Here is a 112,646-nt window from a genome sequence, read left to right on the forward strand (position 1 = left end):
AGACAGTATTCGTAAGTACAAAGACTCTTATCGCGCTAACGCTAAATTGGCATGGTTTGGCACAGAGCTTAAAAAACGTAATCCCTTTATCAATCTTGATAACGCAGAAGTAACGCTATTGCCTTGCTACACAGGCGATGTAGTTGCCTGCTTGGGCTAAGCCAACTTCTCAGCATTCATCATAGGAGTTAGTTTCGAATAATGACGCTCAATCATGCCAACACTAGTGCCCATTTGCCTAGCGAGAGTATGGATATCAACCCCTCTTGCTAAGGCGAATGTGGCATAGGTATGACGCAGGCTATACAAGGTTCTATTCTGACCAGAGCCATCCACACGCATATTGCTACGAACCATCAAGTTACGAAAGATATTTTCCATATTGCTAATTTGTTCCCCTGTTGGCAATCGAAATATCACCGCATCAACCTTAGCCTCAATCACAGCATTCAATCCTGAGTAAGGCAACTTCTGCCACTTCATTACTCGTTCCAATACCTTCACCACAGCCGTTCTTGCTATCAAATATCTAGGGCCCGTCTTGCCTGACACCCAAATCCTCAAGTATTTCTTCCCCCCAATCCAATGCCATTGCAAATGTTTCCACCTAAGCGGCAGGGCTTCTGTTCCATGACGAACACCAGTATTGACTAAAAACTCTATGTAATAAGCACACAGCGTTCTCATTAACGCCGTTCTATCTGTATAAGAGCTCTTTTGCCAAGTCTCTGTATAACTTAGTAAGTCCTTAATTTCTTCTGCTGTAAAAGCAGGGCGGGGCTGGCTCTTTTTGCCTTTGCTATCTAATAACGGCACGGCTTGATTTAATCCAATATAACCACGATCACGGGCTAGATTAATTACTCTTATATAAGCACTGGCATGATTACGCTTAGTGCTTGCCATAGGGGTCTTACCCATCTCACTAATACGCCAAGATTCAAAGTCGCCCAATAGTTCATTGGTAATTTGACTAATCTCATATTGCCCAAAGAAGGGAATAAGGTATTTGTTAATGGCAAAGGCGTAGTCACGATAAATGCGCTTTCCTAGTTTGTTATGCAGAGCTTGCGCCATATTTGCCAGCTCATCTAAAGCGATTTGCTTAAAGGTCTTAGTGACAACAGCTAAGCCAGCACCAACTTTGACTTTGACGGTTTCGTAAATGGCTATCGCTTGGGTTTGAGCTAAGTCAGAGTCTTCTGTATTTGTAGAGGCCGCATGCCATTGCCCATTGGGTAGCTTAAAACGGCATTGCCACTTGTTACTTTTGGCGCGCCGAAACAGAGTTAATTCACCACGCAACAAGGAGATTGTTTTGGGTGATACTTGGTTTGTATTGGCAGGAAAGAGGTATTGAAAGTTTTGCAAGTTCGGCGTCTAGTTACTGGACGCTTGCTAGCTTAAATTCAGATTAGGATTTGGGCGACCTGAAGATGCCCGTCAAACCCCACAATAATTTGAATGAATCGTGTAAATTAGTCATAAATGCTTAATCTCACCACCTATTTAGTTATTCGCGTAAGCCTAATGGATAAGTTAAATCCAATTGAAGAGATTAATAAGGTATTAAATAAAAATCCTTACTGTTGGTTCGGCAAATACGGAGAACCACTAAAGTCAATTTTGCATACCGATCTTAGTGAAAAAAATTATGTGCTATGTCTCGTTTACAGGAATGGCGCCAAATATGAAATGAATTCATATAAAGTCCTCGAAATTTCTGGTGCCCCCAAGCTTACCAAGAGCAATCATCCACTTTATTACAAATCTTTTATTGGTCGCATCAAATCCTTTGTAAAAATAACCTCCCTTATAGGTCCGCAGCCCGCCCTCGAAGATCTTTACTTAAAGAAGAGTCTCAATAGCATCCTGAAAGCACTTCAGAAATCCGTTAGGGGCCATTTCATTTGCGCATCTAAAAAATAGTAAGGGCCCTGCTATGATCTTCACTTAAACAAGTGAGGAAACATGTCCTTTGATCAAATCCATCAGGCATTTAATAACGGCAATAATGTCGTTAAATTTCAATCTAGCTTTCCTAAGGCAATTGAATATCTACTTATAAGATCAATAGATAAGCCTCAACTGATCGAAATGCTAGAGGCAAATGGGCAGGATGTGAGCTTTGAAAAGACCCCAAAAATCGAGGAATTGTACAGAAGGGTATTTCTGCTTAACCTTTCAAAAGATACGCTCTCCAAGTTCATTTTGTCGAAATATCCAGAAATTAAAGCCTCTCGACTGGCCAATGAATCCGGACTAGAAGCATTGCTGGAAAATTTTGGGAATGTTAGGTGTGGACTTAGAAATGATAGGCTGGATACAGAAGTTCAAAAAGTAGTTAGAAACAAACGCCTTAGAACATGGGAAGAGCTCTCTTCTGCGTTTGACACATTAGCCATTAAGGCAAGGCAATATGCAGAGTGGTCTTACGTGAACCAGGCATCCACAGATTTAATTGAGCATTTTGTTAATAATCATAAAAATGTAATTCCTACATTGAGAAAAATTCCCCACATTGATTTTTTTTATGACTTTAAGGAACATGGCTTGATTCCCTTTGATTTAAAAATTACAAATATTTCAGAGGAATTTTTTGATCAAGAAGAGAAACTAGCAGTTAAGAGTTCATGCCAAGAAACTCTAAAGGCTTGCTATAAAGAGATTAAGAAAACTGAAAAAAATTTACCGAACCTATCCACCTTTGACACAACCGAAGATCTTTTTGATTTTTTGAATACTTTAAAGGTTCAATTCCCAATAATTGAAAAAGTATTTGCACAGGTTTTACATACTCGCCAAACCACCATTCAAAATTTACACGCGGATAGAAAAAGGCTTGAAATGTGGAATTACACCAACCAAGGGCCAAGGCTTTTCTGTAATAACAATAGATTTTTCGTATTTCTAGCCCATGAAGGTAGCTTCGGTGATGCAAGGGGGCTCAAGAAAAAAGTTAAGACAATCGGATCTTTAATTGATACTCACTTAAATAATCTTAAATTTGAATCTTTGAATCAATTTACATATTCTTATGATTTAGAGGCTCAGTTGAAGGGGGATTATTCAACGATATCAACTTCGGTATTGTTATCAGAGTAGTGACTTGGCCACTCTGATTCGAATTCTTGAAAACTCTTTATATTTTTTCTTTGTTTTGCTCCAAAACCTTTTTTAGAAAACATAAGAATCAAATCGCTTTTTAAACTTCCCTTTCTATTGTCCTGAACTACCGATCCAGCCGAATAATAGGCGGGCAAAACCCCAAGGTAATCAAAATAATTTTGGGCAGCCTCGATTGCTTTCCACTCATCTTTTTTTGTAGAGTTAAATATCAATACAAAATAGCCATCATCAGCCAACTTATTCTTAGCTGCCTCATAAAAACGCAGCATCCGAGATTCATATTCTCTCGAAATCTGTTCCCTGCCCTTAGCATTCGTTTTAATAATCTCTTTCTCATAATCTACTGAGACATGCAAAATTGAATTCCATAAATCGCTTAATTCAAGATAAGGTATTCGATCCCCATGTGGCGGGTCAGTAAGAATAAGTTTTATTGACCCTGGCGGAAGCCCATTCATTTGGGTAATTGCATCGTTCAATTCAACAGAGCATTTTGACTTCTGATTGAGAACGGATTGCACATCTCCGATTCCTATATTGCTGATATCTTTGATCTCGTGAAGTGACTTAATGAGCTTATTAGCCTTATTTTCAAAACAATTCCAGACATTAATCTCAAAATGAAGTTTAGGTTTCCAGAACCCGATTACCCAGCTTCCAACTTGATAGCTTTTGCCAGGTCCGCCATTGATTGTAAAAACCATTTTAGACATTTGGCCAATAGAGCTGGTCAATAAGAGATATAGCGCTCTTTTTATATGATCGTCATATTTGGCAAATGATGAAAGTAAAAGATCTATATTTTTAAGCGCCCTACCTGTAAAGATGTCATTTAAATTCATCCCCTTCTTTACATTAATTCTGGAATTTTCCTGAAGATTTAGAGGTCTTAATTGTTTCGAGCAATATGTCGAATGATTTTCAAAAACTTTTCGGTCAAAGTCAGTCGGAGCCCTCTTAATGTTTTTATTGGGGCCTTTGTGGCGCTCCCTAACCTCAATTAAATTATCTTGATCCCAGATGTAGTGAGTTGCAACGCCACCTGACTCGGTTTGATAAGTTTCGCAAATCTGAGGATATACGTTTTGTTTTATTTCTTCGATGGCCGTAGTCAATTTATTTGCACTCGGCGTCATTACCATTAGCCTTGTCAATTCGATTGCAGCGGGATTCAGATCTGAAGCTATTACCCTTCTTCCCAACAACAAAGCTTCTCTTACTAGAACACCAGACCCCACAAATGGGTCAACAACTATGTCATCCTCATTAGTTAATTTTTCAATAAGAGTTGAATAAAGTTCAGCTGGTTTTTTTCCCCAATACTTATGAAATCCATAGAGGCCATCATAGCTTTTGGGATTATTAATACCTTTTTTATCTTCTAAATCAAACAGTTCTTTTTGCATTGTTTCATTGTAGTGTTCTAAGAAATTTTCTACGACCTTTCAATGGGCCAGCATTTCACATAAACCTTGCCACTCAAAATTTAGCCGGGTAATTATTAACTTATCTTATAGCTCATTCTATGAGCCTATGAGCCTCTAAACTCGATTTATACATTCAAACCAAGAGATTAGCCATGAAATATCTACTTACCCTCTTTTTGCTTGCTCAAGCTGCCCTATATGCACAAAAGAGCTTTGCTCAGGTCACCAATTTAGACAATTCGCCCTACAACATGCAAAACAGCCAATACAACATGGAAAACTCTCCTTACAACATGCGCAATAGTCCATACAACATGGACAACAGCGCATATAACGCCAGTGCCAAGAATGGGGTTTATGACAATACGGGCAACAGGATTGGCTATGAAGTTAAAGCCCCAAGTGGCGTCACTAACTACTTTGACAATTCAGGCAATCGAATTGGCTACACGCCTGCAAAGAAGTAGTCTCATGCTTTCAAGTGCAATCATTATTAGCCTCATCCTCCCTTTGCAAATCTCTTATAAAAATCCAAGATTTGAGCTTTTCATTGTTCAGGCAACGATTGATGCTGCCGTAATTGCAGGCATTCCTTCTTCTAGGTCGGCAAAGAAATATGCCTTAGAAGCCCAAAAACCTGATTACCTAATGACAGAGGCTCATCTTGCTTCTGAACCTGTTAGCTGGCGAAGGTTGTACTTTAGAAAGTTCTTTTCTTAATAGGCTCATTTTTTGAGCTAGTACAGTAACATTCAAGCATCAAAGCCAATAGAAAGCCATCATGGGTGACGTAGAGCGACTACACAAAATTAAGTACATGATTCAAGCACGTCAATGTGTCCCACTTAATGACTTTCTAGATGAATTAGAAATCTCCAAAGCGACCTTTAAAAGAGATCTTGAATATCTAAGAAGCAGAATGAATGCCTCGATTGTTTACGACAGATTTAAAGGGGGCTACTGTTTTGACGGGCAAAGTATTGGTGAAAAGATTGAACTCCCTGGCTTATGGTTTTCCGAAAAAGAGGCAACTGCTCTTGTTCTTATGCAGCATCTTCTTTCAGGCTTAGATAAGGGCGGATTGATTGAGCCTCACATTGCGCCGCTAACCTCCATCATTGACGGCATTTTGGGTCAGAGCAATACCCCAGCTAAAGAGCTACGCAAGCGATTAAAGGTATTTGGAATGTCTGCCCGCAAGGGTTCTATTGAGAACTTCGAAGAGATTGGTAGCGCCCTACTAAAGCGCAACCGATTGCAAATCAGCTACTATGCCCGCGGCACTGATAAAACTACTGAGCGAGAAATATCACCACAACGCCTGATCTTTTATAGGGATAACTGGTATCTAGATGCTTACTGTCACCTGCGCAAAGATCTAAGAAGTTTTGCTCTTGACGGAATTAAAAAGGCAATCATCACCAACACAAAGACAGAAGAGATTTCTGAAAAACAATTGCATGAGCACTTTGCAGAAAGCTATGGAATCTTCTCAGGCAAAGCCAGTCAAAGAGCTAAGTTAAAGTTCTCACCTGAAAAGGCAAGATGGGTGAGCAGCGAAACGTGGCATGGACAGCAAGTGGGCGCTTTTGATAAAGACGGTAATTACATCTTGGAATTTGATTACAACCAAGATCCTGAGCTTGTCATGGATATATTGAAATATGGCTCAGGTGTTGAAGTTTTGGCACCAGCTGGCTTACGTAAGCGTGTTAAGGATGAGCTAACTAAGGCTTTAGATAATTACTAAATGCCCTGTGACTAAGTACTGATGTTTTCTTCGATAGTCTTATCTACCACCATCAGCACTTCCGCCTTGAATGGCACCCGTCATTACATCTATACTTTTCAAAGGAACTATTTTGGTTTTACATTGCTCACACAATGTCACTAATCCCAAATTTAATGTTTTGTATTCCCATCCATTAATAAATATCGTATTGCATCTATAGCAAACAAATCTGATGTTTCTAATTCGCACACCTTTTGTTGGTGTAAATTTAGGCACATTCGGATTTTTGGGATCTTTTGAATCTGTGAACTTCCTAGCTCTGTGCATATTTAAAAGCTCTGAATCGGTGGGAGTTTTGGCGGTCCGCCTACTGGTTGATTGACTCATTAAATTAGCCTCAAACAAGTTTCTAAGATTAAAGTTGTTGTTTTACATAATAGGGCGCTGAATATGTCATGCTAATAGTATGCAATTTATCAAGCAAAGGGCGCTAAGTGAGCAAAAAACAACCATTAAATGAAGAGATTTTTCCCTTATCAGTTAAATTTAGCGCTCGTAGGGCGCTATTAAATGCTGAAGTACAAGCAAAAATTACTGATGGTACCTACAAATCAAAAATTATTATTTGTCGCTTTCCAAAAGATTACTTGGAGAGAATAAGCCACTTATTTTCTGAGATAGAAAATAAAAAATGAATTCACACAAGCGTCCCATAACTAGACGCCCCTGAAAATTGTTCCATTTAGAACAGACAATAGCTAATCCTCTATCTATCAAGGTTTGATGGGATGAGGGTGGAGAAGATTGCCTGGAACGATTTGCCCGGCCTGTGGAGGAGCTAATGACTGCCAAATGGCTCGGGACAAGAAATGTTGGTGTTTTGATGTTCAAGTGGATAAGAAAAAACTTGAACAAGCACTTAAGGGCAAATCAAAAGATCAATGCTTGTGTAGGGATTGCTTGAAGCAGTTAAGCGTCTAGTTATGGGACGCTTATTCTTCTTGGGTAGTAGATGATTTCCTGCTGGCAAGGTATTTAACACCCTTAGCGCCGTAATTTTCTGTATGAATTTGATTGGGTAGCAAATGAAAGGCATCCCCAGCCAAATAGGCAGTCTTAATTCCATCAATAGTGATATCAATCTGCCCCTCAATAACCAAAGCATGAACTTCGCAAGCATGAGAATGCAAGTCCAGGAAACCGCCAACTTCCCGCTCAACTAAAACGGGAGCTGGAAATTCTTCCTTTGCTAACTTCTCTAAAAATGCTTCTGGCTTCATTGACTGGCTAACTATTATTTGGAAAGGGCTTATTTTAGCCAATTTGCTGCAATGCAAAAATCTTTATTTCAACTTAAACCAAATTCGAGCGGCTTCGTAAGGATCGTCTAAATGCTCGTCGCGAATTTCATATTCTTGGGTGATGCTGCGAATCATTTGCACAGCTAAATTATGGCGATTGTTATTAAAGTAACGATCTGCATCGTTACCCAATAACCAGTCAATTGCTTGCTCAAGACCGCCTTCTTCATTGGCTTTTTGTAACCAGTCGCCAAGAAGAATTTTGCCCTGCTTTAGTATTTGCGCTTGAGCTTGTAATACTTGCTCATCTAAGTCACCTAGTAATACTTTCATATTAATAGGGACTTTAGACATGAGTGAATACTTACTTAATATGCTTAATTACTTGGCACGAGTCTTCTTTGGAGCAGCTTTAACAGTCTCACCAAATTGACCTTGAGCTTGGCTTAATACTGACTCAAGGCTCTTTTCAAAGTTAGCAAACGTATCTGCTGCAGAGGCACGAGCTTGATCAAACTGTTGGAGTGAAGTCTCAAAGGCGGTTTTAAATGCAGATACAAAAGCTTCAGATCCAGCGGGAGCAGCCTTAGTAGCTTCTTTAACAAACTTGACTAAATCTTCACGAGCATCATCAAACGAAGCATCAATTACATTAGCAACTTCTTGATTGCCATTGCGAATCACTTTGCTTACTTTGGCCTGATAGGCAGCTGCATACTTAGCAATTTCTTGGGCAGCTTCTGGCTGAGCCAACTTAGCAAAATCTTGTGGATCTTTAATAGCTGACAATGTGGCGCCAGCTTCTTGCGCTACTGCCAAAGCATCTTTTGCGGCAGCTTGATTAATTTCCGCTAACTGTTGTGCGCTTTTGGCGGCAACTTCAGCTAAGTGTTTTGCATTCTCTACTGCCTTGGCTTGGGCATGAGCAATTTGCTCATTCAATTGATTCTGAAACATGGCATTTCCTTTATTAGTAAGATAGCTGCATTTTGCTGCGATGCACCATTTTAGGAAGGCTTTATCAACAATACAAGGATTATTTGCTGCAAAGCAACATTATTAGGGTTAAATCCCAATATCTTGGGCATATAGATTCCATATTATGGAATAACTGATTAATCCATAGATAGGTAATATGCTCAGAAATACCAATCAATCACCCGTTAAATCTGGCGTGGTTTATATCGTAGATGATGATGCGGCTGTACGAGATTCATTGAGTTGGTTGCTTGAAAACAATGGTTTTAAAACTAGCTGCCATGAAAGTGCCGAACGCTTTTTAATGGCGCTTACAAACTCAGACACCTCAGTTACAGCATGCGCTTTACTGGATGTCCGACTACCAGGGATGTCAGGAATTGAGCTTCAAGAAAAGCTCATTGAACAAGGACATCTTTTACCTGTTGCTTTTGTTTCTGGACACGGGGAGGTCAAGTTAGCCGTTCAAGCTCTCAAACAAGGCGCACATGATTTCATTCAAAAGCCATTTAAAGAAGAGGCAATTTGTGGCCTGATAAGCCAGATGCTAAACAAGGCTTATTTAAATCAACAACAAAACTCAGAAGTAAAAAAAGCGCAATCTAAGTTACAAGGATTAACTAAGCGTGAAAAAGAAGTTTTAGAGTGCGTCGTTGCGGGATGCACCAATAAGCAAGTGGCGGAGAATTTAAATATCTCACTTAAAACTGTAGAGGCGCATCGAGCCAATGTGATGAATAAGCTGGGAGTAAATAGAGCGACAAATTTATTAAAGCTTGCCCTTACTCATGGGCAATTGAATTAATTTAAATTCACGCATTTTCCCTTGGGGTCCAGTAACTAGACGCTGAATAAATTTGTTCTAAATAGAACAGACAATAATCGATCCTCTATCTATCCAACCCCGTAGAATCAGGGCATGAGAACGGAAGATATTGGAATGATTTGCCCAGCCTGTGGAAGTGCGAACAACTGCCAAATAAGTGCTGACAAGATGTGCTGGTGCTTTGATGTTCCCGTAGACAAGGCAAAGCTTGAACAGGTGATCAAAGACAAATCAAAAGATCAATGCTTGTGTAGGGCTTGTTTGAGCAAGCTAAGCGTCCAATTACAGGACGCTTAAGCCCACCTTTCTCATCACCCCCAAGGTTTAACAGCACTTGTTGCTAGATTGAATAATCCCCTATACAATACTATTAATCGTGTTATTTAGGGGGTGATTATGGGTGCTGTTGTAGCCAATGATTTAAAGACCAAAGGCATCAAAGCCATTGAAGACGCATTACTAGGTCAACTAGAGGCGCCTGTAACTGTGCGCGGACAAGTCAAATATGTCGTGATGGATCAGCAGCAATATCAATATCTGCGCGAATGCGAACTTGAAGCTGCTCTAGCCGAATCCAAAGCCGATTTAGCGGGTGGTCGCTTTGTTAAAGAAACCGTTGCCCAGCACATCAAGCGTCTAAAGCAAATTAATAAATCTGCCCAATGACCTGGCAGTTAATCTTTACTGAGCAATACAACAGGCGTGCCGCCAAGTTTTTAAAGCGTCATCCTGATGCTGAGGCTCAATACACCAAAGCTCTTGAACTACTTGAGCTTAATCCACACCATCCCTCGCTTCGTCTTCATGGCTTATCAGGAAAACTGGATGGATTGCAAAGTATTTCCATCAACTTGAAATATCGCATCGTCATTGAAATGATCATTACTGAAACTGAAATTGTTTTGATCAATGTTGGTGACCATGATGCAGTTTATTAATCCGAGCGTCCCGTAACTAGACGCTTCTGAAAATTGTCCATTTAGAGCAGACAATAACTAATCCTCTATCTAACGAGGCTTGATGAAATGGGGCTTGCAAGGCGCCCATTTCGCTAATCACTGGTGATATCTATATTCCTGTGTCTTACCGCCATAGCCATATGAAGCTGCTCTTACATCTTGAACATAGATATAGCTTTCCTCATGCAGGTTTCCCAAGATTCGCTCAAATCCAGCAAATGCTTCCTTGATGTATTTAGCCTTCTCATCCTTTGTGTTTGTTTCATCAGTAATTTTGATGTCGAAGAAGAAGCTGTTTTTTCCTTGCTCACTCAACAAATGACCGCCAACAAACCATTGATCAAGCTCTACATAGTCAATAGCTATTGCTGTGACTTCCTTTTTCTTCCCCAAGATTCTGTGAGTCAGATCTAAAAGTAGCTCATTAATCCTCTTGGTTGTTTCAATAGATTTTTTACCGCTGACTTTTACATTCAAAATTGGCATCTCATTCTCCTAATTAGTTAGCTATACAACTATTAATACAAAAAATAGAGGGGCTATAAAACTTCACTAATTCCCCTCAACTTACCAACAACATCTAAAAACTCATTGGCGCCCAATAACTTCTTGAACTTCTTGGTTACTTCACCACTTGCGGCATTGAGGCCGTCTTTGATTGCTTTGGCTTTCTTAGTGGGATGAACTTCAATCTCACGAGCATCATCGGCCGATGGCAATCTCTCGATTAATCCCAGCCTCTCCAATCCATCCAAACCTCTAGACGCAGTAGGCTTAGTGATATTCATTTCTTTAGCTAAGGCATTTTGATAAGAGCCAGGTTTGTCCAATATGACTCTCAACATAAATGCTTGTGATGGGGTCAATCCAAACGGCTTAAACGCCAATGTCCACTCCCGCTCTAATTTACGAGCCAGTGAGGTGGTATTGAAATAGAGGCATTGTTCAAACATGTAAGCACTCTAGCACGTTTTAGTTAGCTATGCAACTATAAATTAGATTTTATTCATAAACCCCGAAGAATCAAGGCATGAGAATGGAAGATATTGGAACGATCTGCCCAGCCTGTGGAACGGCAAATGACTGTCAAATGGGCGACGATAAAAAATGCTGGTGTTTTGATGTGCAGGTTGATAAGGCAAAACTCGAGCAAGCACTCAAAGACAAATCAAAAGATCAATGCTTGTGTAGGGATTGCTTGAAGAGATTAAGTATCCAATTATGAAATGCTTAAAGCAAAATTTTGATTAATCATTTTTATAGCAATACAAAATCATGTTGTAATCAAAATCCCATTTTTGCTGGCATCTTTGATATTTTGATTTATTAAAATTTGGCTGACTAGATTGGTACTTTAACTCCTCCCACCCATCAATCATCTGATTCAGATTAAAGTAAACCATGTTGTCTTGCCTGCTGCCTTTTTTTGTCCAGTTTTTCACGGAAGAATCAATTGCCTTTTGAATCCAAGGCAAGTTGCCATATTTCTGAACCAAAAATGTTAAGTTTTGATAGCCTTCCGTCTCAATCTTCATACAATAGTTAAACATGTTTTGATCGAGAACTCCTCTCTTTGTCCACTCTTCCCTGCAATATGCGGAGTAATTTCCGCTTGCTTGCGAAGGAATTGTTGCTGCACTCGCAATCGAGACAAAAAAGCAAAGGGAAAGAAGTGCGCCTTTAATCATTCTCACTTAATTAGCTCCTCATAGCTATCAGTAGCTTTCCAATCCAAATCATTAGAAACAAAATGGCAGTCATCCAACCCAATGTTGCCTGCCTCTTGAACAAAAGTGCCTACGACTACAATCACTCCTCTTTTATTATGCTGCCCATACTCACTGCCAGGCATCCTGCAAAAAAATCCAGTATTTGCATCAATCATTTTTGCAGTGGTGCCTTCATCAATAAATTTCTCAACAAACATTTGGGTTTCAATTTTCTTTCCAACAACCTTTTCTCTAATTTCAAAAGGGTTGGAAGAATTTTTAAACATCAAAATCATATTGTCAGCCCTATAAACCTTAGCAGGAATTGCTGGGGGTGGGGGCTGAACGTTAGCGGCACCCGGGGTGTTATCGCCAGATTTTCCGCAACCGCCAATCGAAACTAGCAATGCTATAACCCCAACAGAGATGAGTTTGGTTAAATTTTTCATAAACTCCTTGTTTTAATTTGCTGCAACCCTAAGGGGCTAAAGAGCCTCTGGATCGTTTTTAAGAAAAGTTGTGCATCTTATTCATACTTTCTTTGACGCCACATTTGGAAACCTTCGAGACTCTTGTGCTAACTTTTTCTAAAGATTGTGCGTACAAATTGACGAACATGAATAAAGTCGCAACGAAAAATACAAACTTCAAATATTTAATCATCTAAACATTCTTTGCATTTGATTAAGCATCTGCAAATTTCTATAGTCGTCTGGCAAAATCTTTGAAGCAAGCTCACCGCCACACGCAAGCTCAAGACTTAACATCAAAGAAAATCTAGTTAACTTCTTTTCGCCAGCTATCGAAGCGCCAACTAGGCTAGCTTGATTAATTTTTCCATCTACAGCAAATTGCATTTCTATATTTTTATTATTCTTTAAGAGCTTTACATCCACCCCTTTTTGCTGATTATCAAAGGTCATATTTTGTATGTCGAGCGAACCCCCTCCAGCAACACAAGCCATTAAAGCTCTTCCCGAGTCAGTTTTTGCAAACTCATCTTTTGCACCACCGCAAGCGGAGAGCAAGAGAGATGTCAGAGCAATAGCAAAGATTTTTTTCATAATTTGAATATAAGCTTATTTTTTAGAATATTAATATCTTTATAAAAACTATACTTAAGTGATTACCCCTACGTTCGGCGTCCAATAACTAGACGCTTGTCAAAATTGTTCCATTTGGAACAGACAATAAACAGCCCCCTATCTATCGAGGCTTGATGGAATAGTGCTGGGGAGGCGCTTAATTTACTAACTTAATAGTCTCAACGCCAAACCTGTGACCATACTCTGCACATTCGTTATTAATTACATTTCGCATGTTTTGGACCAAGTAAACATTGGCCATATTTCCATTTTGAGCCGTTGCAAAATAAGTCTGCCCTAAGCCATTACCTATATTCATTGCCTTAACTGCGATTGGCGACCTATCTTTAATATCTTCAAACAAATTCAAGAAATCGTTTGCTTCCTGTATTAGCCTCTTGTTTGTTTCTGAAAGAGGGTTATTAATTTTTGTATAACCATATAAATACCCCGCACATTTTGCTATTTGATTAATGTCAGGCTTTGGAAGGCTTGCCTTTCTTTTGGCCTCTGCATCTTTGGCAGCCTGCATTTGGGCCCGCTGCTTGCGCTCATCCTCTGCTATTGCAGCCGCTCTTTTTTTCAAATCAGCGTCAAGAGCAGCTTTATCCGAAGCTAATTTTGCCTGGTAGTTCGGGTGACCTTGTTGTTGGGCAAATTTATCAAGCTTTGTATAGATATCTGCAGGAAAACTAAACCCATCACAGCCCGATGACTTTGTTCCGCAACCGGATTTTCCTGAGTTTCTTAAGGCTGCCTCATAGTACTTTTGGGACATTTCTTTAAAGTTTAAATTTTCTGCCGCAAGTCCCATGTAATAAAAGCCCAAATCATCATAGGAGCCCGTTGTGTATTCTGCGTAGGCTAAGCCATACCAATTTTTTGCATCATATAAAGATTTAAAGTTGCCGCCGCTACATTGCCTTACGCAAGTAGATATAAAAGTATTTCCAAAGTTTTTTTGGAACTCTTCCTGCGACATGTAGATGGGCTTATACGATGGGGCGCATCCGCTCAATATAAAGAGTGAAAGATGGACAATACCAAGCATTATATTTTTCATAACTAAAATAGTAACAAAAGATAAGGCCGATGCATTGCCTAATTTAAGATTGCTGTCGATGCCATTCGGGAAATATTCGAAACCGCTCGGAGCCAGGAAATTCGGTGCTTGTAGGGCGGTTGGTCACAACCAGCTTAGACCCAATGTGCAGAACTGTTTTAGTCCTCTATCCTAGCTTTTCAATCCTCTGCTCTACCGACTGAGCTACCAGGCCAAGAATGGGAATTATAAATGAAACCTTGTTATGCCTGAGAAAATCCTATAAAGCCCATATAGCTGGGGCTTTATTTATGTCTAGCAGATTGACTAAGGGAGGCTATCTAAAGGGCTATGGTCGCTATTTTGCCCGAGCAGCATGTAATTTTCTGTAACTATCGATCAGACGGTGATGCCTATCAAGGCCTTCTAATTTTGTACTGGTGGGAGTCAGTCCATAGAAGCGCACGCTGCCATCTATTGATCCTATTGCCGCATCCATCTTCTCGCCCCCAAACATTCGCCGCAAATTAAGCACATAGTCGTCAAGCTCTAGATCATCGTTAAGGACAATCTCCAGCACTGCATTTAAGGCCTGATAAAACAATTTTCTCTCGACTGTGTTGTCGTTATATTGCAGAAAGGCGCCCACTAATTCTTGAGCCTCATCAAACTGCCGTAACGCAAGATGAATCAATAGCTTCAACTCAAGAACCGTGAGTTGACCCCATACAGTATTTTCATCAAACTCAATACCAATTAATGTGGCGATGTCTCCATACTCGTCGAGCTCGTTATTCTCTAGACGCTCAAGTAGCTGGCTGAGAGTAGCATTATCTAATCGATGAAGATTCAAAATGTCGGCACGGAACAATAAGGCTTTATTGGTGTTATCCCAAACCAAATCTTCTATGGGATATATCTCGGAATAGCCAGGCACCAATATGCGACATGCAATAGCACCTAGTTGGTCATACACCGCAACATATGACTCTTTATCAATAGACTTGAGGATGTTGAATAAAGTTTCTGCTTCTTGGGCATTGGAGTTTTCGCCATGACCAGAGAAGTCCCACTCAACAAAATCGTAATCTGATTTAGCACTGAAAAACCGCCACGACACAATGCCGCTAGAATCAATGAAGTGTTCGACAAAGTTATTGGGCTCAGTCACAGCTTCGCTCGCAAAGGTTGGTGGAGGCAAATCATTCAGGCCTTCCAAGCTACGTCCTTGAAGTAACTCTGTCAAACTCCGCTCCAGCGCCACCTCTAAACTGGGGTGTGCACCAAAAGAAGCAAATACACCACCCGTTCTGGGGTTCATCAAGGTAACACACATCACTGGATAGATGCCGCCCAGCGACGCATCTTTTACCAATACTGGGAAGCCTTGCTCCTCCAGCCCTCGAATACCTTCCAAAATGCTAGGGTACTTGGAGAGCACTTCCTGCGGCACATCTGGTAAAGCGATTTCACGCTCCAAGATTTCACGCTTTACTGCGCGCTCGAAAATCTCTGATAAACATTGCACCTGCGCTTCGGCCAAGGTATTGCCTGCACTCATGCCGTTGCTAACATAAAGGTTTTCTATCAAGTTGGAGGGAAAGTAGACGGTCTTGCCATCGGACTGACGCACATAAGGCAAAGAACAAATGCCGCGCTGCGCATTACCCGAATTGGTATCAATCAAATGCGAGCCACGTAATTCACCATCAGGATTGAAAATACTCAAGCAGTACTCGTCTAGAATTTCTGTTGGTAATGCATCTTTAGGGCCCGGTTTAAACCAACGCTCATTCGGATAATGAACAAACGCTCCATCCGCAACATCCTCACCCCAAAATGCGCCTGCATAAAAATGGTTATTGCTCAGCCTCTCGATGTACTCACCCAAGGCAGATGCTAGGGCACTTTCTTTTGTCGAGCCCTTCCCGTTGGTAAAGCACATCGGGGAATGTGCGTCACGGATGTGCAACGACCACACATTAGGAATGAGGTTGCGCCAAGAAGCAATTTCAATCTTAATTCCGAGGTTTGCCAATACACCCGACATATTGGCAATGGTTTGCTCAAGCGGCAGATCCTTACCTACAATATAAGTACTGGCATTGGGATCAGCTTTTAAGGACAACAAAGTCTGCGCATCTGCATCGAGATTGGCCACCACTTCAATGACAAACTCTGGCCCCGCTTGCACAACCTTCTTAACAGTACAGCGCTCAATAGAGCGCAAAATGCCCTGGCGATCATTTGCAGAAATATCTTCTGGCAGCTCAACCTGAATTTTGAAAATCTGCTGATAACGATTATCTGGATCGACAATATTGTTCTGTGAAAGACGGATATTTTCTGTGGAAATATTACGGGTGTCGCAATACAACTTTACAAAATATGCAGCGCACAAAGCTGATGAAGCCAGAAAATAATCGAAGGGGCCAGGAGCAGAGCCATCACCCTTATATCGAATGGGTTGATCAGCAATTACCGTGAAATCATCGAACTTGGCCTCAAGGCGGAGTTTGTCGAGAAAGTTGACCTTAATTTCCATGGGAATAGTTCCGAAAATGCTGCACAAATGTTAAGGGCGCTATTATCCCCTCCAATATTGACTATCCGTAATGGCCAATCCTTTTGCCCAAGCGCAGCAAAGACTTGCCCGGGACTTTATTGTTCGCCCTTATTTCGCGACGTATCGATACCCAAAGCCTTCAGCTTGCGGTACAGGTGAGTTCTCTCAAGCCCCGTGTACTCGGAAATCTTCGTCATGCTGCCACCCATAATGATCATTTGATGCTCAAAATACGCTTTTTCAAAAAGATCGCGAGCCTCTCTGAGCGGCAAATCAAAATAGGTTTTTGCAATACCACTAATGTACTCACCCTCGGGGGCGGGTAAGACTTGTTCGCTTGAATTAGTCTTGGGGCTTGGATTGGATGTGGGCGCAGGCTGAGCAACTTTTTCTTCAACGGGCTCCACAAACTTAGGGGAGCTCTCTAAGGCCTTATTTACTGTCTTTAACAGCTTTTGCAGGGCAATCGGCTTTTCTAAAAAGTTTAATGCGCCAATTCGGGTTGCCTCTACTGCAGTATCAATGGTTGCGTGCCCAGACATCATCACCACCGGCATCGTCAACTGCCCTGTTTTGGACCACTCCTTCAACAAGGTTATGCCATCAACGTCAGGCATCCAAATATCGAGCAAAACTAAATCTGGCCGCATTTGCTCACGAATTGTGCGCGCCTGAATAGCACTCTCCGCGGCATACACGGTATGGCCCTCATCCGTCAAAATCTCATTGAGAAGTTCTCGGATTCCCATCTCATCATCGACCACCAAAATACTTGCCATACCTATGCTGCCTCGTTTGCCAGATTCATAAACAAAATTGATACTTGCGCACCTACCACTTGATCTTCCTGCATCCGGTTGCGGATTTCAATTTTGGCACCATGATCATCAACTATCTTCTTAACCACCGCCAACCCCAAACCCGTACCCTTACTCTTAGTTGTAACATAAGGTTCAAACGCTCTTGCCAATATCTTAGCTGGAAACCCAGATCCAGAATCACTTATTGTTAGCCGTACTGCATTCTGCTTCACGCCACTTAACTCACCATAAGCTAGTAACTCTGTTTTGACTTCCACTGGAGCACTTTGATGATCCCCCTCAAGAGTGGCATCTTGTGCATTTTGTAACAAGTTATGAATGACCTGCCTTAACTGCGTTGAATCGCCCAGAATGTTTGGGCAGCGTGGATCTAGCTGGGTTTTTATTGGGCTACCTTCATAAAGACCAAGAATTTCTTGAATCAAAGTATTAATAGATACCGACTTTAGCTGAGGGCTTGGAGTTTTAGCAAAGTCTCTAAAGTCATTGACCATCTCCTTCATTGCTTGCACCTGGCCAATGATTGTTTCAGTACTCCGATTGATCATCTCTTCTTGCTCGTGACTGAGCTTGCCTGCAAGCTTGTGTTGAAGTCGCTCCGCTGAGAGCTGTATAGGCGTTAATGGGTTCTTAATCTCATGCGCTAATCTTCTTGCGACCTCGCTCCAAGCAATAGAACGCTGAGCACTCACGACATCAGTAATGTCATCAAAGACAACCATGCGCAGGTCAGCCGTTAACTTTGTGCCGCGAACAAACAACGTGACCCCTAATTCGTTTTCAAACTCATTGGTACTATGAAGCTGAACCTGCTTTTGCCATATGGGGGCAGCTTGTTGTCCTAATTGGGCCTCAGGACTGGGCTCGCCTTCCGCAACACCAAGCTTCATGGTGGCAAAACCCTCCTTGATGGCTTCCTCAAACTCCAAAAGCGCTGGGTTGCTGCTTAAGGGCTTGCCATCTAATAAGGTGAGGTCCTGCCCAAAAATACGGTCTGCGCCAGCATTGCTAGATACGATGTTGTAGTGCTTATCAAAAATACATACGCCGGCCGTTAAACTTCCCAGCACTTTTTCCAAAAAGGCCTTAGATTCTTGTAAGGAGGTGCGTGTATCAGCCAACTGCCTTGTCATCACATTAAATTGTCGCGTGAGCATTCCTAGTTCATCGCCGGTATCTAGTTCTGGCTTAGGCGATAAATCGCCCTGAGCAACGGCTTGCGTTCCCTTGAGCAACATTAAGAGTGGCCTAGCCAACTGGCGCCCTAACAACAAAGCCAAAATCACGGCGACAAATAAAGCGAAGAAGAGCGTCAGCGTTAAAGTGCCCACAAACATTTTGCGCAATCCCGTCCGCCCCAATGACTTTTCTTGATACTCACTGTAGGCTGATTCCACGGCAAAAATATTCTTTGCTAGCGGGGCTGGGATATAGCGAACTAGCTGCAGAAAGTATCGATCTTCTGCAGTTTTGCCGGAATCTAACTTTCCTTGAGCGGGCTTTTTGCGCACGATCGGCACAATTGCCCTAACCCGGTAACCGCGCTGGCCGCCTTCCATTTCAACTTGATCTAAAGCGGTAAGACCCTTCTTTTTAAATGCCTCAGAAACCACCTCGGCACTGGGAGGCGGTAAATATTTTTTTGGCTTCAACTCGCTCGACAGAATCAAGTTCCGCTGCATATTAAAAAGGCTGACCTCTTGAATGCCGAATTGATTGCGAATCTTCATCACCATAGCGCCAACCTGCTCAGAGCTTGTTCCCGAAGGAACCTGAGTGATTTGTTCGGCAATAAAATTGCCTTCGGCCAAAATTTCTTCTTGAGCAATTTGTAAAGTAACTCGCCCCAGCTCTAAACCGGAGTTCAGCGCAGACTCGACCTTCACATCAAACCAGGTCTCAATACTACGAGAAACGAATTGCAAGGATACGCCATACAAAATTAATCCTGGTACCACCCCAACCAAAGCAAAAATCATTGCCAACTTCGCAATCAGGCGGGTACCAAAACGCCCCTTATGCCAGCGAATAGCAATTACAGACACCAACACCAGAATCACCAAGATCAGACAAACACCAATCACTACATTAGCTGCGTAGAGCCAAATAAAATATTTATCAAAAAATTCTGTATTGGAGGAGGCAATTGAAAGAAGAACCAATAAGCACAGGGCAAAGGTTCCTATAACTCCCATTGCGATCGGCAGGGCGCGCCTTTTCCAAACCTCTTTGTCAAAAGAGTGTGGCTTAGAGAAGGCGAAAGAACGCATCATCGCTTAATAACATTAGGGCCGGTCGGTGAGAATGGAAATCTCAACCAGTCACTCGAAACATTCCAGTCGCGATTATTTAGTGCATTCACCTGGAAAGGTTTAGGCAGCTTACTTAAGTCAAGCGTCATTCTAAGCGCAGCAATATAAGATTTGCTCGCATCTATTTGACTGTTATCTATTACCCGCCAGCCACCAACACTGCCAACCGTTTGCAAGGCCTCAGAAATGGTTTTTGCTGAAAAGGTAAGACCCTCTGATGCAATTCGATATTGCTGAGTAAGCGGTTGATAAGAAAGGCGGGTTTGACGTTGTGCAAGCGCCGGTTTTTCATCAAACCAATACCAACGTGAACGCGTTAAATCAAACTCAGTTTGAAAATACAAAACAATTCCTTTTTGAACTGCATCCTCAAGTCCCGGGGTAAGTTCAATCTGGAATGTAGCATTTAGAAGCCAATCATTATCTATCCGCTCTAACTCCACGGATTTAATCTTGATTCCCTCTGCGCTGACGGCCGCTGAAAATGTACACAGGGTCAACAACACGCAAAAGATAAATTGTTTAATGCATTGGCTCATGGCCCATTTTTCTTAAACAAAGCATAGTAGAAACCATCGTTAACCTCGGTCGGCAATATTTGCCCCGGGGCGCTTAATCGTAACGCATCAGGGCACTCATCAGCAAACCAAACAGCCTGCATTTCACCCTCTTCGGGAAATACCGAGCAGGTAACATACAAAAGCAAGCCGCCAGGTTTAAGCATTTTCCAAGCTTGGGTCATGATTGCTCGTTGCCGTTGCTGCAAGGCAGGAATATCAGCTTCGCGCCTTAAAAAAGGAATATCAGGATGCCTTGCGACAATGCCAGAAGCTGAACATGGCGCATCAAGCAAAATTTTGTCAAATAACTTTCCATCCCACCAAGCTGCCTTCGAAGCATCACCCCTGACTACCTTAACTTCATCACGCTGAAGGCGTAAACGATCTAAATTACCACTAATCTTTCCTAGACGCGCCCCATCAAGCTCCAAAGCAGTCATCTCACACTCTGCCAACTCCAGCAGGTGAGCAGTCTTGCCACCTGGGGCGGCGCAAGCATCCAATATGCTCTCTCCTGGCTGGGGATCAAGCAGGACAGCTGCAATTTGAGCGCCCACATCCTGAACCGAAACGGCGCCGCTATAAAATCCTGGCAAATCGGAAACCGGAACCGGTTCGCGTAGCAACAGCGCAGCATCAACAGGAATGCCAGCAATGCTCTCGATTGGCTCGGATGCAATTCCAGCCTCCCGCAACATACCCTGATATTCGTGACGAGTATGCTGGCGGATATTAACGCGCAAAATTAATGGCGCTCTCTGCGCCTGCTGAATTATTAGCTGATGCCATGACTTAGAATAATTTCGCCTTAAACTAGCGCGCCACCAAGGTGGAAAGAACATCGGAATTGGATCTGGTGGATAAGGCTTTTCCGCCTCTGCTTGCATCAATAGACCCACCTTGCGCAATACTGCATTAACCAAACCCTTTGCGTAAAGAGTTTGTTCGTACTCACCACAAGCCTTTACCGCTTGATCAACAATCGTATGCGCTGCATAGCCCTTTCCATCAGATCCATTGTGAAGGAAAAGGGCAATTGCGACACTTAATAGATGCTCAACCTCGGGCGGTGGTGGCTTGGGAATAAATTCTTTAATTAACTCGTGTGACCTCACCCATTTTCGCAAGGCATCGAACGTTAGGCTCTGTACGATGGGTCGCTCATGGGCATCTAGCAAATCAAGCACTTCCGTAAGAGACCGTCCAAGCATGACCTCACCAATTGCTTGTGCAGAAATCGTAATCGCCTCAGAAAGCGGGAGGCTGAGTGATATTTTTTTATCAGTCAATTAGCCCATCCTAGGGTTTGTTTCTTGTTTAGCCATAGCCAACAAGCGCGCCACTCTTTCAGCTGTTGGTGGATGGGTAGAAAAAAGCTGCGCAAGCCCAGATCCAGACAGAGGATTCAGAATCATCATTTGAGCAGTTTCAGGATGTCTCTCAACAGCATAGAAAGGGGTGCTGCTCGCATATGCATGAATTTTTCCTAATGCATTAGCAAGCGCTTCAGGATCGGCACTAATCTCTGCTCCACCTCGATCGGCCTCAAACTCACGCGCCCGTGAAATACTCATTTGAATCAGGCTAGCAGCAAGTGGGGCTAATAGCGCTACCAAAATACTCGCAATCGGATTGTGTGGCTTGCCATCAGCATCACGCCCACCAAAAAACATGGCGAAATTTGCCAATGCTGATATTGCACCAGCCATAGTCGCTGCGATTGTAGATATCAATATATCTCGATGTTTTATGTGCGCCAGCTCATGAGCCATGACCCCCCGAAATTCGCGGCGGGAGAGAATTTTGAGAATTCCAGTTGTTGCGGCAACCGCAGCATTATCAGGATTACGTCCAGTTGCAAATGCATTGGGCGCATCCTCATCAATTAAGTAAACTTTTGGCATTGGCAAACCAGCTTTATCGGCCAACTCCTTAACCACCGCATAAAAATCAGGGGCGCTATGCTCATCTACCTGTCTAGCATTGGTCATCTTTAACACCATTGCGTCTGAAAACCAATAGCTAAAGAAGTTCATCCCCACGGCAATCAATAAGGCCATCAGCATGCCTTCCCTGCCACCAATCATGCCTCCAACAATAATGAAAAGCGCTGTAATTACCGCCATCAAAATGGCGGTCTTTGCTAAATTAAACATGTTTCCCCCCTTTGACATTAATCATGCTTTTAAATTGAATTGGTGGGAGCTCTCTACTGCTCATAGCCAGACACTTAACCGCATCTAACCTTTTGCCTCCAGGCCTTTGCATTTCTAAAACTTCGATAACACCATCCCCACACTGAACATAAATACCCTCGTCACTCAAGCCTACAACTTCTCCAATATTCTTGCTTTGGGCAATGTTTAAGTTATCGGGCAAACATGAATTCCAAAACTTGAACTGCTCGCCATTTAAATGACTAGTTGATCCAGGAAATGGGTTAAAAGCACGTATGCGCCGATCGATTTCAGCAGCGCTTAAGCCCCAATCAATCTCGGCCTCATTCTTGAGAATTTTCTCTGCATAAGTAACGCCTTCGCTTGGCTGAGGAGCTCTTGTAAGCTTGACATCAGCATCAAGATTGTTGAGCACCTGCACCATGAGACGCGCGCCTAGCTCTGCCAAGCGATCATGTAATGAAGCACTTGTTTCTTGTGGAGAAATCATGAGATCTTCGGTCAATACAACATCGCCCGTATCCAGGCCAGCATCCATCAGCATGATGCTCACGCCCGTCCTTGTGTCGCCACTCTCAATGCTGCGCTGAATAGGAGCGGCGCCACGCCAACGAGGCAATAGTGATGCATGAATATTAAAACAGCCATGACGCCTCTGCTTAGCTGCCAAATCTAAAATCTCTTGCGGCAAAATCAAGCCATATGCAACCACCACCATCGCATCAAACTCTATCCCTGACAGAGCCTCATAAGCCTCTTTAGCTTCAGCGCTCTTTTGAGGATCCGAGTGAGATTGCTTCAGTGTTATTGGTTGCAATACGGGAATATTGCTCTCTAACGCAAATACTTTTACAGGGCTAGCCTGAAGATGCATTCCCCTACCAGCTCGACGATCGGGTTGCGTTAAAGCCAAAACAATTTCGTGGCCAGCATGCTTAATAGCGCGCATTGCGTGCGCAGCAAATTCTGGAGTACCTGCAAAAACAATTTTCATTGGGCGCTTAGCGCTGGCCGACTAGTTCTTTAGCGCGCTTTTTCATTTTTAATGAAATGCGATTACGCTTGAGCATAGAAAGATATTCTACAAATACCTTGCCTTTTAAATGATCCATCTCATGTTGCAAGCATACTGCTAGCAGGCCATCTGCTTCGATCTCAAACTCTTTGCCATTGATATCAAGCGCCTTGACTCGCACTACCGCAGGACGATCCACTTCATCGTAATACTCGGGAACGGATAGGCAACCTTCGCGCCAAGATTTTTTTTCGGGGCTGGACCAAACTAACTCTGGATTGATGAATACCATCAACTCATCCTGATTGTCAGATACATCAATCACAACAATCTGCTCGTGGATATCCACTTGGGTAGCAGCTAATCCCACTCCAGGGGCGTCGTACATTGTCTCAGCCATATCGGCCACAATTTTTTTAATGCGTGCATCTACTTTCGCTACAGGTTTAGCAACCTTATGCAAGCGTGGATCTGGATAACAAAGAACGGTTAATAAAGCCATGTAGGAATTATCCAACAGAGTAATCCGCCTGTCCTGATAGTTACAAATATTCCACGATCGAAAATCTCTAGATGCGCACGAACAACCCCTCAGGCATCCTATCGATCAGCCAAAACGACCCAGACTACCCGCCCCGACTCTGGGATTTGTTTGACCCACCTAAACTGCTCTATATATATGGCGAGAGTCGACTTTTGCGTTTACCCATGATTGCCATCGTTGGCTCACGCATCCCAAGCCAAGAGGGGATTAAAAATGCCTTCCAATTCTCTCAAGCCCTCTCTAAAGCCGGCTTTCTGGTGATTTCTGGCATGGCACGCGGTATTGATGGGGCCGCCCATTGTGGCGCCCTCAGGCTTGGCAAGGCTCACTCCACCCTAGCTGTATGCGGGACGGGATTAGACATTGTCTATCCCCCAGAACATGCTTCTTTGGCCCAAGATATAGGTCAACAGGGTCTATTGGTCTCCGAGTTGGCGCCTGGGATTGGGCCAAGAGCCCACCATTTTCCACGCCGAAACCGCTTAATTGCCGCCCTTTGCTTGGGGGTGGTGGTTATAGAAGCCGCCGAAAAGTCAGGCTCACTCATTACCGCTAGATTAGCAAACGAGTTGGGGCGAGAAATATTCGCACTTCCAGGCTCCATCAATCAGCCTCTTTCTAGGGGGTGCCATCAGCTCATTCAACAAGGGGCCAAACTAGTTCAAAATCCAAACGATGTGCTCGATGAGCTTCATTTTTAGTCAAAACCCCTCTCAAGGGCCATTAAATGCAGGTTTTAAGCATCAATCCTCCAAATAATGGCCTTAAAAATACGGGCAAAAAGGGGGCTTTTGGACTTTTAACAATTTATCGGTTAATAATAAAAAAGGGGTATCCAGAGGAACAAACTCAGATTTGGTTTAAATTGATCTTCCGTTTTCCCCATTAAAACCATCATTACAAGCTCAAATTTAGGCAAAACGCGTGGCTACTAAAGCAACTACCAAAAAAAGCGGTTCAAAGACTTCTTCTGTGGATCATCCAAAAGCTCTCATCATTGCGGAGAAGCCGTCTGTTGCCAATGACATTGCCAAAGCTTTGGGTGGTTTTACGAAATATGAGGATTATTTTGAGAGCGATGACTTCGTCATCTCTTCTGCTGTGGGCCATCTATTAGAAATTGCCGCACCCGAGGAGTTTGATGTAAAACGCGGCAAATGGTCATTTGCCAACCTGCCGGTAGTTCCCCCATATTTTGATTTGCGTCCGATAGCCAAAACCGAATCACGATTGAAGGTCTTGCAAAAACTCATTAAACGCAAAGACATCAACGAACTCATCAATGCATGTGACGCGGGACGAGAAGGTGAATTAATTTTTCGCTTAATTGCACAGCATGCAAAAGCGCCGCAGACCATTAAGCGACTTTGGCTGCAGTCAATGACACCTGCAGCGATTCGCGAAGGATTCGCCTCTTTGCGTAGCGATGGTGAAATGCAACCGCTTGCAGATGCTGCGCGCTGTCGCTCCGAAGCCGACTGGTTAGTTGGCATCAATGGCACGCGAGCCATGACCGCATTTAATAGCAAAAGTGGCGGATTCTTTTTAACAACGGTTGGTCGAGTTCAAACCCCCACACTCTCGATCGTAGTTGAGCGTGAAGAGTTGATTCGCAAATTCATCTCCAAAGATTATTGGGAGGTTAAAGCTGAATTTATTGCAGCAGCTGGCGTGTATGAAGGCCGCTGGTTTGACCCAAAATTTAAGAAAGATGCTGCGGAGCCTGATGCTCGGGAAAATCGCCTCTGGAGTGAGGCTGCCGCACAGAGCATAGTTGCAGCTTGCCGCGACAAGAAGGCAAGCGTAAAAGAAGAGGCAAAGCCTGCAACACAATTGGCGCCTCAATTATTCGATCTAACTAGTTTGCAACGTGAAGCAAATGCGCGCTTTGGGTTTTCTGCAAAAAATACTTTGGGCCTAGCTCAAGCGCTTTACGAGCGTCATAAAGTACTTACCTATCCGCGTACCGATGCAAAAGCACTCCCCGAGGATTATTTAGATACGGTTAAACAAACGATGGAAAATCTTGCGGAACATTCGCAAGAATATCGCCCGTTCGCCAAGCAGATTTTGCAAGGCGACCCCAAAGATCCAAAAGCGAAAGCAGGTTATGGTTGGATCAAACCGAATAAGCGTATTTTTGATAACCCCAAAATTTCAGATCACTTTGCGATCATTCCAACACTAGAGTCGCCAAAATCGTTAAGCGAACCAGAGCAGAAGCTGTATGACTTGGTTGTGCGTCGCTTCTTAGCTGTCTTCTATCCGGCAGCAGAGTTCCGCGTCACCACGCGTATTACTGAGGCCTCTGGTCATCACTTCAAGACCGAGGGTCGTGTGTTGGTAAACCCAGGTTGGCTAACTGTTTATGGAAGATCAAATCAAGCTGACGATGAGTTGGTTCCCGTACAAGAGGGTGAGACCGTCCAAAATGAATCAATTGTTGCAGTTCCATTAAAAACCAAACCTCCCGCTAGGTACACCGAAGCAACCTTGTTATCGGCCATGGAAAGCGCGGGCAAATGGGTTGATGATGATGATATGCGCGAAGCCATGGCAGAAAAAGGCTTGGGTACACCAGCAACTCGAGCGGCCATTATCGAGGGCTTACTTGCAGAAAAATATATTGTTCGCGAGGCCCGAGAATTAATACCTACTGCGAAAGCGTTCCAATTGATGACTCTCTTACGCGGTCTGGATGTTGAAGAATTAACACGCCCAGACCTCACTGGAAGTTGGGAAAATAAGCTGTCACTAATTGAACGTGGCGAGATGAATCGCGACACTTTTATGCAAGAAATTGCGCAAATGACTCAGCGCATTGTTAAACGCGCAAAAGAATATGACAGCGATACCATCCCCGGTGACTACGCCACAATGACAACCCCATGCCCACATTGCAAGGGCTCGGTTAAAGAAAACTATCGTCGCTTTGCTTGTGAAAAATGTGGTTTTACGATTAGCAAAACGCCTGGGGGTCGTGCGTTTGAGTATCCCGAGGTTGAAGAGCTCTTGCGTGAAAAAACAATTGGGCCATTACAAGGATTCCGCAGCAAGATGGGCAGACCATTTGCGGCCATTATCAAATTAAGCGAAATTCCAGAAGATGATGCGGACTATCCCAATGCTGGGTATAAATTAGAGTTTGATTTTGGAAACGCCCAAGAGGATGAATCCGAAGCAATCGACTTCACTGGTCGCCAGGCTTTGGGTGTATGTCCAAAATGCTCTGGCGCAGTTTATGAAGATGGTATGCGCTATGTTTGCGAACACAATACAGGGCCAAACAAAACCTGCGATTTCAAAACAGGCAAAGTTGTATTGCAGCAAGAAATTTCTGCCGAACAGGTTCAAAAACTCCTCAAAGAAGGTAAAACCGATTTACTAACCAACTTTAAATCCAATCGAACTGGGCGGGGCTTTAAGGCTTATTTAGCCTTAGGTGCTGACGGTAAAATTGGTTTTGAATTCGAGGCCAAGGCACCGAAAGCAGATGGTGCCGCCAAGGCGCCAGCAAAGAAACGCGCTGGCGCAAGCGCTGCAACCAAATCTGCGGCAAAGCCTAAGCGGGTAAGCAAAGCAAAATCATCCTCCAGCACCTGAGCGGCAATGAGCTTTGCGGCCAATGCCGACCAAAGTGCTCCTCTAGATCCCAAAGCTGTAGCCAGATAAATACCTGGGCTTTGGGTAAGCGCTCCTATGATAGGGAGTCGATCGCCGGCGACACAACGCACGCCCACAAAGCTCTCGCTCTTTTGGAGAGCGGCACTATTTCCTTCCGCATAATTTAGCAAGCCTTTTGCTTGTTCGCGATTAAAGTCATCGCTAGAAGTCCAGTCCTGAAGATCGCTTTGCCCTTCATCAAAGCTAGAGCCAACAATCCATTGATAACTACCATCAGCTAGCATTTTTGCTGGCAAGCAATAGCCATCCCCTGATATTGCAGTACGCGGTAATTTTTTTGTCCATGGGTCATTGGCATTCACAGAAAAAATGCTGAGTTGCCCACGGACTGGTCTTAAAGGTAGGCGCACCCCTATGCTTGCGGCTAGGCTTTTTGTCTCCAGCGCTGCAGCAATAATGACTTTGCTTGCGGTTATCAGACATACATCTACAGGATTAAATAATGCCCAGGTATCGCCCCGTTTTTCTAATCGAACAACACGGGAATTCCAAAGACAAGTTAACAAGGGGTGTGCTTGAAGTTGCGCAGTAGCAAGATCCGCCAGGCTGAGGGATGCACCCCCGGGAATCCAAATGCCAGCCTGCGGAATTCCACAAGCCAGTATTGCCTCATCCGCATTAAGCGCTTGAGCGATGCCTTGATCAAGCTCCAATGACTTCAAATGATTGGCAAGCACTTCTCGATCAAAAGGCCTATCTTTTTTTACCGGCTGAAAAATACCATGCTGATTCCAAACTGTGCCCCAGCGGGCTCGAGCCATCAAAAATGCAATGCGCGTTAAACGCAATAATCGTGGCGCTCCACGGCCTACGTGAGGATGCGCAATCGCATAAGCATGACTAGAGCATGCGGTGGCAGGGGAAGATGCGGCATCAATGATGCAGACAGATTGGCCCCGCTCAAGCAATTCGCTCGCAATCGTAGAGCCAGCAATGCCTGCCCCAATCACCACGATGTCATGGTGTTGGGGGGAGGTCATTTAATGAAGATTTTTGAAATAGAAACTAGAAATACTTAAGCATTTAAACGCTGCTCAATTTTGCTGCGCGCATCTAATAACTCTTTTGGCAAACGCTCGCCAAGATGCTCGAACAACTCAGAATGTAGTTTGAGCTCGTTCTTCCAGTCATCAACTGCAACTGCAATGGCTTTCTCAAATTTTTCAACCGGGAAATCGAGTCCATCCCAATGCATATCAGTATGCTCGGGGCAGATACCAAACACAGTTTCTGTGCCCTTAGCGGTGCCTTCAGCGCGACCCAGGATCCAAGAGAGAACGCGCATGTTTTCACCAAAACCAGGCCATACAAACTTACCGTTTTCATCTTTACGGAACCAGTTCACGCAATAGATTTTTGGCAATACCGCGCCTTCAGCAGCAAGTTTGTTACCGATGTTGAGCCAGTGCTGGAAGTAATCACTCATGTTGTAGCCGGCAAATGCAATCATTGCGAACGGATCGCGACGAACCACACCAACCTGACCAGTAATCGCGGCGGTAGTTTCAGAGCCCATTGTTGCGGCCATATAAACGCCCTCCACCCAGTCACGCGCCTCGCTTACCAAAGGCACAGTGTTTGAGCGACGACCACCAAACAAGAATGCATCAATCGCCACACCCTCTGGATCATCCCAGTTAGGATCAACCGCAGGATTGTTTGTAGCAGCTACAGTGAAACGTGAGTTTGGATGTGCAGCTTTGCGGCCGGCTGCGCCATCAGCAGGAGTCCAATCTTTACCCTGCCAATCAATCAAATGTGCTGGCGGTGTATCGGTCAAACCTTCCCACCAAACATCACCATCATCAGTTAAGCCAACGTTCGTAAAAATCACATCTTGATTTAATGAATCAAGGCAATTTGGATTGGTCTGACGGTTTGTGCCTGGCGCAACACCAAAGTAACCAGACTCAGGATTAATTGCAAATAAACGAGTCTTGCCTGTGACAGGGTCCTTGCGTGGCTTAATCCAGGCAATGTCATCACCAACCGTGGTGACTTTCCAGCCCTCGAATCCCTTTGGAGGAATCATCATGGAGAAATTGGTTTTTCCACAAGCGGATGGGAATGCTGCGGCAATATGGTATTTCTTACCCTCGGGTGAAGTTACGCCCAAGATCAACATGTGCTCTGCCAACCAACCTTGGTCGCGACCCATGTTGGACGCAATGCGTAAAGCAAAACACTTTTTACCAAGCAGTGCATTGCCGCCATAACCAGATCCGAAAGACCAAATCTCACGAGTTTCTGGATAGTGAACGATATATTTATCTTTATTGTTGGGCCATGCAACATCTTTTTCGCCAGCAGCTAAAGGCTTGCCAACAGTGTGAATACATGGAACAAATTCGCCATCCGCGCCAAGCTGATCAATAACCGCTTTACCCATGCGGGTCATCAAACGCATATTGATTGCAACGTAAGGGCTGTCAGACAACTCAACGCCAATGTGGGCGATTGGCGAGCCAATTGGGCCCATTGAAAAAGGAACTACATACATTGTTCTGCCGCGCATGCAGCCATCAAATAATGGCTGCAATGTTGCGCGCATCTCGCTTGGTTCAACCCAATTATTTGTTGGACCAGCATCTTCTTTTTTCGCAGAGCAAATAAAGGTACGGTCTTCAACACGAGCGACATCATCCGGATCAGATAAGGCCAAGAAAGAGTTTTTACGTTTGGCTGGGTTGAGACGCTTAAATACACCAGCCTTTACCAAAAGCTCACAAAACTCGTCATATTCTGACTGCGAGCCGTCACACCAATGAATCTTATCGGGTTTAGTTAAGGCGGCTACATCTGCAACCCATTGAATCAACTTCTGATTTTTGACGTACTCGGGGGCGTTAACGCTAGCTTGCCCGTTTTTTGTTGTGGTCATGAGAGTCCTATGAAGTAATAATTTTGATCGAACTATTTTAACATTTTGGACATATTTTTATGTTTACCCCCAACGGGAGCAAATCCCCTATTTGCCAATGCAAAATTGACTAAAAATTTTTCCTAAAAGATCATCTGGCAATAGCTTTCCGGTAATTTGACCAAGGTGATCTTGCGCCAAACGGAGCTCTTCTGCAAATAACTCCAGCGAAATGTTTCCATCTTTCGCGAACTGCTCTGATTTTTTGATATGTTCAGATGCCCTATCCAGGCAATCCAAGTGTCTCCTGCGAGCCAAAATCGCCCCCTCTTGGTTACCACCCCAGCCAGCCAACTCCAAAATCTTTTGCTTTAGCGCCACGATGCCCGCACCCGTTTTAGCTGAAATAAACAGCGCCGCGTTAGCTGGATCCTCTGTAACGCCTAAATCTAGCAAATCTGACTTATTAATTACCTCTAAAACGGGGCATTTTGCAGGAATGGCTTTTAGGATTTGTTCTTTGAGCCCAAGAGGGGCCTTCTCCGCGCTATGTGGGTCTTTTAGAAAAATCACTAAATCTGCCGAGCTAATGGAGTCCCACGATCTTTCAATCCCTTTTGCCTCAACCACATCGCTGGTCTCCCTCAGACCGGCTGTATCAATGATGTGCATTGGCACACCATCAATATTGATACTCTCCTTCACGCGATCACGCGTGGTTCCAGCAATGGGCGTCACAATCGCAACCTCTTCACCAGCCAAACGATTTAGCAAGGAGCTTTTGCCGACATTGGGGGCGCCCGCCAAAACAAGCTGTATACCATCGCGCAAAATCTTGCCTTGTTTTGCGCCCTCCCTTAGAGTGCGCAACTTTTGGGAAACCGTATTTAAGCGCTGGCGTGCTTGAGCATTTTCTAGAAACTCAATTTCCTCCTCCGGAAAATCCAAAGTCGATTCGACCAATATCCGCAGCTGGGTGATCTCTTCAATCAAGTCATTGATGTCATTTGAAAATGCACCTTGCAGAGAGCGGGCCGCACCGCGAACAGCAGCCTCACTTTGTGCATCAATGAGATCAGCAATTGCCTCTGCCTGAGCTAGATCAATTTTGTTATTTAAATAAGCGCGTAGCGTAAATTCACCAGGCTCTGCGATTACTAGCCCCGCCTCTCTGCCTAACTCGAGACAGCGCTTCATCACCAACTCGAGAAGGTGTGGCCCGCCATGACATTGCAACTCCAAGACATCCTCGCCAGTAAATGATGCGGGCGCAGTAAAGAAAATTGCAATCAGCTGATCAATAGAAGCGCCACTAGCATCTTTGAGCGTTAGTAGCTTGGCTTGACGCGGCGCAAGGGTTTTATGAAAGAGAGTATGGGTAATGGGCTCCAGATTTGGGCCGCTAATGCGAATAACTCCGACACCAGCCTTGCCGGGAGCCGTAGCGACTGCAATGATGGGTAACTTTCTAGTCATCATTGCAATCCGTCTTTATTAACATTCAAGTAGCTAGGGTTTATTTAGCTGGTTTTTTTCCAAACATTTGATTGATCTGCCATTGTTGAGCAATCGATAGTAGGTTATTTACCACCCAGTACAAAACCAAACCGGCAGGGAAGAAGAAGAACATCACCGAGAATACTAATGGCATGTACATCATCACCTTCGCCTGAATTGGATCTGGGGGTGTTGGATTCAATTTGGTTTGCACAAACATTGAGACGGCCATAACGATCGGCAAAATATAGTAAGGATCTGGAACTGATAAATCATGAATCCACAAAATCCAAGGGGCATTACGCATCTCTACAGATGACAGCAAAACCCAGTACAAAGAAATAAAGACTGGGATTTGAATCACTACTGGAAGACAGCCGCCCAAAGGATTAATTTTCTCCTTACGGTACATCTCCATCATTGCTTGGTTTAGTTTTTGTGGCTCACCCTTGTACTGCTCTTTCATTGCCAAGAGCCGAGGTTGAACCTCTTTCATGCGAGCCATAGATTTATAGCTTGCAGCGGAAAGCGGGAAGAAAACAAGCTTAATCAGGATGGTCAAAAGAATGATCGACCAACCCCAGTTACCCACATAAGCGTGGATATTTTCGAGCAACCAGAAAATAGGTTTAGCCAAGATAGTGAGGTAACCATAATCTTTCAATAGTGCAAACCCGGGAGCGATTGTTTCTAAAACACTTTCCTCTTGCGGACCAACAAATAATTTGGCTTTTTCGACAACTGTTGCGCCTTGCGCCACTACACCCAAGGGTGTTTGCATACCAATTCGATATAGATTGTTATCAATTTTTCCAGCATAGATGTCGCGGGAAAACTTATCGCCAGGAATCCAAGCACTCGCAAAATAATGTTGCACCATCGCAATCCAGGCAGGGTCGCCTGCGGGCACTTGTGTAGGTATGGTGATTTTATTTTTATCGATTGCCGTGAATTCAAGCTTGTTGAATTTTTCTTTTTCTGTATACGCAGCGGGGCCTGTGAAGGTGCTTGCAGAAAATGCACCATCAAACGGTCCGATTTTTTGCTCTTGAGTAGCATCACGAACAAGCTCTGTATAGAGCACCAATGGATTTGGATTTGTCGCCGATTGTGTTACACGATGCCCAATATCCACGACGTAACTGCCTGGATTAAGGATGAATGTTTTTTCAAGCCTTACTCCGCCACGCTCACTCACCAAAACCACAAAAGGTCTGCCAGAGCCATCCTTACCGGATTGGCTCAACTTAAATGTACTTGTATGGTTTGGAAGATCTGGGTTGCCGAGAGTAATTAAACCGGAGCGTGCAAAGTACTTATGCGTTGGGGTGTATTGAAAAAGCTCAACAGGCTTTTTCTCTGCCGTTAACTGCTTGGGCAACTTAGCATCAATGATGTTTGCGCCACTTGCGCTAATTTCTAAAATTAAAACATCATTCTGTAATACAAACTTTTCAGACGATTCGACGGCACTAGTAGCAATAATTGGAGCTTGAGAAATTGCAGGTAGATTTGCGCTCTGGGCTGGTGATGGAACATCCACCTTTGCTTGGGCTGACTTTTCTGCCGTCACAACAGCATTCGTTTGAGCGGCACCAAACATGGATGGCTTGCCCTCATGTACTTGCCAGTTGTTGTAAAGCATGAGACCCGACATCGAGAATACTGCCCAAAGAATCGTTTTTTTAAAGTCCATTTGCATTCACTTATTAATTAATGAGGTGTTTGTTTTACTGCAGGGTCGTGACCACCTTGTGACCATGGGTTGCAGCGCAAAATGCGCCAAACCGTCAGCCCAAGGCTTTTGAAAAATCCATAATGTGTAAAGCAATCACATGCGTACTGTGAACATGAGGGAACATACCTGCAGTGCATGCCAATAAATGGGCTAAGCGCTATTTGGTAAAGTCTCACAACTTTAATAGCTGCCTTATTCAAAATGTGCACTCTAGATGAGCCCTGTAATTTGGGCACGCAGCACTTCTTTTTCTGCTTTTCTGAGTCTGCCGCGAGTTTCGCGACCAATTGGTTTTTTTAGCTTGACCACCACATCGCCATTTAACTTGGTAGCTTGCGCACCTCTAACAAGCTCGCGAATCATGCGCTTTAACCGATTTCGATCTACCGCACGCTTCGCCAATTTCTTGGCTACCGCAATTCCTAAGTCAGGTTTTGCTTCTGGATTTGAAGAAGCCAAATACAAACCCCAAAACAAACTTGTCTTGGGGCGTGTTTTGAGTAACTCAGAAATCCTAGCGCTGTTCAACTTCTAAGTTAAACAGCTAGACGTTTGCGGCCTTTTGCTCGGCGTGCATTCAATACAGCGCGCCCGCTTTTGGTTTTCATGCGTACACGGAAACCGTGGGTGCGCTTACGACGTGTTACTGAGGGTTGGTATGTTCTTTTCATGATTCATCCTGCAAAACCCCGTATTTTCCTTGTTGCACGGCAAAAGGTCAACCGCTGTTAATGAATATATAGGTATTTTTCTCTATTTTTTAGTTGCTTGATACATAACCCATTAATTTTTATAGGGTTTTTTATTTTATACACAAGTTATCCACAGGTTTTCCACGGATTTCAAGCTTGTGGATAACTTTAATGGATCGCTACAATGGATCCTCCAAAAATATGAGCAATTTACAGAACCCTCCCACCTTGAATTCATCTAGCCCACTGGGGTTTTGGGATAGCACGCTCGGTAATCTCTCGCGCGAACTCTCCCCCCAACAATTTAAAACCTGGATTCAACCCCTAAGCTTGTTATCTTATGACGAGAGTGAGCAATTACTAACAATTGGTGCGCCCAACAGATTCAAGCTTGATTGGATCAAAAAGACTTTTTCAGACCGCCTTCAAGAATTGGCATCACAATATTTTAGTCATCCCATCACATTAAATTTCGTACTTAATGTTGAAGGGGGAGCCTTGGAGGTTACCAAACCAAGCGAACCCCAGGAAAGATTTGGGGGTGTAGAGCCCGCGGTTGATCAAGACGCGACCTTTACCGAAGAGCAGTCGTTTGAGATTGAAGATCACTCCAAACTCAACCCAAACCTTACTTTTGATACCTTTGTAACCGGTAAAGCAAACCAGCTAGCCAGGGCGGCGTCAATTCAAGTTGCCCATAACCCAGGCACCTCTTATAACCCCATGTTTTTATATGGTGGCGTAGGTTTGGGAAAGACCCACCTCATTCACGCCATTGGTAACCACTTATTAAAAGAAAAACCCAACGCGCGTATTCGCTACATTCATGCTGAACAGTATGTGTCTGATGTGGTGCGGGCTTACCAACAAAAAGCGTTTGACCGCTTTAAGCGTTACTACCATTCCTTGGACCTACTTTTAATCGACGATATTCAATTTTTTAGTGGGAAGTCGCGGACACAGGAAGAGTTTTTTTATGCTTTTGAAGCACTTTTAAGCAATAAAGCTCAAGTCATTATTACAAGTGACACCTACCCCAAAGAGATGGCTGGAATTGATGATCGCCTTATTTCTCGTTTTGATTCTGGCCTTACAGTGGCCATCGAACCCCCAGAACTAGAAATGCGTGTGGCAATTTTGATGAAAAAGGCCCTTAGCGAGGGGATCCCCATGAGTGAGGATGTGGCATTCTTTGTAGCAAAACATCTCCGCTCAAATGTAAGGGAGTTGGAGGGTGCGCTCAGAAAAATTTTGGCTTTTGTGCGGTTTCATGGGAAAGAGGTCACTATTGATGTGGCGCGCACCGCCCTCAAAGATCTGCTTTCAATACAAAACCGGCAAATTTCGGTAGAAAACATCCAAAAAGCCGTGGCAGATTTTTATAGCATTAAGGTTGCGGATATGTATTCCAAAAAGCGTCCCGCAAACATTGCTCGCCCAAGGCAAATTGCCATGTTTATGGCCAAAGAATTGACCCAGAAGAGCCTACCAGAGATAGGAGAGTTGTTTGGTGGGCGCGATCACACCACGGTCCTGCACGCGGTACGTAAGATTGGTGAAGAGCGCTCTCATGATGGGCAACTTAATCACGAGATCCATGTGATCGAGCAAACACTAAAGTCGTAGACCGAGCCCTGTGGATAAGGTTGTGGATAGTTCAGTGGATAACTTTGGGGATGATCGGTGGATAAATTGTGGAAAGTTTGGGCTTCATGCAAAAATAGGGTATTGATAAAAAGTTATCCAACATTTGTGCAGCGTTTATACAGAAGTTTTCCACAGTTTTTTTTGGTTCTAATGGGTTGTTTTATATACTTTTTTTGACTTATCCACTGAAATAACGAGCCTTATTACTACTACTAATAAGATATATACAAGGATTTAAAAGCAATGCAACTCGTAAATACTTCGCGCGACAGTTTGTTAAAACCACTTCAGGTTGTTAGTGGCATTGTTGAACGACGACACACTTTGCCAATTCTGGCAAACCTTCTTTTTAAGAAGCAGGGGGACAAGGTCTCTTTTGTGTCTACTGATATTGAAATCCAAATTACTACTAATGCAAGTTTTGGCGTTGGCGATGAGGACGTAACTACAACAGTAGCTGCTAGGAAGCTGTTGGATATTTTGCGCGCTTTACCTGAGGGGCCTGTAGCCTTGAATTTAAAAGATAACCGTATGGTTATTCAAAGCGGAAAAAGCCGTTTTTCTTTGCAAACTCTTTCAGCGACTGAGTTTCCGGTTATGCAAAGTGTTGGTGAAGTAACCGCTAACTGGAAAATGTCTCAAAAAAGTTTTCGGCAATTAGTGAGTCAAGTCCACTTCGCGATGGCGCAGCAAGATATTCGCTATTACCTAAACGGTATGTTGTTGGTTATTGAGGGTAAGCAGGTGATTGCTGTGGCTACCGACGGACATCGCTTAGCCTATTCTCAAATAGAGTTAGCCGAGGCCCCAACCGGATCCGGTCAAAGGCAGGAAATTATTATTCCTCGTAAAACTATTCTTGAGTGTCAACATTTGCTTGAGGATTCAGATGAATTGCTTGAAATGAGTCTTACCTCTAATCAAGTGAAATTTACTTTTGGTGATATCGAATTAATTTCAAAATTGGTTGAGGGAAAGTTTCCAGACTTTCAACGTGTTATCCCTAAGGGGCATAAAAATTCTTTAGTTGTTGGTCGTGATGTTTTGCAATCTGCGCTTCAGCGTGCTGCAATCTTAACTACAGATAAATTTAAAGGTGTCCGTTTTTCTTTATCACCAAACAGAATCACCATTCAATCTACCAATGCAGAACAAGAAGAGGCTCAAGAAGAAATAGAGACTGAATATAGTGGCGATTCAGTGGAGATTGGTTTTAATGTAAGTTATTTACTTGATGTTTTATCCAACCTAAAGAACGAGAAAATCCAAATTAGCTTAGGTGATGCTAATAGTAGTGCAGTGATTACCCTCCCAGGCTCAGAAGATTTCAAGTATGTTGTGATGCCAATGCGTATTTAATTTAGAAAAAAATGACTGAAGAAAAAAAAGTAGTAGAGCAGTACGGTGCATCATCGATCCAAATCTTAGAAGGGCTTGAAGCAGTTCGTAAGCGTCCTGGTATGTACATTGGAGACACATCCGATGGCACGGGTTTACACCATTTGGTTTTTGAGGTCCTTGATAACTCTATTGATGAAGCTCTAGCTGGTTATTGCTCAGAAATTACGGTAGTGATTCAAACCGATAACTCTATCTCTATTGTTGATAACGGACGTGGTGTTCCGACCGGTATCAAATATGATGATAAGCATGAGCCAAAGCGTAGTGCTGCAGAAATTGTTATGACTGAGTTGCATGCGGGTGGTAAGTTTGACCAAAATAGTTACAAAGTTTCTGGCGGACTACATGGTGTTGGTGTTAGTTGTGTAAATGCGCTTTCCAAATGGTTGAAGTTAACAATTCGTCGTGATGGTAAAACTCACTACATGGAGTTTGCTCGCGGGGTTATTCAAAACCGCAACATTCAAGAAGAAAATGGGGTTGCTATATCCCCAATTACAGTCACCGGGGAAACTACATTATCAGGTACTGAAGTTCACTTCTTGGCGGATGAAGAGATATTTGGAAATGTTGAGTTTCATTACGAGATTCTTGTAAAGCGTATCCGCGAACTCTCATTCCTTAATAATGGTGTTCATATTAAATTGATTGATCAACGCTCTGGTCAGGAGGAGGATTTTGCTTTCTCTGGTGGCGTTAGGGGTTTTGTTGAGTATATAAATCAAACCAAAAACGTTTTACATCCAAATATTTTTTACGCTGAGGGAGTTCGTCCTTCAGATTTGGGTGGGCAAATTACTGCCGAAGTGTCAATGCAGTGGAATGATAGCTTTAGTGAACAAGTTCTCTGTTTTACTAATAACATTCCTCAGCGTGATGGTGGTACACACTTAACTGGTCTTCGTGCTGCAATGACCCGAGTAATCAATAAATACATTGATGAAAATGAAGTTGCTAAAAAAGCAAAAGTTGAAATCTCTGGCGATGACATGCGAGAGGGTCTTGCGTGTGTGTTATCTGTTAAGGTTCCTGAACCTAAATTCTCTAGCCAAACTAAAGATAAATTGGTATCTAGTGAAGTTCGAGGTCCGGTAGAGGAAATTGTTGCCGAAGCATTAAGTGCTTATTTACAAGAGCGGCCTGCAGACGCAAAAATTCTTTGTGGAAAAATTGTTGACGCTGCTCGAGCTCGTGAGGCTGCTCGTAAGGCGCGTGATATGACGCGTCGAAAAGGGGCTCTCGATGGTCTTGGTTTGCCAGGAAAGTTGGCTGACTGCCAGGAAAAAGACCCAGCTAAATCTGAATTATTTATTGTGGAGGGAGACTCTGCGGGGGGTTCTGCTAAGCAGGGACGAGATCGACGTTTTCAAGCAATTCTCCCTTTAAAAGGAAAAATTCTGAACGTTGAGAAGGCTCGCTTTGACAAAATGTTGGCCAGTCAAGAGGTGGTTACTTTAATTACCGTGCTGGGTACTGGAATTGGTGTCGAGGAATACAAGGCTGATAAGTTGCGCTATCACCGCATCATCATCATGACCGACGCGGATGTTGATGGAAGTCACATTCGTACACTATTGTTAACCTTCTTCTATAGGCAGATGCCTGAGTTGATTGAGCGAGGACATATTTATATCGCCCAGCCACCCTTGTATAAGGTCAAGTTTGGAAAAAATGAACAGTACATTAAGGATGATGTTGAGTTAAATCAGTTATTACTCAAAATTGCTTTAGAGTCCGCATCACTTCAAACCCCATCGGGTGAGATTATTGAGGGCGCAGCGTTGAATGAGTTGGCAAAGCATTACCAAGTAATTCAGTCTGTGGTTGATCGTTTGTCTCGTACCATTGATGAGGATGCTTTACGGGCCATTGCTTCAGGAACCAAATTAAATTTAGACACCGAACAAGCTGCAAACGACTCCGCTGAGCGACTCCGTGTTGCCTTGGTTGATGCGTTAAATCCCTTGGCCTTGCCACCAGAGATTATTGTTCAAAAAGAAGAGCGCACCGAACGCTATAAACTTTTGTTATCTCGTCGTATACATGGGAACCTAAAACTTTCTTCAATTAACTCTGATTTTGTTCATGGTGACGATTATCAGAGTCTTGCCAGTGCAGCGGCTGTTTTGTCTGGCAAGGTGTTGCCAGGCTCAAAAGTGAGACGTGGTGATCCAGATAAAAATCAAAAAGAGCAAACCATTCAAGATTTTAGGGCCGCATTTGCTTGGTTACTATCAGAAGCAGAACGCGTTCTAAGTCGTCAACGCTACAAGGGTTTGGGTGAGATGAATCCTTCGCAGCTATGGGAAACCACGATGGATGCTGGCTCACGCACACTTCTTCAGGTGAAGATTGAAGATGCGATTGCTGCTGATCAAGTATTCACAACATTAATGGGTGATGAGGTTGAGCCACGACGTGCATTTATTGAAAAGAATGCTTTAATTGCTCGCAATTTGGATGTGTAATGCGCAAAAAGAAATTATCAGCACCCAAGATTGATCGCTCTCGTATTGTTGTTAAATCATCACCCATCCATGGTAAGGGTGTGTTTGTAGCAAAACCCATCAAAAAGGGCGATGCCATCATTGAGTACAAGGGTGAGCGCATTAGCTGGAAGTTGGCAGAAAAACGGCACCCCCATGATCCCAAGGACCCAAACCACACTTTTTATTTTTCACTTGAAGATGGAAGGTGTATTGATGCCAAATATGCCGGTAATGCTGCGCGCTGGATTAATCATTCCTGTAAACCTAGTTGTGAAGCTAGGGAGGATGATTTTGATGAAGAGCCTCGTGTTTTTATTTACGCCAAGCGCGACCTTAAGGTGGGCGAAGAGCTTTTCTACGACTACTCGCTTGGGGTGGAGGGCCGCATCACCAAGCAGATGAAGAAAGATTACGAGTGCCGCTGTGGTGCCAAGAAGTGTCGTGGCACCATGTTGTCTCTCGACGGCAACTAACCTTTTTTGCTTATATGATGTTTATTAGTATTCAAGAGTTAGAGTCGGCTATCAACTATTGGCGTAGCCAATCACCAGCCTCTGGTGAGGAGTTGCATTTATGTTTGGAGGCTTCGGCTCTAGCAAAACCATACGCTCTTATGATTGTGCAAGGCGCACAAAGAATCCCCATGGACGTATTGGATGAAATCGCAAAATCTGCCATCCAAAATTATCTAAAAACTTTGTAATTATTTTCTTGTGCGACCCCGTTTCTTTTAGGGTTATCGCTATATTAGTAAATACAGTCTTAATGTATTCTCAAACTCTTGCCTAAGAGTGCGTGCGAGGATTTAAGTTTGCAAGAAACAATATTAAAAACAATTGGCCTTGGGAAAACCTTCAAAGGCTTTTCTGCGGTTAGTGATGTAAACCTGGATGTAACGCGGGGGACTATACACGCCCTCATCGGACCAAATGGCGCGGGAAAAACGACCTGCTTTAATTTGCTAACCAAATTTTTAGAGCCTTCTAGTGGTCAAATTTTATTTAATGGGATTGATATCACCAAGGAGGCCCCTGCCCAGATCGCACGCCGTGGCGTAATTCGCTCCTTTCAAATTTCTGCAGTATTCCCACATTTAACCGTTTTGGAAAATGTTCGTGTTGCACTGCAGCGAGGATTGGGTACCGAATTTCACTTTTGGAAGTCTGGTGATTCGCTTAATGTTCTTAATGAGCGTGCTGAAGAGTTGCTTCACGAGGTTGGTTTAGTGGAATTTGCTCATGAGGAAACTTTAAATCTAGCCTATGGCCGTAAAAGGGCGCTGGAAATTGCCACGACCCTGGCAATGGAACCAGAGTTGATGTTGCTTGATGAGCCTACCCAGGGCATGGGACATGAGGATGTGGAGCGGGTTACAGAATTAATAGATAGGGTGGCCAAAGGGCGCACCATATTGATGGTTGAGCACAATATGAAGGTGGTGTCCTCTATTGCCGATAGGATCACCGTATTACAGCGCGGCTCCGTTTTGGCGGAGGGGTCATATCACGAGGTTTCGAGCAACCCCCTAGTTGTTGAGGCTTATATGGGTAGTCATGGCGGAGAAACCTTATGAGCTCAGTAGCTTTGGAGGTTAAAAACCTAGAGTCTTGGTACGGAGAGTCACACATTCTTCATGGTGTGAATTTTTCGGTGAATGATGGTGAGGTGGTTACTCTATTGGGTCGTAATGGCGCCGGCAGAAGCACCATCCTTAAGACCATTTTGGGCCTTACCAGCAAAAGGGCTGGCTCTGTCAAGGTTTATGGCCAAGAAACCATTGCCATGCCAACTTACAAAATTGCTCGGCTTGGCGTGGGCTATTGCCCAGAAGAGCGTGGAATTTTTGCCAGCCTAAGCGCCGAAGAGAACCTATTGCTATTGCCCGAGATTTCTTCTGGTGGAATGGGTTTGGAAGAAATCTATGAAATGTTTCCCAATCTTTATGAGCGTCGCAATAGTCCGGGCACCCGCCTGTCGGGCGGCGAGCAACAAATGTTGGCGATGGCACGCATCCTAAGGACTGGAGCAAAGCTTTTGTTATTGGATGAAATTACCGAGGGTCTTGCCCCTGTGATTGTTGAAAAATTGGGTGAGGTTGTCGGCAACCTAAGAAAAAAAGGGTTCACGATCGTTTTGGTTGAGCAGAACTTTAGATTTGCTGCTCCGCTAGCAGACCGCCATTATGTTGTTGAGCACGGCAGGGTTGTGGAGATGGTTGCCCAAAATGAATTGGCTGAAAAAGCCAATCTGTTAAATGAGTATCTTGGTGTTTAGTGGTTTTCTATAGGAGATGAAGATGAAGTTGAGACAAATTACCGCATGTATGGTTGCGGCAACCATGTTTGTAACAAACCCGGCTTTCTCACAAAGCGGGGCAAAAGTGAGTGGTGAGGTTGTAAAGATTGGCGTCTTGACTGACCTTTCTTCAACCTATTCCGATTTAGCTGGTCCTGGTGCAGTAATTGCAGCAAAGATGGCTGTGGCTGACTTCTCTAAAGATGGTACGGTTATTGGAAAAAAGATCGAGATAGTTAGTGCGGACCACCAAAATAAGGCTGATATTGCTGCAAATAAGGCTCGCGAGTGGTATGACAAAGATGGAGTGGATGTCATTGTTGAGCTGGTATCAACCAACGTAGCTTTGGCTGTAATGGAAGTGGCTGAACAGAAAAACAAAATTACATTGATTTCCGGCGCAGCTTCGTTACCAATTACCAATGAAAAATGTACGGCTAATAACGTTCATTGGACTTATGACACTTACGCGCTGTCAAATGGCACGGCAAAAGCTGTTGTTAAGCAGGGCAAAAAGAATTGGTATTTCCTTACCGCTGATTACGCATTCGGCGCGGCTTTGGAGAAAGACTCTACCAACGTAGTTAATGCTAACGGTGGCAAGGTCTTGGGAACTAGCAAGCACCCATTTCCTAATAGCGATTTCTCTTCATACCTTTTGAAGGCCCAGGCTAGCGGCGCCGATGTTGTTGCATTGGCAAACGCAGGTCAAGACACCATTAACTCTGTAAAACAAGCATCTGAGTTTGGTATTAACAAAAAGCAAACCGTTGTTCCTTTGTTGATGTTTATTTCTGATGTTCACTCTTTGGGTTTGAATGCAGCTCAGGGCATGTATCTAACAGAGGGTTTTTATTGGGACAAAGACGAGAAGACGCGCGCGTTTGCCAAACGTTTTATTTTGCAACATAAGCGCATGCCGACCAGCGTCCAGGCTGGCGTTTACTCATCCGTTCTTGCTTACTTAAATGCCGTTCAAAAAGCTGGTACAGATGATACTCAGGCGGTAATGAAAGCACTTAAGTCTACTAACATTGATGATGGTCTCTTTAAGGGCAAGATCCGCGCTGATGGTAAGTTCGAGCACGATATGTACTTGCTAGAGGTGAAGAAGCCATCTGAATCTAAGAGCCCATGGGATTACTACCATGTTCGTGCGGTAATTCCTGCCGCTGAAGCAACTCAACCACTTTCATTGTCACGATGCAAGTTGGTTACTAACAAGTAATTGAATCCCATTTAGTATGTTTGAACTTCTTGGAATTACCCCACAAGGGCTGGTTGCTCAGCTCTTGGTGGGGCTTATAAATGGATCTTTTTATGCCATTTTGAGTTTGGGTTTGGCCATTATTTTTGGCCTACTCAACATTATTAATTTCTCCCATGGTGCTCAGTACACCATGGGTGCTTTTATTGCTTGGATTGGCCTCACTCAGGTTGGCCAATGGTTTGGTTTTCCTGAGCTATCCATTAATTACTGGTTTGCATTAATTTTGGTGCCTCTAGTGATGGCGGGCTTTGGCTTGATTCTTGAGCGCACCATGTTGCGGCGTTTATACCACTTGGATCACCTGTATGGGCTGCTGCTGACGTTTGGTTTGGCGCTCATTATCGAGGGTATGTTCCGCCATTGGTATGGAATTTCTGGTGAGAGTTATTCTGCCCCTGAGTTATTACAAGGTGCTATTCCGCTTGAGTCTATCGGTATTATCTTGCCGAAATATCGTGTGTGGGTGGTGGTTATTTCTTTAGTGGTTTGTTTTTCAACTTGGTATGTTATTGAGAGAACAAAGTTGGGCGCATATCTTCGCGCTGGAACAGAAAACCCAAAACTACTACAGGCATTTGGTATCAATGTTCCTTTGATGATTTCTTTGGCCTATGCATATGGCGTTGGCCTTGCTGGTTTTGCGGGTGTGTTGGCCGCTCCGATTTTTCAAGTAAATCCATTGATGGGATCAAACCTCATCATTGTAGTTTTTGCTGTTGTTGTGATTGGTGGAATGGGCTCGATCATGGGCTCCATTTTGACGGGTCTCGCGTTGGGTTTGGTGGAGGGTCTAACTAAAGTCTTTTACCCTGAGGCATCTGGAGTTGTCATTTTTGTGATCATGGCAATCGTATTGCTTATTCGTCCTGCTGGACTTTTCGGCCGGGAGAAATAATCATGAACCCAAAAACAAAATTACTTTATGGCATCTTGGTTTTAATTGCCCTACTTCTTCCGTTTCAAGACTTTATTTATCTAGTCTTCGCAATGAAGGTGCTGTGCTTCGCACTTTTTGCGTGTGCATTTAATTTGTTGTTAGGATTTACTGGGCTGCTTTCATTTGGCCATGCTGCATTCTTTGGGACGGCCGCATACATCACCGCCTATTTTTGCAAAGAAGCTGGCCTATCCCCGGAGTTGGGAATTGCTTTGGGTGTACTGGGCTCGGGAGCTCTTGGATTCTTAATTGGGTCTTTGGCCATTCGAAGACAGGGCATTTACTTTGCTATGGTTACTTTGGCTCTATCGCAAATGGTTTACTTTTTGGCGGTACAGCTTCCGTTCACTGGTGGAGAGGATGGGATCCAAGGAGTTCCACGTGGAATGTTATTCGGTTTGATTGACTTAAAAAATGATGTGTCAATGTACTACTTCGTACTCACCATTTTCTTGTTGGGTTTTGCTCTGATTGTTCGTACAGTGCACTCCCCGTTTGGACAGGTTTTAAAGGCTATTCGGGAAAATGAGCCACGTGCAATCTCCCTTGGCTACGATGTTGATCGCTTCAAGTTAATTTCGTTTGTGATTTCTGCTGCGCTGTCTGGTTTGGCTGGATCTATGAAGTCTTTGGTGTTCCAGTTGGCAACCCTGACGGATGTTCATTGGCATATGTCTGGCGAGGTTGTATTGATGACATTGCTTGGTGGCATGGGCACCATTTTGGGTCCGGTGGTTGGTGCAGGCATCGTGGTTGGTCTGCAGAACTACTTGGCTAATATTGGATCTTGGAGCACGATTGCAACGGGCTTTATTTTCGTAATATGCGTATTGGCATTTCGTCGTGGAGTCGTTGGTGAAATTATTCACCTTTTTAAAAACAAGAATTGATCTGTTTTTTCTTTATTTGGGCTTTCTAGTACGGCGCTTAGGCGCCGTACTCATTTAAAGGCCATTCGTTTTGCCCCCTCACCTAAAAGTTGCCGCTATACCAAATTATTTAAATAGTCTTTTAAAACAATGACTTAGAATATTTTTTTAGCACTTCAATGCATGGGGGCCACCATTTGTTTCACGTGAAACAAACAAAATGCTATGATCATCGCCCTATTAGAGGCAAATCATGCGTTATTCAAAGAACTTCGATGTTATTGTGGTTGGCGGCGGTCACGCTGGAACTGAGGCTGCCCTTGCGGCTGCGCGCATGGGATGTGACACCCTATTAATTACCCATAGCATTGAAAATTTGGGCGCTATGAGTTGTAACCCCTCAATTGGTGGAATTGGTAAGGGGCATTTGGTTAAAGAAATTGATGCTATGGGTGGCGCAATGGCGGCGGCTACTGATGAGGCTGGCATCCAGTTTCGAATCCTGAATTCGAGTAAGGGGCCTGCAGTTCGCGCAACACGTGCCCAGGGCGACCGAATTTTGTATAAAGCAGCCATTAGGCGTCGCCTTGAAAATCAAAAGAACCTCACACTATTTCAGGCTGCAGTTGATGATTTGCTGGTTCAGGGCGATGAGGTTCAGGGTGTGGTCACCCAAATGGGCCTTCGGTTTATGGCTAAGAAGGTGGTATTGACGGCGGGCACCTTCTTAGATGGAAAGATTCACATTGGCCTAAATAATTACGCCGGTGGTCGCGCTGGAGATCCAGCATCGGTTTCTTTGTCTGCCAGACTGAAAGAGTTAAAGCTTCCCCAGGGAAGATTAAAGACGGGTACGCCCCCACGCATTGATGGCCGAACAATTGATTTTTCTGTCATGCTTGAGCAGCCGGGCGACCTTGATCCGGTTCCAGTATTTTCTTATTTGGGTCGTCCTGAGCAACACCCTAAGCAAGTTCCTTGCTGGATTTCTCATACGAACGAGAAAACCCATGACATCATTCGTGGCGGCTTAGACCGCTCCCCAATGTATACCGGCGTTATTGAAGGTGTGGGCCCACGATACTGCCCTTCCATTGAGGACAAAATTCACCGTTTTGCCTCTAGAAATAGCCACCAGATCTTTTTAGAGCCAGAGGGTTTAACGACTAACGAGTTCTACCCCAACGGAATTTCTACCAGCTTACCTTTTGATGTTCAGTGGGATTTGGTTCGAAGTATTCGTGGTTTAGAGTCTGCGGTGATTGTGCGCCCTGGTTATGCAATTGAATATGATTTCTTTGATCCGCGCCATTTGAGGCACAGTCTTGAGACTAGGGTCATCACAGGACTCTATTTCGCAGGTCAGATTAATGGCACAACTGGCTACGAGGAGGCGGCCGCCCAAGGCATGCTGGCAGGAATAAATGCTGGTCTTGCTGCCCAAGGCAAAGAGCCTTGGTTGCCCAAGCGTAGCGAGTCTTATATCGGCGTTTTAGTTGATGACCTTATTACATTGGGCGTTCAAGAGCCCTATCGTATGTTTACCAGCAGGGCTGAGTATCGCCTGAGTCTGCGTGAAGATAACGCAGATATGCGTTTAACCACCATAGGTCGTGAATTGGGTCTGGTTGATGATTATCGCTGGGGGGTATTTTGTAGAAAGCAAGAGGCTGTTTCACGTGAAACATCTCGCCTACAGGATATTTGGATTGGACCAAAGCACTCTTCAGCCCAATTGGTATCAGAATTATTGGGCCAAAATTTATCCCATGAGTGTAGTTTGGCCGATATTTTGAGGCGCCCTGGCATTACATATGAGGCAATTATGGCCTTGGCGGATGGTATGTGGTCTCCGGGAACTCTAGATGATGATTTGGGTCTGTCTCAACAAATTAGTGATCAGGTGGAAATTTCCATTAAATATCAAGGATATATAGAGCGACAGGCGGTGGAGATTGCTCGTCAAGGACACAATGAGTCCTACCCCCTTCCGGACTCACTTGATTACACTCAGGTTTTGGGTTTATCTAAGGAGGTTCAGCAAAAGCTTAACCTGCACAAGCCTGGGACGCTCGGTCAGGCGGGCAGAATTTCTGGTGTGACGCCAGCAGCCTTATCTTTATTGTTGGTCCACCTGAAAAAAGGTTTGGGCCGCACACAAGAAGAAGCGCATGAGTAGTGAGTTATTGGATCTTGGGATTGGAAGTTTAGGGTTAAGCCTAAAGCCCGAAAATATCGCTGATTTGGAGTTATTTTTGCAGGAAATGGGCCGCTGGAATCAGGTGCATAACTTGACTGCGATTGAGGGCGAGAAAAATTCTATTCGTCTGCATCTTATTGATTCTATTACAGTTTTACCAATAATGAGACAGTTTTTGAGTATGGCAAACCCCAGGATTGCTGACCTTGGCTCAGGCGGTGGTTTGCCAGCAATACCGATTGCTATTTTGCAACCAACTTGGCATCTGACTCTGATTGAGGCTATTCGAAAAAAGACTGCATTTTTGCAGCATGTTCGGGGAAAGCTGGGTCTAAAGAACATTGAGGTTCTTAGCGAGCGTGTTGAGGCGGTTGCAAAACTTAGGCCTGGGCAGTTTGATGCCGTTATCTCAAGGGCCTTTACGAATCTTGCCCATTTCTTAGAGTTGTCTCTCCCTTTGCTGGGGCCAGATGGCTTAGTTTTTGCAATGAAAGCAAGGCGAGCAAATGAAGAGTTACAGGGCGTATGCATGGATAGCTGGCGTCTTGTGGCAGATGAGCCTCTTCATATTCCGAATTTGATGGTTGAAAGGCGACTTTTAGTCTTGGCCCCCATGAGAAAATTACCCCTTTAAGCGCAGCATCTTTTAAGAAAAACCATGGCGAAAATATTCTGTATTGCAAATCAAAAAGGTGGCGTTGGAAAAACCACTACTGCGGTGAATTTGGCTGCTGGTTTGGCTGGGCATCAGCAGCGGGTTTTGTTGGTGGACTTAGATCCTCAAGGAAATGCCACGATGGGATCTGGAATTGAAAAAGCAGATCTGAAAACTAGTGTGTACCAAGTGTTGATCGGATTATCTTCAGTGAAGGATTGCGCCCAACCTTGTGAGAGTTCTGGTTACGATGTGTTGCCAGCAAATCGAGATTTAGCTGGTGCAGAAATCGAGTTGGTGGATTTAGATTCGCGTGAGCAACGCTTGAAGGATGCGCTTGCTGTTGTTGCAAACGACTATGATTTTATTTTGATTGACTGCCCTCCCGCGCTGTCATTATTAACACTCAATGGATTGTGTGCGGCGAATGGTGTGATCGTACCAATGCAGTGTGAGTATTTTGCTTTAGAGGGTCTATCCGATTTAGTAAACACAATCAAACAAGTGCATGCTAATTTAAATCCCGATTTAGTCATCATTGGTTTATTGCGAGTGATGTTTGATTCACGCATGACATTGCAGCAACAAGTGTCGGAGCAGTTGCTTGAGCATTTTGGCGACAAGGTTTTCAAAACCATTATTCCTCGTAATGTACGTCTGGCCGAGGCTCCTTCCTACGGGCTTCCTGGGGTCGCTTTTGATAAATCATCTCGTGGCGCTAAAGCATATTTAGAGTTTGGTGCTGAAATGATTGAGCGCATTAAAGAAATGTAAGAAGCTAGAAAGAATAAAAATACTATGGTTGTAATTAAGAAAAAAGGTTTGGGTCGTGGTCTTGAAGCCCTGCTTGGTGATAAAGCGCAAAAAGAAGCTTCAGCTGATATCAATCGTTTGCCATTGACGGCTTTGCAGGCTGGTAAATATCAGCCACGTCAAAAAATGGAAGTTGGCGCATTGCAAGAGTTGGCTGATAGCATTCGTGAGCAAGGTGTTATGCAACCATTGTTAGTGCGCTTAGTTGCTCCTGGTAAATATGAAATTATTGCTGGTGAGCGTCGCTTTCGTGCGGCAACTTTAGCGGGATTAAAAGAGGTTCCTGTGCTGGTATCCGGTGCCAATGATCAAGCTGCGGCAGCGATGGCCTTGGTTGAGAATATGCAGCGCGAAGATCTGAATCCGCTGGAAGAATCTCAAGGCTTGGTGCGTTTAATCGAAGAGTTTGGCTTTACTCACGAGCAGGCCGCAAAAGCAGTGGGTAAATCGCGTAGCGCTGTTACTAATTTGTTGCGTTTAAATCAACTGGCAAAGCCAGTGCAAGCAATGCTTTTAGCTGGAGACATTGATATGGGCCATGCCCGCGCCCTTCTCCCCTTGCCGGGCGCCAGTCAAGTAGCGCTTGCCCAAAGAATTGCCGCGCAGGGATTGTCAGTTAGAGAGGCCGAGAGAATGTCTACCGCACTGGCGCTTGCTGGTGGCCAAATTGGGGATAAAAAAGCCAAACCCAAAACAGATGGTGGGGCTCCGGGTCGCGATCCCGATATGCGTCGATTGACCCAAGAAATTGCTGATTTAATAGGCTTGAATGCCGAATTTAAGTTCAAGGGCAAGGGCGGAGAGCTCAGAATCCGTTTTAGCCAATTTGATGAGCTAGATTCCCTATTAAAAAAGTTGGGTATTGAGTCTTAAGCAGGGTCAAAAAATGTCCCCAAATACTTTGACATATTGCAGTGCACACATTAAACTTCCGTGGCTAAATTGATTCCTCAAAAAAATCGATTCTCCGAGGCAAATGAATGGGATGAACCCGAAGAAGAGGTTATTCGGGTCTATAGCAAGGAAGAAATTGTTGCTCTGCAGCAAAGCAATGCAACAAAGTATCGAGCCCTTTCGCCTTGGAAAATTATTTTGGCCCAAGTGCTGATTACAGCTATCAGCATGTTGTTTTGGTCAATTTTTGGGGAGCCGGTAGGGGTAAGCCTTTATACTCAGTCGGCCTTTTTAGGTGGTTTAATTAGCGTCTTGCCCTCAGCTTTGTTTTTAACTAGGCTGGAATTGGCAAAAAAAACGCAGATATTGAACCCAGGGAATTATTTGGCAGCATTGGTTTCTGGCGAATTTATCAAAATTGTCACGACTTTGATGCTGTTTATTGGGATAGCGTACTTAATCCCGGGCGTGCATTGGGTCCCCTTATTGGTGACTTATGTGCTTGCCTTGAAGTGTGTGTGGCTGGCGTGGTTTTGGCGCTAAGAGTGATAATGAGATTGAACCAAAGGACTAGTTAAGAGATGTCTAGCGAAGTAAACCAAGCCCACGCGGCAGCCGAGCAAATGACGCCAACAGCGTACATTTCTGAGCACCTTCAAAACCTTACAAATACTGGTGGCCCACAGTCATCCATTATTGATTTCAGCGTTATCAATTTAGACACTATTTTTTGGGCTTCCTTAATGGGCCTCATCTCTGTAATCATTTTGTTGATTGCAGCCCGTCGTGCAACACCAGGAGTTCCAGGCCGCTTCCAATGTTTCGTGGAAATGATTGTTGAGATGGTTGATACGCAGGCTAAAAGTATTGTTCACGGAAATCGTACTTTCATAGCGCCACTCGCACTCTTTGTATTCTTCTGGATCATTCTTTTAAATACTCTCGACCTCATTCCCGTAGATTGGGTTTTGGGCGTAAATCATTTCATCGAGAGTTTTGGTGTGCATGTGCCACATCACAGATTGGTACCGACAACCGATTTGAATGCCACCATGGGTATGTCCCTATCAGTTTTGGTTTTGGTCTTTTTCTACAGCTTCAAAGTAAAAGGTGTGGGCGGTTTCTTGCATGAGCTAATTTCTGCCCCATTCGGTGCTAAGTGGTACTTGGCTCCATTTAACCTTGCTTTGAACATCATCGAATATCTTGCAAAAGGCGTTTCTTTGGGAATGCGACTGTTCGGTAACATGTATGCCGGCGAGTTGGTGTTCCTGCTGATCGCATTGCTTGGTAGTGTGTGGACATTTAATTTAGATTTATCCCTGTTCGGATTGGTGGGCCATGTTATTGCTGGATCAGCTTGGGCCATCTTCCACATTTTGGTTATTTTGTTGCAGGCCTTTATTTTCATGATGTTGACTTTGGTTTACATCGGGCAAGCGCATAGCCATCACTAAGATTTTTATTTTTAACTTATCTCTTTAACTTCAGGAGTCAGCAACATGCAACAATTTCTCGCAAACATTCAAGGTTTCACAGCAATCGCTATCGGCATCATCATTGGCCTCGGTGCTATTGGTGCATGTTTGGGTATTGCATTGATGGGTGGTAAGTACATTGAAGCATGTGCACGTCAACCAGAATTGATGGAGCCACTCCAAACTAAGATGTTTCTTTTGGCTGGTTTGATTGACGCAGCGTTCTTGATCGGCGTTGGTGTGGCAATGTTGTTTGCTTTTGCAAACCCACTGCTCGCAGTTATTAAGTAATTGTTTTGGCGTGGATGACCACCAGGTCATCCAACCGTTCTCAACAATACTGAAAGGAATATCGTGAATCTGAACGCGACCCTATTCGCGCAAATGATCGTTTTCTTTGTCTTATGGTGGGTAGTTGCACGCTTTGTGTGGCCTCCACTAGTTAAGGCATTAGATGAGCGTTCATCAAAAATTGCCGATGGTTTGGCTGCCGCCGAGCGTGGCAAAGAAGCGCTTGCTTTGGCAAACAATGTGGCTGAACAAGAGTTAACAAAAGCACGCCAGGAAGGTGTGCAACGTGTTGCAGAAGCTGAAAAACGTGCGCAAATGTCCGCTGAAGAAATTCGCGCCAATGCACAGGCTGAGGCTGCTCGCATCATTTCTCAGGCTAAGCAAGATGCAGATCAACAAGTAACTCGCGCACGTGAAGTATTGCGTGCTGAAGTGGCTCTATTGGCTGTTAAAGGTGCAGAGCAAATTTTGCGTCGCGAAGTAGATGCAAAGGCTCATGGCGCATTGCTTGATCAACTAAAGGCAGAACTTTGATATGGCTGATTTAGCCACGATTGCACGCCCATATGCTGAAGCGCTTTTTCAAAGTGCAAAGCCTGCTGAGCTTGCTGGATGTTTAGAACAATTAAATGAATTGGCGCAGCTTGCTGCATTGCCAGAAGTGGCTGTGCTTTCTAACAATCCAAAAGTTTCCGCAGATGACTTGACTAAATTGCTCTCCGGCATGGTGAAGACAAAGCTGGACGGCAAGATCTCAAGTTTTTTGAGCCTTGTGAATCAAAACCACCGCTTGGCAGCTGTCCCTGAAATTGCGCGTCAATTTGAGGCGATGAAAAATAAGAGCGAAGGTGCAGCAGAGGTAATGATTACTAGCGCATTCCCATTAGAGGGCTCTGCGCTAAATGATTTGTTGTCGAGTTTGAAGAAGCGCTTTGGGGGTAAAGAATTGCGCCCAACTATTCAGGTAGATCCAGCATTGATTGGCGGAGTTCGCATTCAGGTTGGCGACGAAGTGTTGGATAGTTCAGTCAAGGCACAGTTGGCTCAAATGCAAGCAAGTCTTGGCGCATAAGTTATCCCTATTAAGAACATACGAAATAAGACCCAGGAGTAAGTAATGCAACTCAACCCTTCCGAGATCAGTGAACTGATCAAAAGCCGAATCAGCGAAATGGGTGTTGACTCCCAGCTTCGCAACGAAGGCACTGTAATTTCAGTGACCGACGGTATTTGCCGTGTACATGGCCTGTCTGGTGTTATGCAAGGCGAAATGTTGGAGTTTCCAAACAACACTATTGGCCTCGCGTTAAACCTCGAGCGCGATTCTGTTGGTGCTGTCGTGTTGGGTGAGTACACCCACATTAAAGAAGGCGACCCGGTTAAATGTACAGGCCGCATTTTGGAAGTTCCAGTTGGCCCAGAGTTGCTCGGTCGCGTTGTAAACGCGCTTGGTCAACCAATTGATGGCAAAGGCCCAATTAATACGAAGTTAACTGACTTTATCGAGAAAGTTGCTCCAGGCGTTATCGCGCGTCAATCAGTTAGCCAGCCAGTGCAAACTGGTTTGAAAGCGATTGATGCGATGGTTCCAATCGGGCGCGGTCAGCGCGAGTTGATCATTGGTGACCGTCAAACAGGTAAGACAGCGGTTGCGGTTGACGCGATTATTAACCAAAAAGGTAAAGGCGTTTATTGCGTTTACGTTGCGATTGGTCAAAAAGCTTCTACCATTGCTAACGTTGTTCGTAAGCTCACAGAGCTAGGCGCAATGGAATACACCGTTGTTGTTGCTGCAAGTGCTTCTGAGTCTGCAGCGATGCAGTACCTCTCAGCATATGCTGGTTGCACAATGGGTGAATACTTCCGTGACCGCGGCGAAGATGCATTGATCGTTTATGACGATTTAACAAAACAAGCGGTTGCATACCGTCAGATTTCTTTGCTCTTGCGTCGCCCACCAGGTCGCGAAGCATACCCTGGCGACGTGTTCTATCTCCACTCACGTTTGTTAGAGCGTGCTGCTCGTGTAAACGCTGAATACGTAGAGAAATTTACAAATGGTTCAGTAAAAGGTAAGACAGGTTCATTGACCGCATTGCCAATTATTGAAACTCAAGCTGGTGACGTTTCGGCATTCGTTCCAACTAACGTGATTTCGATTACTGACGGCCAGATCTTCTTGGAAACTGACTTGTTCAACGCTGGTATACGTCCTGCGATTAACGCCGGTATTTCAGTGTCTCGTGTTGGTGGTGCAGCACAAACTAAAGTTATTAAGAAATTGTCCGGCGGTATTCGTACTGACTTGGCGCAATATCGTGAATTGGCGGCGTTTGCTCAGTTTGCTTCCGATCTTGATGAAGCTACCCGCAAACAGTTGGAGCGCGGTCGTCGTGTTACTGAATTGTGTAAGCAAGCTCAGTACAAGCCTTTGCAAGTTTGGGAAATGGCAGCTTCATTGTTCGCTGTTAACAACGGCTACTTCGATGATCTTGAAGTGAAGAACGTGCTGGCATTTGAAAAAGGCTTGCAAGATCATTTGAAATCTAAATACGCTGACTTAGTTGCGCGTATTGAAGAGACTAAAGATTTGAGCAAAGAAGACGAAGCCGCTTTGCGTGCTGCGATTGAGGATTACAAGCGTTCAGCCTCCTTCTAAGAGGGCTCGCATAAATCATGGCAAGCACAAAAGAGATACGATCTAAGATCAAGAGCGTGCAAAACACGCGCAAGATCACGAAGGCAATGGAAATGGTCGCCGCATCCAAGATGCGTCGTGCCCAAGAGCGCATGCGTAATGCGCGTCCATATGCTGAGAAAATTCGTGAGATTGTTGCAAATCTTTCGAAAGCTAATCCTGAGTTTCGCCCTGCTTACATGGCAACTCGTGAGGTGAAGAAGATTGGCACTATCTTGGTTACAACAGACAAAGGCTTGTGCGGTGGTTTGAATACCAACGTATTGCGTCTGATTGCAAACCAGGTGCGCGATATGGAAAATTCGAATGTTGGCATTGAGTACACCGCCATCGGTTCGAAAGGTCTTCAGTTTTTAAATCGTTCAAAAGCAAAATTGATTTCTCAAACAATCCAAATCGGCGATACGCCACATATGGATGTTTTGATTGGCGCCATTACCGCCCAATTAGAAGCGTTTGAGCGCGGAGAAATTGATGCTGTTTATTTGGCATACACCCGCTTTGTTAATGCAATGAAACAAGAGCCTGTTCTAGAAAAACTCTTGCCATTGGAGCCAGCAGCCTTGACTCCGGAAGAAAAGGCAGGCAACTCTTGGGATTACATCTACGAGCCTGATGCAGAGTCCATTTTGAATGGCTTGTTAAAGCGCTATGTGGAAGCAATGATTTATCAAGCTGTTGCTGAAAATATGGCTTCAGAACAATCTGCGCGGATGGTCTCAATGAAGGCCGCTTCAGATAATGCGAAGAATGTCATCGGCGAATTGCAATTGGATTACAACAAAACACGACAGGCTGCTATTACTAAAGAGCTGTCAGAGATTGTTGGCGGAGCGGCCGCAGTTTAAGCGGTCAGCGTTTAAGAATACGAAAGAATTCAGGAATTAAAAGCGGAGAAATGCGATGAGTAACGGAAATATCGTGCAATGTATCGGTCCAGTGGTGGACATTCAGTTCCCACGCGACAAAATGCCAAACATTTATGATGCGTTGACATTAGTTGAAAGTGGCGAAAAATCATTTGCTGAAAAAGGTTTGACCTTTGAAGTTCAGCAACAGATCGGCGATGGCGTAGTTCGCGCGATTGCGATGGGTGCAAGCGATGGTTTGCGTCGCGGCATGGAAGTTGCTTCCACTGGTAAGCCAATTTCTGTTCCAGTTGGTCCAGCAACGTTGGGTCGAATCATGGACGTTTTGGGTCGCCCAATTGATGATGCGGGTCCGATTGCGACTGAAGAGCGCCGCGCTATTCACCAGCCAGCACCAAAGTTTGACGAGCTCTCACCTTCTGTTGACTTGTTAGAAACGGGTATTAAGGTTATTGACTTAGTTTGCCCGTTTGCAAAAGGCGGTAAGGTTGGCTTGTTCGGTGGTGCGGGTGTTGGAAAGACCGTGAACATGATGGAATTGATTAATAACATCGCTAAGCAACACTCCGGTTTGTCTGTGTTCGCCGGTGTTGGTGAGCGTACTCGTGAAGGTAATGACTTCTATCACGAGATGAAAGAATCTAACGTTATCGACAAAGTGGCGATGGTGTTTGGTCAGATGAACGAACCTCCTGGCAACCGTTTGCGCGTTGCGTTGACTGGTTTGACAATGGCTGAGGCATTCCGTGACGAAGGCCGTGACATTTTGTTCTTCGTTGACAATATTTATCGCTACACACTCGCCGGTACTGAGGTATCAGCGTTGTTAGGTCGTATGCCTTCTGCTGTGGGTTACCAACCTACTTTGGCTGAAGAGATGGGTAAATTGCAAGAGCGTATTACTTCTACTAAGACTGGTTCTGTTACATCTATTCAGGCTGTTTACGTTCCTGCGGATGACTTGACCGATCCATCGCCAGCGACAACCTTCTTACACTTAGACTCCACAGTTGTGTTGTCACGTGACATCGCTGCATTGGGTATTTATCCGGCGGTTGATCCATTGGATTCAACCAGCCGTCAGCTCGACCCACAAGTGGTTGGTCAAGAGCACTATGAAGTGGCTCGTGATGTGCAGATGACATTGCAACGTTACAAAGAATTGCGTGACATTATTGCAATTTTGGGTATGGACGAATTGTCACCAGAAGACAAATTGGCTGTATCACGTGCACGTAAGATTCAGCGTTTCTTGTCCCAGCCTTTCCACGTTGCTGAGGTGTTTACTGGTTCACCAGGCAAATACGTTCCATTAAAAGAAACTATCCGTGGTTTCAAAATGATTTGTAGCGGTGAATTGGATCACTTGCCTGAGCAAGCCTTCTACATGGTGGGTTCAATTGATGAAGCCATCGAGAAAGCTAAGAAGCTTTAATCGAACTCATCTAGGGAAATTATGTCAACCATACGCGTCGATGTAGTAAGTGCTGAGCAATCTATTTTCAGCGGTGAAGCCAAGTTTGTTGCGCTTCCCGGTGAAAGTGGTGAGCTCGGTATTTTGCGCGGCCACACCCCTTTGATTACACGCATTCGTCCGGGCTCAGTTCGTATTGAAAAAGCCGACGGTGACGAAGAGTTTGTATTTGTTGCGGGTGGCTATTTAGAAGTGCAGCCTGATCATGTAACCGTATTGGCAGATACTGCCATCCGTGGACATGATTTGGATGAGGCTAAGGCAAACGAAGCCAAGAAGCGCGCAGAAGAAGCAATGCAGAATCGTGGTACAGACTTTGATTTGGCTTTGGCTCAATCTGAGTTTGCGATGGCTGCTGCACAGTTGGCGGCGATTGCACGTTTCCGTCGTAAAAAGTAAAAGCCGGCCATTTCCTTGTTGTTAAATGACCGGTTTTTAAAAGCCTGCTTGGGTGAAGCGGTTGATCAAACACCACTTTGGCTCATGCGCCAAGCGGGCCGATATCTCCCAGAATACAATGCCACCCGAGCACGGGCCGGTAGTTTTTTGGGTCTTGCAAAAAATCCCGCCTATGCAACTGAAGTAACACTTCAGCCGCTAGATCGCTATCCACTGGATGCGGCAATTTTATTTTCAGATATTTTGACCATTCCCGATGCTATGGGATTGGGATTGAAATTTACTGCTGGCGAAGGCCCCAGCTTTGATCATCCATTGCGTACAGAAGATGCAGTTAAAAATCTTCGTGTAGCAGATATGGGTCAACTCAAATATGTATTTGATGCCGTCTCTGAGATTCGAAAAGCACTAATACAGGATGGTAAGCAGCGAGTGCCTTTGATTGGTTTCTCCGGAAGCCCCTGGACATTAGCTTGTTACATGATTGATGGTTCCGGTTCTGATGATTTCCGTCATGCTAAAACGATGATGTTTAGTCGCCCAGACCTGCTCGAGCATATTCTAGAGATTAATGTTCAGTCGGTAGCTGCTTATTTAATAGAGCAAGTAAAGGCTGGAGCGCAGGCGGTAATGATTTTTGATACTTGGGGCGGCCTCCTCCCCGATGGCTGGTATCAGCGAATGTCTTTATCTGCGATGCAGAAAGTGATTGCTTTACTACCAAGAGAGCATGAGGGGCGTAAGATCCCAGTGATTATGTTTACAAAAGGTGGCGGAATTTGGCTAAATGATATGGCTCAAGTCGGTGCGGATGTCATTGCAATTGATTGGACGATGCGTCTAAGCCGTGCCCGACAGCAACTTTTAGACATTAATAAGCCTTTGGTGTTACAGGGAAATCTAGACCCACTCATTTTATTTTCAGGAGCAAGGCAAGTTGCAGCTGCTGCCGAAGGTCTTTTAGAAGATTTGGCGGGTGCCCCGGCACTAAAACCCGATCTACACCCTCTTGATGGACATGTCTTCAATTTAGGTCATGGCATTAATCAGTTCACTCCACCAGAGAGTGTTAGCGCTCTATGTGAGACAGTAGTAGCCAAGTCAAAAGCCCTTAGGTCCAAGCAATAATCCCAAGTAATTGCTAACTTTATTAATAAGGTTAGCAAAAGTTATGCACAGTTATGTGCATGCGCCTAAATACAGTGAGATTCGTCACTAATATAAGCCTTCACCTTTAATAGATTGTCTAAATTACTGATATATATGGATTTTTGTAAAATTAGAGAAATTAAGTATCGATAATCCCTCCTATAAAATAACAAAAAAATTACCAGTTTTTAAATGATATCCACAGACTTATCCACAAGCAAAGCTAGAAAACTTAGGAAATGATCATTAAACCCATAGTGGTTCAAGTGGTGCTTGATAAGCCTCTAGCCCAAGGTTTTGATTATCTATGGGATGCCGAAAAATTAGGCGGATTGCCGCAGATTGGGCAGCTTGTGGAAATCCCTTTTGCAAAATCAAAGGCCGTTGGTGTCGTTATTAAAGTGAGTGATCACTCTGCTTATGAAATCGAGAAGCTGAAATCAGTAGATCGGATTGCCCCACTCCCCCCGCTTGATTCAGCGCTTTTGGGATTGATGAACTTCGCCAGCCACTATTACGTCCACTCATTAGGCGAAACAATATTGCCAGCAATTCCGCAGATGTGGAAAAAGCCAGATGATTGGGAAAAGATTCCAGAAAAATTAGCATCAGCAGATAAGAAGAGCAAAAATAAGAGTGATGTGGTGGCTGAAGGATTGATCACTTTAGATCAATTAAATCCAGATCAAAAGAATGCCCTAGAGGCGTTATTGGCGAACGGAAAAAAAGAAAATCAATTTAGGGCGATCTTATTGCAGGGTCAAACAGGCAGCGGAAAGACGGCGGTCTTTTTAAATTGGTTGGCAAGTATTTTGAGGGATGATAAGGCGCAAATACTTTTACTTGTGCCGGAAATCAATTTAACACCACAATTAGAGAGGCGCGTTCGAGCTTATTTTCCAGATAAGACAATGTCGGTATTGCACAGTGGGATAAGTGAAAAGAAACGAGGGATTGCTTGGTTAGAGGCGATGACAGGCAAGGCGCAAATCATTTTAGGCACGCGCTTGGCGGCCTTAACTCCGCTGCCAAATTTGCGCGCAATCGTTGTAGATGAGGAACATGATTCATCATATAAGCAACAAGATGGAACGAGATACTCCGCAAGAGATTTGGCAATATGGCGCGCTCACGATCAAAGAATACCAATCTTGCTGGCATCCGCTACGCCATCATTAGAAACTTGGATGGCAGCCCAGTCTGGGCGCTATGAATACATTCGCCTTGATCAAAGGGCTCGGGGCGCAAGTTTGCCCAGTGTTCATTTGATTAATACGCGAGACCCACAAAATCAATTTAGTCCAGGAGACGCGAGTGCGCCAAAGCAAAAAAGTTTGATTACGAAGACGCTGGCTAATGCAATATCAAAAACACTTGAGGCGAAAAAACAAAGTTTAATTTTGATCAATCGCCGTGGTTATGCACCAGTGCTCAGTTGTAATGCATGTAATTGGCTATCAAAGTGCTCGCAATGTTCAACATACACAGTAATGCATAAGGCTGGTGCTTTAGGAAGGCGCGCAGTGCTGAGTTGTCACCACTGTGGCTTGGCTACTTCTATTCCGGGCCACTGTCCAGATTGCGGCAATGCAGATTTGAAAACTCTGGGACATGGCACACAAAAGCTTGAAGATGCAATAGAGGAAATGTGGCCACAAGCAAGGGTCCTAAGAGTGGATACAGACTCCACTAGAAAGAGTAAAGGAGCAGAGGCGCTCTTTCAGGAAATTCATGACGGCAATGTAGATATTGTTGTGGGCACACAAATGATTGCCAAGGGTCACGATTATCAAAATATTGGACTGGTTGCGGTATTGGATGCAGATAGTCGTTTGTATTCTGCGGATTTTAGGGCTGCAGAGAGATTATTCGCGCAGTTAGTACAGGTGGCAGGCCGTGCCGGAAGATCTGGTGTAGATGGCGATGAGGGTGGCGCTATTTATATTGAAACACAGTATCCGGAGTCGCCAGTATTCCAACACTTATTACGTCATGATGTTGATGGATTTTTAACATTTACTGCCAATGAAAGGGAGGAGTCTGCTCTACCCCCGTTTTCTTATCAAGCTCTTATACATGCAGAGGCAAAGAATTTAGAAAAGGCAATTCTATTTTTAAACGAGTTAAAGAGAGGTTTAAAAACTAAGGGCCTTATTAATCCCGAATTAAAAATCTATGATCCGGTACCCAAGCCAGTGATGCGTGTGGCCGGTTCAGAACGCGCTCAGCTTGTCGTTGAATCTGCAAATCGAAAAGTGTTGCAGGAGGCGCTGGAGATGATTGATCAAGAGTTGCGCAAAGATTCTCAGGGACGCATTAGTAAATCTTCGCGCGTTCGTTGGCTAATTGAGCGAGATCCGATTGCGATTTAAGCTCCAGCAGAAGAGTTATATTCTTCGAGGCTGATAAGGGTTGCTAGCTCATTAGCTAGTGTTGTATTGTCTGAGGGCTTGATTTTAAAGAGCCAGACAGCATAAGGCTTCTCATTAATAATCTCAGGAGTTGCATCCATCTTCTCATTAAGGGCTACGACTTCTCCGCTAACGGGCGCGTGAATATCACTAGCTGCTTTCACTGATTCAATAACAGCGATCGCTTCACCCTGCTTTACTTGCTGACCAATTTTGGGCGCCTGAAAAAACATGACATCGCCTAAGGCTTCTTGGGCATGATTGCTTATACCAACCCAAATCAACCCATCATCTTCTTGGCTAGCCCACTCATGGGTTTGTGCAAATCGAAACGTATCTTGTGTCTTCATTTTCTATCCTGTGAGATATATTCTAGCTTCTTTGCCATAAACTAGTGACTTAACCATTTAAGGCTTTACATCTATGCCAATCAAATTAGGAATTGTTCCTGTTACTCCATTTGAGCAGAATTGCTCCATCTTAGTTTGCCAAGAAACTGGTGATGCCGCAGTGGTTGACCCGGGTGGAGACATTGAAAAAATTCTTGAAGGCGTGCAGCAGATGGGTGGTACCGTAAAAAAGATTTTGTTAACCCATGGCCATCTCGATCATTGTGCGGCAGCAAAAGATTTGTCTGATCAATTAGGCGTTCCCATCGAGGGACCGCAAATTGATGAACAATTTTGGTTAGATCAATTGCCTGAGCAAACGGTGCGCTTCGGTTTTGGCCACGCTAAAGCGTTTGTGCCCACGCGCTGGCTTGAGGATGGTGATCATGTGCAGATTGGTAATGTTGACTTAGAGGTATTGCATTGCCCTGGGCACACACCCGGACACGTTGTGTTTTTTGATAAAGAGGATCGCTTGGCCTTGGTAGGGGATGTGCTATTTGCGGGCTCCATTGGTAGGACAGATTTCCCGCGCGGCAATCATGCCGATCTAATTAATGCTATTAAGACAAAGCTCTGGCCACTTGGGGATGACGTACAGTTTGTTCCTGGCCATGGCCCGATGTCTACGTTTGGTAAAGAGCGCCAAACAAATCCCTATGTGGGTGATTAAGTGGGAAAAACTAATTCAATAAATTAGGTTTTTGCAGAACCAGTTCGGTGTGTGCGGTTGTATAAACAGCTTGCACAAATCCAGCGTTGCTTACGGTTGCTGGTTGGAATCCATGTGCCGCCCTCCAGGCGTTTTTCGCGACTGCAAGAAGAGCAAAATTTAAGGCTCTGAGAGGTATCTTGGGTGGCAGCTGGAGTCGAGGTAGTCATGGGCAATCCGGGTAATCCAAATCTTGTACAGAAGATCTATTTTACCCGTTTTGTCCAGCTGGGGCTGGGCTCAGGACAACTTTCACGGAATCAGCCGTCTTATTGCCATCAAAATCGAGCCAAGCCTTATTTTCAAAGTCATATAGCTTGCATTTGCGCGCAGTATCGAAATACCAGGCCCAAGAGAACTTTTGAACAAAAATACGCTCTGGAAGAATGGTTTCAAGGGTATTTTGAGCTTCCTGGAGGCGATAAAGGGGTACGCTCATGTCCACATGATGGGCTGTGTGCTCCATGATGTGATGCATCAAGGAGCCCCAAATCCAGTTAAAGGTCAAATGCACCGTAGTAGATACAAAGGGTTGGGCGCGCAACCACTCAGATTTCTTGTCATACCAAGAGACTGATGGGTGGGTATGGTGAACATAAACTACGAAGCCAATCATGCCATTCCAAAACAAGAAAGGAATGGCAAAGCCAGTAATTAAGCCAAGCCAAATGGATTGACCGGTGGCAAGAGCTCCAGCAATCAGGCAACCAATCCAAATAATGGCAAAACCAGTGACCAATAGGTTGTCTTTAAGAAAAATTGGACGATCACCGGGCTTGTTTTTCGCATTAGGGAAATACTCCCTTCTCCACCAGATTTCGATCAGGTAGTAGAAAACAGGGCCCCAGCCACTGCGGTAGAGGCGTTCTAATGTCTTGCGCCAAGCTGGTAAGGCATCAAATTCAGCTTTTGATAACGGAGCCCAAACAAAATCAAAGCCTTTGAGATTGGTTTGACCGTGGTGTACTACGTTATGGCCTACGTCCCACAAGCTATATGGCGTAAGGGATGGCAGGAATGCAATGCGGCCAAGCAACTTATTAAGTTCACGGTGTGGTGTGAAGCTTTGGTGACAGGCGTCATGACCAAGAATAAAAATACGGCCTGTAACAAAGCCGGCAACCACGCCCAAGATGATCTTGAGGAGGATGCTTTCAAAGAAAATCGTTCCAGCGATACAGCCCAACCATAAAAGTGCGTCAATTACCAATAGCATTATTGCTTTAGCAGTTTCTCCTTTAGCCATAGGAATCAACCAGCTGCGAATGATTTTACGGTGCGGCAATGGCAAATCAGGAGCCAAAGGATTGGCGATTGATGGCTCAGAGAGAGATGGATTTAGATGATTTGACATGATAAGAATCAATAAGTTAGGTGCAAATGATAGCCTTTTTCATGATTTTACGCATGATGTAGGTCAAAAAACCCCTTAGTTTGGCGCGCCCGGCAGGAATCGAACCTGCGACCCTTGGCTTCGGAGGCCAATACTCTATCCACTGAGCTACGGGCGCCAGCAGTAAAACGGTAACCTCGCTATTGTAAGTGCCTAACTCGACAAGCACTCGTTATAATCACGGCAAAGTAACCCTACAACCCGTCAAACGATAAAAGTCCTATGAGCGAAGAGCACGGAAGTTTAATTAAGAACCCTAAACAACTAATCATCATGGTGTTTGCAAGCTTCTTTGTGCCCCTGATCATTATTTTGTTGCTAATGGTATTTGTTAATAACGGCAAGCGTTCAGATACTACAGCTTCTGCTGATCAACTTATTAAGCCGGTCGCACAGCTAAACTTTAAAGATGCCAGCGCTCCACGCGAAGTCCAAACTGGAGAGCAAGTTTATAAAGCGGTCTGTTCATCATGCCACGCAAGTGGTGCGGCGGGCGCCCCGAAATTTGGCGATGCTGGTGCTTGGAGTGCACGCCTTGGCAAAGGATATGATGGCCTATTGGCTTCTGTAATCAAAGGCAAGGGCGCAATGCCTGCGCGTGGTGGAGCCAGTCCAACTGATATTAGCGACTATGAATTAGGTCGTGCCGTTGTGTATTTGGCAAACTCTGCTGGCGGTAAATTAGCAGAGCCCAAAGCGCCTGCTGAACCAGCGGCTAAATAATTTTTAGTGCATCGAGAAAGCTGGCATATAGCCAGCTTTTTTATTTCTTCTCGCTTTGTGCTTTTGCGTCTAATGCAACTTGGTAGGCCTCTTTCTTGCTAAGCCCGAGGGTCTGAGAAAGTACGGCAGCAATTTCTTTGCTTCCTAAATAAGGGCTTAATGCATTTGCCCAGACCAAGAGTGAGGAGTGCTCTAGGGTCTCATGGTTGTTGGCCTGCCGCCCGGCAACCAAAATAATAAATTCACCCTTAAGGCTTTCAGCAGTTTCCAGCCAGGCTGGGATTTCTGAAATCTGTAAAGCAACTAACTGCTCGAATTTTTTTGTAAGCTCTCTGCCAATGAGAATTTGTCGCTCGCCCTCAAGGTGTTTGCTTAAGTCCAACAACGTTTCTTTAATTTGGTGGGGCGACTCAAAAAAAATACTGGTCTTTGAGTTGATGCGGATATCTTGAATGAGCGCATCCCGCTCTTTTGTTTTGTTGGGCCAAAAACCTAGAAATTGAAAGCGGCCTTCTGATGGCAACATAACCGAGCCACTTGCAGAAATTGCCGTAGATACCGCGCTGGCACCGGGAATAGGGATAATCCGAAATCCTGCGTTCTGCACGGCATTAACTAGTCTGGCCCCGGGATCTGAAACGCCTGGAGTGCCGGCATCAGAGATGTATGCCCAGCGTTTACCCTGAGCAAGGTGTTGAATTACAGTTTGTGCGCCTTCGATTTCATTGTGCTCGTGCAAGGCAAGACATTTCTTATGAATACCAAAATTCTGTAACAAGGGTCCGCTATGTCTAGTGTCTTCACACGCTATCCCATCAACCGAGTTAAGAACATGGAGTGCTCTCAGAGTGATATCACCCAGATTTCCAATTGGCGTAGCGACCATATAGAGGGCTCCAGCTGGCATATCCTGCTGTTTTAGAAAGTCAAAGGAGCTAAGTTCCATGGAAATGTTTCGTATAAGAAGTATTAATAAGTAAGAGAATACGTCGCTTTTAGTCAAACGGGCGAGCCTACGTAATTGTCGGCACTTTGGCGCATAATAATGCGATGGATAAAGATACTCTCGAACGTTTGCGCGCTCGCGCGTCCCAGCATTTTTTAGACAGCATTGCTGTTAAGCAGGCTGCAGAAAAAATTCTTCCTGAACAAGTTGCGCGTGGTGTAGTTGCTATGACTGATTGTTTGCGCGCTGGTGGAAAAGTAATGGCCTGCGGTAATGGTGGCTCTGCTGCAGATGCGCAGCATTTTTCTGCAGAACTCATTGGTCGATTTGAAAGAGAGCGGCAGGAGTTGGCGGCAATTGCGTTGACAACGGACACTTCAATTTTGACGGCGGTAGGTAACGATTACAGCTATGACGAGATCTTTAGCAAGCAAGTGAGAGGTCTTGGAAAGTCGGGAGATATTTTGCTTGGGATTTCTACTTCAGGAAATTCAAAAAATGTAGTGAAGGCTATTGAGGCCGCTAAAAAAATGGGAATCAAAATTATTGCGCTCACTGGAAATGGTGGCGGAAAAATTACTACGCTCTTAGATGCGGATGATATTCATCTTTGTGCCCCCTCTACTCGCACTGCCCGCATTCAAGAAACACATTTAGTTTTGCTTCATAGCTTGTGCGATGGGGTTGATCATTTATTGCTTGATTAAGTAATTAAAAAATTATTTTCAGAGAATAGGCATATGCGAATTCAGACCATTGGTAAATATTTTGCTTTAGTTCTAATGCTTTCACAGATTTCTGCATGCGCAGTGGTTGCTGTGGGAGCGGCATCCACGGGCGTGGTTGGCGGCATTGCGATTATGGCTGATCGACGTCCTCCGGCCGTGCAAGCAATCGATAAAGGTATTGAGCTGGAGGCTAGCAATGCCTTGGCGAAGCGCTTCGGTGATGATGCGCATATTAATGTGACTTCGTTTAATCAAAAAGTATTGCTAACGGGCGAAGCGAAAGATTTAGATATTAAGAGTCAAGCTGAAGCCTATGTGAAAGCCATGAAGAATGCTCGCTCTGTGTTTAATGAATTGGTTATCGGGCCTAATAGTACTTACACTGCGCGCGCCAATGACTCATATCTTGAATCAAAAATTAAAACCCAGATGATCTTTACTGACAAGTTGCCTTCAAACTCAATGGCGATTGTTGCTGAAGGAACTAGCGTTTATCTGATGGGGATTCTTACTCAGAATGAAGCTGATATCGCGAAGAAGATTGCAAGTAATACTAATGGCGTTAAAGATGTCTTTGCATACTTCGATATTATTTCTGAGGCGGAGAAAGCGCGCTTAGAGAAGCAAGGTAAGGCGGATGAGTCTCAGCCTAATCTCCCGCCAAAATACTAAAATCGACCTTCACTCAAATGCTTTTAATGGGGCGCTGTACGCGTTGTGCCGTCGTCTTCGTAGCATTTGTTTTTTCTTTGACATGTGCACGTGCTGAAGTAGATATTTCCAGGGCGCAAGCTATTGCAAAACAAAATGCTTGTTTAGGGTGTCATGCAAAAGATAAAAAAATTGTCGGCCCAAGCTTTCAGGATGTTGCAAAAAAATATGCAAATGATCCCAATGCAAAAGTATTTTTAAAAAATAAAATATTGAAGGGTGGTGCTGGCTCTTGGGGTGTTGTTCCTATGCCAGGAAATTCAAAATTAAGCGACGCAGATCTATCTTTATTGATTGATTGGATATTGCGCGGCGCTTCCAGCACAAATTAACGCGCGTTAATTTGGGGCTTTCCTAAAAACCACCACCACGCATCATTTGAGCGCTTAAGGTTTTCTTTGAGCGCATAGTCAAAGCCGCCCCACTGTTCATTGGCAGCCTCTTCTACTATGGTGCTTGAGTTTGCTGGCGGTAATTTCAGATAGGCATCGGCATCGCCATAGGCATATTCAATACGCATCCCCGCCTTCTGGGCTAGATGCATCATGGCTCGGTTGTTGGCCAGGCAGTGCACATAGAGCGTCTCGATACCAGTATTACGGGAGTGAACTGCAGCGCGAGTTAATAAGGCTGTGCCGATCCCCTGCGAGCGCCCCTCTGGCAATACTGATACGCCAAATTCAGCAGCCTGTGCTTCATCCTGGGATTTGGGCAGGTAAGCCAAGTGCGCCATTCCGATGAGCTTAAGTTGACTATCAAAGCTACCAAATGCCGCGTCTCTATCGAAATCCAGATGTTCTACGTAGTGGTGAATCACCTCATCCGGGGTCTGCGTGCCAAAGCGTAGTCGACGATCTTCTTCATTCAATAGAAGTAGATGTTGCAATATTTCATCTTTATGCCCAGCATGCAAAACACGAACAGGCAGCACCAGGCCTGTTGTATATGGCTTGGCGGGTAAGTGACTGTTCGCTAATTTATTGTGCATAGCAATATATTAGCAGAAATTATGAATTTTCACAGGGTTTTCCCTAGGTTAAGAAAACAAAAGAAAAATGATGAAAATATGTAGGGAAGAGTCTTATTTAAGCCCTCTTTCTTGGCCTAGTTATACAAAAAACCTAGTTTTTTTGAAAAAAAGTTGAATTTATTTTCAATACTTATCTCATTGTTTTAAAAGGATTTATTTTCTCTGACAGAAAAAATATCGTTTTTTTAAGGAAAAAGACTACGAAAGGTGTTGACAGACCCAAATAGGTGGGATATAGTCTCACCTCTCTGCTGAATGTTTTTAAGAAATACGAAACAAGTCAGCCCTCTTTAAAAATTAGTCAACCGATAATTGTGGGTACTAAGTGAAAGCATCCAGTCCTTCGGGACAGATGTAAATAAATAGTACTCATAGACAGTAAAAAGATTTGGTTTTATTACCAAGTCAATTTCTTGAATGAGTGCGACGATCCGCAAGGATCACAGGAATTGAACTGAAGAGTTTGATCCTGGCTCAGATTGAACGCTGGCGGCATGCCTTACACATGCAAGTCGAACGGCAGCACGGGTGCTTGCACCTGGTGGCGAGTGGCGAACGGGTGAGTAATACATCGGAACGTACCTTATCGTGGGGGATAACGCAGCGAAAGCTGTGCTAATACCGCATACGCCCTGAGGGGGAAAGCGGGGGATCGAAAGACCTCGCGCGATTAGAGCGGCCGATGCCTGATTAGCTTGTTGGTGGGGTAAAAGCCCACCAAGGCGACGATCAGTAGCTGGTCTGAGAGGACGATCAGCCACACTGGGACTGAGACACGGCCCAGACTCCTACGGGAGGCAGCAGTGGGGAATTTTGGACAATGGGGGAAACCCTGATCCAGCAATGCCGCGTGAGTGAAGAAGGCCTTCGGGTTGTAAAGCTCTTTTGTCAGGGAAGAAACACCGGCTCTAACACAGTCCGGGAATGACGGTACCTGAAGAATAAGCACCGGCTAACTACGTGCCAGCAGCCGCGGTAATACGTAGGGTGCGAGCGTTAATCGGAATTACTGGGCGTAAAGCGTGCGCAGGCGGTTATACAAGACAGGCGTGAAATCCCCGGGCTTAACCTGGGAATGGCGCCTGTGACTGTATAGCTAGAGTGTGTCAGAGGGGGGTAGAATTCCACGTGTAGCAGTGAAATGCGTAGATATGTGGAGGAATACCAATGGCGAAGGCAGCCCCCTGGGATAACACTGACGCTCATGCACGAAAGCGTGGGGAGCAAACAGGATTAGATACCCTGGTAGTCCACGCCCTAAACGATGCTGACTAGTTGTTCGGGATTTACATCCTGAGTAACGTAGCTAACGCGTGAAGTCAGCCGCCTGGGGAGTACGGTCGCAAGATTAAAACTCAAAGGAATTGACGGGGACCCGCACAAGCGGTGGATGATGTGGATTAATTCGATGCAACGCGAAAAACCTTACCTACCCTTGACATGTCACTAACGAAGTAGAGATACATTAGGTGCCCGTAAGGGAAAGTGAACACAGGTGCTGCATGGCTGTCGTCAGCTCGTGTCGTGAGATGTTGGGTTAAGTCCCGCAACGAGCGCAACCCTTGTCTTTAGTTGCTACGCAAGAGCACTCTAAAGAGACTGCCGGTGACAAACCGGAGGAAGGTGGGGATGACGTCAAGTCCTCATGGCCCTTATGGGTAGGGCTTCACACGTCATACAATGGTGCATACAGAGGGTTGCCAACCCGCGAGGGGGAGCTAATCTCAGAAAATGCATCGTAGTCCGGATCGTAGTCTGCAACTCGACTACGTGAAGCTGGAATCGCTAGTAATCGCGGATCAGAATGTCGCGGTGAATACGTTCCCGGGTCTTGTACACACCGCCCGTCATACCATGGGAGTGGGTTTTGCCAGAAGCCGTTAGCCTAACCGCAAGGAGGGCGACTGCCACGGCAGGGTTCATGACTGGGGTAAAGTCGTAACAAGGTAGCCGTATCGGAAGGTGCGGCTGGATCACCTCCTTTCTAGAGAAAGATGCTGGAGCTATAGTGCCCACACTTATCGGTTGACAATAAAAGCCACGGGTCTGTAGCTCAGCTGGTTAGAGCACTGTGTTGATAACGCAGGGGTCGTAGGTTCAAGTCCTACCAGACCCACCACCAGCCAGAAACAAGACTTAGTGGGACGTTGGGGGATTAGCTCAGCTGGGAGAGCACCTGCTTTGCAAGCAGGGGGTCGTCGGTTCGATCCCGTCATCCTCCACCATCATCTAAATGTCAAAACTAAGCGAACATTTAATCGTTTAGTTTTGCCATTTATGGCTGTTCTTTAAAAATTTGAGTAAGCAAAGTGTCAAATGTTTCTTTGAGAGGACATTTGACAATGTAATAAGGGTAAAGATTGAATCATCAATCAGTAATATCAAACGAGTTTTACAAAGTTCTTAACAAGTACTTACAGTTTGGATTACGGCAAACATGTCAGAAGTAGAAGTAAACCTGTAACAGGTACTAGCAATGGTGCTCGTTATAGGATCAAGTGAATAAGTGCACATGATGGATGCCTTGGCGATTACAGGCGACGAAAGACGTTATAACCTGCGATAAGCCCCGGGGAGCTGGTAAATAAGCTTTGATCCGGGGATTTCTGAATGGGGAAACCCACCACTTTTGTGGTATCCATACCTGAATACATAGGGTATGAGAAGCGAACCTCGTGAACTGAAACATCTAAGTAGCGAGAGGAAAAGACATCAACCGAGATTCCCAGAGTAGTGGCGAGCGAAATGGGAACAGCCTTCTAGTGATAGCTCAGTAATTAACAGAATGGAATGGAAAGTCCAACAATAAAGGGTGATAGTCCCGTATGTGAAAATTATTGGGTGGTACTAGGCTAGAGACAAGTAGGGCGGGACACGTGAAATCCTGTCTGAATATGGGGGGACCATCCTCCAAGGCTAAATACTCGTAATCGACCGATAGTGAACAAGTACCGTGAGGGAAAGGCGAAAAGAACCCCGGGAGGGGAGTGAAATAGATCCTGAAATTGTGTGCATACAAACAGTAGGAGCCTCGTAAGGGGTGACTGCGTACCTTTTGTATAATGGGTCAGCGACTTACATTCAGTAGCAAGCTTAACCGAATAGGGAAGGCGTAGCGAAAGCGAGTCCGAATAGGGCGCTAGTTGCTGGGTGTAGACCCGAAACCAGTTGATCTATCCATGGCCAGGTTGAAGGTGCGGTAACACGTACTGGAGGACCGAACCCACTAACGTTGAAAAGTTAGGGGATGAGCTGTGGATAGGGGTGAAAGGCTAAACAAAACTGGAAATAGCTGGTTCTCTCCGAAAACTATTTAGGTAGTGCCTCGTGTATCACTGTAGGGGGTAGAGCACTGTCATGGTAGTGGGGTCCATTGCGGATTACTGCGCCATAGCAAACTCCGAATACCTACAAGTGCAAGCACGGGAGACAGACATCGGGTGCTAACGTCCGGTGTCAAGAGGGAAACAACCCAGACCGCCAGCTAAGGTCCCTAATATATGCTAAGTGGGAAACGAAGTGGGAAGGCTAAAACAGTCAGGAGGTTGGCTTAGAAGCAGCCATCCTTTAAAGAAAGCGTAATAGCTCACTGATCGAGTCGTCCTGCGCGGAAGATGTAACGGGGCTAAGCATATAACCGAAGCTGCGGATCACAGTAATGTGATGGTAGGAGAGCGTTCTGTAAGCCTGTGAAGGTGTCTTGTAAAGGATGCTGGAGGTATCAGAAGTGCGAATGCTGACATGAGTAGCGATAAAGGGGGTGAAAAGCCCCCTCGCCGTAAGCCCAAGGTTTCCTGTTCAACGTTCATCGGAACAGGGTGAGTCGGCCCCTAAGGCGAGGCAGAGATGCGTAGCTGATGGGAACAAGGTTAATATTCCTTGACCATTGTTAGATGCGATGGGGGGACGGATCGCGGAAAGTTGTCCGGGTGTTGGATGTCCCGGTTCTTGCGTTGGAGATGGCTATTAGGTAAATCCGGTAGCGTAATTCAAGGGCGTGAGACGAGCGAATTTATTCGCGAAGCAATTGGAAGTGGTTCCAAGAAAAGCCTCTAAGCTTCAGTCTAACAAGACCGTACCGCAAACCGACACAGGTGGGCGAGATGAGTATTCTAAGGCGCTTGAGAGAACTCAGGAGAAGGAACTCGGCAAATTTGCACCGTAACTTCGGGATAAGGTGCGCCCTTGTAGTTTGACCGTGTACAACGGGAGGACGAAAGGGTTGCAATAAAAAGGTGGCTGCGACTGTTTAATAAAAACACAGCACTCTGCAAACACGAAAGTGGACGTATAGGGTGTGACGCCTGCCCGGTGCTGGAAGATTAAATGATGGGGTGCAAGCTCTTGATTGAAGTCCCAGTAAACGGCGGCCGTAACTATAACGGTCCTAAGGTAGCGAAATTCCTTGTCGGGTAAGTTCCGACCTGCACGAATGGCGTAACGATGGCCACACTGTCTCCTCCTGAGACTCAGCGAAGTTGAAATGTTTGTGATGATGCAATCTACCCGTGGCTAGACGGAAAGACCCCATGAACCTTTACTGTAGCTTTGCATTGGACTTTGAACCGGTCTGTGTAGGATAGGTGGGAGGCGTTGAAAGCGGGATGCTAGTTCCGCTGGAGCCAACCTTGAAATACCACCCTGGTTTGTTTGAGGTTCTAACCTTGGCCCGTTATCCGGGTCGGGAACAGTGCATGGTAGGCAGTTTGACTGGGGCGGTCTCCTCCCAAAGTGTAACGGAGGAGTACGAAGGTACGCTTGGTACGGTCGGACATCGTACCTAAAGTGCAATGGCAAAAGCGTGCTTAACTGCGAGACCGACAAGTCGAGCAGGTGCGAAAGCAGGTCATAGTGATCCGGTGGTTCTGTATGGAAGGGCCATCGCTCAACGGATAAAAGGTACTCTGGGGATAACAGGCTGATACCGCCCAAGAGTTCATATCGACGGCGGTGTTTGGCACCTCGATGTCGGCTCATCTCATCCTGGGGCTGTAGCCGGTCCCAAGGGTATGGCTGTTCGCCATTTAAAGAGGTACGTGAGCTGGGTTTAAAACGTCGTGAGACAGTTTGGTCCCTATCTGCCATGGGCGTTGGAGATTTGACGGGGGCTGCTCCTAGTACGAGAGGACCGGAGTGGACGTACCGCTGGTGTACCTGTTGTTTCGCCAGAAGCATCGCAGGGTAGCTATGTACGGAAGAGATAACCGCTGAAAGCATCTAAGCGGGAAACTTGCCTGAAGATGAGATCTCCCGTAGGTTTAACCTACATAAAGGGTCGTTGAAGACCACAACGTTGATAGGTCGGGTGTGGAAGCGCAGTAATGCGTTAAGCTAACCGATACTAATTGCCCGTTAGGCTTGATCCTATAACCAGCACTATTGTGTTGGATGTTTGCCAGATTTAATTTGCATCCTTAATTACATGCTTACTCAAATAGAGTTGTTGATCAATAATCAACAACTCAACCCTCTACGCCCGGTGACCATAGCAAGTTGGAACCACTCCTTCCCATCCCGAACAGGACAGTGAAACGACTTTACGCCGATGATAGTGCGGATTACCCGTGTGAAAGTAGGTAACTGCCGGGCACCAATGCGACGCCCAGACCCTATTAGGTCTGGGCGTTTTTACTTGTGCAAAGCGTTTAGAGATTGACATAAACTCCATTTGGAGTCAGAATATTGGGTTCGCGGAGGGGTGTCCGAGCGGCTAAAGGAGGCAGACTGTAAATCTGTTGGCTACGCCTACGTAGGTTCGAATCCTACCCCCTCCACCAGCAATATGTAATTTTTTTGTATTAAGTTTTTGTACGAGTTAAGTGAATTTATTTCGCAGTGTTTTGTAAGAAACGATGCGGGCGTAACTCAGGGGTAGAGTGTCAGCCTTCCAAGCTGTTCGTCGCAGGTTCGAATCCTGTCGCCCGCTCCAGAATTTGTTGTACTAGATTTTGGCCCATGTGGCTCAGTGGTAGAGCACTCCCTTGGTAAGGGAGAGGTCGGCAGTTCGATCCTGCCCATGGGCACCAGGCTGTGTTGTAAGAATTTTAATTTCGTGTGTTGTTTAAGAGTTAACTAAAGGCAGACAAAAAATGGCAAAAGAAAAGTTTGAGCGGACAAAACCGCACGTAAACGTTGGCACAATCGGTCACGTTGACCACGGTAAAACGACATTGACAGCAGCGATTGCTACCGTGCTTTCAAAAGCATTCGGTGGCGAAGCAAAAGCATATGATCAGATCGATGCTGCTCCAGAAGAAAAAGCACGTGGTATTACGATTAATACAGCACACGTTGAGTACGAGACTGCAAACCGTCACTACGCTCACGTTGATTGCCCAGGACACGCCGACTACGTTAAGAACATGATTACTGGTGCCGCTCAGATGGACGGCGCAATTTTAGTTTGTTCCGCTGCTGACGGCCCAATGCCACAAACTCGTGAGCACATCCTCTTGGCACGCCAAGTGGGCGTTCCTTACATCGTCGTATTCTTGAACAAGTGCGACATGGTTGACGATCCTGAGTTGTTAGAGCTCGTAGAAATGGAAGTTCGTGAGCTTCTGTCTAAGTATGACTTCCCAGGCGATGACACACCAATTATTCAAGGTTCTGCTAAGTTAGCTCTTGAAGGCGACGAAGGCCCATTGGGTAAAGAAGCCATCATGAAGTTGGCTGAAGCTTTGGATACTTACATCCCAACTCCAGAGCGTGCTGTTGACGGCGCGTTCTTGATGCCAGTAGAAGACGTGTTCTCTATCTCCGGTCGCGGTACTGTAGTGACTGGTCGTATCGAGCGCGGCATTATCAAGGTTGGCGAAGAGATTGAAATCGTTGGTATTAAGCCAACTCTCAAAACCACTTGTACTGGTGTTGAAATGTTCCGCAAATTGCTCGACCAAGGTCAAGCAGGCGATAACGTTGGTATCTTGTTACGCGGTACAAAACGTGAAGAAGTTGAGCGCGGCCAAGTATTGGCTAAGCCAGGTTCGATCACTCCACATACTCACTTTACAGCCGAGGTTTACATCTTGGGTAAAGATGAAGGTGGTCGTCATACTCCATTCTTTAACAACTATCGTCCACAGTTCTACTTCCGTACAACGGACGTTACTGGTTCAATCGAGTTGCCAAAAGATAAAGAAATGGTGATGCCAGGTGATAACGTCACAATTACCGTAAAACTCATCGCTCCTATCGCGATGGAAGAAGGTTTACGTTTTGCGATCCGTGAAGGTGGCCGTACTGTTGGCGCCGGCGTGGTTGCAAAGATTTTGGCTTAATAGTTTTAATAAAGGGGTGTAGCTCAATTGGCAGAGCGTTGGTCTCCAAAACCAAAGGTTGGGGGTTCGATGCCCTCCGCCCCTGCCACGATTTGAACTGAAAGTAATATGTCTCAACAAACAGCAGGTCACTCTGAAGAAAAGAGCAGCTGGGTCTCCGGACTCGCTGCCCTCATTGTCGTTGCAGCGTTAGTTCTTTACTACACGCTCGTCGACCAGTCTTTGTTAGTCAGAATGTCTGTTTTGTTAGGCGGAATTGCTGTTGCAGTTTTGATTGTGGCGATTTCTCCTGATGGACGTCGTTTTATCCATTACGCAAAAGATTCTTGGTATGAAGTAAAAAAGGTTGTTTGGCCAACTCGCAAAGAGACAACCCAAATGACTCTAGTCGTATTTGGCTTTGTTCTGATCATGTCCATCTTTTTATGGGTTGCAGACAAATTAATTGAATGGCTAGTTTTTTCAGTCTTCTTAGGCTGGAAGTGAGTAAGAAAAAATGATTGATTCTGAATTGGCCTCAAATCCACAAGCTGCTGGCAATATGCGCTGGTATGTCATTCATGCTTATTCCGGGATGGAAAAAAGCGTAAAACGAGGCTTGGAAGAGCGCATTGCTCGTTCGGGCATGGCAGAAAAGTTTGGCCGTATTTTGGTTCCATCTGAAGAGGTTGTTGAAATCAAATCCGGAGCTAAGTCGGTTTCCGAGCGCCGTTTTTTCCCAGGCTATGTCCTCATTGAGATGGAAATGACGGATGAAAGTTGGCATTTGGTGAAAAACACGCCAAAAGTAACTGGTTTCGTGGGCGGTGTTCGTAATCGCCCAAGCCCTATTTCAACTGCTGAAGTAACCAAAATCATGGATCAGATGCAGGCTGGAGTGGACAAGCCTAAGCCTAAGACTCTATTTGAGGTGGGCGAGATGGTTCGTGTTAAGGAAGGCCCATTCACAGACTTCAACGGAAACGTTGAGGAAGTCAACTATGAGAAGTCAAGATTGCGCGTTTCTGTTACAATTTTTGGCCGCGGTACCCCAGTTGAGCTGGAGTTCGGCCAAGTAGAAAAGATGTAAAAACAAGGACTTAGTCCGGTTTTGTTGTGCAGTAGTAGCAGTACAAGTGGTTAGCAATAACCGAGGAGCGGAGCTAGAAAGCCAAAAACTAGCAAAGCGTTTACTCAACAGCGGTCTTCCCTAATGAGGTTAGGCGCGCTTTTAGGAGCAATCAATGGCAAAGAAGATCATTGGCTTTATCAAGCTGCAGATTCCTGCAGGTAAAGCAAATCCATCACCACCCGTAGGACCAGCTTTGGGTCAACGCGGTCTCAATATTATGGAATTCTGTAAGGCGTTTAATGCTCAAACTCAGAGCATGGAACCTGGCCTTCCGATTCCAGTCGTGATTACAGCGTTTGCTGACAAGAGCTTCACATTCATCATGAAGACTCCTCCAGCAACCATCATGATTAAGAAGGCTGCAAAGATCGAAAAAGGATCACCACGTCCTCATACCGATAAGGTAGGAAAAATTACACGTGCTCAAGCAGAAGAAATTGCTAAAGCAAAAATGCCAGATTTGACAGCGGCCGATATGGATGCAGCCGTTAGAACAATCGCCGGCAGCGCCCGTTCCATGGGCATCACAGTGGAAGGCCTCTAATCATGACTAAGTTATCTAAACGTTTAAAAGCGATTGAATCTAAGGTAGACCGCAACAAATTTTATGCATTGGAAGATGCATTGAATCTGGTTAAAGAGTGTGCAACTGCCAAGTTCGATGAGTCTATCGACGTAGCTGTTCAGTTGGGTATTGATGCTAAGAAATCTGACCAGGTTGTGCGTGGCGCAGTAGTGCTCCCAGCTGGTACTGGTAAGCATGTTCGTGTGGCTGTTTTTGCACAAGGCGAGAAGGCTGAACAAGCTAAAGCCGCTGGCGCTGAAATTGTTGGCATGGAAGATCTTGCTGAGCAAATTAAAGGCGGCAAAATTGATTTTGATGTGTTGATCGCATCTCCAGACACAATGAAGATTGTTGGTACTTTAGGCCAAGTATTGGGCCCACGTGGTTTGATGCCAAATCCAAAAGTAGGAACTGTTACGCCCGATGTAGCAACTGCAGTTAAGAATGCTAAGGCTGGTCAGGTTCAGTTTCGTGTCGACAAAGCAGGTATCGTGCATGCAAGTATTGGTCGTCGTTCATTCGAGCCGGCTGCATTGAAATCTAATTTGCTGGCATTGCTTGAGGCTTTGAACAAAGCTAAGCCGCCTGCATCTAAGGGTGTTTATTTAAAGAAGGTTGCCGTAAGCAGCACCATGGGTGCAGGCGTACGTGTAGACCAAGCATCGATACAAGCGGCTCAGTAAAAAGAAATAAAACCGCTTGTAGCAAAAAGAACTTTGGGTCGACTCCCGCTCTTTGAGTGAGAGTCGAACATCAAAGACCGTTGGTGGATGAATTTGCTTGTTGAGAAATGAGTTCTTAATTATTACGAAAGTAATGGCCAGCGCAGATGGCGACCCTGAAAAGATTTCACAAGAGACTCTTGTGACAAATGATCAGACGCTGGTGTGTAACCCCAACTGGGAACAGTTGGTTTTTTAGGAGTTAAACCGTGCCTTTGAATGTACAAGACAAAAAAGCGATTGTTGCTGATGTCGGCGCTCAATTGGCTGGAGCTCAAACAGTCGTGCTCGCTGAATACCGCGGTATTCCAGTAGAGCAGTTGACAAAGCTACGTGCTAGCGCACGTGACCAAGGTGTATATCTTCGTGTTTTGAAGAACACATTGGCACGCCGTGCTGCACAAGGCACACAGTTTGAGCCTCTTGCTGATTCGATGGTTGGCCCCTTGATCTACGGCATTTCTGCTGATCCGATTGCTTCGGCAAAAGTATTGCAGAACTTTGCTAAGACTCAAGACCTGCTAGTCATTAAAGCTGGCTTATATAACGGCAAGTTGTTAGATGTTGCGGGCGTAAAAGCTTTGGCAACAATTCCAAGCCGCGACGAGTTGTTATCTCAGTTGTTAGGTGTGATGTTGGCACCAGTTTCTGCGATGGCTCGCGTATTGGGCGCAGTAGCAGCACAAAAGGCAGCTGGAGCACCCGCTCCCGCAGCAGCACCTGCAGTTGAAGCAGCAGCCCCAGCAGAAGTAGTTGCTGAAGCCGCCGCTCCAGAGGCAGCCGCTGAGCCTGCAGCCGCAGCCCCAGAAGCTGGAACAGAAGCAAACGAAACCCCTGCCGCTGAATAAGCGACAGATTAACTATTTAAGTATTAGGAGCTAAAAATGGCGATTACTAAAGAAGAAATCATTGAAGCAGTAGGTAGCATGTCCGTTATGGATTTGAACGATTTAGTTAAAGCGTTCGAAGAGAAGTTTGGCGTTTCAGCTGCAGCGATGGCTGTTGCTGGTCCTGCTGGTGCTGGTGGTGGCGATGCTGGCGGCGCAGAGCAAACAGAATTCACTGTTAACTTGCTCGAAGCTGGCGCAAACAAGGTTTCAGTAATTAAGGCAGTTCGCGAAATTACTGGTCTTGGCTTGAAGGAAGCTAAGGACTTGGTTGATGGCGCACCGAAGCCAATCAAAGAAGCTGTTGACAAGAAAACTGCTGAAGAAGCTAAGAAGAAGCTTGAAGAAGCTGGCGCTAAAGCAGAACTCAAGTAATACAAACTTAGTTAGCGCTCCTCAAAAAGGGGTGCTAGCCCTGTTGGGTTTGACCATTAGTGGTCAAACCCGATTTCATTTCTGATTGAAATCGGGTTTGCCTTCTGATACGACTGCAGAATGCAAGTTTGGTCGGACACTAAGTCTATCTGATTTAGTGTTGTCCGCCAGTGGTTGGTAGTGGCCAACCGCCAAATCTTTGTACAGTCGCTGAATTCGGAGATGAAATGAACTATAGCTTCACCGAACGCAAGCGAGTCCGTAAAAGCTTTGCTAAGCGAGTAAATAATCACCAGGTTCCATACCTGATCGCAACGCAGCTGGAATCCTACGCTAAATTTTTACAGGCTGATAAGCCGGCAATGTCTCGTCTAACTGAGGGACTTCAAGCTGCCTTTACATCAGCATTCCCAATTGTGTCTAACAACGGCTACGCACGTATGGAATATGTGTCGTATCAGTTGTCACAACCACCGTTTGACGTTAAAGAGTGTCAGCAACGTGGTTACACATACCATTCGGCCTTACGCGCAAAAGTTCGCTTGATTATTTATGATCGCGAAGCGCCTACTAAGGTTAAAGAGGTAAAAGAGAGTGAAGTCTATATGGGTGAAATTCCACTCATGACAGATAACGGCTCTTTTGTAATCAACGGTACTGAGCGCGTTATTGTTTCTCAGTTGCACCGTTCCCCAGGCGTGTTCTTTGAGCACGATAAGGGCAAGACACATAGTTCGGGTAAGTTGCTGTTCTCAGCACGCATCATTCCTTACCGTGGTTCATGGCTTGATTTCGAGTTTGATCCAAAAGATATTCTGTATTTCCGCGTTGACCGTCGTCGTAAGATGCCTGTCACCATTTTGCTCAAAGCAATTGGTTTAAACAACGAACAGATTCTTGCAAACTTCTTTAACTTTGATCACTTTGCATTGAGCGCAAATGGCGCATCAATGGAGTTTGTACCAGAGCGTTTGCGTGGTCAGTTGGCTAGCTTTGATGTGCTTGATAAGAATGGCGTTGTGGTCATTCAAAAAGACAAGCGTATTAACGCAAAACATATTCGTGAGCTCGAGGCCGCCAAGACTAAGAACATCGTTGTTCCTGACGACTACTTAATTGGTCGCGTAGTTGCACGTAACATCATTGATCCGGATTCCGGTGAAATATTGGCTTACGCTAATGATGAAATCACTGAAGAGTTGTTGGCTACATTGCGCGATGCAGGCATCAAGCAATTGGAAACCATCTATACCAATGATTTAGATTCAGGTGCGTATATTTCTCAGACATTGCGTACTGACGAAACTGCCGATCAAATGGCAGCTCGTATTGCTATCTATCGCATGATGCGTCCTGGCGAGCCTCCAACAGAAGACGCCGTTGAAGCTTTATTCCAACGCTTGTTCTATAACGAAGATAGCTACGATTTATCTCGCGTTGGTCGCATGAAAGTAAATAGCCGTCTTGGTCGTTCAGAGATGGAAGGCCCAATGGTTTTGTCGAATGAAGATATTCTCGACACCATTAAGTCTTTGGTTGACTTGCGTAACGGTAAAGGTGAAGTAGACGATATCGATCACTTGGGTAATCGTCGTGTACGTTGCGTTGGTGAGTTGGCGGAGAATCAATTCCGTGCCGGTTTGTCACGGGTTGAGCGTGCGGTTAAAGAACGTCTCGGCCAAGCCGAAACTGAAAACCTCATGCCGCATGATTTGATTAACAGCAAGCCAATCTCTTCGGCGATTCGTGAGTTCTTTGGTTCTTCACAGTTGTCCCAGTTTATGGACCAAACAAACCCATTGTCAGAGATCACGCACAAGCGTCGTATTTCTGCATTGGGACCCGGTGGTTTGACACGCGAGCGCGCAGGCTTCGAAGTGCGCGACGTGCATCCAACTCACTACGGTCGTGTTTGTCCAATTGAAACCCCAGAAGGACCAAACATTGGTCTGATCAACTCACTCGCGTTGTTTGCGCGTTTGAATGAGCATGGTTTCCTAGAGACACCATATCGTAAAGTTTCCAATAGCAAAGTAAGCGACGAAGTTGTTTACCTCTCTGCAATTGAAGAGGCGAAATACGTTATTGCTCAGGCAAATGCAACGATCGACAAGAGCGGCAAGTTAGCTGACGAATTGGTTTCAGCGCGTCAAGCTGGTGAGACCATGATGGTTAGCCCAGAGCGCATCGATTTCATCGACGTTGCTCCTAGCCAGATTGTTTCTGCCGCTGCTTCATTGGTTCCGTTCTTGGAGCATGATGATGCGAACCGTGCGTTGATGGGTGCGAATATGCAACGTCAAGCGGTTCCCTGCTTACGTCCAGATAAGCCATTAGTTGGTACCGGTTTAGAGCGCATTGTTGCGGTTGACTCAGGCACTGTTATTTTGGCTTCCCGCGGCGGTATCGTTGACTATGTTGACGCAAACCGTGTGGTTATTCGTGTAAACGATGACGAAACAGCGGCTGGTGAAGTTGGTGTGGATATTTATAACCTCATCAAGTACACCCGTTCAAACCAAAATACCAACATCAACCAACGTCCAATCGTTCAGGCTGGTGATCGTGTAGCCCGTGGCGACGTAGTTGCTGACGGAGCATCTACAGATTTGGGTGAATTGGCCTTGGGTCAAAACATGACTGTGGCATTTATGCCATGGAACGGTTACAACTTCGAAGATTCCATCTTGATCTCTGAGAAAGTTGTTGCAGATGACCGCTATACCTCTATTCATATTGAGGAGTTGTCGGTTGTTGCTCGTGATACCAAGCTTGGTTCAGAAGAAATTACACGCGATATCTCCAACTTGGCTGAGTCACAACTCTCCCGTTTGGATGAGAGCGGTATTGTTTACATCGGTGCTGAAGTTGAAGCCGGTGACGTATTGGTTGGTAAGGTAACTCCAAAGGGCGAGACTACTCTCACTCCAGAAGAAAAACTCCTCCGCGCGATCTTCGGTGAAAAAGCATCTGATGTTAAAGATACTTCTTTACGCGTTCCATCTGGGATGATCGGTACAGTTATCGATGTTCAAGTCTTCACTCGTGAAGGTATTGAGCGCGATGCACGTGCGCAATCGATTATTCAAGAAGAACTACAGCGCTATCGTTTGGATTTAAACGACCAGTTGCGTATTGTTGAGGGCGATGCCTTCATGCGTTTAGAAAAGCTGTTGATTGGCAAAGTTGCTAATGGCGGCCCTAAGAAATTGGCTAAAGGCACCAAGATCGACAAGGAATACCTTGCTGACTTAGACAAATACCATTGGTTTGATGTTCGTCCAGCAGATGATGAAGTTGCCTCACAAGTTGAAGCAATCAAATCTTCTATTGAGGCGAAGCGTAAGCAGTTTGATGAGGCTTTCGAAGAGAAGCGCACTAAGCTTACCCAGGGCGATGATTTGCAGCCTGGCGTAACAAAGATGGTTAAGGTGTATTTGGCAGTGAAGCGTCGCTTGCAGCCTGGTGACAAGATGGCCGGTCGTCACGGTAACAAAGGTGTGGTTTCTAAAATCGCTCCTGCGGAAGATATGCCATTTATGGCTGACGGACGCCCTGTTGACATCGTCTTGAACCCGTTGGGTGTTCCTTCTCGTATGAACGTAGGGCAGATCTTAGAAACCCACTTAGGTTGGGCGGCTCAAGGTATTGGTAAGCGTATTGATGAGATGGTTCGTCAACAGGCTAAACAAGCTGAACTCCGTAAGTTCATGAAGCAGCTTTATAACGAAACTGGTCGCATTGAAGACATCGACAATTTTACTGATGAGCAGATCACAGAATTGGCCGAGAATTTACGCCAAGGCTTGCCATTCGCAACTCCAGTCTTTGATGGTGCCACAGAGGCTGAAATTGGTCGCATGCTCGAGTTGGCTTATCCAGAAGAAGTAGCTACTTCTTTGAAGATGACGCCTTCACGTCAGCAAATGATTTTGTGCGATGGCCGTACTGGTGATCAGTTTGAGCGTCCAGTAACTGTTGGCGTAATGCACGTCTTGAAGCTCCACCATTTGGTCGATGACAAGATGCACGCACGTTCAACCGGACCTTACTCGTTAGTAACGCAGCAGCCACTGGGCGGTAAAGCACAGTTTGGTGGTCAGCGCTTTGGTGAGATGGAAGTTTGGGCCCTCGAAGCATACGGTGCTTCATATGTCTTGCAGGAAATGCTGACAGTGAAGTCCGATGACGTCGCAGGCCGTACCAAGGTTTACGAAAACATCGTCAAGGGCGAGCACACAATTGATGCTGGCATGCCCGAATCCTTCAACGTGTTGGTAAAAGAAATCCGCTCGTTGGGTATTGACATTGACATGGAGCGCAACTGATATGAAAGCATTGCTCGATTTATTTAAGCAAACGCAGGGTGATGAACAGTTTGATGTCATCAAGATTGGTCTTGCATCCCCTGAGAAAATTCGCTCATGGTCTTTTGGTGAAGTTCGCAAGCCAGAAACCATCAACTATCGGACTTTTAAGCCTGAGCGTGATGGCCTGTTTTGCGCCAAGATCTTTGGACCAACTAAAGACTACGAGTGCTTATGCGGTAAGTACAAGCGCTTAAAGTTCCGTGGCGTTATTTGCGAGAAGTGTGGCGTTGAAGTAACGCTTGCCAAAGTACGTCGTGAGCGCATGGGTCACATTGAATTGGCGGCTCCTGTTGCGCATATTTGGTTCTTGAAGTCATTGCCATCCCGTTTGGGTATGGTTCTCGATATGACATTGCGGGATATCGAGCGCGTTCTTTACTTTGAAGCATATGTGGTCGTTGATCCCGGCATGACTCCTGAAGGCGCAATGAAGCGCGGTCAGATCATGTCCGAAGACGAGTACTACGCCAAGACTGAAGAGTATGGTGACGGCGCGTTTACTGCCATCATGGGCGCGGAGGGTATTCGTGACCTCTTGCGCGGTATCGATATCGATCGTGAAGTAGAGACGATTCGTGCTGATCTGAAAGCTACTGGTAGCGATGCCAAGATCAAGAAATACGCTAAGCGCTTAAAAGTGCTTGAGGCGTTCCAGACTTCGGGTATTAAGCCTGACTGGATGATCATGGAAGTATTGCCTGTGTTGCCACCAGAGTTGCGTCCATTGGTGCCATTGGATGGCGGTCGCTTTGCTACCTCCGATTTGAACGACCTCTATCGTCGTGTAATCAACCGTAACAACCGTTTGAAGCGTTTGTTAGAATTGCGCGCACCAGAGATCATCGTTCGTAACGAAAAACGCATGTTGCAAGAAGCGGTTGACTCATTGCTAGACAACGGTCGTCGCGGTAAGGCTATGACTGGCGCTAATAAGCGTCCTCTCAAGTCCTTGGCCGAGATGATTAAAGGTAAGAGTGGTCGTTTCCGTCAAAACTTGTTGGGTAAACGCGTTGACTACTCTGGTCGTTCAGTCATCGTAGTTGGCCCTACATTGAAATTACATCAGTGCGGCTTACCAAAATTGATGGCTTTGGAATTATTCAAGCCATTCATTTTCAATAAGCTTGAAACTTTGGGAATTGCAACCACAATTAAGGCTGCGAAGAAAGAAGTCGAAAGTCAGACTCCAATCGTTTGGGACATTCTCGAAGAAGTGATTCGTGAACATCCAATCATGCTCAACCGTGCGCCTACATTGCACCGTCTCGGTATTCAAGCTTTCGAGCCAATGCTGATTGAAGGTAAAGCGATTCAATTGCACCCATTAGTCTGCGCGGCATTTAACGCCGACTTTGACGGTGACCAAATGGCGGTTCACGTTCCTTTGTCGCTCGAAGCGCAAATGGAAGCGCGTACATTGATGTTGGCTTCGAACAACGTATTGTTCCCAGCCAACGGCGAACCATCTATCGTTCCTTCGCAGGACGTGGTGTTGGGTCTGTACTATGCAACTCGCGACAAGATCAACGGTAAAGGCGAGGGCATGGTCTTCGCTAATATCACTGAAGTTATTCGTGCATACGAGGCTGGCCAGGTTGAATTGGCTTCCCGTGTTGCGGTTCGTATTACTGAGTATGAGGTTGTGGACAAGAAGGCAGAGGGCGATGCGCGTTTTGCTGAGAAGACCAAGATCTATCAAACTTCAGTTGGCCGCGCAATCTTGTCTGAGATTCTGCCTAAGGGTATGTCTTTTGAGGAAATTAATAAGCCGCTGAAGAAAAAAGAAATCTCACGTTTGATTAACACTTCATTCCGTAAGTGCGGCCTTCGTGAAACCGTGATTTTTGCTGATCGTCTCTTACAGTCAGGTTTCCGCTTGGCGACTAAAGCCGGTATCTCGATTGCAATCGACGATATGCTGATTCCAAGCTCTAAAGAGCGCATCATCAGTGAAGCATCTACCAAGGTTAAGGAGTATGACAAGCAGTTCATGTCAGGCCTTGTAACCAATCAGGAGCGTTATAACAACGTGGTTGATATTTGGGGTGCCGCAGGCGACCAAGTTGGTAAGGCGATGATGGACGAGTTGTCACACGTTGACGTACTTGACCGGAACGGTAAAGCTGCGCGTCAAGAGTCCTTTAACTCCATCTACATGATGGCGGATTCTGGTGCGCGTGGATCTGCAGCGCAGATTCGTCAGTTGGCTGGTATGCGTGGTTTGATGGCCAAGCCTGATGGCTCCATTATTGAAACCCCAATTACTGCAAACTTCCGTGAAGGCTTGAATGTGTTGCAGTACTTCATCTCAACCCACGGTGCTCGTAAGGGCTTGGCTGACACAGCGTTGAAGACAGCGAACTCTGGTTACTTGACTCGTCGTTTATGTGACGTTACTCAAGACCTCGTTGTGATCGAAGAAGATTGCGGCGCGACTACTGGTGTAACCATGAAGGCGCTTGTTGAAGGCGGCGAAATTATCGAAGCATTGCGCGATCGTATTTTGGGTCGTGTATGTATCGGTGACATCGTTCATCCAGACACGCAAGAAGTGATTGTTCCGAACGATACATTGCTTGACGAAGATCATGTTGATCAAATCGTTGCATTGGGCATCGACGAAGTTAAAGTTCGTACAGTATTGTCATGCTTAACTCGTTTTGGTTTGTGCGCTAAGTGCTACGGACGTGATTTAGGTCGTGGTGGTTTGGTGAACGTTGGCGAGGCGGTTGGTGTGATCGCTGCTCAGTCTATTGGTGAGCCGGGCACACAGTTGACTATGCGTACCTTCCACATCGGTGGTGCGGCATCACGCGCTTTGGTTGCAAGTAACATTGAAGCCAAATCAAACGGTACTTTGAAATTCTCCGGCACGATGCGTGTTGTGAAGAATGCTAAAGGCGAGCAGATCGTGATTTCACGTTCTGGTGAGGCCTTGATCGTTGACGATAATGGCCGCGAGCGTGAGCGTCATAAAGTGCCATACGGTGCAACACTCTTGTTGAAAGAAGATGCAGCAGTGAAGGCTGGTGCGAGCTTGGCAACTTGGGATCCATTAACACGTCCAATTATTTCCGAGTACGCTGGTATCGCTCGCTTCGACAACGTTGAAGAAGGTGTAACTGTTGCCAAGCAGGTTGATGAAGTGACTGGCCTCTCTACTTTGGTGGTAATTGACGGTAAGCGTCGTTCTGCCGCAAGTAAAGGCGTGCGCCCAGTGATCAACTTGATTGATGACAAGGGCAATGATGTCATGATCGCTGGTACCGATCATCCGGTAAACATTGGTCTCCAAGTGGGCGCTTTGATTACCGTTAAGGATGGTCAAAAAGTTGAAGTTGGTGAGGTATTGGCGCGTATTCCAATCGAATCACAGAAGACTCGCGACATTACCGGTGGTTTGCCACGCGTTGCTGAATTGTTTGAAGCGCGTTCACCAAAAGATGCTGCTGTATTGGCTAAAGTAACTGGAACAGTTTCTTTCGGCAAAGAAACCAAGGGTAAGCAGCGCTTAGTTATTACCGATATGGATGGCGAAGCGAATGAATTCTTGATTCCTAAAGAGAAGCAAGTTCTTGTTCATGACGGTCAAGTTGTGAATAAGGGCGAGATGATTGTGGAAGGCCCTGCCGATCCACACGATATCTTGACTCTCAAAGGTATCGAAGAGTTGGCAATCTACATCGTTGACGAAGTACAGGACGTTTATCGTCTCCAGGGCGTGAAGATCAATGACAAGCACATTGAAGTGATCGTGCGTCAGATGTTGCGTCGTGTTCAGGTAACTGATCCAGGCGATACATCTTTCATCACTGGTGAGCAAGTTGAGCGCTCTAAGTTGTATGACGCAAACGATGCTGCGATCGCTGCAGGTAAGCACCCAGCCCAGTTCGAAAACGTGCTGTTGGGTATTACTAAGGCATCCTTGTCGACGGATAGCTTCATTTCAGCGGCTTCTTTCCAAGAAACTACTCGTGTATTGACCGAAGCTGCAATTATGGGCAAGACCGATACACTCCGTGGCCTCAAGGAAAACGTCATTATTGGTCGTCTGATCCCTGCTGGTACAGGCTTGTCTTACCGCCGTGCACGCAAGGTCAGAGAGCAATTCGAGCGTGATCGCGCTCAAATGATTGCTGCCGAAGAGGAGGCAATGGCTGATATGCCTGTAGAAATAGAGGCTGAAGTGATTGCCCCTACTGGGGAGGCTGATCCAAGCTAATTTGGTTGTTCTGGCCAGAAATGGCCAGTTTTTTCCCATTTGGTTGACGGAAAAGGCTGGCCAGGCTAGAATGCTGAGTTCTACTGATTCAGAAGAGGGTCTTTTTGACCTAGAAATTCTCTAAGTCATTGATTTTCTTGAAGAAAGCAACAAAGAAGTACTAACCGAGCTATTTTATGCCAACAATTAATCAATTATTACGCAAGCCAAGAAGTCGGCTGACCGTTAAAAGTAAGAGTCCTGCGCTGCAAAACAGCCCGCAACGCCGTGGTGTGTGCACACGTGTATATACAACAACTCCTAAAAAGCCTAACTCTGCGCTTCGTAAAGTAGCCAAAGTTCGCTTAACCAATGGTTTTGAAGTCATTTCATACATTGGTGGTGAAGGCCATAACCTCCAGGAACACTCAGTAGTGTTGATTCGTGGTGGTCGTGTAAAGGATTTGCCAGGTGTTCGTTACCACATCGTTCGTGGATCACTTGACTTGCAAGGTGTTAAAGACCGTAAGCAGTCACGCTCCAAGTACGGTGCTAAGCGCGCTAAGAAGGCCGCTTAATAGCAAAAAGTTTTAGTAGTAAGTCTTCGTTTGTCAGACTTTAAAGACAAGTAAGTGGCCGTTCCGTCTAGAGATTGATGTATTTCAGTCCCCAGATAGTAGGACGGCCGGAGCGGGTGATCCATGTGGGCCACCCCTAACTGAACTGAAGGAGTAGTTATGCCACGTCGTCGTGAAGTTCCCAAACGGGAAATCTTGCCTGATCCAAAATTCGGCAATGTAGAAGTAGCAAAATTCATGAACGTCCTCATGTTGGACGGTAAAAAATCGGTTGCAGAGCGTATCGTTTACGGCGCCTTTGATCACATCGAGAAAAAAGCAAACAAAGAGCCACTCGAAGTTTTCTCAACAGCTATGGGCAATGTTAAGCCGATGGTTGAGGTAAAGAGCCGTCGTGTTGGTGGTGCTAACTACCAGGTTCCTGTTGAAGTTCGTCCATCACGTCGTTCTGCTTTAGCAATGCGCTGGGTGCGTGAAGCCGCTAAAAAGCGCGGTGAAAAATCTATGGCTCAACGTTTAGCCAATGAATTATTAGAAGCTGCAGAAGGTCGCGGCGGAGCAATGAAGAAGCGTGAAGAAGTTCACCGTATGGCAGAAGCTAACAAAGCTTTCTCACATTTCCGCTTCTAATCGCACAGCAAAGAAAAGGTACCAACAGTGGCACGTAAAACCCCTATCGACAAATACCGCAATATCGGTATTTCTGCGCACATTGACGCAGGTAAAACAACAACTACAGAACGCGTCTTGTTCTACACCGGTGTTAATCACAAGATTGGTGAAGTACATGATGGCGCCGCAACCATGGACTGGATGGAGCAAGAGCAAGAGCGTGGTATCACGATTACTTCTGCTGCAACTACAACGTTCTGGAAGGGCATGGCTGGTAATTTCCCAGAGCATCGCATCAATATTATTGATACCCCAGGACACGTAGACTTCACCATTGAGGTTGAGCGTTCAATGCGCGTTTTGGACGGCGCTTGCATGGTTTATTGTGCGGTGGGTGGCGTACAGCCACAGTCTGAAACTGTTTGGCGTCAAGCTAACAAGTATCAAGTTCCACGTTTGGCATTCGTAAACAAGATGGACCGTACCGGTGCGAACTTCTTTAAGGTCTATGACCAAATGAAGGCTCGTCTCAAGGCGAACCCAATCTTGATTCAAATTCCAATCGGCGCAGAAGAAAACTTCAAGGGCGTTATCGATTTGGTAAAAATGAAGGCCATCATTTGGGATGAGGCCTCACAAGGTACTAAATTTACATACGAAGATATTCCTGCTGAGTTACAAGCTTCTGCTGAAGAGTGGCGCGAGAAAATGCTCGAAGCCGCCGCAGAGAGCTCAGAAGAGTTAATGGAAAAATATCTCGGCGGCGAAGGCTTGACCGAAGATGAAATCAAAAAAGCATTGCGTCAGCGTACTATCGCTAATGAAATCGTTCCAATGTTGTGCGGAACTGCCTTTAAAAATAAAGGTGTTCAGGCGATGTTAGATGCGGTTGTTGAATTGTTGCCATCTCCATTGGACGTTCCACCAGTTCCATGTGAAGAAGAAGACGGCACACCGACAACACGTAAAGCCTCTGATGATGAGAAATTCTCAGCATTGGCATTCAAGATCATGACCGACCCATTTGTTGGTCAACTCATCTTCTTCCGTGTTTACTCAGGTGTAATGAAGTCTGGCGATACGATCTACAACCCAATTAAGGGTAAGAAAGAGCGTGTTGGTCGTTTGTTGCAGATGCATGCAAATGAACGTGAAGAAATTAAAGAGGTATTTGCTGGTGATATCGCAGCAGCGGTTGGTTTGAAAGACGCAACTACTGGCGAAACATTATGTGATCCAGATAGCATCGTGATTTTGGAGCGCATGGTATTCCCAGAGCCAGTGATCTCTCAAGCTGTAGAGCCAAAGACAAAAGCTGACCAAGAAAAAATGGGTCTTGCTTTGAATCGCTTGGCGCAAGAGGATCCTTCGTTCCGCGTGAAAACTGATGAAGAATCAGGCCAAACTATTATTTCCGGTATGGGTGAGCTCCACTTGGAAATTTTGGTTGACCGTATGAAGCGTGAATTCGGGGTTGAGGCAACTGTTGGTAAACCACAGGTTGCATACCGTGAAACAATCCGTAAGACTTGTGACGAAGTTGAAGGTAAGTTTGTTAAACAGTCCGGTGGTCGCGGTCAATATGGCCACGTTGTATTGAAGCTTGAGCCACAAGAACCAGGCAAAGGTTTTGAATTCGTTGACGCTATCAAGGGTGGTGTTGTTCCTCGTGAATACATCCCAGCAGTAGAAAAAGGAATTATTGAAACTTTGAATTCCGGTATTTTGGCTGGTTACCCAGTGGTTGATATCAAAGCAACATTATTCTTCGGTTCATACCATGACGTTGACTCCAATGAAAACGCATTTAAGATGGCGGGTTCAATGGCGTTCAAAGATGGTATGCGCAGAGCGGCTCCAGTATTGCTTGAGCCAATGATGGCTGTTGAAGTTGAAACGCCAGAAGATTTCATGGGTAACGTAATGGGCGATCTCTCATCACGTCGCGGTATCTTGCAAGGCATGGATGACATTCCGGGCGGCGGCAAGATTGTGCGTGCTGAAGTGCCTTTGGCAGAGATGTTTGGTTACTCAACTGGCTTGCGCTCGTTGACCCAGGGTCGCGCTACCTACACCATGGAATTTAAGCATTATTCCGAAGCACCTAAGAACGTAGCTGAAGCAGTGATGGCTGCTAAAGCGAAGTAATTTATCCACATTATTTTGAATATTGACTAGCTAAAGAAGGCAGACAAAAAATGGCAAAAGAAAAGTTTGAGCGGACAAAACCGCACGTAAACGTTGGCACAATCGGTCACGTTGACCACGGTAAAACGACATTGACAGCAGCGATTGCTACCGTGCTTTCAAAAGCATTCGGTGGCGAAGCAAAAGCATATGATCAGATCGATGCTGCTCCAGAAGAAAAAGCACGTGGTATTACGATTAATACAGCACACGTTGAGTACGAGACTGCAAACCGTCACTACGCTCACGTTGATTGCCCAGGACACGCCGACTACGTTAAGAACATGATTACTGGTGCCGCTCAGATGGACGGCGCAATTTTAGTTTGTTCCGCTGCTGACGGCCCAATGCCACAAACTCGTGAGCACATCCTCTTGGCACGCCAAGTGGGCGTTCCTTACATCGTCGTATTCTTGAACAAGTGCGACATGGTTGACGATCCTGAGTTGTTAGAGCTCGTAGAAATGGAAGTTCGTGAGCTTCTGTCTAAGTATGACTTCCCAGGCGATGACACACCAATTATTCAAGGTTCTGCTAAGTTAGCTCTTGAAGGCGACGAAGGCCCATTGGGTAAAGAAGCCATCATGAAGTTGGCTGAAGCTTTGGATACTTACATCCCAACTCCAGAGCGTGCTGTTGACGGCGCGTTCTTGATGCCAGTAGAAGACGTGTTCTCTATCTCCGGTCGCGGTACTGTAGTGACTGGTCGTATCGAGCGCGGCATTATCAAGGTTGGCGAAGAGATTGAAATCGTTGGTATTAAGCCAACTCTCAAAACCACTTGTACTGGTGTTGAAATGTTCCGCAAATTGCTCGACCAAGGTCAAGCAGGCGATAACGTTGGTATCTTGTTACGCGGTACAAAACGTGAAGAAGTTGAGCGCGGCCAAGTATTGGCTAAGCCAGGTTCGATCACTCCACATACTCACTTTACAGCCGAGGTTTACATCTTGGGTAAAGATGAAGGTGGTCGTCATACTCCATTCTTTAACAACTATCGTCCACAGTTCTACTTCCGTACAACGGACGTTACTGGTTCAATCGAGTTGCCAAAAGATAAAGAAATGGTGATGCCAGGTGATAACGTCACAATTACCGTAAAACTCATCGCTCCTATCGCGATGGAAGAAGGTTTACGTTTTGCGATCCGTGAAGGTGGCCGTACTGTTGGCGCCGGCGTGGTTGCAAAGATTTTGGCTTAATAGTAGTAAAAATATTTAGCGGTTTGCTAACCGGTGACGTCCGTGCTGCGGATGTCACCGAGCTCTTTAGAAATATAACGTGGCAGCACCACAACGCTCTTTGGAATTAATATGCAAAACCAAAAAATTCGTATTCGTCTTAAAGCATTTGATTACCGTTTGATCGACCAGTCTGCAGCTGAAATCGTTGATACAGCTAAGCGTACTGGTGCAGTTGTTAAGGGTCCAGTGCCTTTGCCAACACGTATTGAGCGTTTTGATATTCTGCGTTCACCACACGTAAACAAGACTTCACGTGACCAGTTAGAGATTCGTACCCATCTGCGTTTGATGGATATCGTTGATCCTACAGAGAAAACAGTAGATGCCTTGATGAAATTAGACCTTCCAGCAGGTGTGGATGTCGAAATTAAGTTGCAGTAATTCAGTATTCCCAGTCTTAGCGCTTGCCAAGACTGGGCTTTCGGGATAGAATCTAAGGCTTCGCTTAATTATTTGGGCGAATTTATAGGTTTTATTAGCATTAAAAACGTTGTAAGTTATTGATTTAGAAGTACTTTTACTTGTAAATCACTTAAATTAATTTTGCCGACCAATCGAAGTCGGCGTGGAGCATGAATATGAGCTTAGGCTTAATCGGTCGCAAGATCGGCATGACCCGTCTATTTACGGACGAAGGGGAAGCGATTCCTGTAACCGTAATCGACGTGAGCGACAACAGGGTTGCTCAAATCAAGACCCAGGCAACTGATGGCTATGATGCTATCCAGTTGGCACATGGCACACGTAGAGCTACACGCGTTACCAAATCAATGGCTGGACACTTTGCTAAAGCAGGTGTGATGGCTGGTAATGCACTCAATGAATTCCCGTTGGACGCAGCAAAAATTGCAGAAATGACAGCCGGACAAGTTATTCCAGCTGAAGCTGCATTTACGGCTGGTCAAAAAGTGGACGTGCAAGGCGTAACAATTGGTAAGGGCTATGCCGGTACCATCAAGCGCTATCACTTCGCTTCAGGACGCGCATCACACGGTAACTCACGTTCACATAACGTGCCAGGTTCTATCGGTATGGCGCAAGATCCAGGTCGTGTTTTCCCAGGTAAGCGCATGACGGGCCACCTTGGTGACGTTACACGTACAGTTCAAAATTTAGTCATCGCACGCATTGATGCAGAACGCAATCTCATCATGGTTAAAGGCGCTATTCCAGGCGCCCCAGGCGGTAAAGTTATTGTTACTCCAGCGGTGAAAACACCGCTGAAGAAGAAATAAGGAGAGCGAATTATGGAACTTAAGCTTCTCCAAGATAACGGAACTTTAGGTGCAGGCGTTCAAGCCTCTCCAGAAGTATTCGAACGTGAATATAACGAAGCGTTGGTGCACCAAGTTGTAGTTGCTTACCAAGCAAATGCACGCAGTGGTAACCGCGCACAAAAAGACCGTGAGCAAGTTAAGCACACAACCAAAAAGCCTTGGCGTCAAAAAGGTACTGGTCGTGCGCGTGCTGGTATGAGCTCTTCCCCGCTGTGGCGTGGAGGTGGTCGCATATTCCCGAATTCTCCAGAAGAGAATTTCAGCCAAAAAGTAAATAAGAAAATGTACCGCGCTGGTATGAGATCAATTCTGTCTCAGTTGGCACGCGAAGGTCGTTTGAATGTGGTTGATCAATTCAATCTTGATGCTCCAAAGACTAAAGTTTTAGCTGACAAAGTTAAAGCAATGGGCTTGGATTCAGTCTTGATTATTGTTGATCAAGTTAGCGAGAATTTGTACTTGGCATCACGTAACCTGCATAAGGTTGCTGTATGTGAGCCACAGCACGCTGATCCATTAGCTTTGGTTCAATACAAAAAAGTATTGGTAAGCAAAGCTGCGATCGCGAAAATTGAGGAGTTGCTGAAATGAGCCAAGTCCGTAAAAACGATCACAACTTGATGAAGGTTCTGCTTGGACCGGTTATCTCTGAGAAAGCCACTATGGTTGCAGAGAAAAACGAACAAGTGGTATTCCAGGTTACACGCGACGCTAATAAGAGCGATGTAAAACAAGCAGTTGAATTGCTCTTCAAGGTGCAAGTTGACTCTGTTCAAATCGTGAATCAAAAGGGTAAGCCAAAGCGCTATGGCCGTTTTGAAGGTCGCCGTGACCACACCAAGAAGGCCTACGTCAGTTTGAAGCCAGGTCAAGAAATTAACTTTGAAGCGGAGGCGAATTAATCATGCCTTTGATGAAGACAAAACCGACCTCACCAGGTCGTCGCTCAATGGTCAAGGTGGTAAATCCTGACCTGCATAAAGGTAAACCTTTTGCAGCGTTGGTAGAGCCACAGTTCCAAAAAGCAGGTCGTAATAATAATGGTCACATCACTACCCGTCATAAGGGTGGTGGTCATAAGCATCACTATCGTGTTGTTGATTTCAAGCGCAACGATAAAGACGGTATTCCGGCAAAAGTTGAACGCTTGGAATACGACCCAAACCGTAGTGCAAATATTGCATTGATCGTGTTTGCGGATGGTGAGCGTCGTTACATCCTTGCTGCAAAAGGCATGACTGTTGGTCAGGCATTGATGAGCGGTTCAGAAGCCCCAATCAAGTCTGGTAACAATTTGCCAATTCGCAATATTCCAGTTGGTAGCACGATTCACTGTGTAGAGATGTTGCCTGGCAAAGGTGCGCAAATTGCACGCTCTGCTGGTGGCTCTGCAGTACTGCTAGCCCGTGAAGGCGTATACGCTCAGGTGCGTTTGCGTTCTGGTGAAGTACGTCGTATTTTGATCGATTGCCGCGCCACTATTGGTGAAGTTGGTAATGAAGAGCACAGCTTGCGTCAAATTGGTAAAGCTGGTGCAAATCGCTGGCGTGGTATTCGCCCAACCGTACGCGGTGTGGCAATGAACCCAGTAGATCACCCACACGGTGGTGGTGAAGGTAGAACTGGCGAAGGCCGTGTACCTGTATCCCCATGGGGCACACCAACCAAAGGTTATCGTACACGTCGCAATAAGCGTACAACTTCGATGATCGTTCAACGTCGTCAAAAACGTTAAGCGATAAGGATAAATAGATATGACACGTTCAGCTAAAAAAGGCCCATTTTGCGACGCCAGCTTAGTAAAAAAAGTTGAAGTTGCACAAGCCAACAAAGACAAAAAGCCGATTAAAACTTGGTCACGCCGTTCAACAATCCTCCCAGACTTTATTGGTCTGACGATTGCTGTGCATAACGGTCGTCAACACGTTCCGGTATATGTATCAGAAAACATGGTGGGTCATAAGTTAGGCGAATTTGCCTTGACCCGTACTTTCAAAGGTCACGCTGCTGACAAGAAAGTAACGAAGAAGTAAGGGGATGATGATGGAAGTTAAAGCTATTCACAAGGGCGCCCGCATTTCTGCGCAAAAGACACGTTTGGTCGCTGATCAAATCCGTGGTTTGCCAATTGCTCGCGCTATGAACATTTTGAATTTCAGCCCCAAGAAAGCTGCCTTCATTGTGAAAAAAGTGGTTGAGTCTGCAATGGCCAATGCTGAACACAATAAGGGCGCTGATATTGATGAGCTCAAGGTTTCAACAATTATTGTTGATAAAGGTACTTCCTTGAAGCGCTTCACAGCACGCGCTAAGGGTCGTGGTAATCAAATCGAAAAACAAACATGTCACATTACCGTGACCTTGAGTAACTAAGGAAAGATATGGGACAAAAGATAAACCCAACCGGATTCCGACTCGCGGTAACGAAGAACTGGACATCACGCTGGTATGCAAACAATGTTGACTTCTCTAAGATGCTTAAAGAGGACGTAGATGTCCGTCTTTATCTCAAGAAGAAGTTAAAAAATGCATCAGTTAGTAAGGTAGTAATCGAGCGACCTGCAAAGAACGCACGTATCACTATTTATAGCTCACGCCCAGGCGTTGTAATCGGTAAAAAGGGTGAAGATATTGAAGTACTCCGTCGCGAATTACAAAAGCGTATGGGTGTTCCAGTTCACGTGAATATCGAAGAAATTCGTAAGCCTGAAGTTGATGCTCAATTGATTGCTGATTCAATTACACAGCAGCTTGAAAAGCGCATTATGTTCCGCCGCGCAATGAAGCGCGCAATGCAAAATGCAATGCGTCTTGGCGCACAAGGGATCAAGATCATGTCTTCTGGTCGCTTAAACGGCGCAGAAATTGCTCGTCGCGAATGGTACCGTGAAGGTCGCGTTCCACTTCATACATTGAAGGCTGATATTGATTACGCCACTTCAGAAGCGGAAACAACATACGGCATCATCGGTGTAAAAGTCTGGGTTTACAAGGGCGATACATTGGGTCGTGGTGCTGATGCTGCAGCAGTTGTAGCAGAGCCAGCAGCCGAAGAGAAGAAGCCACGTCGCGCACCATCTAAAACAGCTGCTCGCAAACCAGCAGGTGAAGACAAGCCATTAGTGGCTGCTAAACCGGCGGTGAAGCGTGTACGCAAAGTCGTAGAAGCTACAGCTGATACGCAGAAGTCAGGAGAGTAAGCATGCTACAACCAAAGCGTCGTAAGTATCGCAAGGAACAAAAAGGTCGCAATACTGGCGTGGCAACACGTGGTAGTTCAGTAGCCTTTGGTGACTTTGGCTTGAAAGCCGTTGGTCGCGGTCGTTTGACAGCGCGTCAGATTGAATCTGCACGACGCGCAATGACCCGTCACATTAAGCGTGGTGGACGTATCTGGATCCGAATTTTCCCAGATAAGCCGATTTCACAAAAACCAGCTGAAGTACGTATGGGTAACGGTAAAGGTAATCCAGAGTACTACGTAGCTGAAATTCAACCGGGCAAAGTACTGTACGAGATGGACGGTGTTGATGAGCAATTGGCGCGTGAAGCATTCAAGCTTGCTGCTGCTAAGTTGCCACTGCAAACCACTTTCGTGATTCGCCACTTAGGTTGATCGGGATAGAGATTATGAAAAAGACAGAATTAGCATCTAAAGATCTGGTTGCCTTGAATGCAGAATTAACAGAGTTATTGAAGACAGGCTTCAAACTCCGTATGCAAAAAGGCACACAGCAACTCACTAATACCAGCCAATTGGGTAAGAATAAGCGCGACATCGCTCGTGTAAAGACTTTCATTACCCAAAAAACTGCACAGAAATAAGGAAAAAGGGATATGACAGAATTATCTAAACCCTTGCGCCGCACCCTGGTGGGTCGTGTCGTTAGCGACAAAATGCAAAAAACTGTGACTGTGCTAGTTGAGCGCCAAGTAAAACATGCGCTTTATGGCAAATATGTTGGACAGTCCAAAAAATACCACGCTCATGACGAAGCTGGTCAATACAAGATGGGTGATACCGTTGAAATTGCTGAATCTAAGCCAATTTCACGCACTAAATCTTGGGTAGTGACCCGTTTAGTAGAGGCTTCAAAGGGTATTTAAAGAAATATTAGGGATTTTGGCGAACTTTCTTGCCAAATCCCTGTTTTGCGTAGTAGAATAGAAGGCTTCTCTGGTTTTATTGGGAGAAGCAGTGTTTTTTCATTAATTCCGGGTTTTAGCTTTCGTTAAAGCCCATAGACGGAACCAAGACTGTTTGCCTTTGGCCAACAAGTTGGGGATTAGAAAATGATTCAGACCGAAAGTAGATTACAGGTCGCCGATAACACAGGCGCCAGTGAAGTTTTGTGCATCAAGGTATTGGGCGGCTCTAAGCGTCGTTACGCCAGTATTGGTGATGTCATCAAAGTTAGCGTGAAATCCGCTGCTCCACGTGGCCGTGTAAAAAAAGGTGATATTTACAACGCCGTAGTAGTGAGAACTGCTAAAGGTGTTCGCCGTCCAGATGGTTCATTGATTAAATTCGATGCAAACGCTGCGGTATTGCTCAACGCTAAGTTAGAGCCAATTGGCACACGTATCTTTGGACCAGTCACACGCGAACTGCGTACTGAGAAGTTCATGAAGATCGTTTCTCTCGCCCCCGAAGTTATTTAAGAGGCTGATATGAAAAAGATTCGTAAAGGTGATTCCGTAGTTCTGTTGACTGGCCGCGATAAAGGCAAGCAAGGAACTGTTACAGCCGTTCTCGAGAACAAGTTAGTTATCGAGGGCGTGAATATTTATAAAAAGAGCGTTAAGCCAAATCCTGCAGCTGGTGTTACTGGCGGCATGATTGACAAGACGATGCCTGTTCACATTTCTAATGTGGCTTTGGTTGACGGTAACGGCAAACCATCACGTGTTGGTATCAAACTCGTTGACGGTAAAAAACAGCGTTTCCTCAAAACCACTGGCGCAACTTTAAGCGCATAAGGGGCAGGGAGAAATTATGAGCACACGTTTTCAAGAACATTATCAATCTAAAGTTGTTGCAGATTTGATTGCCAAGTTTGGTTACAAGTCTGTAATGGAGGTTCCACGTATCACTAAGGTAACCCTGAATATGGGTTTAGGCGATGCTGTGAACGACAAGAAAATTATCGAAAATGCAGTTGGTGATTTGACTAAAGTTGCAGGCCAAAAGCCAGTAGTAACTAAAGCTAAAAAAGCGATTGCAGGCTTCAAAATTCGTCAAGGCTACCCAATCGGTGCCATGGTCACATTGCGTGGTGCACGCATGTACGAATTCTTGGATCGTTTCGTTACTGTTGCATTGCCACGCGTACGCGACTTCCGCGGTATCTCTGGTAAAGCATTTGACGGCCGTGGTAACTACAACATTGGCGTTAAAGAGCAGATCATTTTCCCTGAAATCGAATACGACAAAATTGATGCCCTTCGTGGTCTCAATATCAGTATTACGACGACCGCTAAGACTGACGAAGAAGCAAAAGCTTTGTTAGCAGCGTTCAAATTCCCTTTCCGCAATTAAGAGGCTAACGTGGCAAAACTATCCCTAATTGAGCGCGAGAATAAGCGCGCAAAAACTGTAGAGAAGTACGCTGTAAAGCGTGCTGAACTCAAGGCAATCATCGCTGATCAATCACGCAGCGATGAAGAGCGCTATGAAGCTCGCTTGAAGCTACAGGCACTTCCACGTAACGCAAGCCCGATTCGTCAAAGAAATCGTTGTTCATTAACCGGTCGTCCACGTGGCACATTCCGTAAGTTCGGTTTGGCTCGTAGCAAGATTCGTGAAATCGCCTTCCGTGGCGAAATCCCCGGTTTAACCAAGGCCAGCTGGTAAGCGGCGAAAGAATTAGGAGAACTCATGAGTATCAGCGATCCAATCGCCGACATGTTGACCCGGATCCGCAATGCGCAAGCAGTGCAGAAACCAGTAGTCATGATGCCGTCGTCAAAAGTTAAAGTAGCTATTGCAAAAGTCTTGCAGGATGAAGGCTATATCGATAGTTTTGAAATCAAAGGTGAGGCAGCTAAGCCAGTGCTACACATTGAACTCAAATACTATGCAGGCCGTCCTGTTATTGAGCGTATTGACCGTGTTTCAACACCAAGTCTGCGCATCTATAAAGGCCGCCACGACATTCCAGAAGTAATGAATGGCTTAGGCATTGCAATTATTTCAACCCCACAAGGCGTAATGACAGACCGCAAAGCACGTGCAAACGGCGTTGGTGGCGAAGTTATTTGCTACGTCGCGTAAGGAGAGAAATATGTCCCGCGTTGGTAAATCACCTATTCCAGTCCCAAAGGGCGCTGAAATCAGCATCAACGGTGCAAACATTACTGTTAAGGGTCCATTAGGGACTTTGACACATAACTTGCATCCTTCTGTTGGCTTGAAACAAGAAGATGGCGTATTGACAGTTGTTTTAAATAATGACACACCAGAAGCTGGTGCACAGTCAGGTACTGCCCGCGCTTTAGTAAACAACATGGTTGTTGGCGTAACTACCGGCTTTGAGCGCAAGCTCAGCTTGGTAGGCGTTGGTTACCGTGCTGCTGCTCAAGGCGAAACATTGAAGTTACAGTTAGGTTTCTCACACGACATTATTTACAACCTACCAAAGGGTGTAAAAGCTGAGACCCCAACTCAAACTGAAATCATTATCAAAGGTTCCAACAAGCAACAAGTTGGCCAGGTTGCAGCTGAAGTTCGCGCATATCGTTCACCAGAGCCATACAAAGGCAAAGGCGTTCGCTACGTGGATGAAGTTGTACATCTGAAAGAAACTAAGAAGAAGTAAGCGAGATTAGAAAATGAATAAAGACGAATCCAGACAAAGACGTGCTCGGCAGACTCGTATTCGCATTGCTGAAGCATTGGCAAATCGCTTAACAGTTATCCGTAGCAATTCACATATTTCTGCTCAGGTATATAGCCCATGCGGAACCAAAGTTGTGGCAGCTGCCTCATCTATGGAAAAAGAATTGCGACAAGCAATCAAAAACGGCGGCAACGCTGAAGCGGCTAAACAAATCGGCAAATTAGTTGCTGAGCGTGCTGTCAAGGCAGGCGTTGTTGATGTTGCTTTTGATCGTTCCGGTCATCGTTACCACGGCCGTATTAAGGCCTTAGCTGAAGCTGCGCGTGAAGCCGGCCTGAAGTTCTAATAGGGTTTAGGAAAAAACATGGCAAAAATGCAAACCAAGATGCAAAACGAAGAGCGTGATGATGGTCTTCGCGAGAAGATGATTGCTGTTAATCGTGTAACTAAAGTGGTTAAGGGTGGTCGTATTCTCGGCTTCGCTGCGCTCACAGTAGTTGGCGATGGCGATGGTCGTATCGGCATGGGTAAAGGTAAATCAAAAGAAGTTCCAGTTGCAGTTCAAAAGGCAATGGATGAAGCACGTCGCAAGATGATCAAAGTTTCCTTGCGTAAAGGTACTTTGCAGCACACTGTGATTGGTAAGCATGGCGCATCACGCGTGATGATTTCCCCTGCTAAAGACGGTACTGGCGTGATCGCTGGTGGCCCAATGCGCGCAATTTTCGATGTAATGGGTGTAACTAACGTTGTTGCCAAGTCACTTGGTTCAACAAACCCTTACAACATGGTTCGTGCAACGATTGATGGCTTGAGCAAGATGAGCACTCCTTCTGAAATTGCTGCTAAGCGCGGTAAATCAGTTGAAGAGATTCTCGGCTAAGACCAAAAGATTAGGAATCTATAAATGACAACATCTAACTCCAAAGTCAAACTGCAATTAGTACGCAGCTTGATCGGCACACGCGAAAGCCACCGTGCAACTGTTCGTGGTTTAGGTCTCGGACGTATCAATTCAGTTTCTGAATTGGAAGACACTCCAGCTGTTCGCGGAATGATTAATAAAGTTTCTTATCTAGTTAAAGTCATTGGCTAATAACTAGCAAGTAAATAGGCGAAGAATATGCAACTCAATACACTAAAACCCGCAGAGGGATCCAAGAAAAACCGTCGTCGCGTTGGACGCGGCATCGGTTCAGGTCTTGGTAAAACTGCTGGCCGCGGTCACAAAGGTCAAAAATCACGTTCCGGCGGATTCCACAAGGTTGGATTCGAGGGCGGTCAAATGCCAATGTATCGTCGTTTGCCAAAACGTGGTTTCGTATCTTTGACACGTCGTCACGTTGGTCAAATCACATTGAATGACTTGGCAAAAATCAATTTGCCAGAAGTTGATCTCTTGGTATTGAAAGCCCATGGTTTTGCTGGAGAGCAAATCAATTCTGTAAAAGTGATCAAAACTGGCGAACTCAAAATTGCTGTAACCCTCAAGGGCATTACAGCAACTGCCGGCGCAAAAGCAGCTATTGAAGCGGCTGGCGGTAAATTGGTTGAATTGGCTTAATTGGTTTTAAGTTAAAGATGGCACTCGCACCTACAAACGCAGCAAGTATTGCTCAATCAGGAAACAAGTTCGGCGAATTACGCCAACGCTTGGTATTCCTGGTCTTGGCATTGCTCGTGTTCCGTTTGGGTGCGCATATTCCTGTGCCGGGAATTGACCCAGACCAATTGGCTCAATTGTTCTCTGGTCAAAAAGATGGCATCTTGGGAATGTTTAACTTGTTCTCAGGTGGTGCTTTATCTCGCTTTACTGTATTTGCTTTGGGCATCATGCCTTACATCTCTGCTTCGATCATCATGCAGTTGATGACGATTGTGGTTCCTTCTTTGGAGTCTTTGAAAAAAGAAGGTCAAGCAGGTCAACGCAAGATTACTCAGTACACACGCTACGGTACAGTGTTCTTGGCAACATTCCAGGCTTTAGGTATTTCTGTTGCCTTGCAAGCTCAACCAGGTTTGGTTATTAATCCAGGCTTGATGTTTGAACTCAACACAGTTGTTACTTTAGTTACTGGCACGATGTTCCTAATGTGGCTTGGCGAGCAGATTACTGAGCGTGGTCTTGGTAACGGCATCTCCATCATTATTTTCGGCGGCATTGTTTCAGGTCTGCCAACGGCAATCGGTAGCTTGCTCGAGTTAGTGCGCACAGGTTCTATGAATATCCTATCCGCATTGCTGATCGTAGTAATTTGTATTGCTGTGACTTATTTTGTTGTATTTGTAGAGCGTGGTCAGCGCCGTATATTGGTGAACTACGCTAAGCGTCAAGTTGGTAACAAGGTATACGGGGGTCAGTCTTCCTATTTCCCATTGAAGTTGAACATGGCTGGCGTTATTCCTCCAATTTTTGCTTCATCCATTATTTTGTTCCCTGCAACGATTGCTGGCTGGTTTACATCAGGCGAGCCTACCAATATGTTTAGCAAAATTATTAAAGATTTGGCGGCCACATTGGCCCCAGGGCAGCCTGTGTACACAATTTTGTACGCGGCAGCAATTATTTTCTTCTGCTTTTTCTACACAGCGCTGGTTTTCAATAGCCGTGAGACTGCAGATAACCTAAAGAAGAGCGGTGCCTTTGTACCAGGAATTCGTCCTGGCGATCAAACCGGTCGTTATATCGACAAGATCTTGGTGCGCTTAACTCTGGCTGGTGCAATATATATGGTTTTGGTTTGCTTGTTACCAGAATTCTTAGTGTTGAAGTACAACGTGCCATTCTATTTCGGCGGTACTTCATTGTTGATTATTGTCGTTGTTGCAATGGATTTCATGGCTCAAGTCCAGTCATTTGTAATGCAACAACAGTATGGTTCTTTGATGAAAAAAGCTAACTTTAAGATGGGCGCTTAACTGAATGTCTAAAGACGATGTAATTCAGATGGCGGGTGAAATTATTGAGAATTTGCCGAACGCGATGTTTCGCGTGAAGCTTGAAAACGGACATGTGGTTCTAGGGCACATTTCTGGAAAGATGAGGATGCATTACATCCGCATATTGCCAGGAGATAAGGTGACGGTGGAGATGACTCCTTACGACCTTACGCGTGCCAGAATCATTTTCCGAGCGAAGTAAAGATTAAGTAGTACATATTTTTTTAGAGGTGAGTTATGAAAGTTTTGGCATCCGTTAAGTGTATTTGCAGAAATTGCAAGATCATTAAGCGCAAACGCGTTGTGCGCGTGATCTGTTCTTCAGACGCACGTCATAAGCAGCGTCAAGGCTGATCTGGTTAATTAAGAGGAAATCTCATGGCACGTATCGCTGGGGTAAATATCCCAAATCATCAACATACTGTTATCGGTTTAACAGCAATTTTTGGCATTGGCACAACACGTGCTCGCAAAATTTGTGAAACCACAGGTGTTGCTATCGACAAAAAAGTTAAGGATCTTACTGACGGTGACTTGGAAAAGTTGCGTGATGAAGTAGGTAAGTTCGTCACTGAGGGTGACCTTCGTCGTGAAGTAACGATGAGCATCAAGCGGTTAATGGACTTAGGCTGCTATCGCGGCGTTCGTCATCGTAAGGGCTTGCCTGTACGTGGTCAACGTACCAAGACTAACGCGCGTACCCGTAAGGGCCCACGTAAGTCCGGTGTGCAACTGAAGAAATAATCAAGAAAGTTTATTGACATGGCAAAACAACAATCCGCTTCTGCAGCTTCACAGCGCGCACGCAAGAAGGTTAAAAAGAACGTTGCTGACGGTATTGCACACGTTCACGCTTCTTTTAATAACACCATTATTACGATCACTGATCGCCAAGGTAATGCGCTTTCATGGGCAACATCTGGTGGCCAGGGCTTCAAAGGCTCACGTAAATCAACACCTTTTGCCGCTCAGGTAGCTGCAGAAGTTGCAGGCAAAGTAGCAATTGAATGCGGTATCAAGAATTTGGAAGTTCAGATCAAAGGCCCAGGCCCAGGTCGTGAATCAGCAGTTCGTGCATTGAACTCATTGGGCATCAAGATCACTGAGATTCAAGACGTAACTCCAGTTCCACACAATGGTTGCCGCCCTCCTAAGCGTCGTCGTATCTAAGCTTGGATGTTGGCAGTACAACAGTTTTAGTAGTTTTTTATTAAAGCCCACTGTTCGCCTGATTTAAAGGGCGAACTCACCGCCGGTCGCAAGACTGCGGCAAAGAAAGGAAAGCATCGTGGCACGTTACTTAGGGCCTAAGGCCAAATTAGCACGTCGGGAAGGTACCGACTTATTTTTAAAGAGCGCACGTCGCGCCCTGTCAGACAAGTGCAAGTTAGATACTAAGCCTGGTCAACATGGCCGTACATCTGGCTCAAGAACATCTGATTACGGCAATCAATTGCGTGAAAAGCAAAAGGTTAAGCGTATCTATGGCGTATTAGAGCGTCAATTCCGTCGTTACTTCGCAGAAGCTGAGCGTCGTAAGGGCAACACTGGTGAAACATTGCTCCAGTTGCTTGAGTCACGTTTAGACAACGTGGTTTATCGCATGGGCTTTGGTTCCACTCGTGCTGAAGCGCGTCAGTTGGTTTCTCATTGCGCGGTAATGCTCAATGGCAACCCAGTAAACATTCCATCTATTCAGGTTAAGCCTGGTGATGTAGTGGCTATTCGTGAAAAAGCGAAAAAGCAAGCGCGTATTACAGAATCACTCAATTTGGTTGGGCAAATGGCGGCTGTTACTTGGGTTTCAGTTGACCCAGCCAAGCTCGAGGGAACATTTAAGCAAGTGCCTGACCGCGAAGATATTAGCGGTGAAATTAATGAAAGTTTGATCGTCGAATTGTATTCACGCTAATTAGGCACTCTCAAGGAAAAAATATGCAAACAAATTTGCTCAAGCCAAAAATTATTTCTGTTGAAGCGCTTACTGCCAACCAAGCTAAGGTTGTTATGGAGCCGTTCGAGCGTGGCTATGGCCACACACTCGGCAATGCCTTACGTCGTGTTTTGTTGTCCTCGATGGTTGGTTATGCACCAACTGAAGTAGCAATTGCAGGTGTTGTTCATGAGTACTCCACATTAGATGGCGTTCAAGAGGATGTAGTAAACCTTTTGTTGAACCTCAAAGGCATCGTATTTAAGTTGCAGTCACGTGATGAAGTTACTATCAATTTGCGTAAAGAAGGCCCAGGTGTAGTTACAGCAAAAGATATTGATTTGCCACATGATGTAGAAATCATTAATCCTGATCACGTTATCGCTCACTTGTCAGCTGGTGGCAAGTTAGATATGCAGATCAAGGTTGAAAAAGGCCGTGGCTATGTACCAGGCAATATGCGTCAATACCATGACGAAGCAACCAAGATTATTGGTCGCATCGTATTGGATGCCTCATTTAGCCCAGTAAGCCGTGTTAGCTATGCTGTTGAGTCTGCTCGTGTTGAGCAACGTACTGACCTTGATCGTCTCGTAATGACAATCGAAACAAACGGTGTGTTGTCTCCCGAAGAGGCGATTCGTCAAGCCGCTACTATTTTGGTTGATCAGTTAGTTGTATTCGCAGCCCTTGAAAGCAGCGAAGTGTCTGGTGATCTAGCTCCAAGCCGCTCATCAATGGTTGATCCAATGTTGATGCGTCCAGTTGATGATCTCGAACTCACAGTTCGCTCTGCAAATTGCTTGAAGGCTGAGAACATTTACTACATCGGTGACTTGATTCAACGTACAGAGAATGAATTGTTGAAGACGCCTAATTTAGGTCGTAAGTCTTTGAATGAAATCAAAGATGTATTGGCGGCTCGTGGCTTAAGTCTTGGCATGAAACTCGAAAGCTGGCCTCCAGCTAACCTCGAGAAATAATTAGAAAGGAAGCATCATGCGTCACGGAAACGGCTTACGCAAACTAAACAGAACATCATCACATCGCTTAGCGATGCTGCGCAACATGTCCAATTCTCTTTTGGAGCACGAAGTGATTAAAACCACTTTGCCAAAAGCAAAAGAATTGCGCATGGTTGTTGAGCCTTTGATTACCTTGGGTAAAAAAGATAACTTAGCAAACCGTCGCTTGGCATTTAATCGCACGCGTGATCGCGATATCGTGACCAAACTCTTTACAGAGCTTGGCCCACGTTATGCAACTCGTCCAGGTGGCTACCTTCGTATTTTGAAGTTTGGCTTCCGTCATGGTGACAATGCACCTATGGCTTTGGTTGAGTTGGTAGATCGTCCAGAGGTTGAAGAAACAGCAGTAGCTGAAGAGGCTTAAGTTCTTTAGCAAGATTAAAAGCCAGGCTTCGGTCTGGCTTTTTTCATTTATACGGTTATAAATACATCATGACCAAAGACCAATCTGCCAACTTATTAATTATTGTCACCAGTTTTGCATCTCTTGAAGATGCAAAGAAAATGGCGCATCAATTGATTGAAAGCCGCATGGCTGCCTGCGTGCAAATTCAAGAGGGCATCCATTCCATCTATCGATGGGAGGGCAAGCTATGCGAAGAAAATGAAGTTCTGTTGTCAGCAAAGACAGTTACAGATAAATGGATGGATATTTCTAATTACATAAAAAGTCATCATCCTTATGATTTACCGGAGGTGGTTGCCTATGCGCCGGAAAAATATGAAGTGCTGTATGGCAAGTGGGTGCAGGCCGAGGTAAAGTGAGTCTCATGAGATTGATTAATAAATTCATTCTGGCGTTAGCTGCATTTCTATTCGTTATTGGGAATGCATTTGCAGCACCGGAATTTCTTCCTCCTGAGAAAGCATTTCAGGCTGAAGCAAGCTGGGTAGCCAATACAAATGATATTGAGTTGGAAATTTTTCCAGCCAAGGGATATTACATCTATCAAGAATCTCTCCATTTTAAAATGGGCTCCCAAGCCAATAAAATCAAGGCTGTGAGTGCATCACTCCCACCGGGTGTTGAAAAGTTTGATGAAACTTTTCAAAAGAAGATGCAGGTTTATAAAAAAGAATTTTTAATAACGCTTGAGCAAAAAGCGGAGATTGGAAAACCCACATATCTCGAGGTAGAGCTTCAGGGTTGTGCAGAGGCGGGAATTTGCTACCCACCAATGACCTTAAAGTTTTTATTGGCAGGACCTGGAGTAAAGGCGGGACCCATACCTGAGTTGCTCGATGTAGCCAGTCAATTTACTCCAAAGACTGAATGGAGCTTGATGGATATATGGCGTGAGCGTGATGATATCAATGCTATTAGCCGCTTCCTAGATAGCACTCCAACGGGCTACCTATTTTTAGCATTTTTTATCCTGGGCTTAGCACTAGCATTTACTCCTTGTGTATTGCCTATGCTTCCAATTTTGTCGAGTGTTGTTTTTGGTACTCAAGGCAGTCAATCGATATCTAAGGGTAAGGCGAGTCTATTGGCGATGGCTTATGTGCTTGGCATGGCTTGCGTATATGCTCTTGCAGGGGTCTTGATGGCAGCCGTGGGTGGAAGCGTTCAGCGTGCTCTGCAGAGCCCTATAGCGTTGATTGGATTTGCAGTGCTGTTATTGGCCTTATCTGGGAGCTTATTTGGTCTTTATGACCTCAGATTGCCCCAATCATGGCATCAGCATATTGATCGTTTGGCTGGGCGACACGAGGGTGGCAATATGATCGGTGCCTTTGCTTTGGGCGGCATCTCCACTTTAGTCGCCAGTCCTTGTATCACCGCACCATTGGCAGGCGTGCTGACATTTATCGCCCAAACTGGCTCAATGAGTTTAGGGGCTGGACTCCTTTTTGTAATGGCTCTGGGTATGGGGTTGCCATTGCTATTGATCGCTGTGGAAGCGCGGATTTTGATTCCATCCACAGGGGTTTGGATGGTTTGGTTGCAAAGAACCCTCGGAGTGCTTTTGGTAGCAACTGCGGCATGGATTGCTTCCCCATTAATTCAACGTGGTGATGATGCAGTGAGCACAAATTTTATTGCCAATGGGCAGCGGCAACATCAAGTGGGAGATGCTCGTTTTACCGTGATTGACTCCAATGCCCAGTTAGATCAATTTTTGGCGCAAGCAAAAATAGAAAAAAAATTAGTACTGTTGGATTTTTATGCAGACTGGTGTATTTCCTGCAAAGAGATGGAGGCGAGCACTTTTGCTAATCCAGAGGTGAATCAAGAGTTGCAGAAATTTGTTTTATTGCAAGCAGATGTCACCAAAAATAATGCTGAGCATCAGGCATTGCTTAAGCGATTTAATCTATATGGGCCGCCCGGTATTTTGATGTTCGATCTCAATTCCGAGGAATTGAAAGATCAACGCGTAATTGGTTATATGCCGCCACAACGATTTATCGAGCGCTTAAAAAAAGCGCTAGCGCATTAATTACTTATTTATCTATAGGAGGCGAGCAGCCTCAAGAGCAAAGTAAGTTAAAACACCGTTAGCTCCAGCACGTTTAAATGCAAGTAGCGACTCCATCATGACGGCATCATGATCAAGCCAGCCGTTTTGTGCCGCTGCTTTGAGCATGGCATATTCACCACTCACTTGATAAGCGTAAGTTGGATAATCAAACTCTTCGCGAACCCTGCGCACAATATCGAGATAAGGCATGCCGGGTTTGACCATCACCATATCAGCGCCCTCACTGATATCTAGAGCAACCTCTCGCAAAGCCTCGCTACCATTGGCGCAATCCATCTGATATGTTTTTTTATCAGCTTTGCCTAAATTCTTTGCAGAGCCAACTGCATCGCGAAATGGCCCATAAAAAGCAGATGCATATTTTGCTGAATAGGCCATGATACGAGTATGAATTAAATTCTTTTGCTCAAGCGCTTCACGAATTTTTCCAATGCGGCCATCCATCATGTCTGACGGAGCAACGATATCTACACCAGCCTCAGCTTGAGCAACAGCTTGCTGTACCAAAATGGCAGTTGTCTCATCATTCAGAATTCGACCTTGTTCATCGAGCACTCCATCTTGGCCATGACTTGTATAAGGATCCAGCGCCACATCGGTCATGATGCCTAACTGTGGAAAACGTTTTTTTAACTCGCGAACGGCTGTTGGTACCAATCCATTGGGATTGAATGCTTCTTTGCCATCCGGTGTTTTCAAGGAGGTATTAATGACAGGAAAAAGCGCCATGACGGGAATGCCTAGTGATACACATTCTTCCGCGACAGGGAAGAGCAGGTCTAGAGTAACGCGATTGACGCCCGGCATGGAAGCTACAGCCTCAGACTGATTTTTTCCTTCTAACAGAAAGACTGGATAAATCAGATCGCTTGCACTTATTTGGTTTTCTTGCATCAAGCGACGTGACCAATCATCCCGACGCATACGGCGTGGGCGGTGAGCTGGAAAGTTCAATAAAGGGCTAGCTTGTGATTTCATCTTCTTGTTTCTCGGCTTCAAACAACCATTTAATAACAATATTGTCGGCCTCTTCAAGACCTATGCGTTTGGTGCTTGAAAATAATTGTGCCGTAAGTTGCTTTGACTCCCCGTTACCATCTGGTAGGGCGGGGTCATATTGCTGTAATTGCTTGCGGACAGCCTCAAGAGCATGCTTACACTCGCTTTTGTTGAGTTTGTCACACTTGCTAAGTAAAACATGGATTGGTTTGCCGGTCGGCACAAACCATTGGATCATTTGCTCATCTAGATCAGTAATGCCGCGTCTGGAGTCCACAATCAGGACCATTCCAACCAGTTGCTCCCGTTCTTGCAGGTAATCGCTGAGGAGGGTATTCCAGTGGTACTTAGTCTCGTGGTTAACGGCTGCATAGCCATAACCAGGTAAATCCACTAAATAGGCTAAAAGATCATCTTTTGCGAAAAGGCCAAAATAATTGATATGTTGGGTGCGGCCTGGTGTTTTACTGGCAAAAGCTAGCCTTTTTTGGTTGCAAAGCACGTTTATCGCGCTAGATTTGCCAGCATTTGAACGTCCGGCAAAAGCCACCTCCCGCAGTGGGGTGGCAGGCAGGCAATGGGTGTCATTGACTGTGGTTGCGAATCGGGCTTGAAAGAGTTTAGACATGTCCAGAAGCTATTGTAAAATCACGCAAAATCATGAAATATCTCATGGTGTTGGGTAAAAGGTTGTAAAAGTAGGGCCCAAACACTTTTAGGAATTTTTGCCAAGGTAAACATAATGCGTCAAACCTCTCAAATCTCCAAATTAACTAGCTTACGTGCTGGTTTTGCGGCTGTGTCTATTTTCGCTCTAAGCGGGCTTTCAGGCCAAGTTTTTGCAGCTGATCCTGCGCCAATGGCTCCTGCTGCTGAAACAAAGGCCGCGGCCCCTGGCAAACCAAAAGTCGACGTGGCTGCTGGTGAGGCTCTGTATTCCAACGGGGACGCTAGCCGCGGCGTTACAGCTTGTCTTACTTGTCACGGCCCTAAGGGCCAGAGTGCAACTGCTACCTGGCCAAAGTTGTCAGCTCAGCATGCTGCCTACACAACTAAACAATTGAAAAACTTCAAAGATGGCACTCGTGCAAATCCAGTCATGATGGGTATGGTCGCTACTTTGACTGAGCAAGATATGCAAAATATCTCCGCTTACCTTGCTAAGCAACCAGTTTCACAGGGTGTCGCTCAAAATAAGAGCACGATTGAACTTGGCCAAAGTATTTATCGTGGCGGTATCGCCGCCAAAGGTGTTCCAGCCTGTGCAGCCTGCCATGGCCCAACAGGTGCAGGTATTCCTTCTCAGTACCCACGTATGGGCGGTCAATGGGCTGAATACAACGCAGCCCAACTATTGGCCTTCCGAGAGGGAGTTCGTAAGAACAGCAGCCAAATGACAACAATTGCTACCAAGCTTTCAGATCAAGAAATGAAAGCAGTCTCAGATTACATGGCAGGTTTGCATTAATTGCACTTTGCTTGAATAAAAAACCCCGCTCAATTTTGCGGGGTTTTTTGTTGCATGTGATTCTTCAGAATTGCTATCACACCGTTTTCTGCTAGCTTGGCAACACTGTTTCACTTGCGAAAAGATCTTTGATATTTTCACGTGAGCGAATGACGTAAGCATTATTACCATCAACCATGATTTCAGCAGGCTTAGGTCGAGTGTTGTAGTTGGAGGCCATCACAAAACCATATGCCCCTGCAGAAAGAATGGCCAGTAAATCACCTTCTTCAACTGCGAGACTACGATCTCTTCCCAGCCAATCTCCTGATTCACAGACGGGACCAACGATATCGTAAGTTGACTTGGAAACAGTCTTGGTTTCGACGGGAACGATGCTGTGATATGCCTCGTAGAGTGCTGGGCGCATGAGCTCAGTCATTGCGGCATCTACGATGCAAAAGTTCTTCTCGGCGCCAGGCTTGAGATATTCCACTGTGGTCAGGAGCACACCTGCATTACCCACGAGAGATCTGCCAGGCTCTAATACAACATCTAAATGGCCAAAGCCACGCTCAGCAACACGATTGAGTAAGGTGTTGGTGAATTCGGTAATATCGGGAGGAGTTTCATCGCCATAAGAAATTCCAAGACCACCACCTAAATCAAGATGGTGGATATCGATGCCTTCTTTTTTCAACTGAGTGACCAGCTCAAGCACCTTATCTAAGGCATCAAGGTAAGGAGCCGTTGTCGTAATTTGCGAGCCGATATGGCAATCAATACCAACAACATCTATCTGTGGAAGGAGTGCAGCCTCTCTATACGTTTTGAGTACCTCATGATAGGCGATGCCAAATTTATTTCCCTTCAAGCCGGTGGAGATGTAGGGATGAGTTTGAGCATCGACATCAGGATTCACGCGTAAAGAGATTGGTGCGCGGCAATCAAGTTTAGTAGCAACGCGATTGATTTGTTCTAGCTCTGCGATCGATTCGACATTAATGCATTTGACGCCTGCCTCTAATGCTTGTGCGATTTCACTGGCTGATTTACCCACGCCTGCAAATACCAGACTCTTTGGGTCGGCACCTATAGCCAGCGCACGCGCTAGTTCTCCGCCACTTACTAAATCAAACCCAGCACCCAATTTTCTAAAGCAATCAATCACCGCAAGATTGCTATTTGCTTTCATCGCGAAATGTACCCGTGCGCGCCTTTTTCCACTCGAATCTACACAAGCCCTGTCATAGGCTTGGTAGGCATTAGCTAATGCTTTTTTGCTGTAAACATACAAAGGGGTGCCGAACTCTTTAGCCAAATCTGCCAAGGGGATATCTTCAACATACCAGCTGCCGTTACGTTCTGTAAATCCGACTAATTGCGGAATGGGAATTACTTTGCTTGTCATTGCTTCGCCGATGATGGGTTAGTCGCAGTGGGGTTTTGTGGTGAATAGAGTTTGCCTTTAGGCTCAGGCTCGCTAGGCGGTACTGGGGCGGGCGGTACATTTGGTAAATATAGCGGACCCCTAACCCCACATCCAACAAGGGATATTAAAAGGCTAATACTTAGGGTTCTGGTAAGAGTCGCTATCATGAATGTCTCTAAAACGAATGATTGAATATAGCATGCAGGACTCTAATATGAATTCAAATAATCAAGCGGTTGACTCTATTGATGACAAGCAATTTCATCAACTGGGGAGCCATTTGCTGCATTCGATTGAGGTGGCTTTAGAGGCTGCTGATGATGAGTTGGATCTAGATCTAGATGTGGAGCGTCAGGGGGGTAATGTCATCAACATTCGTTTTAAGGACCGCAGCGTGATTGTGGTCAACACTCAGCCCCCTTTGCATGAGATTTGGGTGGCAGCCAAATCTGGTGGTTATCACTATCGCTGGGCAGGCACCTTAGCCACACCTCTTTGGTTGGATACAAAAACCGGGCGTGAACTATTGACCGATCTTTCGGAATTTGCCACTGCTCAGGCGGGCCAAGCCATTAGCATTGGCCTGCTAAAAGCTTAGCAATGATTAG

Annotated in this window: 125 protein-coding genes, 7 tRNA genes, 3 rRNA genes and 2 pseudogenes (2 of these 137 running past the window's edge); 99 read left to right on the forward strand and 38 right to left on the reverse strand. The window is 45.3% G+C overall.

Features of this window, described 5'->3' with window-relative positions:
• Positions 1-160: the 3' portion of a hypothetical protein gene (locus tag AOB49_RS00935; RefSeq protein ID WP_062306818.1), read on the forward strand. Its footprint begins 155 nt before the window's first position; 160 of the gene's 315 nt are visible here — the last part of the coding sequence; the start codon falls outside the window, past its left edge; the stop codon is at positions 158-160.
• Here AOB49_RS00935 and AOB49_RS00940 read toward each other — a convergent pair.
• Entirely contained in the window at positions 157-1,371 is a 1,215-nt protein-coding gene (locus tag AOB49_RS00940; protein ID WP_062306821.1) for a tyrosine-type recombinase/integrase, read from the reverse strand. The genes AOB49_RS00935 and AOB49_RS00940 overlap by 4 nt on opposite strands.
• Positions 1,372-1,971: 600 nt before the next feature.
• Here AOB49_RS00940 and AOB49_RS00950 point away from each other — a divergent pair.
• Positions 1,972-3,105: a hypothetical protein gene (locus AOB49_RS00950; protein ID WP_062306826.1), complete on the forward strand. Its 1,134-nt coding sequence runs from the start codon at positions 1,972-1,974 to the stop codon at positions 3,103-3,105.
• Here the strand turns inward: AOB49_RS00950 and AOB49_RS00955 are convergent.
• Entirely contained in the window at positions 3,066-4,535 is a 1,470-nt protein-coding gene (locus AOB49_RS00955; RefSeq protein ID WP_062306829.1) for a DNA methyltransferase, read from the reverse strand. The genes AOB49_RS00950 and AOB49_RS00955 overlap by 40 nt on opposite strands.
• A gap of 173 nt (positions 4,536-4,708) precedes the next feature.
• On the opposite strand from AOB49_RS00955, the gene AOB49_RS00960 reads away from it, so the two are divergent.
• The 3 genes from AOB49_RS00960 (at position 4,709) to AOB49_RS00970 (ending at position 6,306) form a co-directional block, all read left to right on the forward strand.
• Positions 4,709-5,023 (forward strand): hypothetical protein, encoded by a 315-nt coding sequence (locus tag AOB49_RS00960; protein ID WP_062306831.1) that lies wholly within the window; start codon positions 4,709-4,711, stop codon positions 5,021-5,023.
• 4 nt (positions 5,024-5,027) lie between these two features.
• Entirely contained in the window at positions 5,028-5,276 is a 249-nt protein-coding gene (locus AOB49_RS00965) for a hypothetical protein (protein ID WP_062306834.1), read from the forward strand.
• A 61-nt stretch (positions 5,277-5,337) separates the two neighbouring features.
• Complete coding sequence (locus tag AOB49_RS00970) at positions 5,338-6,306, forward strand: helix-turn-helix transcriptional regulator (protein WP_062306836.1); 969 nt, start codon at positions 5,338-5,340, stop codon at positions 6,304-6,306.
• Positions 6,307-6,345: 39 nt separating this feature from the next.
• Here the strand turns inward: AOB49_RS00970 and AOB49_RS00975 are convergent, their stop codons facing one another.
• A complete protein-coding gene (locus AOB49_RS00975; protein WP_062306839.1) occupies positions 6,346-6,675 on the reverse strand; it encodes a hypothetical protein in 330 nt (109 codons plus the stop codon).
• A 107-nt stretch (positions 6,676-6,782) separates the two neighbouring features.
• Between AOB49_RS00975 and AOB49_RS00980 the strand changes: the two genes are divergently transcribed.
• The gene (locus AOB49_RS00980; protein WP_062306841.1) at positions 6,783-6,983 is read left to right on the forward strand and encodes a hypothetical protein; all 201 of its coding nucleotides are present in this window, start codon (positions 6,783-6,785) and stop codon (positions 6,981-6,983) included.
• Positions 6,984-7,092: 109 nt separating this feature from the next.
• A complete protein-coding gene (locus AOB49_RS12410) occupies positions 7,093-7,269 on the forward strand; it encodes a cysteine-rich CWC family protein (RefSeq protein WP_407070221.1) in 177 nt (58 codons plus the stop codon).
• Positions 7,270-7,280: 11 nt separating this feature from the next.
• Here the strand turns inward: AOB49_RS12410 and AOB49_RS00985 are convergent, their stop codons facing one another.
• From AOB49_RS00985 to AOB49_RS00995, 3 genes are all read right to left on the reverse strand, one after another.
• Positions 7,281-7,568 carry a cupin domain-containing protein gene (locus tag AOB49_RS00985; RefSeq protein ID WP_062306844.1) on the reverse strand — a complete coding sequence of 96 codons (288 nt, stop codon included), beginning with the start codon at positions 7,566-7,568 and terminating at the stop codon, positions 7,281-7,283.
• 63 nt (positions 7,569-7,631) lie between these two features.
• A complete protein-coding gene (locus AOB49_RS00990; RefSeq protein ID WP_156471299.1) occupies positions 7,632-7,922 on the reverse strand; it encodes a hypothetical protein in 291 nt (96 codons plus the stop codon).
• 48 nt (positions 7,923-7,970) lie between these two features.
• Positions 7,971-8,546 (reverse strand): phasin family protein, encoded by a 576-nt coding sequence (locus AOB49_RS00995; protein ID WP_062306849.1) that lies wholly within the window; start codon positions 8,544-8,546, stop codon positions 7,971-7,973.
• A 178-nt stretch (positions 8,547-8,724) separates the two neighbouring features.
• Here AOB49_RS00995 and AOB49_RS01000 point away from each other — a divergent pair, with 178 nt between their 5' ends.
• The 4 genes from AOB49_RS01000 (at position 8,725) to AOB49_RS01010 (ending at position 10,331) form a co-directional block, all read left to right on the forward strand.
• The gene (locus tag AOB49_RS01000; RefSeq protein ID WP_062306856.1) at positions 8,725-9,372 is read left to right on the forward strand and encodes a response regulator transcription factor; all 648 of its coding nucleotides are present in this window, start codon (positions 8,725-8,727) and stop codon (positions 9,370-9,372) included.
• 135 nt (positions 9,373-9,507) lie between these two features.
• The gene (locus AOB49_RS12415; RefSeq protein WP_407070223.1) at positions 9,508-9,690 is read left to right on the forward strand and encodes a cysteine-rich CWC family protein; all 183 of its coding nucleotides are present in this window, start codon (positions 9,508-9,510) and stop codon (positions 9,688-9,690) included.
• Positions 9,691-9,789: 99 nt separating this feature from the next.
• The gene (locus AOB49_RS01005) at positions 9,790-10,059 is read left to right on the forward strand and encodes a hypothetical protein (protein ID WP_062306860.1); all 270 of its coding nucleotides are present in this window, start codon (positions 9,790-9,792) and stop codon (positions 10,057-10,059) included.
• Positions 10,056-10,331: a type II toxin-antitoxin system RelE/ParE family toxin gene (locus AOB49_RS01010; protein WP_062306863.1), complete on the forward strand. Its 276-nt coding sequence runs from the start codon at positions 10,056-10,058 to the stop codon at positions 10,329-10,331. The genes AOB49_RS01005 and AOB49_RS01010 overlap by 4 nt, the downstream gene beginning before the upstream one ends.
• 117 nt (positions 10,332-10,448) lie before the next feature.
• Here the strand turns inward: AOB49_RS01010 and AOB49_RS01015 are convergent, their stop codons facing one another.
• Both AOB49_RS01015 and AOB49_RS01020 read right to left on the reverse strand, forming a co-directional pair.
• Positions 10,449-10,838 carry a tautomerase family protein gene (locus AOB49_RS01015; RefSeq protein ID WP_062306865.1) on the reverse strand — a complete coding sequence of 130 codons (390 nt, stop codon included), beginning with the start codon at positions 10,836-10,838 and terminating at the stop codon, positions 10,449-10,451.
• A gap of 53 nt (positions 10,839-10,891) precedes the next feature.
• Positions 10,892-11,305: a MarR family winged helix-turn-helix transcriptional regulator gene (locus tag AOB49_RS01020; RefSeq protein WP_062306868.1), complete on the reverse strand. Its 414-nt coding sequence runs from the start codon at positions 11,303-11,305 to the stop codon at positions 10,892-10,894.
• A gap of 77 nt (positions 11,306-11,382) precedes the next feature.
• On the opposite strand from AOB49_RS01020, the gene AOB49_RS01025 reads away from it, so the two are divergent.
• A complete protein-coding gene (locus AOB49_RS01025; protein ID WP_082784006.1) occupies positions 11,383-11,577 on the forward strand; it encodes a cysteine-rich CWC family protein in 195 nt (64 codons plus the stop codon).
• 22 nt (positions 11,578-11,599) lie between these two features.
• Here AOB49_RS01025 and AOB49_RS01030 read toward each other — a convergent pair whose 3' ends face one another.
• The 12 genes from AOB49_RS01030 to def all read right to left on the reverse strand — a co-directional run bounded on the left by AOB49_RS01030 (position 11,600) and on the right by def (position 24,141).
• A complete protein-coding gene (locus AOB49_RS01030; protein WP_156471300.1) occupies positions 11,600-12,046 on the reverse strand; it encodes a hypothetical protein in 447 nt (148 codons plus the stop codon).
• On the reverse strand, positions 12,043-12,510 hold the full coding sequence (locus AOB49_RS01035) for a hypothetical protein (RefSeq protein ID WP_062306875.1): 468 nt from the start codon (positions 12,508-12,510) through the stop codon (positions 12,043-12,045). The genes AOB49_RS01030 and AOB49_RS01035 overlap by 4 nt, the downstream gene beginning before the upstream one ends.
• A gap of 210 nt (positions 12,511-12,720) precedes the next feature.
• The gene (locus AOB49_RS01040) at positions 12,721-13,125 is read right to left on the reverse strand and encodes a hypothetical protein (protein WP_062306878.1); all 405 of its coding nucleotides are present in this window, start codon (positions 13,123-13,125) and stop codon (positions 12,721-12,723) included.
• A 178-nt stretch (positions 13,126-13,303) separates the two neighbouring features.
• On the reverse strand, positions 13,304-14,209 hold the full coding sequence (locus AOB49_RS01045; protein ID WP_156471301.1) for a hypothetical protein: 906 nt from the start codon (positions 14,207-14,209) through the stop codon (positions 13,304-13,306).
• A gap of 337 nt (positions 14,210-14,546) precedes the next feature.
• The gene (locus AOB49_RS01055; RefSeq protein ID WP_062306886.1) at positions 14,547-16,733 is read right to left on the reverse strand and encodes an OsmC domain/YcaO domain-containing protein; all 2,187 of its coding nucleotides are present in this window, start codon (positions 16,731-16,733) and stop codon (positions 14,547-14,549) included.
• A 116-nt stretch (positions 16,734-16,849) separates the two neighbouring features.
• Entirely contained in the window at positions 16,850-17,533 is a 684-nt protein-coding gene (locus AOB49_RS01060; protein WP_062306888.1) for a response regulator, read from the reverse strand.
• A 2-nt stretch (positions 17,534-17,535) separates the two neighbouring features.
• On the reverse strand, positions 17,536-19,848 hold the full coding sequence (locus AOB49_RS01065) for an ATP-binding protein (RefSeq protein ID WP_062306892.1): 2,313 nt from the start codon (positions 19,846-19,848) through the stop codon (positions 17,536-17,538).
• Positions 19,845-20,426, reverse strand: a complete 582-nt coding sequence (locus AOB49_RS01070; RefSeq protein WP_062306895.1) for a DUF4390 domain-containing protein — start codon at positions 20,424-20,426, stop codon at positions 19,845-19,847. Before AOB49_RS01070 ends, AOB49_RS01065 begins: the two co-directional genes overlap by 4 nt.
• Positions 20,423-21,736 (reverse strand): 16S rRNA (cytosine(967)-C(5))-methyltransferase RsmB, encoded by a 1,314-nt coding sequence (gene rsmB, locus AOB49_RS01075; protein ID WP_062306897.1) that lies wholly within the window; start codon positions 21,734-21,736, stop codon positions 20,423-20,425. The genes AOB49_RS01070 and rsmB overlap by 4 nt, the downstream gene beginning before the upstream one ends.
• Positions 21,737-22,603 carry a zinc metalloprotease HtpX gene (gene htpX, locus AOB49_RS01080; RefSeq protein ID WP_062306900.1) on the reverse strand — a complete coding sequence of 289 codons (867 nt, stop codon included), beginning with the start codon at positions 22,601-22,603 and terminating at the stop codon, positions 21,737-21,739.
• Positions 22,596-23,618: a methionyl-tRNA formyltransferase gene (fmt, locus tag AOB49_RS01085; RefSeq protein WP_062306903.1), complete on the reverse strand. Its 1,023-nt coding sequence runs from the start codon at positions 23,616-23,618 to the stop codon at positions 22,596-22,598. Before fmt ends, htpX begins: the two co-directional genes overlap by 8 nt.
• 7 nt (positions 23,619-23,625) lie before the next feature.
• Complete coding sequence (gene def, locus AOB49_RS01090; protein WP_062306907.1) at positions 23,626-24,141, reverse strand: peptide deformylase; 516 nt, start codon at positions 24,139-24,141, stop codon at positions 23,626-23,628.
• Between the two features lie 71 nt (positions 24,142-24,212).
• On the opposite strand from def, the gene dprA reads away from it, so the two are divergent.
• Complete coding sequence (gene dprA, locus AOB49_RS01095) at positions 24,213-24,884, forward strand: DNA-processing protein DprA (protein ID WP_062306908.1); 672 nt, start codon at positions 24,213-24,215, stop codon at positions 24,882-24,884.
• 223 nt (positions 24,885-25,107) lie between these two features.
• A complete protein-coding gene (locus AOB49_RS01100; RefSeq protein WP_082784007.1) occupies positions 25,108-27,786 on the forward strand; it encodes a DNA topoisomerase III in 2,679 nt (892 codons plus the stop codon).
• A gap of 59 nt (positions 27,787-27,845) precedes the next feature.
• Here AOB49_RS01100 and mnmC read toward each other — a convergent pair.
• The 7 genes and pseudogenes from mnmC to rpmH all read right to left on the reverse strand — a co-directional run.
• Positions 27,846-28,847, reverse strand: a pseudogene (mnmC, locus tag AOB49_RS12235) (FAD-dependent 5-carboxymethylaminomethyl-2-thiouridine(34) oxidoreductase MnmC); the annotation flags it as partial.
• A gap of 35 nt (positions 28,848-28,882) precedes the next feature.
• Positions 28,883-30,748: a phosphoenolpyruvate carboxykinase (GTP) gene (locus AOB49_RS01110; RefSeq protein WP_062306913.1), complete on the reverse strand. Its 1,866-nt coding sequence runs from the start codon at positions 30,746-30,748 to the stop codon at positions 28,883-28,885.
• An 87-nt stretch (positions 30,749-30,835) separates the two neighbouring features.
• Entirely contained in the window at positions 30,836-32,203 is a 1,368-nt protein-coding gene (mnmE, locus tag AOB49_RS01115) for a tRNA uridine-5-carboxymethylaminomethyl(34) synthesis GTPase MnmE (RefSeq protein WP_062306917.1), read from the reverse strand.
• 40 nt (positions 32,204-32,243) lie between these two features.
• The gene (yidC, locus tag AOB49_RS01120) at positions 32,244-33,920 is read right to left on the reverse strand and encodes a membrane protein insertase YidC (RefSeq protein WP_062306920.1); all 1,677 of its coding nucleotides are present in this window, start codon (positions 33,918-33,920) and stop codon (positions 32,244-32,246) included.
• Between the two features lie 17 nt (positions 33,921-33,937).
• Positions 33,938-34,198, reverse strand: coding sequence for a membrane protein insertion efficiency factor YidD (yidD, locus tag AOB49_RS11840; protein ID WP_342667186.1), 261 nt, complete (start codon positions 34,196-34,198; stop codon positions 33,938-33,940).
• On the reverse strand, positions 34,173-34,490 hold the full coding sequence (gene rnpA / locus AOB49_RS01125; protein WP_216634588.1) for a ribonuclease P protein component: 318 nt from the start codon (positions 34,488-34,490) through the stop codon (positions 34,173-34,175). Before rnpA ends, yidD begins: the two co-directional genes overlap by 26 nt.
• Positions 34,491-34,498: 8 nt before the next feature.
• Positions 34,499-34,633: a 50S ribosomal protein L34 gene (rpmH, locus tag AOB49_RS11845; protein WP_082784010.1), complete on the reverse strand. Its 135-nt coding sequence runs from the start codon at positions 34,631-34,633 to the stop codon at positions 34,499-34,501.
• Positions 34,634-34,855: 222 nt separating this feature from the next.
• Between rpmH and dnaA the strand changes: the two genes are divergently transcribed.
• The 25 genes from dnaA to priA all read left to right on the forward strand — a co-directional run bounded on the left by dnaA (position 34,856) and on the right by priA (position 60,854).
• Positions 34,856-36,280: a chromosomal replication initiator protein DnaA gene (gene dnaA, locus AOB49_RS01130; protein ID WP_172793379.1), complete on the forward strand. Its 1,425-nt coding sequence runs from the start codon at positions 34,856-34,858 to the stop codon at positions 36,278-36,280.
• Positions 36,281-36,544: 264 nt separating this feature from the next.
• Complete coding sequence (dnaN, locus tag AOB49_RS01135) at positions 36,545-37,660, forward strand: DNA polymerase III subunit beta (RefSeq protein WP_062306922.1); 1,116 nt, start codon at positions 36,545-36,547, stop codon at positions 37,658-37,660.
• 11 nt (positions 37,661-37,671) lie between these two features.
• Positions 37,672-40,170: a DNA topoisomerase (ATP-hydrolyzing) subunit B gene (gene gyrB, locus AOB49_RS01140; RefSeq protein ID WP_062306923.1), complete on the forward strand. Its 2,499-nt coding sequence runs from the start codon at positions 37,672-37,674 to the stop codon at positions 40,168-40,170.
• Complete coding sequence (locus tag AOB49_RS01145; protein ID WP_062306927.1) at positions 40,170-40,664, forward strand: SET domain-containing protein; 495 nt, start codon at positions 40,170-40,172, stop codon at positions 40,662-40,664. Before gyrB ends, AOB49_RS01145 begins: the two co-directional genes overlap by 1 nt.
• A 14-nt stretch (positions 40,665-40,678) precedes the next feature.
• Entirely contained in the window at positions 40,679-40,894 is a 216-nt protein-coding gene (locus tag AOB49_RS01150) for a DUF3717 domain-containing protein (RefSeq protein WP_062306938.1), read from the forward strand.
• 108 nt (positions 40,895-41,002) lie between these two features.
• The gene (locus AOB49_RS01155) at positions 41,003-41,764 is read left to right on the forward strand and encodes an ABC transporter ATP-binding protein (RefSeq protein ID WP_062306940.1); all 762 of its coding nucleotides are present in this window, start codon (positions 41,003-41,005) and stop codon (positions 41,762-41,764) included.
• Positions 41,761-42,465, forward strand: coding sequence for an ABC transporter ATP-binding protein (locus AOB49_RS01160; RefSeq protein ID WP_062306943.1), 705 nt, complete (start codon positions 41,761-41,763; stop codon positions 42,463-42,465). Before AOB49_RS01155 ends, AOB49_RS01160 begins: the two co-directional genes overlap by 4 nt.
• Before the next feature lie 22 nt (positions 42,466-42,487).
• Complete coding sequence (locus AOB49_RS01165) at positions 42,488-43,714, forward strand: ABC transporter substrate-binding protein (protein ID WP_062306946.1); 1,227 nt, start codon at positions 42,488-42,490, stop codon at positions 43,712-43,714.
• A gap of 16 nt (positions 43,715-43,730) precedes the next feature.
• Entirely contained in the window at positions 43,731-44,651 is a 921-nt protein-coding gene (locus AOB49_RS01170; RefSeq protein WP_062306949.1) for a branched-chain amino acid ABC transporter permease, read from the forward strand.
• Positions 44,652-44,653: 2 nt separating this feature from the next.
• Complete coding sequence (locus AOB49_RS01175; protein ID WP_062306953.1) at positions 44,654-45,583, forward strand: branched-chain amino acid ABC transporter permease; 930 nt, start codon at positions 44,654-44,656, stop codon at positions 45,581-45,583.
• A 232-nt stretch (positions 45,584-45,815) separates the two neighbouring features.
• Positions 45,816-47,741, forward strand: a complete 1,926-nt coding sequence (mnmG, locus tag AOB49_RS01180; RefSeq protein WP_062306955.1) for a tRNA uridine-5-carboxymethylaminomethyl(34) synthesis enzyme MnmG — start codon at positions 45,816-45,818, stop codon at positions 47,739-47,741.
• Positions 47,734-48,396, forward strand: a complete 663-nt coding sequence (gene rsmG / locus AOB49_RS01185) for a 16S rRNA (guanine(527)-N(7))-methyltransferase RsmG (RefSeq protein WP_062306959.1) — start codon at positions 47,734-47,736, stop codon at positions 48,394-48,396. The genes mnmG and rsmG overlap by 8 nt, the downstream gene beginning before the upstream one ends.
• 24 nt (positions 48,397-48,420) lie before the next feature.
• The gene (locus AOB49_RS01190; protein WP_062306962.1) at positions 48,421-49,191 is read left to right on the forward strand and encodes a ParA family protein; all 771 of its coding nucleotides are present in this window, start codon (positions 48,421-48,423) and stop codon (positions 49,189-49,191) included.
• A gap of 24 nt (positions 49,192-49,215) precedes the next feature.
• Positions 49,216-50,103 (forward strand): ParB/RepB/Spo0J family partition protein, encoded by an 888-nt coding sequence (locus AOB49_RS01195; RefSeq protein ID WP_062306964.1) that lies wholly within the window; start codon positions 49,216-49,218, stop codon positions 50,101-50,103.
• Positions 50,104-50,163: 60 nt separating this feature from the next.
• A complete protein-coding gene (locus AOB49_RS01200; protein ID WP_245640581.1) occupies positions 50,164-50,667 on the forward strand; it encodes an ATP synthase subunit I in 504 nt (167 codons plus the stop codon).
• A gap of 38 nt (positions 50,668-50,705) precedes the next feature.
• The gene (gene atpB / locus AOB49_RS01205) at positions 50,706-51,581 is read left to right on the forward strand and encodes a F0F1 ATP synthase subunit A (RefSeq protein WP_062306966.1); all 876 of its coding nucleotides are present in this window, start codon (positions 50,706-50,708) and stop codon (positions 51,579-51,581) included.
• Between the two features lie 45 nt (positions 51,582-51,626).
• A complete protein-coding gene (gene atpE / locus AOB49_RS01210) occupies positions 51,627-51,893 on the forward strand; it encodes a F0F1 ATP synthase subunit C (protein WP_012357116.1) in 267 nt (88 codons plus the stop codon).
• A gap of 63 nt (positions 51,894-51,956) precedes the next feature.
• Complete coding sequence (locus AOB49_RS01215; protein WP_062306970.1) at positions 51,957-52,427, forward strand: F0F1 ATP synthase subunit B; 471 nt, start codon at positions 51,957-51,959, stop codon at positions 52,425-52,427.
• Position 52,428: 1 nt separating this feature from the next.
• Entirely contained in the window at positions 52,429-52,965 is a 537-nt protein-coding gene (locus tag AOB49_RS01220) for a F0F1 ATP synthase subunit delta (protein ID WP_062306973.1), read from the forward strand.
• Positions 52,966-53,010: 45 nt separating this feature from the next.
• The gene (gene atpA, locus AOB49_RS01225) at positions 53,011-54,552 is read left to right on the forward strand and encodes a F0F1 ATP synthase subunit alpha (protein ID WP_062306975.1); all 1,542 of its coding nucleotides are present in this window, start codon (positions 53,011-53,013) and stop codon (positions 54,550-54,552) included.
• A 17-nt stretch (positions 54,553-54,569) separates the two neighbouring features.
• A complete protein-coding gene (gene atpG / locus AOB49_RS01230; RefSeq protein WP_062306978.1) occupies positions 54,570-55,439 on the forward strand; it encodes a F0F1 ATP synthase subunit gamma in 870 nt (289 codons plus the stop codon).
• Positions 55,440-55,494: 55 nt separating this feature from the next.
• Positions 55,495-56,895 (forward strand): F0F1 ATP synthase subunit beta, encoded by a 1,401-nt coding sequence (gene atpD / locus AOB49_RS01235; protein ID WP_062306980.1) that lies wholly within the window; start codon positions 55,495-55,497, stop codon positions 56,893-56,895.
• A gap of 21 nt (positions 56,896-56,916) precedes the next feature.
• Positions 56,917-57,333: a F0F1 ATP synthase subunit epsilon gene (locus tag AOB49_RS01240; protein WP_062306982.1), complete on the forward strand. Its 417-nt coding sequence runs from the start codon at positions 56,917-56,919 to the stop codon at positions 57,331-57,333.
• 9 nt (positions 57,334-57,342) lie between these two features.
• Positions 57,343-58,461 carry a uroporphyrinogen decarboxylase gene (hemE, locus tag AOB49_RS01245; RefSeq protein WP_062306984.1) on the forward strand — a complete coding sequence of 373 codons (1,119 nt, stop codon included), beginning with the start codon at positions 57,343-57,345 and terminating at the stop codon, positions 58,459-58,461.
• A 260-nt stretch (positions 58,462-58,721) separates the two neighbouring features.
• Positions 58,722-60,854, forward strand: coding sequence for a replication restart helicase PriA (gene priA, locus AOB49_RS01250; RefSeq protein ID WP_062306988.1), 2,133 nt, complete (start codon positions 58,722-58,724; stop codon positions 60,852-60,854).
• On the opposite strand, the gene gcvH is transcribed toward priA, so the two are convergent.
• Entirely contained in the window at positions 60,851-61,243 is a 393-nt protein-coding gene (gcvH, locus tag AOB49_RS01255; protein WP_062306991.1) for a glycine cleavage system protein GcvH, read from the reverse strand. The genes priA and gcvH overlap by 4 nt on opposite strands.
• A gap of 79 nt (positions 61,244-61,322) precedes the next feature.
• Between gcvH and AOB49_RS01260 the strand changes: the two genes are divergently transcribed.
• On the forward strand, positions 61,323-61,955 hold the full coding sequence (locus AOB49_RS01260) for an MBL fold metallo-hydrolase (RefSeq protein WP_062307328.1): 633 nt from the start codon (positions 61,323-61,325) through the stop codon (positions 61,953-61,955).
• 23 nt (positions 61,956-61,978) lie between these two features.
• On the opposite strand, the gene AOB49_RS11950 is transcribed toward AOB49_RS01260, so the two are convergent.
• From AOB49_RS11950 to AOB49_RS01270, 3 genes are all read right to left on the reverse strand, one after another.
• Positions 61,979-62,164 (reverse strand): hypothetical protein, encoded by a 186-nt coding sequence (locus AOB49_RS11950; protein ID WP_129560400.1) that lies wholly within the window; start codon positions 62,162-62,164, stop codon positions 61,979-61,981.
• A gap of 41 nt (positions 62,165-62,205) precedes the next feature.
• Positions 62,206-63,348: a fatty acid desaturase gene (locus tag AOB49_RS01265; RefSeq protein ID WP_062306993.1), complete on the reverse strand. Its 1,143-nt coding sequence runs from the start codon at positions 63,346-63,348 to the stop codon at positions 62,206-62,208.
• A gap of 81 nt (positions 63,349-63,429) precedes the next feature.
• Positions 63,430-63,505, reverse strand: a tRNA-Arg gene (locus tag AOB49_RS01270).
• A gap of 104 nt (positions 63,506-63,609) precedes the next feature.
• Between AOB49_RS01270 and AOB49_RS01275 the strand changes: the two genes are divergently transcribed.
• Positions 63,610-64,110 carry a c-type cytochrome gene (locus AOB49_RS01275; protein WP_062306996.1) on the forward strand — a complete coding sequence of 167 codons (501 nt, stop codon included), beginning with the start codon at positions 63,610-63,612 and terminating at the stop codon, positions 64,108-64,110.
• Between the two features lie 40 nt (positions 64,111-64,150).
• Here the strand turns inward: AOB49_RS01275 and rsmI are convergent, their stop codons facing one another.
• Positions 64,151-65,056: a 16S rRNA (cytidine(1402)-2'-O)-methyltransferase gene (gene rsmI / locus AOB49_RS01280; protein WP_062306999.1), complete on the reverse strand. Its 906-nt coding sequence runs from the start codon at positions 65,054-65,056 to the stop codon at positions 64,151-64,153.
• A 104-nt stretch (positions 65,057-65,160) separates the two neighbouring features.
• On the opposite strand from rsmI, the gene AOB49_RS01285 reads away from it, so the two are divergent.
• Genes AOB49_RS01285 through AOB49_RS01295 form a run of 3 tightly spaced genes read left to right on the forward strand, consistent with a single transcriptional unit; the run spans position 65,161 to position 66,827 of the window.
• A complete protein-coding gene (locus tag AOB49_RS01285; RefSeq protein ID WP_062307001.1) occupies positions 65,161-65,763 on the forward strand; it encodes a phosphoheptose isomerase in 603 nt (200 codons plus the stop codon).
• A 33-nt stretch (positions 65,764-65,796) separates the two neighbouring features.
• Positions 65,797-66,456 (forward strand): BON domain-containing protein, encoded by a 660-nt coding sequence (locus tag AOB49_RS01290; protein ID WP_062307003.1) that lies wholly within the window; start codon positions 65,797-65,799, stop codon positions 66,454-66,456.
• Between the two features lie 26 nt (positions 66,457-66,482).
• On the forward strand, positions 66,483-66,827 hold the full coding sequence (locus AOB49_RS01295; RefSeq protein WP_062307006.1) for a c-type cytochrome: 345 nt from the start codon (positions 66,483-66,485) through the stop codon (positions 66,825-66,827).
• Here the strand turns inward: AOB49_RS01295 and AOB49_RS01300 are convergent.
• Positions 66,824-67,483 (reverse strand): GNAT family N-acetyltransferase, encoded by a 660-nt coding sequence (locus tag AOB49_RS01300; protein WP_062307008.1) that lies wholly within the window; start codon positions 67,481-67,483, stop codon positions 66,824-66,826. The genes AOB49_RS01295 and AOB49_RS01300 overlap by 4 nt on opposite strands.
• Positions 67,484-67,976: 493 nt before the next feature.
• Between AOB49_RS01300 and AOB49_RS01305 the strand changes: the two genes are divergently transcribed.
• The 53 genes and pseudogenes from AOB49_RS01305 (at position 67,977) to dsbD (ending at position 108,118) form a co-directional block, all read left to right on the forward strand.
• Positions 67,977-69,509, forward strand: a 16S ribosomal RNA gene (locus AOB49_RS01305).
• 58 nt (positions 69,510-69,567) lie between these two features.
• Positions 69,568-69,644, forward strand: a tRNA-Ile gene (locus AOB49_RS01310).
• Positions 69,645-69,674: 30 nt separating this feature from the next.
• Positions 69,675-69,750: transfer RNA gene (locus AOB49_RS01315), tRNA-Ala, on the forward strand.
• Positions 69,751-70,017: 267 nt separating this feature from the next.
• Positions 70,018-72,891 (forward strand): 23S ribosomal RNA (locus tag AOB49_RS01320).
• A 109-nt stretch (positions 72,892-73,000) separates the two neighbouring features.
• Positions 73,001-73,114: ribosomal RNA gene (gene rrf, locus AOB49_RS01325) — 5S ribosomal RNA — on the forward strand.
• Together the 16S, 23S and 5S rRNA genes with 5 tRNA genes alongside form the textbook arrangement of a ribosomal RNA operon.
• 103 nt (positions 73,115-73,217) lie before the next feature.
• Positions 73,218-73,302: transfer RNA gene (locus AOB49_RS01330), tRNA-Tyr, on the forward strand.
• Positions 73,303-73,379: 77 nt separating this feature from the next.
• A tRNA-Gly gene (locus AOB49_RS01335) sits at positions 73,380-73,454 on the forward strand.
• A 22-nt stretch (positions 73,455-73,476) separates the two neighbouring features.
• Positions 73,477-73,551, forward strand: a tRNA-Thr gene (locus tag AOB49_RS01340).
• Between the two features lie 63 nt (positions 73,552-73,614).
• The gene (gene tuf / locus AOB49_RS01345; protein ID WP_062307010.1) at positions 73,615-74,805 is read left to right on the forward strand and encodes an elongation factor Tu; all 1,191 of its coding nucleotides are present in this window, start codon (positions 73,615-73,617) and stop codon (positions 74,803-74,805) included.
• A gap of 12 nt (positions 74,806-74,817) precedes the next feature.
• A tRNA-Trp gene (locus tag AOB49_RS01350) sits at positions 74,818-74,893 on the forward strand.
• A 20-nt stretch (positions 74,894-74,913) separates the two neighbouring features.
• Positions 74,914-75,291, forward strand: coding sequence for a preprotein translocase subunit SecE (secE, locus tag AOB49_RS01355; protein ID WP_062307013.1), 378 nt, complete (start codon positions 74,914-74,916; stop codon positions 75,289-75,291).
• Positions 75,292-75,301: 10 nt separating this feature from the next.
• Positions 75,302-75,874, forward strand: a complete 573-nt coding sequence (gene nusG / locus AOB49_RS01360; RefSeq protein WP_062307015.1) for a transcription termination/antitermination protein NusG — start codon at positions 75,302-75,304, stop codon at positions 75,872-75,874.
• Between the two features lie 154 nt (positions 75,875-76,028).
• Entirely contained in the window at positions 76,029-76,460 is a 432-nt protein-coding gene (gene rplK, locus AOB49_RS01365; protein WP_011901890.1) for a 50S ribosomal protein L11, read from the forward strand.
• Positions 76,461-76,462: 2 nt separating this feature from the next.
• Entirely contained in the window at positions 76,463-77,164 is a 702-nt protein-coding gene (gene rplA, locus AOB49_RS01370) for a 50S ribosomal protein L1 (protein ID WP_062307018.1), read from the forward strand.
• A 248-nt stretch (positions 77,165-77,412) separates the two neighbouring features.
• Positions 77,413-77,928, forward strand: a pseudogene (gene rplJ / locus AOB49_RS01375) (50S ribosomal protein L10); the annotation flags it as partial.
• Between the two features lie 159 nt (positions 77,929-78,087).
• The gene (gene rplL, locus AOB49_RS01380; protein WP_062307023.1) at positions 78,088-78,465 is read left to right on the forward strand and encodes a 50S ribosomal protein L7/L12; all 378 of its coding nucleotides are present in this window, start codon (positions 78,088-78,090) and stop codon (positions 78,463-78,465) included.
• A gap of 227 nt (positions 78,466-78,692) precedes the next feature.
• Positions 78,693-82,793 (forward strand): DNA-directed RNA polymerase subunit beta, encoded by a 4,101-nt coding sequence (rpoB, locus tag AOB49_RS01385; RefSeq protein ID WP_062307025.1) that lies wholly within the window; start codon positions 78,693-78,695, stop codon positions 82,791-82,793.
• Between the two features lies 1 nt (position 82,794).
• Positions 82,795-87,057 carry a DNA-directed RNA polymerase subunit beta' gene (rpoC, locus tag AOB49_RS01390; protein ID WP_062307028.1) on the forward strand — a complete coding sequence of 1,421 codons (4,263 nt, stop codon included), beginning with the start codon at positions 82,795-82,797 and terminating at the stop codon, positions 87,055-87,057.
• A 176-nt stretch (positions 87,058-87,233) separates the two neighbouring features.
• Positions 87,234-87,614, forward strand: coding sequence for a 30S ribosomal protein S12 (gene rpsL / locus AOB49_RS01395; protein ID WP_062307031.1), 381 nt, complete (start codon positions 87,234-87,236; stop codon positions 87,612-87,614).
• Between the two features lie 159 nt (positions 87,615-87,773).
• Entirely contained in the window at positions 87,774-88,244 is a 471-nt protein-coding gene (gene rpsG, locus AOB49_RS01400; RefSeq protein ID WP_015420229.1) for a 30S ribosomal protein S7, read from the forward strand.
• A gap of 27 nt (positions 88,245-88,271) precedes the next feature.
• Positions 88,272-90,374: an elongation factor G gene (gene fusA / locus AOB49_RS01405; protein WP_062307034.1), complete on the forward strand. Its 2,103-nt coding sequence runs from the start codon at positions 88,272-88,274 to the stop codon at positions 90,372-90,374.
• A gap of 50 nt (positions 90,375-90,424) precedes the next feature.
• Positions 90,425-91,615 carry an elongation factor Tu gene (tuf, locus tag AOB49_RS01410; RefSeq protein WP_062307010.1) on the forward strand — a complete coding sequence of 397 codons (1,191 nt, stop codon included), beginning with the start codon at positions 90,425-90,427 and terminating at the stop codon, positions 91,613-91,615.
• A gap of 111 nt (positions 91,616-91,726) precedes the next feature.
• Positions 91,727-92,038: a 30S ribosomal protein S10 gene (gene rpsJ / locus AOB49_RS01415; RefSeq protein WP_011901899.1), complete on the forward strand. Its 312-nt coding sequence runs from the start codon at positions 91,727-91,729 to the stop codon at positions 92,036-92,038.
• A 197-nt stretch (positions 92,039-92,235) separates the two neighbouring features.
• A complete protein-coding gene (rplC, locus tag AOB49_RS01420; protein WP_062307329.1) occupies positions 92,236-92,892 on the forward strand; it encodes a 50S ribosomal protein L3 in 657 nt (218 codons plus the stop codon).
• 12 nt (positions 92,893-92,904) lie between these two features.
• Positions 92,905-93,525: a 50S ribosomal protein L4 gene (gene rplD / locus AOB49_RS01425; protein WP_015420233.1), complete on the forward strand. Its 621-nt coding sequence runs from the start codon at positions 92,905-92,907 to the stop codon at positions 93,523-93,525.
• Positions 93,522-93,836, forward strand: coding sequence for a 50S ribosomal protein L23 (gene rplW / locus AOB49_RS01430; RefSeq protein ID WP_046329378.1), 315 nt, complete (start codon positions 93,522-93,524; stop codon positions 93,834-93,836). The genes rplD and rplW overlap by 4 nt, the downstream gene beginning before the upstream one ends.
• A 2-nt stretch (positions 93,837-93,838) precedes the next feature.
• Positions 93,839-94,669 (forward strand): 50S ribosomal protein L2, encoded by an 831-nt coding sequence (rplB, locus tag AOB49_RS01435; RefSeq protein WP_062307036.1) that lies wholly within the window; start codon positions 93,839-93,841, stop codon positions 94,667-94,669.
• A gap of 19 nt (positions 94,670-94,688) precedes the next feature.
• Positions 94,689-94,967: a 30S ribosomal protein S19 gene (gene rpsS, locus AOB49_RS01440; RefSeq protein ID WP_011901904.1), complete on the forward strand. Its 279-nt coding sequence runs from the start codon at positions 94,689-94,691 to the stop codon at positions 94,965-94,967.
• 7 nt (positions 94,968-94,974) lie between these two features.
• Positions 94,975-95,307, forward strand: coding sequence for a 50S ribosomal protein L22 (gene rplV / locus AOB49_RS01445; RefSeq protein WP_215300499.1), 333 nt, complete (start codon positions 94,975-94,977; stop codon positions 95,305-95,307).
• Positions 95,308-95,315: 8 nt separating this feature from the next.
• A complete protein-coding gene (rpsC, locus tag AOB49_RS01450; RefSeq protein ID WP_062307041.1) occupies positions 95,316-96,134 on the forward strand; it encodes a 30S ribosomal protein S3 in 819 nt (272 codons plus the stop codon).
• 2 nt (positions 96,135-96,136) lie between these two features.
• A complete protein-coding gene (gene rplP, locus AOB49_RS01455; RefSeq protein WP_011901907.1) occupies positions 96,137-96,550 on the forward strand; it encodes a 50S ribosomal protein L16 in 414 nt (137 codons plus the stop codon).
• Positions 96,551-96,564: 14 nt separating this feature from the next.
• Positions 96,565-96,759, forward strand: coding sequence for a 50S ribosomal protein L29 (gene rpmC / locus AOB49_RS01460; protein WP_062307044.1), 195 nt, complete (start codon positions 96,565-96,567; stop codon positions 96,757-96,759).
• A 12-nt stretch (positions 96,760-96,771) separates the two neighbouring features.
• Complete coding sequence (rpsQ, locus tag AOB49_RS01465; RefSeq protein ID WP_015420240.1) at positions 96,772-97,041, forward strand: 30S ribosomal protein S17; 270 nt, start codon at positions 96,772-96,774, stop codon at positions 97,039-97,041.
• Positions 97,042-97,227: 186 nt separating this feature from the next.
• Complete coding sequence (rplN, locus tag AOB49_RS01470) at positions 97,228-97,596, forward strand: 50S ribosomal protein L14 (RefSeq protein WP_011901910.1); 369 nt, start codon at positions 97,228-97,230, stop codon at positions 97,594-97,596.
• A 9-nt stretch (positions 97,597-97,605) separates the two neighbouring features.
• Positions 97,606-97,914: a 50S ribosomal protein L24 gene (gene rplX / locus AOB49_RS01475; protein WP_015420242.1), complete on the forward strand. Its 309-nt coding sequence runs from the start codon at positions 97,606-97,608 to the stop codon at positions 97,912-97,914.
• 16 nt (positions 97,915-97,930) lie between these two features.
• A complete protein-coding gene (gene rplE, locus AOB49_RS01480) occupies positions 97,931-98,473 on the forward strand; it encodes a 50S ribosomal protein L5 (RefSeq protein ID WP_062307046.1) in 543 nt (180 codons plus the stop codon).
• Between the two features lie 9 nt (positions 98,474-98,482).
• Complete coding sequence (gene rpsN, locus AOB49_RS01485) at positions 98,483-98,788, forward strand: 30S ribosomal protein S14 (protein ID WP_011901913.1); 306 nt, start codon at positions 98,483-98,485, stop codon at positions 98,786-98,788.
• A gap of 24 nt (positions 98,789-98,812) precedes the next feature.
• Positions 98,813-99,208 (forward strand): 30S ribosomal protein S8, encoded by a 396-nt coding sequence (rpsH, locus tag AOB49_RS01490; protein WP_062307049.1) that lies wholly within the window; start codon positions 98,813-98,815, stop codon positions 99,206-99,208.
• Positions 99,209-99,218: 10 nt separating this feature from the next.
• Positions 99,219-99,752, forward strand: a complete 534-nt coding sequence (gene rplF / locus AOB49_RS01495) for a 50S ribosomal protein L6 (protein ID WP_062307051.1) — start codon at positions 99,219-99,221, stop codon at positions 99,750-99,752.
• 13 nt (positions 99,753-99,765) lie between these two features.
• A complete protein-coding gene (rplR, locus tag AOB49_RS01500) occupies positions 99,766-100,119 on the forward strand; it encodes a 50S ribosomal protein L18 (protein WP_062307056.1) in 354 nt (117 codons plus the stop codon).
• Between the two features lie 18 nt (positions 100,120-100,137).
• The gene (rpsE, locus tag AOB49_RS01505) at positions 100,138-100,656 is read left to right on the forward strand and encodes a 30S ribosomal protein S5 (protein WP_015420248.1); all 519 of its coding nucleotides are present in this window, start codon (positions 100,138-100,140) and stop codon (positions 100,654-100,656) included.
• 24 nt (positions 100,657-100,680) lie between these two features.
• Positions 100,681-100,869: a 50S ribosomal protein L30 gene (rpmD, locus tag AOB49_RS01510; protein ID WP_015420249.1), complete on the forward strand. Its 189-nt coding sequence runs from the start codon at positions 100,681-100,683 to the stop codon at positions 100,867-100,869.
• A 27-nt stretch (positions 100,870-100,896) separates the two neighbouring features.
• Positions 100,897-101,337: a 50S ribosomal protein L15 gene (gene rplO, locus AOB49_RS01515; protein ID WP_062307059.1), complete on the forward strand. Its 441-nt coding sequence runs from the start codon at positions 100,897-100,899 to the stop codon at positions 101,335-101,337.
• Between the two features lie 17 nt (positions 101,338-101,354).
• Positions 101,355-102,692 (forward strand): preprotein translocase subunit SecY, encoded by a 1,338-nt coding sequence (secY, locus tag AOB49_RS01520; RefSeq protein ID WP_062307061.1) that lies wholly within the window; start codon positions 101,355-101,357, stop codon positions 102,690-102,692.
• A gap of 4 nt (positions 102,693-102,696) precedes the next feature.
• Entirely contained in the window at positions 102,697-102,915 is a 219-nt protein-coding gene (gene infA, locus AOB49_RS01525; RefSeq protein ID WP_015420252.1) for a translation initiation factor IF-1, read from the forward strand.
• 35 nt (positions 102,916-102,950) lie between these two features.
• Entirely contained in the window at positions 102,951-103,067 is a 117-nt protein-coding gene (rpmJ, locus tag AOB49_RS01530; RefSeq protein ID WP_012357167.1) for a 50S ribosomal protein L36, read from the forward strand.
• Positions 103,068-103,091: 24 nt separating this feature from the next.
• The gene (gene rpsM / locus AOB49_RS01535; RefSeq protein ID WP_062307064.1) at positions 103,092-103,457 is read left to right on the forward strand and encodes a 30S ribosomal protein S13; all 366 of its coding nucleotides are present in this window, start codon (positions 103,092-103,094) and stop codon (positions 103,455-103,457) included.
• An 18-nt stretch (positions 103,458-103,475) separates the two neighbouring features.
• Positions 103,476-103,883, forward strand: coding sequence for a 30S ribosomal protein S11 (rpsK, locus tag AOB49_RS01540; RefSeq protein WP_062307066.1), 408 nt, complete (start codon positions 103,476-103,478; stop codon positions 103,881-103,883).
• A 118-nt stretch (positions 103,884-104,001) separates the two neighbouring features.
• Entirely contained in the window at positions 104,002-104,625 is a 624-nt protein-coding gene (gene rpsD, locus AOB49_RS01545; protein WP_062307068.1) for a 30S ribosomal protein S4, read from the forward strand.
• Positions 104,626-104,648: 23 nt separating this feature from the next.
• Positions 104,649-105,629 carry a DNA-directed RNA polymerase subunit alpha gene (locus AOB49_RS01550; RefSeq protein ID WP_015420255.1) on the forward strand — a complete coding sequence of 327 codons (981 nt, stop codon included), beginning with the start codon at positions 104,649-104,651 and terminating at the stop codon, positions 105,627-105,629.
• 16 nt (positions 105,630-105,645) lie between these two features.
• Positions 105,646-106,038: a 50S ribosomal protein L17 gene (gene rplQ, locus AOB49_RS01555; RefSeq protein ID WP_015420256.1), complete on the forward strand. Its 393-nt coding sequence runs from the start codon at positions 105,646-105,648 to the stop codon at positions 106,036-106,038.
• Between the two features lie 68 nt (positions 106,039-106,106).
• Complete coding sequence (cutA, locus tag AOB49_RS01560) at positions 106,107-106,439, forward strand: divalent-cation tolerance protein CutA (RefSeq protein ID WP_062307071.1); 333 nt, start codon at positions 106,107-106,109, stop codon at positions 106,437-106,439.
• A 5-nt stretch (positions 106,440-106,444) separates the two neighbouring features.
• Complete coding sequence (gene dsbD / locus AOB49_RS01565) at positions 106,445-108,118, forward strand: protein-disulfide reductase DsbD (RefSeq protein WP_062307073.1); 1,674 nt, start codon at positions 106,445-106,447, stop codon at positions 108,116-108,118.
• Positions 108,119-108,130: 12 nt separating this feature from the next.
• Here dsbD and hemB read toward each other — a convergent pair whose 3' ends face one another.
• Together hemB and yihA are read right to left on the reverse strand one after the other, a co-directional pair.
• Positions 108,131-109,138, reverse strand: coding sequence for a porphobilinogen synthase (gene hemB, locus AOB49_RS01570; RefSeq protein WP_062307076.1), 1,008 nt, complete (start codon positions 109,136-109,138; stop codon positions 108,131-108,133).
• The gene (gene yihA, locus AOB49_RS01575) at positions 109,122-109,787 is read right to left on the reverse strand and encodes a ribosome biogenesis GTP-binding protein YihA/YsxC (RefSeq protein ID WP_062307079.1); all 666 of its coding nucleotides are present in this window, start codon (positions 109,785-109,787) and stop codon (positions 109,122-109,124) included. Before yihA ends, hemB begins: the two co-directional genes overlap by 17 nt.
• A gap of 114 nt (positions 109,788-109,901) precedes the next feature.
• Here yihA and AOB49_RS01580 point away from each other — a divergent pair, with 114 nt between their 5' ends.
• Positions 109,902-110,627, forward strand: coding sequence for a c-type cytochrome (locus AOB49_RS01580; protein ID WP_062307082.1), 726 nt, complete (start codon positions 109,902-109,904; stop codon positions 110,625-110,627).
• Positions 110,628-110,718: 91 nt separating this feature from the next.
• Here the strand turns inward: AOB49_RS01580 and lysA are convergent, their stop codons facing one another.
• Both lysA and lptM read right to left on the reverse strand, forming a co-directional pair.
• The gene (lysA, locus tag AOB49_RS01585) at positions 110,719-112,017 is read right to left on the reverse strand and encodes a diaminopimelate decarboxylase (RefSeq protein ID WP_062307085.1); all 1,299 of its coding nucleotides are present in this window, start codon (positions 112,015-112,017) and stop codon (positions 110,719-110,721) included.
• Entirely contained in the window at positions 112,014-112,205 is a 192-nt protein-coding gene (lptM, locus tag AOB49_RS12420; protein ID WP_216634590.1) for an LPS translocon maturation chaperone LptM, read from the reverse strand. The genes lysA and lptM overlap by 4 nt, the downstream gene beginning before the upstream one ends.
• 47 nt (positions 112,206-112,252) lie before the next feature.
• Here lptM and cyaY point away from each other — a divergent pair, with 47 nt between their 5' ends.
• Positions 112,253-112,636, forward strand: coding sequence for an iron donor protein CyaY (cyaY, locus tag AOB49_RS01590; protein WP_082784019.1), 384 nt, complete (start codon positions 112,253-112,255; stop codon positions 112,634-112,636).
• A gap of 6 nt (positions 112,637-112,642) precedes the next feature.
• On the opposite strand, the gene aroB is transcribed toward cyaY, so the two are convergent.
• On the reverse strand, positions 112,643-112,646 hold the 3' portion of the coding sequence (aroB, locus tag AOB49_RS01595) for a 3-dehydroquinate synthase (RefSeq protein ID WP_062307087.1). 1,079 nt of this gene lie beyond the right edge of the window; the window shows 4 of its 1,083 coding nt (coding positions 1,080-1,083); the start codon falls outside the window, past its right edge — the gene reads right to left on this strand; its stop codon occupies positions 112,643-112,645.

The organism is Polynucleobacter sinensis, assembly GCF_001595985.1.
Classification (GTDB): Bacteria; Pseudomonadota; Gammaproteobacteria; order Burkholderiales; family Burkholderiaceae; genus Polynucleobacter; species Polynucleobacter sinensis.

Bases quoted from the DNA above. Each gene is read 5' to 3' on its own strand.
- AOB49_RS00950 (WP_062306826.1), top strand. From the start codon at position 1,972: ATGTCCTTTGATCAAATCCATCAGGCATTTAATAACGGCAATAATGTC.
- AOB49_RS00955 (WP_062306829.1), bottom strand. From the start codon at position 4,535: ATGCAAAAAGAACTGTTTGATTTAGAAGATAAAAAAGGTATTAATAAT.
- AOB49_RS00960 (WP_062306831.1), top strand. From the start codon at position 4,709: ATGAAATATCTACTTACCCTCTTTTTGCTTGCTCAAGCTGCCCTATAT.
- AOB49_RS00965 (WP_062306834.1), top strand. From the start codon at position 5,028: ATGCTTTCAAGTGCAATCATTATTAGCCTCATCCTCCCTTTGCAAATC.
- AOB49_RS00970 (WP_062306836.1), top strand. From the start codon at position 5,338: ATGGGTGACGTAGAGCGACTACACAAAATTAAGTACATGATTCAAGCA.
- AOB49_RS00975 (WP_062306839.1), bottom strand. From the start codon at position 6,675: ATGAGTCAATCAACCAGTAGGCGGACCGCCAAAACTCCCACCGATTCA.
- AOB49_RS00985 (WP_062306844.1), bottom strand. From the start codon at position 7,568: ATGAAGCCAGAAGCATTTTTAGAGAAGTTAGCAAAGGAAGAATTTCCA.
- AOB49_RS00990 (WP_156471299.1), bottom strand. From the start codon at position 7,922: ATGAAAGTATTACTAGGTGACTTAGATGAGCAAGTATTACAAGCTCAA.
- AOB49_RS00995 (WP_062306849.1), bottom strand. From the start codon at position 8,546: ATGTTTCAGAATCAATTGAATGAGCAAATTGCTCATGCCCAAGCCAAG.
- AOB49_RS01000 (WP_062306856.1), top strand. From the start codon at position 8,725: ATGCTCAGAAATACCAATCAATCACCCGTTAAATCTGGCGTGGTTTAT.
- AOB49_RS12415 (WP_407070223.1), top strand. From the start codon at position 9,508: ATGATTTGCCCAGCCTGTGGAAGTGCGAACAACTGCCAAATAAGTGCT.
- AOB49_RS01005 (WP_062306860.1), top strand. From the start codon at position 9,790: ATGGGTGCTGTTGTAGCCAATGATTTAAAGACCAAAGGCATCAAAGCC.
- AOB49_RS01010 (WP_062306863.1), top strand. From the start codon at position 10,056: ATGACCTGGCAGTTAATCTTTACTGAGCAATACAACAGGCGTGCCGCC.
- AOB49_RS01015 (WP_062306865.1), bottom strand. From the start codon at position 10,838: ATGCCAATTTTGAATGTAAAAGTCAGCGGTAAAAAATCTATTGAAACA.
- AOB49_RS01020 (WP_062306868.1), bottom strand. From the start codon at position 11,305: ATGTTTGAACAATGCCTCTATTTCAATACCACCTCACTGGCTCGTAAA.
- AOB49_RS01025 (WP_082784006.1), top strand. From the start codon at position 11,383: ATGAGAATGGAAGATATTGGAACGATCTGCCCAGCCTGTGGAACGGCA.
- AOB49_RS01035 (WP_062306875.1), bottom strand. From the start codon at position 12,510: ATGAAAAATTTAACCAAACTCATCTCTGTTGGGGTTATAGCATTGCTA.
- AOB49_RS01040 (WP_062306878.1), bottom strand. From the start codon at position 13,125: ATGAAAAAAATCTTTGCTATTGCTCTGACATCTCTCTTGCTCTCCGCT.
- AOB49_RS01045 (WP_156471301.1), bottom strand. From the start codon at position 14,209: ATGAAAAATATAATGCTTGGTATTGTCCATCTTTCACTCTTTATATTG.
- AOB49_RS01055 (WP_062306886.1), bottom strand. From the start codon at position 16,733: ATGGAAATTAAGGTCAACTTTCTCGACAAACTCCGCCTTGAGGCCAAG.
- AOB49_RS01060 (WP_062306888.1), bottom strand. From the start codon at position 17,533: ATGGCAAGTATTTTGGTGGTCGATGATGAGATGGGAATCCGAGAACTT.
- AOB49_RS01065 (WP_062306892.1), bottom strand. From the start codon at position 19,848: ATGATGCGTTCTTTCGCCTTCTCTAAGCCACACTCTTTTGACAAAGAG.
- AOB49_RS01070 (WP_062306895.1), bottom strand. From the start codon at position 20,426: ATGAGCCAATGCATTAAACAATTTATCTTTTGCGTGTTGTTGACCCTG.
- htpX (WP_062306900.1), bottom strand. From the start codon at position 22,603: ATGTTTAATTTAGCAAAGACCGCCATTTTGATGGCGGTAATTACAGCG.
- fmt (WP_062306903.1), bottom strand. From the start codon at position 23,618: ATGAAAATTGTTTTTGCAGGTACTCCAGAATTTGCTGCGCACGCAATG.
- def (WP_062306907.1), bottom strand. From the start codon at position 24,141: ATGGCTTTATTAACCGTTCTTTGTTATCCAGATCCACGCTTGCATAAG.
- dprA (WP_062306908.1), top strand. From the start codon at position 24,213: ATGCGCACGAACAACCCCTCAGGCATCCTATCGATCAGCCAAAACGAC.
- AOB49_RS01110 (WP_062306913.1), bottom strand. From the start codon at position 30,748: ATGACCACAACAAAAAACGGGCAAGCTAGCGTTAACGCCCCCGAGTAC.
- mnmE (WP_062306917.1), bottom strand. From the start codon at position 32,203: ATGACTAGAAAGTTACCCATCATTGCAGTCGCTACGGCTCCCGGCAAG.
- yidC (WP_062306920.1), bottom strand. From the start codon at position 33,920: ATGGACTTTAAAAAAACGATTCTTTGGGCAGTATTCTCGATGTCGGGT.
- rpmH (WP_082784010.1), bottom strand. From the start codon at position 34,633: ATGAAAAGAACATACCAACCCTCAGTAACACGTCGTAAGCGCACCCAC.
- dnaA (WP_172793379.1), top strand. From the start codon at position 34,856: ATGAGCAATTTACAGAACCCTCCCACCTTGAATTCATCTAGCCCACTG.
- dnaN (WP_062306922.1), top strand. From the start codon at position 36,545: ATGCAACTCGTAAATACTTCGCGCGACAGTTTGTTAAAACCACTTCAG.
- gyrB (WP_062306923.1), top strand. From the start codon at position 37,672: ATGACTGAAGAAAAAAAAGTAGTAGAGCAGTACGGTGCATCATCGATC.
- AOB49_RS01145 (WP_062306927.1), top strand. From the start codon at position 40,170: ATGCGCAAAAAGAAATTATCAGCACCCAAGATTGATCGCTCTCGTATT.
- AOB49_RS01150 (WP_062306938.1), top strand. From the start codon at position 40,679: ATGATGTTTATTAGTATTCAAGAGTTAGAGTCGGCTATCAACTATTGG.
- AOB49_RS01160 (WP_062306943.1), top strand. From the start codon at position 41,761: ATGAGCTCAGTAGCTTTGGAGGTTAAAAACCTAGAGTCTTGGTACGGA.
- AOB49_RS01165 (WP_062306946.1), top strand. From the start codon at position 42,488: ATGAAGTTGAGACAAATTACCGCATGTATGGTTGCGGCAACCATGTTT.
- AOB49_RS01170 (WP_062306949.1), top strand. From the start codon at position 43,731: ATGTTTGAACTTCTTGGAATTACCCCACAAGGGCTGGTTGCTCAGCTC.
- AOB49_RS01175 (WP_062306953.1), top strand. From the start codon at position 44,654: ATGAACCCAAAAACAAAATTACTTTATGGCATCTTGGTTTTAATTGCC.
- mnmG (WP_062306955.1), top strand. From the start codon at position 45,816: ATGCGTTATTCAAAGAACTTCGATGTTATTGTGGTTGGCGGCGGTCAC.
- rsmG (WP_062306959.1), top strand. From the start codon at position 47,734: ATGAGTAGTGAGTTATTGGATCTTGGGATTGGAAGTTTAGGGTTAAGC.
- AOB49_RS01190 (WP_062306962.1), top strand. From the start codon at position 48,421: ATGGCGAAAATATTCTGTATTGCAAATCAAAAAGGTGGCGTTGGAAAA.
- AOB49_RS01195 (WP_062306964.1), top strand. From the start codon at position 49,216: ATGGTTGTAATTAAGAAAAAAGGTTTGGGTCGTGGTCTTGAAGCCCTG.
- atpB (WP_062306966.1), top strand. From the start codon at position 50,706: ATGTCTAGCGAAGTAAACCAAGCCCACGCGGCAGCCGAGCAAATGACG.
- atpE (WP_012357116.1), top strand. From the start codon at position 51,627: ATGCAACAATTTCTCGCAAACATTCAAGGTTTCACAGCAATCGCTATC.
- AOB49_RS01220 (WP_062306973.1), top strand. From the start codon at position 52,429: ATGGCTGATTTAGCCACGATTGCACGCCCATATGCTGAAGCGCTTTTT.
- atpA (WP_062306975.1), top strand. From the start codon at position 53,011: ATGCAACTCAACCCTTCCGAGATCAGTGAACTGATCAAAAGCCGAATC.
- atpG (WP_062306978.1), top strand. From the start codon at position 54,570: ATGGCAAGCACAAAAGAGATACGATCTAAGATCAAGAGCGTGCAAAAC.
- atpD (WP_062306980.1), top strand. From the start codon at position 55,495: ATGAGTAACGGAAATATCGTGCAATGTATCGGTCCAGTGGTGGACATT.
- AOB49_RS01240 (WP_062306982.1), top strand. From the start codon at position 56,917: ATGTCAACCATACGCGTCGATGTAGTAAGTGCTGAGCAATCTATTTTC.
- priA (WP_062306988.1), top strand. From the start codon at position 58,722: ATGATCATTAAACCCATAGTGGTTCAAGTGGTGCTTGATAAGCCTCTA.
- gcvH (WP_062306991.1), bottom strand. From the start codon at position 61,243: ATGAAGACACAAGATACGTTTCGATTTGCACAAACCCATGAGTGGGCT.
- AOB49_RS11950 (WP_129560400.1), bottom strand. From the start codon at position 62,164: ATGACTACCTCGACTCCAGCTGCCACCCAAGATACCTCTCAGAGCCTT.
- AOB49_RS01265 (WP_062306993.1), bottom strand. From the start codon at position 63,348: ATGTCAAATCATCTAAATCCATCTCTCTCTGAGCCATCAATCGCCAAT.
- AOB49_RS01275 (WP_062306996.1), top strand. From the start codon at position 63,610: ATGAGCGAAGAGCACGGAAGTTTAATTAAGAACCCTAAACAACTAATC.
- rsmI (WP_062306999.1), bottom strand. From the start codon at position 65,056: ATGGAACTTAGCTCCTTTGACTTTCTAAAACAGCAGGATATGCCAGCT.
- AOB49_RS01285 (WP_062307001.1), top strand. From the start codon at position 65,161: ATGGATAAAGATACTCTCGAACGTTTGCGCGCTCGCGCGTCCCAGCAT.
- AOB49_RS01290 (WP_062307003.1), top strand. From the start codon at position 65,797: ATGCGAATTCAGACCATTGGTAAATATTTTGCTTTAGTTCTAATGCTT.
- AOB49_RS01295 (WP_062307006.1), top strand. From the start codon at position 66,483: ATGGGGCGCTGTACGCGTTGTGCCGTCGTCTTCGTAGCATTTGTTTTT.
- AOB49_RS01300 (WP_062307008.1), bottom strand. From the start codon at position 67,483: ATGCACAATAAATTAGCGAACAGTCACTTACCCGCCAAGCCATATACA.
- tuf (WP_062307010.1), top strand. From the start codon at position 73,615: ATGGCAAAAGAAAAGTTTGAGCGGACAAAACCGCACGTAAACGTTGGC.
- secE (WP_062307013.1), top strand. From the start codon at position 74,914: ATGTCTCAACAAACAGCAGGTCACTCTGAAGAAAAGAGCAGCTGGGTC.
- nusG (WP_062307015.1), top strand. From the start codon at position 75,302: ATGATTGATTCTGAATTGGCCTCAAATCCACAAGCTGCTGGCAATATG.
- rplK (WP_011901890.1), top strand. From the start codon at position 76,029: ATGGCAAAGAAGATCATTGGCTTTATCAAGCTGCAGATTCCTGCAGGT.
- rplA (WP_062307018.1), top strand. From the start codon at position 76,463: ATGACTAAGTTATCTAAACGTTTAAAAGCGATTGAATCTAAGGTAGAC.
- rplL (WP_062307023.1), top strand. From the start codon at position 78,088: ATGGCGATTACTAAAGAAGAAATCATTGAAGCAGTAGGTAGCATGTCC.
- rpoB (WP_062307025.1), top strand. From the start codon at position 78,693: ATGAACTATAGCTTCACCGAACGCAAGCGAGTCCGTAAAAGCTTTGCT.
- rpoC (WP_062307028.1), top strand. From the start codon at position 82,795: ATGAAAGCATTGCTCGATTTATTTAAGCAAACGCAGGGTGATGAACAG.
- rpsL (WP_062307031.1), top strand. From the start codon at position 87,234: ATGCCAACAATTAATCAATTATTACGCAAGCCAAGAAGTCGGCTGACC.
- rpsG (WP_015420229.1), top strand. From the start codon at position 87,774: ATGCCACGTCGTCGTGAAGTTCCCAAACGGGAAATCTTGCCTGATCCA.
- tuf (WP_062307010.1), top strand. From the start codon at position 90,425: ATGGCAAAAGAAAAGTTTGAGCGGACAAAACCGCACGTAAACGTTGGC.
- rpsJ (WP_011901899.1), top strand. From the start codon at position 91,727: ATGCAAAACCAAAAAATTCGTATTCGTCTTAAAGCATTTGATTACCGT.
- rplC (WP_062307329.1), top strand. From the start codon at position 92,236: ATGAGCTTAGGCTTAATCGGTCGCAAGATCGGCATGACCCGTCTATTT.
- rplD (WP_015420233.1), top strand. From the start codon at position 92,905: ATGGAACTTAAGCTTCTCCAAGATAACGGAACTTTAGGTGCAGGCGTT.
- rplW (WP_046329378.1), top strand. From the start codon at position 93,522: ATGAGCCAAGTCCGTAAAAACGATCACAACTTGATGAAGGTTCTGCTT.
- rplB (WP_062307036.1), top strand. From the start codon at position 93,839: ATGCCTTTGATGAAGACAAAACCGACCTCACCAGGTCGTCGCTCAATG.
- rpsS (WP_011901904.1), top strand. From the start codon at position 94,689: ATGACACGTTCAGCTAAAAAAGGCCCATTTTGCGACGCCAGCTTAGTA.
- rplV (WP_215300499.1), top strand. From the start codon at position 94,975: ATGATGGAAGTTAAAGCTATTCACAAGGGCGCCCGCATTTCTGCGCAA.
- rpsC (WP_062307041.1), top strand. From the start codon at position 95,316: ATGGGACAAAAGATAAACCCAACCGGATTCCGACTCGCGGTAACGAAG.
- rplP (WP_011901907.1), top strand. From the start codon at position 96,137: ATGCTACAACCAAAGCGTCGTAAGTATCGCAAGGAACAAAAAGGTCGC.
- rpmC (WP_062307044.1), top strand. From the start codon at position 96,565: ATGAAAAAGACAGAATTAGCATCTAAAGATCTGGTTGCCTTGAATGCA.
- rpsQ (WP_015420240.1), top strand. From the start codon at position 96,772: ATGACAGAATTATCTAAACCCTTGCGCCGCACCCTGGTGGGTCGTGTC.
- rplN (WP_011901910.1), top strand. From the start codon at position 97,228: ATGATTCAGACCGAAAGTAGATTACAGGTCGCCGATAACACAGGCGCC.
- rplX (WP_015420242.1), top strand. From the start codon at position 97,606: ATGAAAAAGATTCGTAAAGGTGATTCCGTAGTTCTGTTGACTGGCCGC.
- rplE (WP_062307046.1), top strand. From the start codon at position 97,931: ATGAGCACACGTTTTCAAGAACATTATCAATCTAAAGTTGTTGCAGAT.
- rpsH (WP_062307049.1), top strand. From the start codon at position 98,813: ATGAGTATCAGCGATCCAATCGCCGACATGTTGACCCGGATCCGCAAT.
- rplF (WP_062307051.1), top strand. From the start codon at position 99,219: ATGTCCCGCGTTGGTAAATCACCTATTCCAGTCCCAAAGGGCGCTGAA.
- rplR (WP_062307056.1), top strand. From the start codon at position 99,766: ATGAATAAAGACGAATCCAGACAAAGACGTGCTCGGCAGACTCGTATT.
- rpsE (WP_015420248.1), top strand. From the start codon at position 100,138: ATGGCAAAAATGCAAACCAAGATGCAAAACGAAGAGCGTGATGATGGT.
- rpmD (WP_015420249.1), top strand. From the start codon at position 100,681: ATGACAACATCTAACTCCAAAGTCAAACTGCAATTAGTACGCAGCTTG.
- rplO (WP_062307059.1), top strand. From the start codon at position 100,897: ATGCAACTCAATACACTAAAACCCGCAGAGGGATCCAAGAAAAACCGT.
- secY (WP_062307061.1), top strand. From the start codon at position 101,355: ATGGCACTCGCACCTACAAACGCAGCAAGTATTGCTCAATCAGGAAAC.
- infA (WP_015420252.1), top strand. From the start codon at position 102,697: ATGTCTAAAGACGATGTAATTCAGATGGCGGGTGAAATTATTGAGAAT.
- rpmJ (WP_012357167.1), top strand. From the start codon at position 102,951: ATGAAAGTTTTGGCATCCGTTAAGTGTATTTGCAGAAATTGCAAGATC.
- rpsM (WP_062307064.1), top strand. From the start codon at position 103,092: ATGGCACGTATCGCTGGGGTAAATATCCCAAATCATCAACATACTGTT.
- rpsK (WP_062307066.1), top strand. From the start codon at position 103,476: ATGGCAAAACAACAATCCGCTTCTGCAGCTTCACAGCGCGCACGCAAG.
- AOB49_RS01550 (WP_015420255.1), top strand. From the start codon at position 104,649: ATGCAAACAAATTTGCTCAAGCCAAAAATTATTTCTGTTGAAGCGCTT.
- rplQ (WP_015420256.1), top strand. From the start codon at position 105,646: ATGCGTCACGGAAACGGCTTACGCAAACTAAACAGAACATCATCACAT.
- cutA (WP_062307071.1), top strand. From the start codon at position 106,107: ATGACCAAAGACCAATCTGCCAACTTATTAATTATTGTCACCAGTTTT.
- dsbD (WP_062307073.1), top strand. From the start codon at position 106,445: ATGAGATTGATTAATAAATTCATTCTGGCGTTAGCTGCATTTCTATTC.
- hemB (WP_062307076.1), bottom strand. From the start codon at position 109,138: ATGAAATCACAAGCTAGCCCTTTATTGAACTTTCCAGCTCACCGCCCA.
- yihA (WP_062307079.1), bottom strand. From the start codon at position 109,787: ATGTCTAAACTCTTTCAAGCCCGATTCGCAACCACAGTCAATGACACC.
- AOB49_RS01580 (WP_062307082.1), top strand. From the start codon at position 109,902: ATGCGTCAAACCTCTCAAATCTCCAAATTAACTAGCTTACGTGCTGGT.
- lysA (WP_062307085.1), bottom strand. From the start codon at position 112,017: ATGACAAGCAAAGTAATTCCCATTCCGCAATTAGTCGGATTTACAGAA.
- lptM (WP_216634590.1), bottom strand. From the start codon at position 112,205: ATGATAGCGACTCTTACCAGAACCCTAAGTATTAGCCTTTTAATATCC.
- cyaY (WP_082784019.1), top strand. From the start codon at position 112,253: ATGAATTCAAATAATCAAGCGGTTGACTCTATTGATGACAAGCAATTT.